Source organism: Delftia sp. K82 (assembly GCF_002193035.1).
In the GTDB taxonomy this organism is placed as follows: domain Bacteria; phylum Pseudomonadota; class Gammaproteobacteria; order Burkholderiales; family Burkholderiaceae_C; genus Comamonas; species Comamonas acidovorans.
The window spans coordinates 57,770-152,752 of sequence record NZ_MYFL01000008.1 but is presented as its reverse complement, the minus strand read 5'-3'; the positions used below and the strand labels follow the sequence as shown (position 1 = coordinate 152,752).

The 94,983-nt window shown below is 56.7% G+C and carries 81 protein-coding genes and 4 pseudogenes; 20 read left to right on the top strand and 65 right to left on the bottom strand.

From position 1 onward, the window contains the following. Positions 1-238: 238 nt before the first annotated feature. The 3 genes from KDK82_RS30435 to KDK82_RS30420 all read right to left on the bottom strand — a co-directional run bounded on the left by KDK82_RS30435 (position 239) and on the right by KDK82_RS30420 (position 2,458). Positions 239-595 carry a GNAT family N-acetyltransferase gene (locus tag KDK82_RS30435; RefSeq protein ID WP_088167111.1) on the bottom strand — a complete coding sequence of 119 codons (357 nt, stop codon included), beginning with the start codon at positions 593-595 and terminating at the stop codon, positions 239-241. A gap of 625 nt (positions 596-1,220) precedes the next feature. Beyond that, entirely contained in the window at positions 1,221-1,694 is a 474-nt protein-coding gene (locus tag KDK82_RS30425; RefSeq protein ID WP_088167098.1) for a GNAT family N-acetyltransferase, read from the bottom strand. 140 nt (positions 1,695-1,834) lie between these two features. Next, on the bottom strand, positions 1,835-2,458 hold the full coding sequence (locus tag KDK82_RS30420; RefSeq protein WP_088167097.1) for a tyrosine-type recombinase/integrase: 624 nt from the start codon (positions 2,456-2,458) through the stop codon (positions 1,835-1,837). 212 nt (positions 2,459-2,670) lie between these two features. On the opposite strand from KDK82_RS30420, the gene KDK82_RS30415 reads away from it, so the two are divergent. The 10 genes and pseudogenes from KDK82_RS30415 to KDK82_RS30370 all read left to right on the top strand — a co-directional run. Then, the gene (locus tag KDK82_RS30415; protein WP_088167096.1) at positions 2,671-2,994 is read left to right on the top strand and encodes a helix-turn-helix transcriptional regulator; all 324 of its coding nucleotides are present in this window, start codon (positions 2,671-2,673) and stop codon (positions 2,992-2,994) included. 11 nt (positions 2,995-3,005) lie between these two features. After that, positions 3,006-3,500, top strand: a complete 495-nt coding sequence (locus KDK82_RS30410) for an ArsI/CadI family heavy metal resistance metalloenzyme (RefSeq protein ID WP_088167095.1) — start codon at positions 3,006-3,008, stop codon at positions 3,498-3,500. Positions 3,501-3,506: 6 nt separating this feature from the next. Further along, positions 3,507-4,013: an arsenate reductase ArsC gene (locus tag KDK82_RS30405; RefSeq protein WP_088167094.1), complete on the top strand. Its 507-nt coding sequence runs from the start codon at positions 3,507-3,509 to the stop codon at positions 4,011-4,013. A gap of 51 nt (positions 4,014-4,064) precedes the next feature. Beyond that, positions 4,065-5,354 (top strand): arsenic transporter, encoded by a 1,290-nt coding sequence (locus tag KDK82_RS30400; RefSeq protein WP_088167093.1) that lies wholly within the window; start codon positions 4,065-4,067, stop codon positions 5,352-5,354. Between the two features lie 26 nt (positions 5,355-5,380). Further along, complete coding sequence (gene arsC, locus KDK82_RS30395) at positions 5,381-5,812, top strand: arsenate reductase (glutaredoxin) (protein ID WP_088167092.1); 432 nt, start codon at positions 5,381-5,383, stop codon at positions 5,810-5,812. Beyond that, on the top strand, positions 5,799-6,515 hold the full coding sequence (arsH, locus tag KDK82_RS30390; protein WP_088167091.1) for an arsenical resistance protein ArsH: 717 nt from the start codon (positions 5,799-5,801) through the stop codon (positions 6,513-6,515). The genes arsC and arsH overlap by 14 nt, the downstream gene beginning before the upstream one ends. A 12-nt stretch (positions 6,516-6,527) precedes the next feature. Next, the gene (locus tag KDK82_RS30385; RefSeq protein ID WP_088167090.1) at positions 6,528-7,724 is read left to right on the top strand and encodes an MFS transporter; all 1,197 of its coding nucleotides are present in this window, start codon (positions 6,528-6,530) and stop codon (positions 7,722-7,724) included. Positions 7,725-7,744: 20 nt separating this feature from the next. Continuing rightward, entirely contained in the window at positions 7,745-8,809 is a 1,065-nt protein-coding gene (locus KDK82_RS30380; RefSeq protein WP_088167110.1) for an ArsO family NAD(P)H-dependent flavin-containing monooxygenase, read from the top strand. Between the two features lie 56 nt (positions 8,810-8,865). After that, on the top strand, positions 8,866-9,216 hold the full coding sequence (locus tag KDK82_RS30375) for a helix-turn-helix transcriptional regulator (RefSeq protein WP_046986829.1): 351 nt from the start codon (positions 8,866-8,868) through the stop codon (positions 9,214-9,216). Positions 9,217-9,239: 23 nt separating this feature from the next. Continuing rightward, positions 9,240-9,833 (top strand): annotated as a pseudogene (locus KDK82_RS30370) (flavin-containing monooxygenase); the annotation flags it as partial. A gap of 251 nt (positions 9,834-10,084) precedes the next feature. Here the strand turns inward: KDK82_RS30370 and KDK82_RS30365 are convergent. Continuing rightward, a protein-coding gene (locus KDK82_RS30365) for an IS3 family transposase (protein ID WP_088165044.1) occupies positions 10,085-11,268 on the bottom strand; the annotation gives its coding sequence in 2 pieces (ribosomal slippage) (positions 10,085-10,977 and positions 10,977-11,268; 1,185 coding nt in all). Between the two features lie 1,100 nt (positions 11,269-12,368). Between KDK82_RS30365 and KDK82_RS30360 the strand changes: the two are divergent. Beyond that, positions 12,369-12,572 (top strand): annotated as a pseudogene (locus KDK82_RS30360) (integrase core domain-containing protein); the annotation flags it as partial. A gap of 27 nt (positions 12,573-12,599) precedes the next feature. Here the strand turns inward: KDK82_RS30360 and KDK82_RS32490 are convergent. Genes KDK82_RS32490 through KDK82_RS32470 form a run of 5 tightly spaced genes read right to left on the bottom strand, consistent with a single transcriptional unit; the run spans position 12,600 to position 18,384 of the window. Next, a complete protein-coding gene (locus KDK82_RS32490) occupies positions 12,600-12,944 on the bottom strand; it encodes a hypothetical protein (RefSeq protein WP_143343579.1) in 345 nt (114 codons plus the stop codon). Positions 12,945-12,955: 11 nt separating this feature from the next. Next, positions 12,956-13,867, bottom strand: coding sequence for a hypothetical protein (locus KDK82_RS32485; RefSeq protein WP_143343578.1), 912 nt, complete (start codon positions 13,865-13,867; stop codon positions 12,956-12,958). Continuing rightward, positions 13,864-14,451 carry a hypothetical protein gene (locus KDK82_RS32480; RefSeq protein WP_143343577.1) on the bottom strand — a complete coding sequence of 196 codons (588 nt, stop codon included), beginning with the start codon at positions 14,449-14,451 and terminating at the stop codon, positions 13,864-13,866. The genes KDK82_RS32485 and KDK82_RS32480 overlap by 4 nt, the downstream gene beginning before the upstream one ends. Next, positions 14,448-16,694 carry a hypothetical protein gene (locus tag KDK82_RS32475; protein WP_143343576.1) on the bottom strand — a complete coding sequence of 749 codons (2,247 nt, stop codon included), beginning with the start codon at positions 16,692-16,694 and terminating at the stop codon, positions 14,448-14,450. The genes KDK82_RS32480 and KDK82_RS32475 overlap by 4 nt, the downstream gene beginning before the upstream one ends. Beyond that, the gene (locus tag KDK82_RS32470; RefSeq protein WP_143343575.1) at positions 16,669-18,384 is read right to left on the bottom strand and encodes a hypothetical protein; all 1,716 of its coding nucleotides are present in this window, start codon (positions 18,382-18,384) and stop codon (positions 16,669-16,671) included. Before KDK82_RS32470 ends, KDK82_RS32475 begins: the two co-directional genes overlap by 26 nt. Positions 18,385-18,609: 225 nt before the next feature. Here KDK82_RS32470 and KDK82_RS30355 point away from each other — a divergent pair. Next, positions 18,610-19,749 (top strand): annotated as a pseudogene (locus KDK82_RS30355) (OB-fold nucleic acid binding domain-containing protein); the annotation flags it as partial. Between the two features lie 60 nt (positions 19,750-19,809). Here the strand turns inward: KDK82_RS30355 and KDK82_RS30350 are convergent. The 36 genes from KDK82_RS30350 to KDK82_RS30185 all read right to left on the bottom strand — a co-directional run bounded on the left by KDK82_RS30350 (position 19,810) and on the right by KDK82_RS30185 (position 58,083). Continuing rightward, entirely contained in the window at positions 19,810-20,868 is a 1,059-nt protein-coding gene (locus KDK82_RS30350; protein ID WP_088167088.1) for a hypothetical protein, read from the bottom strand. 603 nt (positions 20,869-21,471) lie between these two features. After that, positions 21,472-24,378 (bottom strand): hypothetical protein, encoded by a 2,907-nt coding sequence (locus tag KDK82_RS32465; RefSeq protein WP_143343574.1) that lies wholly within the window; start codon positions 24,376-24,378, stop codon positions 21,472-21,474. Between the two features lie 622 nt (positions 24,379-25,000). Beyond that, entirely contained in the window at positions 25,001-26,872 is a 1,872-nt protein-coding gene (locus tag KDK82_RS30340) for a DUF4942 domain-containing protein (RefSeq protein WP_179218021.1), read from the bottom strand. A 111-nt stretch (positions 26,873-26,983) separates the two neighbouring features. Continuing rightward, positions 26,984-27,661 (bottom strand): hypothetical protein, encoded by a 678-nt coding sequence (locus tag KDK82_RS30335; RefSeq protein WP_088167086.1) that lies wholly within the window; start codon positions 27,659-27,661, stop codon positions 26,984-26,986. A 22-nt stretch (positions 27,662-27,683) separates the two neighbouring features. Continuing rightward, on the bottom strand, positions 27,684-27,881 hold the full coding sequence (locus KDK82_RS32460) for a hypothetical protein (protein WP_143343573.1): 198 nt from the start codon (positions 27,879-27,881) through the stop codon (positions 27,684-27,686). 677 nt (positions 27,882-28,558) lie between these two features. Further along, entirely contained in the window at positions 28,559-28,981 is a 423-nt protein-coding gene (locus tag KDK82_RS32920) for a hypothetical protein (protein WP_179218020.1), read from the bottom strand. 112 nt (positions 28,982-29,093) lie between these two features. Continuing rightward, on the bottom strand, positions 29,094-29,492 hold the full coding sequence (locus KDK82_RS32455; RefSeq protein ID WP_143343572.1) for a hypothetical protein: 399 nt from the start codon (positions 29,490-29,492) through the stop codon (positions 29,094-29,096). Positions 29,493-29,713: 221 nt separating this feature from the next. Continuing rightward, entirely contained in the window at positions 29,714-29,866 is a 153-nt protein-coding gene (locus KDK82_RS32915; RefSeq protein ID WP_179218019.1) for a hypothetical protein, read from the bottom strand. 123 nt (positions 29,867-29,989) lie between these two features. Beyond that, the gene (locus KDK82_RS32910; RefSeq protein ID WP_179218018.1) at positions 29,990-30,127 is read right to left on the bottom strand and encodes a hypothetical protein; all 138 of its coding nucleotides are present in this window, start codon (positions 30,125-30,127) and stop codon (positions 29,990-29,992) included. Between the two features lie 43 nt (positions 30,128-30,170). After that, complete coding sequence (locus tag KDK82_RS30320) at positions 30,171-30,455, bottom strand: hypothetical protein (protein ID WP_143343571.1); 285 nt, start codon at positions 30,453-30,455, stop codon at positions 30,171-30,173. A 798-nt stretch (positions 30,456-31,253) separates the two neighbouring features. Beyond that, positions 31,254-31,550, bottom strand: coding sequence for a hypothetical protein (locus KDK82_RS30305; RefSeq protein ID WP_088167108.1), 297 nt, complete (start codon positions 31,548-31,550; stop codon positions 31,254-31,256). Between the two features lie 373 nt (positions 31,551-31,923). Next, the gene (locus KDK82_RS30300; RefSeq protein WP_088167080.1) at positions 31,924-33,411 is read right to left on the bottom strand and encodes a DNA cytosine methyltransferase; all 1,488 of its coding nucleotides are present in this window, start codon (positions 33,409-33,411) and stop codon (positions 31,924-31,926) included. 71 nt (positions 33,412-33,482) lie between these two features. Further along, complete coding sequence (locus KDK82_RS30295) at positions 33,483-33,929, bottom strand: hypothetical protein (RefSeq protein WP_088167079.1); 447 nt, start codon at positions 33,927-33,929, stop codon at positions 33,483-33,485. Between the two features lie 104 nt (positions 33,930-34,033). After that, positions 34,034-34,216 (bottom strand): hypothetical protein, encoded by a 183-nt coding sequence (locus KDK82_RS30290; protein WP_143343570.1) that lies wholly within the window; start codon positions 34,214-34,216, stop codon positions 34,034-34,036. 283 nt (positions 34,217-34,499) lie between these two features. Next, positions 34,500-35,531, bottom strand: a complete 1,032-nt coding sequence (locus tag KDK82_RS30285) for a hypothetical protein (RefSeq protein WP_179218017.1) — start codon at positions 35,529-35,531, stop codon at positions 34,500-34,502. A gap of 93 nt (positions 35,532-35,624) precedes the next feature. Continuing rightward, the gene (locus KDK82_RS30280) at positions 35,625-36,080 is read right to left on the bottom strand and encodes a hypothetical protein (RefSeq protein ID WP_088167077.1); all 456 of its coding nucleotides are present in this window, start codon (positions 36,078-36,080) and stop codon (positions 35,625-35,627) included. A gap of 403 nt (positions 36,081-36,483) precedes the next feature. Next, the gene (locus KDK82_RS32450; RefSeq protein WP_143343569.1) at positions 36,484-36,780 is read right to left on the bottom strand and encodes a hypothetical protein; all 297 of its coding nucleotides are present in this window, start codon (positions 36,778-36,780) and stop codon (positions 36,484-36,486) included. Positions 36,781-37,163: 383 nt separating this feature from the next. Continuing rightward, complete coding sequence (locus tag KDK82_RS30270; RefSeq protein WP_088167075.1) at positions 37,164-42,095, bottom strand: DEAD/DEAH box helicase family protein; 4,932 nt, start codon at positions 42,093-42,095, stop codon at positions 37,164-37,166. A gap of 242 nt (positions 42,096-42,337) precedes the next feature. Further along, the gene (locus KDK82_RS30265; protein WP_143343568.1) at positions 42,338-42,559 is read right to left on the bottom strand and encodes a hypothetical protein; all 222 of its coding nucleotides are present in this window, start codon (positions 42,557-42,559) and stop codon (positions 42,338-42,340) included. 73 nt (positions 42,560-42,632) lie between these two features. Beyond that, positions 42,633-43,004 (bottom strand): hypothetical protein, encoded by a 372-nt coding sequence (locus KDK82_RS30260; protein ID WP_088167073.1) that lies wholly within the window; start codon positions 43,002-43,004, stop codon positions 42,633-42,635. Between the two features lie 116 nt (positions 43,005-43,120). Further along, complete coding sequence (locus tag KDK82_RS30255; protein ID WP_046988536.1) at positions 43,121-43,573, bottom strand: hypothetical protein; 453 nt, start codon at positions 43,571-43,573, stop codon at positions 43,121-43,123. Between the two features lie 335 nt (positions 43,574-43,908). Beyond that, positions 43,909-44,124, bottom strand: coding sequence for a hypothetical protein (locus KDK82_RS32445; protein ID WP_143343567.1), 216 nt, complete (start codon positions 44,122-44,124; stop codon positions 43,909-43,911). A gap of 389 nt (positions 44,125-44,513) precedes the next feature. Next, entirely contained in the window at positions 44,514-45,047 is a 534-nt protein-coding gene (locus tag KDK82_RS30250; protein WP_088167072.1) for a hypothetical protein, read from the bottom strand. Positions 45,048-45,122: 75 nt separating this feature from the next. After that, complete coding sequence (locus KDK82_RS30245; protein ID WP_143343566.1) at positions 45,123-45,443, bottom strand: hypothetical protein; 321 nt, start codon at positions 45,441-45,443, stop codon at positions 45,123-45,125. Positions 45,444-45,931: 488 nt separating this feature from the next. Next, entirely contained in the window at positions 45,932-46,153 is a 222-nt protein-coding gene (locus KDK82_RS33030) for a hypothetical protein (RefSeq protein WP_088167070.1), read from the bottom strand. Positions 46,154-46,802: 649 nt separating this feature from the next. Further along, positions 46,803-47,237 carry a hypothetical protein gene (locus KDK82_RS32905; protein WP_179218016.1) on the bottom strand — a complete coding sequence of 145 codons (435 nt, stop codon included), beginning with the start codon at positions 47,235-47,237 and terminating at the stop codon, positions 46,803-46,805. A 549-nt stretch (positions 47,238-47,786) separates the two neighbouring features. After that, the gene (locus KDK82_RS30230) at positions 47,787-48,179 is read right to left on the bottom strand and encodes a hypothetical protein (RefSeq protein WP_143343564.1); all 393 of its coding nucleotides are present in this window, start codon (positions 48,177-48,179) and stop codon (positions 47,787-47,789) included. A gap of 10 nt (positions 48,180-48,189) precedes the next feature. Further along, positions 48,190-49,122, bottom strand: coding sequence for an ArdC-like ssDNA-binding domain-containing protein (locus KDK82_RS30225; RefSeq protein WP_143343563.1), 933 nt, complete (start codon positions 49,120-49,122; stop codon positions 48,190-48,192). Positions 49,123-49,186: 64 nt separating this feature from the next. Then, the gene (locus KDK82_RS30220; protein WP_088167068.1) at positions 49,187-49,840 is read right to left on the bottom strand and encodes a hypothetical protein; all 654 of its coding nucleotides are present in this window, start codon (positions 49,838-49,840) and stop codon (positions 49,187-49,189) included. 248 nt (positions 49,841-50,088) lie between these two features. Then, the gene (locus tag KDK82_RS30215; protein WP_088167067.1) at positions 50,089-52,089 is read right to left on the bottom strand and encodes an adenosylcobalamin-dependent ribonucleoside-diphosphate reductase; all 2,001 of its coding nucleotides are present in this window, start codon (positions 52,087-52,089) and stop codon (positions 50,089-50,091) included. A gap of 491 nt (positions 52,090-52,580) precedes the next feature. Then, on the bottom strand, positions 52,581-52,877 hold the full coding sequence (locus tag KDK82_RS30210; protein ID WP_143343562.1) for a hypothetical protein: 297 nt from the start codon (positions 52,875-52,877) through the stop codon (positions 52,581-52,583). Between the two features lie 20 nt (positions 52,878-52,897). After that, on the bottom strand, positions 52,898-54,052 hold the full coding sequence (locus tag KDK82_RS30205; protein WP_179218015.1) for a toprim domain-containing protein: 1,155 nt from the start codon (positions 54,050-54,052) through the stop codon (positions 52,898-52,900). A 190-nt stretch (positions 54,053-54,242) separates the two neighbouring features. Further along, the gene (locus KDK82_RS30200; RefSeq protein WP_088167064.1) at positions 54,243-54,734 is read right to left on the bottom strand and encodes a single-stranded DNA-binding protein; all 492 of its coding nucleotides are present in this window, start codon (positions 54,732-54,734) and stop codon (positions 54,243-54,245) included. Between the two features lie 215 nt (positions 54,735-54,949). Next, positions 54,950-55,606: a hypothetical protein gene (locus tag KDK82_RS30195; RefSeq protein WP_143343561.1), complete on the bottom strand. Its 657-nt coding sequence runs from the start codon at positions 55,604-55,606 to the stop codon at positions 54,950-54,952. A 221-nt stretch (positions 55,607-55,827) separates the two neighbouring features. After that, positions 55,828-57,123 (bottom strand): recombinase RecT, encoded by a 1,296-nt coding sequence (locus KDK82_RS30190; protein ID WP_179218014.1) that lies wholly within the window; start codon positions 57,121-57,123, stop codon positions 55,828-55,830. Between the two features lie 111 nt (positions 57,124-57,234). Then, entirely contained in the window at positions 57,235-58,083 is an 849-nt protein-coding gene (locus KDK82_RS30185) for a PD-(D/E)XK nuclease-like domain-containing protein (RefSeq protein ID WP_218827107.1), read from the bottom strand. A 1,444-nt stretch (positions 58,084-59,527) separates the two neighbouring features. Here KDK82_RS30185 and KDK82_RS30180 point away from each other — a divergent pair. Beyond that, positions 59,528-60,493, top strand: coding sequence for a hypothetical protein (locus KDK82_RS30180; RefSeq protein ID WP_143343560.1), 966 nt, complete (start codon positions 59,528-59,530; stop codon positions 60,491-60,493). Then, positions 60,417-60,593: pseudogene (locus KDK82_RS33510) on the top strand (hypothetical protein); the annotation flags it as partial. The gene KDK82_RS30180 and the pseudogene KDK82_RS33510, both read left to right, overlap by 77 nt. 50 nt (positions 60,594-60,643) lie before the next feature. Here the strand turns inward: KDK82_RS33510 and KDK82_RS30175 are convergent. Beyond that, positions 60,644-61,827 (bottom strand): IS3 family transposase gene (locus tag KDK82_RS30175; RefSeq protein WP_088165044.1). Its coding sequence is split into 2 segments (ribosomal slippage): positions 60,644-61,536 and positions 61,536-61,827, totalling 1,185 coding nucleotides; the frame shifts between segments, so codons are not numbered across the junction. A gap of 43 nt (positions 61,828-61,870) precedes the next feature. Here KDK82_RS30175 and KDK82_RS30170 point away from each other — a divergent pair. Further along, complete coding sequence (locus tag KDK82_RS30170; RefSeq protein WP_256974584.1) at positions 61,871-63,568, top strand: ATP-dependent helicase; 1,698 nt, start codon at positions 61,871-61,873, stop codon at positions 63,566-63,568. Between the two features lie 77 nt (positions 63,569-63,645). On the opposite strand, the gene mobH is transcribed toward KDK82_RS30170, so the two are convergent. Genes mobH through KDK82_RS30155 form a run of 3 tightly spaced genes read right to left on the bottom strand, consistent with a single transcriptional unit; the run spans position 63,646 to position 67,175 of the window. Beyond that, complete coding sequence (gene mobH, locus KDK82_RS30165; RefSeq protein ID WP_088167058.1) at positions 63,646-66,417, bottom strand: MobH family relaxase; 2,772 nt, start codon at positions 66,415-66,417, stop codon at positions 63,646-63,648. Between the two features lie 7 nt (positions 66,418-66,424). Then, positions 66,425-66,889, bottom strand: coding sequence for a FlhC family transcriptional regulator (locus KDK82_RS30160; RefSeq protein ID WP_046989155.1), 465 nt, complete (start codon positions 66,887-66,889; stop codon positions 66,425-66,427). Positions 66,890-66,899: 10 nt separating this feature from the next. Then, entirely contained in the window at positions 66,900-67,175 is a 276-nt protein-coding gene (locus tag KDK82_RS30155) for a hypothetical protein (RefSeq protein WP_065345261.1), read from the bottom strand. Between the two features lie 95 nt (positions 67,176-67,270). Here KDK82_RS30155 and KDK82_RS30150 point away from each other — a divergent pair, with 95 nt between their 5' ends. After that, a complete protein-coding gene (locus KDK82_RS30150) occupies positions 67,271-67,849 on the top strand; it encodes a helix-turn-helix domain-containing protein (protein WP_088167057.1) in 579 nt (192 codons plus the stop codon). A gap of 2 nt (positions 67,850-67,851) precedes the next feature. Here the strand turns inward: KDK82_RS30150 and KDK82_RS30145 are convergent, their stop codons facing one another. Genes KDK82_RS30145 through KDK82_RS30135 form a run of 3 tightly spaced genes read right to left on the bottom strand, consistent with a single transcriptional unit; the run spans position 67,852 to position 72,326 of the window. Next, on the bottom strand, positions 67,852-71,073 hold the full coding sequence (locus KDK82_RS30145) for an ATP-binding protein (RefSeq protein WP_088167056.1): 3,222 nt from the start codon (positions 71,071-71,073) through the stop codon (positions 67,852-67,854). A gap of 21 nt (positions 71,074-71,094) precedes the next feature. After that, positions 71,095-71,967 (bottom strand): hypothetical protein, encoded by an 873-nt coding sequence (locus tag KDK82_RS30140; RefSeq protein ID WP_088167055.1) that lies wholly within the window; start codon positions 71,965-71,967, stop codon positions 71,095-71,097. 2 nt (positions 71,968-71,969) lie between these two features. Further along, positions 71,970-72,326, bottom strand: coding sequence for a hypothetical protein (locus tag KDK82_RS30135; RefSeq protein ID WP_046987147.1), 357 nt, complete (start codon positions 72,324-72,326; stop codon positions 71,970-71,972). 325 nt (positions 72,327-72,651) lie between these two features. On the opposite strand from KDK82_RS30135, the gene KDK82_RS30130 reads away from it, so the two are divergent. From KDK82_RS30130 to KDK82_RS30120, 3 genes are all read left to right on the top strand, one after another. Beyond that, the gene (locus tag KDK82_RS30130; protein ID WP_179218010.1) at positions 72,652-73,809 is read left to right on the top strand and encodes a GspE/PulE family protein; all 1,158 of its coding nucleotides are present in this window, start codon (positions 72,652-72,654) and stop codon (positions 73,807-73,809) included. Further along, positions 73,806-74,543, top strand: coding sequence for a hypothetical protein (locus KDK82_RS30125; RefSeq protein WP_143343559.1), 738 nt, complete (start codon positions 73,806-73,808; stop codon positions 74,541-74,543). Before KDK82_RS30130 ends, KDK82_RS30125 begins: the two co-directional genes overlap by 4 nt. Before the next feature lie 211 nt (positions 74,544-74,754). Further along, positions 74,755-75,546, top strand: a complete 792-nt coding sequence (locus KDK82_RS30120; RefSeq protein WP_143343558.1) for a hypothetical protein — start codon at positions 74,755-74,757, stop codon at positions 75,544-75,546. A gap of 72 nt (positions 75,547-75,618) precedes the next feature. Here the strand turns inward: KDK82_RS30120 and KDK82_RS30115 are convergent, their stop codons facing one another. The 4 genes from KDK82_RS30115 to KDK82_RS30100 all read right to left on the bottom strand — a co-directional run bounded on the left by KDK82_RS30115 (position 75,619) and on the right by KDK82_RS30100 (position 79,203). Continuing rightward, entirely contained in the window at positions 75,619-75,945 is a 327-nt protein-coding gene (locus KDK82_RS30115; RefSeq protein WP_065345269.1) for a hypothetical protein, read from the bottom strand. Between the two features lie 198 nt (positions 75,946-76,143). Then, entirely contained in the window at positions 76,144-76,878 is a 735-nt protein-coding gene (locus KDK82_RS30110) for a DsbC family protein (protein WP_088167051.1), read from the bottom strand. 569 nt (positions 76,879-77,447) lie between these two features. Beyond that, positions 77,448-78,332: a hypothetical protein gene (locus KDK82_RS32435; RefSeq protein WP_143343557.1), complete on the bottom strand. Its 885-nt coding sequence runs from the start codon at positions 78,330-78,332 to the stop codon at positions 77,448-77,450. Beyond that, positions 78,286-79,203: a tetratricopeptide repeat protein gene (locus tag KDK82_RS30100; protein ID WP_088167049.1), complete on the bottom strand. Its 918-nt coding sequence runs from the start codon at positions 79,201-79,203 to the stop codon at positions 78,286-78,288. The genes KDK82_RS32435 and KDK82_RS30100 overlap by 47 nt, the downstream gene beginning before the upstream one ends. Positions 79,204-79,217: 14 nt before the next feature. Here KDK82_RS30100 and KDK82_RS32430 point away from each other — a divergent pair, with 14 nt between their 5' ends. Continuing rightward, complete coding sequence (locus KDK82_RS32430; protein ID WP_143343556.1) at positions 79,218-79,661, top strand: hypothetical protein; 444 nt, start codon at positions 79,218-79,220, stop codon at positions 79,659-79,661. 28 nt (positions 79,662-79,689) lie between these two features. On the opposite strand, the gene KDK82_RS30095 is transcribed toward KDK82_RS32430, so the two are convergent. From KDK82_RS30095 to KDK82_RS30055, 9 genes are all read right to left on the bottom strand, one after another. Then, positions 79,690-83,625 carry a conjugal transfer protein TraG N-terminal domain-containing protein gene (locus tag KDK82_RS30095; RefSeq protein ID WP_088167107.1) on the bottom strand — a complete coding sequence of 1,312 codons (3,936 nt, stop codon included), beginning with the start codon at positions 83,623-83,625 and terminating at the stop codon, positions 79,690-79,692. Between the two features lie 8 nt (positions 83,626-83,633). Continuing rightward, on the bottom strand, positions 83,634-85,136 hold the full coding sequence (locus tag KDK82_RS30090; RefSeq protein WP_018207803.1) for a conjugal transfer protein TraH: 1,503 nt from the start codon (positions 85,134-85,136) through the stop codon (positions 83,634-83,636). 1 nt (position 85,137) lies between these two features. Beyond that, positions 85,138-86,091: a conjugal transfer protein TraF gene (gene traF, locus KDK82_RS30085; protein WP_218827106.1), complete on the bottom strand. Its 954-nt coding sequence runs from the start codon at positions 86,089-86,091 to the stop codon at positions 85,138-85,140. Between the two features lie 2 nt (positions 86,092-86,093). Then, complete coding sequence (locus KDK82_RS30080) at positions 86,094-87,053, bottom strand: hypothetical protein (protein WP_046988374.1); 960 nt, start codon at positions 87,051-87,053, stop codon at positions 86,094-86,096. Positions 87,054-87,631: 578 nt separating this feature from the next. After that, positions 87,632-91,528 carry a conjugal transfer protein TraN gene (traN, locus tag KDK82_RS30075; protein ID WP_256974583.1) on the bottom strand — a complete coding sequence of 1,299 codons (3,897 nt, stop codon included), beginning with the start codon at positions 91,526-91,528 and terminating at the stop codon, positions 87,632-87,634. Between the two features lie 111 nt (positions 91,529-91,639). Then, positions 91,640-92,821, bottom strand: coding sequence for a TraU family protein (locus KDK82_RS30070; protein ID WP_047219482.1), 1,182 nt, complete (start codon positions 92,819-92,821; stop codon positions 91,640-91,642). Positions 92,822-92,823: 2 nt separating this feature from the next. Next, on the bottom strand, positions 92,824-94,011 hold the full coding sequence (locus KDK82_RS30065) for a TrbC family F-type conjugative pilus assembly protein (protein ID WP_241150437.1): 1,188 nt from the start codon (positions 94,009-94,011) through the stop codon (positions 92,824-92,826). After that, entirely contained in the window at positions 93,986-94,513 is a 528-nt protein-coding gene (gene lepB / locus KDK82_RS30060; RefSeq protein ID WP_241150438.1) for a signal peptidase I, read from the bottom strand. The genes KDK82_RS30065 and lepB overlap by 26 nt, the downstream gene beginning before the upstream one ends. Then, on the bottom strand, positions 94,510-94,983 hold a 474-nt coding region (locus tag KDK82_RS30055; protein ID WP_179218009.1), incomplete at its 5' end, for a TrbI F-type domain-containing protein. The genes lepB and KDK82_RS30055, both read right to left, overlap by 4 nt.

The window sequence follows — 94,983 nt, the reverse complement described above, 5'->3', positions numbered from 1 at the left end:
ATACACGCAGATAACTCCTTGATTTCACACGTCCTCGCAAGCCATGCGCCACCGATCTTTAGAGAGATGCGCCGTTGTACTTTCGTCTGTACGGAAAACGCGCCACTGTACTTTAGATTTTTTGGCCAGCAAGGCTGAGGAGCGAGCTATCGGCCGAGGCGCAAGCGCTCAAGGCCGATGGGCGGCGGCGTCGCGGGTTGGCAAGGGCTCTCGTGTGGCAGCTACCGACCCAAAGCGGTCATGGTCGCCGTTTCTCCAGTCGGATGTCTCCGCCACCAATATCGGACTCGCTACCCCATCCTATGTGACGATAGAGTCGCGCAGCGCGGCTCCCAGCGCCGGTTTCAAGCCATGCGGCATGGCGCCGCTCAAACAATGCGGCTTCACATGTCTGAGTCAGACGCGTACCTATACCGCGACCCTCATGTTCAGGCAACACAAACAGTGCGAACAGGCACGCGTCGTCCAAGCCGACCATCGCAAAGCCAACAACCTCCTCATCGATGGTTGAAACCCAAGCGCAAGGTCCGCTTTCAATGGCCAGGGCTATGGCTTCCGGCGTGACGCCTATCGCTGAAAGCTCGTCGGCAGTCATCGTGTTTTCTCCAACCGATGCTCTGACTTTGAACATTGCACTCACGTCTGTGACAGACGCAGGCCGAATTCTTGAAGGACAAGTTTTCATGAGGAAATGGTAGCGGCGACCGTCTGTTGCGGCCGAAAGCGAGCGCATTGGAAACCCGTGAGGCGCTTTTTCATCTGAGGTTCGCACCATCTATCAGAACGACAGGTATCTCGGTGAGATCTACGCCCTCTAGACAACGTACATTCACGGCCCATCCTTCGAATGGAAGCTTGCCCTCTGCCAGTTCGTCTTCCGTTGGGTTGCTTGGAACACGAAAAGGCAGGATTCCGCAAATTGGACAGAAGTAGTCCTTGCCCGTCCTTGTACCCCATTCATACACGCTCAGACTATCCAAGGAGCTCAGCACTCGCAGCGCTTTTTTGGGGACCCGGTGAATCAGTGCACCTCGGCGTGTGCACACAGAACAATTGCAGCTTCGCACGTGGTTGAGATCAAGCTCAACCTCGAAGCGACACGCGCCGCAGTGACATGAGCCTTCGTAGGTTTTCATGGACCGAATTCTCTCCTAGAGCCGTGTCTGAAGGACCGCTCCTGGCCAGCGTTCTGCCGGTCACAGGACTGCTCGAGCCGACGCTCATCCGCCACGCAGAAGCTCCTTCCGCATCAAGGAATTCTGGACCGTCACACCCCGAAGCAGAGGTAGTCGTCGCTCGACGACCTTGAACCCGTGGAGAGCAAAGAACGGCTCGGCAGTCGTGCTCACGTCCGACGTCAGCTCGCCCAGACCAAGCGACTGGGCCTCTTCATGGATACGAGCCATCAGAAGTGTGCCAATTCCCTGTCGCGGATGGGCGCCTGAGACGAAGAAGTGGTCGACGTAGCCGTCCGGCTGAACGTCCGCATAGCCGACGATTTCACCGTCAAGCTCGACCACGAAGGGTCGGATTCCTCGAACTTTGTTCGCCCATAGGTCCATGTCGAGGTCCGCAGGCGCCCATGCCTCCACTTGCTCAGGTGAGTAGTTGCGAGAGGCGACCTCATGAATGGCCGTGAAGTACACACGGAACAACGCAGCTTCATCACCATGCCTGAACCGACGAATCTCCATGAGGTCCTCAATAAGCCATAAAACTAACCACGAGTCTGTCACATCTAGCCCGAGAAGCGAACGTCCGCACCCGGTGCCAGCTAGCCGCCGTTCAGCGCGGCCGAACCAAGCTTGCGCCCGTGCGGCCGTCACTGAGCACCTCAGATTTCCGTCTGTTCTGAGATTTCTAGGGCGTCATCAACCTCGATGCCCAGATATCTCACTGTCGACTCGAGCTTGGAGTGTCCTAGAAGCAGTTGAACCGCCCTGAGATTTTTGGTGCGCCGGTAAATCAGCGTTGCCTTTGTTCTGCGCACAGAGTGCGTGCCGTACTCTGCCCGGTCCAGGCCGAGCTCCTCTACCCAGTGCCCGAGGATCCGAGCGTACTGTCGGGTGCTCAAATGAGGCGACTCGTGCAGCCGGCTGGGGAACAGGAAGTCCTCGGACTTCAGGCGGGCCTGCTTGATCCAGACCTGTAATACGTCTCGCGTTACCTGGGTGATCTCGAACTGGACCGGTCGCCGTGTCTTCTGCTGCATGACGATGGCGCGCGTCGCCACCTGATCGCCATGGCACACGTCCCGAACCTTGAGTGCGACGAGGTCACAGCCGCGCAGCTTGCTGTCGATACCGAGGTTGAACAGGGCGAGTTCACGAACCCTGCCGTCCATCTGGAGCCGAACGCGTAGCGCCCAAATGTCCTTGAGTTTGAAGGGCACCTTTTGGCCGACGAGCTTGCCCTTGTTCCAAGGCTCGCGGTGAATGAAGTTGCCTGTGGTTCCCATGATGGTCTCCCATCGAGTAAAGAACACTACAGGATGCACTTCTCAACGGACCGAAGTCGCCGCGTTGCCGGTGCTCCACGCCGGCTACGCGGGAATTTTCGACGTCGGCTGACTTGCGTGCTTGTGAAATGTAAGTCTCGGCAATGAGACCTTCAAGGATGTCACTCTCTCAACATAATTCAACTATTCAACATTTGATGTATTATTGTCAAATGCAAGAAGCCCAAGTCATCCGCTCTCTCTCCGCCCTGGCCCATGAAGCCCGCCTGCGCGTTTTTCGCGCCCTCGTGGTCGCAGGCCCCGAAGGGCTGACACCCAGTGTCTTGGCCGAGCTGTTGGGCATCGCTCCCAATGCACTGTCCTTCCATCTCAAAGAGTTGTCCCATGCTGAGCTGGTCAGTCAGGAACGTCATGGGCGCAACGTGCTGTACCGGGCCGCGTTCCCTGCGATGAACGACCTCTTGGCCTACCTCACCGAAAACTGCTGCCAGGGCGCTGTGTGCACTTCGGCAGATGCCTCTTCCTGCAACTGCTAACGGAGCACACGATGAAACGCTTCCACGTCCACATGCACGTCGATGATCTGGCCAAGAACATCACCTTCTACTCCCAGCTCTTTGGCGCAGAACCTGTCCGGGTGGAAACCGATTACGCCAAGTGGATGCTCGATGAACCTCGGGTGAACTTCGCCATCTCGACCCGGGGCAACAAGCCTGGGCTGGACCATCTTGGCTTCCAGGTGGATGAAGCAGTGGAGCTGGCAGAGCTCAAGGCGCGCGCCGAGTCTGCGGACATGGCACTGCTGGATGAGGGCACTACCACCTGCTGCTACGCCCGCAGCGACAAGCACTGGATCACCGACCCCCAAGGCATCGCCTGGGAGCACTTTCATTCCCTTGAAAACATCCCTGTGTTCAATGAAGCGGCGCAGTCGGCGCCCAAGGCCAGCGCCTGCTGCAGTCCTGCCGCAGCGGCGACAACCACTGCGTCTTCATGCTGTGCACCCCACCCCCAAACTTCCCACTCCAAGTCTTGCTGCTGAGGCTTTATGACCAACACTACAACACCCTTGAATGTTCTGTTTCTGTGCACCCACAACTCGGCGCGCAGCATCCTGGCGGAAGCCTTGCTCAACGATATGGGCCAGGGGCGCTTTAAGGCCTATTCGGCTGGAAGCAGCCCACGAGCCAACCAGCAGCCCAACCCGCTGGGCTTGCAAGTGCTGCAACGCGCAGGCGTGTCCGTAGAGGGCCTGCGCAGCAAGAGCTGGGACGAGTTTGCCGTGGCCGATGCGCCGAAGATGGATCTGATCATCACCGTCTGCGACAACGCCGCAGGCGAAGTCTGCCCCATCTGGCCCGGACACCCCGCTACTGCGCACTGGGGCTACCCCGATCCTTCTGAAAGCGATGCTGATGACGACGCCAAGCTCGAAGCTTTCCGCCAGACCATGCACATGATTCGCCGCCGTCTGGAGCTGCTGGTGAATCTGCCCGCAGACAAGCTGGAGAAGGCACGACTGCAGGGCTCAGCCCGCGAACTGATCGCGCACTGATCCACTGCCTCGCCAACGCACACCCATCACTTACCCACGGTCTCCATCACGATGCTTTCGGCTGTACTGATCTTTTTTTTCACCCTGGTTTTGGTCATCTGGCAACCACGAGGCCTGGGTATTGGATGGAGTGCCTCTTTGGGGGCCGTTATCGCTTTGCTGCTGGGGGTGGTGCATCTGGCCGACATTCCCGTGGTATGGCACATCGTCTGGAACGCCACCGCAACCTTTGTCGCGGTGATCATCATCAGCTTGCTGCTGGATGAGGCCGGGTTCTTCGAGTGGGCAGCGCTGCACTTCGCGCGTTGGGGCGGCAGCAAAGGCTCCAAGCTGTTTGCCTTTATCGTGCTGCTGGGCGCCGCCGTGTCGGCACTGTTCGCCAACGATGGGGCCGCGCTGATCCTCACTCCCATCGTCATGGCCATGCTCGTGGCGCTGGGCTTTTCGCCGGCAACGACCTTGGCTTTTGTGATGGCGGCAGGCTTCATTGCGGACACGGCCAGCCTGCCGCTGATCGTCTCCAACTTGGTCAACATCGTCTCTGCCGACTTCTTCAAGATCGGCTTCAACGAGTACGCCTCTGTCATGGTGCCAGTCAATATGGTCTCGGTGCTCGCCAGCTTGGCCATGCTGATGCTGTTCTTTCGCCGGGATATTCCAGCCTCCTACGACCTTGGCCAGCTCAAGCGCCCAGCCGATGCCATCAAAGACCCAGCTACATTCCGCGCTGGCTGGGTAGTACTTGCGTTGCTGCTGATTGGCTTCTTTGGCCTGGAGCCATTGGGAGTGCCTGTGAGCGCCGTGGCGGCAGCGGGCGCGGTCATCTTGCTGGCCGTGGCAGGCCGTGGGTCGGTCATCAGTACCAAGAAGGTGCTGCATGGTGCCCCCTGGCAGATCGTGATCTTCTCGCTGGGCATGTATCTGGTGGTCTACGGGCTGCGCAATGCAGGCCTGACGGACTATCTGGCTGCGATGCTGGAGCGTTTTGCACATGGCGGTGTATGGGGCGCAGCCATTGGCACGGGACTGCTGTCTGCCTTGCTGTCATCCGTAATGAACAACATGCCGACAGTGCTGGTGGGCGCTTTGTCCATCGACGCCTCCAGTGTCAGCGGCATCGTTAAAGAGGCGATGGTCTATGCCAACGTAATCGGTTGTGACCTGGGTCCCAAGATCACCCCCATCGGTAGCTTGGCCACGCTGCTGTGGCTGCATGTGCTGGCAAAGAAGGGCACCACGATCAGCTGGGGCTACTACTTCAAGGTTGGCTCGGTGCTGACCGTACCCGTACTGCTTGCCACTTTGGCTGCCCTGGCATTGCGCCTGAGCATCTTTGCCTGAACACACCCCTCTGTCCTGGAGCCGGTATGAGCAATATCACCATCTATCACAACCCCGCCTGCGGCACCTCCCGCAACGTACTGGCCTTGATCCGCAACAGCGGCGAAGAGCCCACGGTCATCGAATACCTCAAGACGCCTCCTGATCGGCCCATCTTGGAGCGCTTGCTGGCCGAAATGGGCGTGCCGGTGCGCGAGGTCCTGCGGCAAAAAGGCACGCCGTTCGATGAACTCGGTCTGAGCGATCCCAAGTGGACCGACCAGCAGCTGATCGACTTCATGCTTGAGCATCCAATTCTGATCAATCGACCCATCGTGGTGACGCCGCTGGGTACTCGTCTGTGCCGGCCGTCTGAGGCCGTGCTGGACATTTTGCCCCGCCCTCAGTTGGGCGCATTCACCAAAGAAGACGGAGAGGCCGTCATCGACGCGAAAGGACAACGTGTTGCACAGCACTGATTTACCCAACCTCGACGAACACTCCTTCGAGACTGCGGACCTGACTCGGTTGCTGCCTGCCCAGCGCGCAACGCATGCACCTCGCATCTTGCTGCTTTATGGATCGGCCCGTGAGCGCTCCTACAGCCGACTGCTGACGGAGGAAGCTGCTCGGCTGCTTCGCAAACTAGGGGCAGAGCCTCGGATCTTCGATCCACGTGGGCTGCCGCTGCCAGACGATGCGCCGGAGAGCCATCCCAAGGTCCAGGAACTGCGCGATCTGGTGCAGTGGTCCGAAGGCATGGTGTGGACTTCACCCGAGCGCCATGGCGCAATGACCAGCATCCTCAAAGCCCAGATTGACTGGATTCCGCTCGCCGTGGGCGCTGTGCGGCCGACCCAAGGCAAGACCCTGGCGGTGATGCAGGTCATTGGGGGTTCGCAGTCATTCAACGCACTCAACCAGATGCGCGTGCTGGGACGCTGGATGCGTCTGATCACCATCCCCAACCAGTCGTCGGTGGCCAAGGCATTCTTGGAGTTCGATGAAGTCGGTCGCATGAAGCACTCTGCCTACTATGAGCGGGTGGTCGATGTGATGGAGGAGCTGGTCAAGTTCACGCTGCTGACCCGCGACAGTGCAGATTACCTTGTGGACCGCTACAGCGAGCGACGTGAGTCTGCACAAGCACTCTCGCAACGCGTTAATCAGCGAAGCATCTAAAGCGCCGAGACGATGCAACGCCGCACCCGGATCACTGCCATGCTGGGCGTGGCCCAAACGCTGTCGTGGGCTTCGTCGTACTACCTTCCTGCTGTTTTAGCAGAGCCGATCAGCAGCGCGGTCGGCATGGCGTACTCCACGGTATTCGCGGCCTTCTCGGTGGCGCTTTTGGTTTCCGCTGCCATGGGACCCATTGCAGGACGGTTCATTGACCGCTTCGGTGGCCGTCCAGTATTGGTCGCCAGCAACCTGGTGTTCGCTGCTGGACTGGTGATCCTTAGTCTAGCCACGCAGGCCAGCCATGTGTTCCTGGCCTGGGCCGTCATGGGCATAGCCATGGGCAGCGGCCTGTACGAAGCCGCCTTTGCCACTGTCGTTCGCCTGTATGGCCAGGACGCTAGGCGTGCCATCACTGGCATCACGTTGTTTGCCGGCTTCGCCAGTACCGTAGGCTGGCCGCTTTCCAGCTATCTCGCGCATGAGTTTGGCTGGCGTGAGGCATGTCTGGCGTGGGCACTGCTGCACCTTCTTTTGGGACTTCCGCTCAACCTGCTGCTGCCGCGCGCAGCTGCTGCAGTAGCTGAACCGGAACCAGGTGATAAACAACCTGCGGCCAGCCCCCACGAGCATTCAAGCGCAGCTGGCAAGCCGCACAGATCCACAGCCTATCTGATGGCCTATGTGTTTGCGGTTTCGTGGTTCATCAGCACGGCGATGGCGGCGCACCTGCCGCAGCTTCTGCAGACGACTGGAGCAGCAATTGGCGTTGCCATCGGAGCCGCTGCGCTGGTGGGGCCCTCGCAGGTGGCGGGGCGGTTGGTGGAATACGGGTTCCTGAAAAACGCCCACCCTCTGCTGTCTGCCAAGCTGGCCATCTTGGCGCATCCCGCTGCAGCACTGTGTCTGTATCTGATTGGAGCGCCTGCAGTGAGTCTGTTTGCAGTCTTGCACGGGCTTGGGAACGGAATTTTGACGATTGCCGTGGGCACGTTGCCGCTCAAGGAGTTTGGTGCACAGGGCTATGGACAGCGGCAAGGCTGGTTGATGGTGCCCGCGCGCATCGTGCAAGCGGGGTCCCCGTTTCTCTTCGGAATGGCTGTATCCCATTGGGCGCTGGGAGCATTGTGGCTTTCCTCAATGCTCGGCATCACCGCGTTCTTTGCGCTGTGGGCCATGCGCATTCAGCCCCGCGCTGCAAGTGCGCAATAAATTTGGAGGTCGATGTGAGCGTGACACTGTATGACGTGATCATTGTTGGAGGAGGCCAGGCAGCACTGTCCGTTGTCTACTTCCTGAGGCGCACAAACCGCTCAGTGCTGATCTTGGACGCAGAGGATGCAGGTGGAGGAGCCTGGCAGCATGGCTGGGACTCTCTGCGCCTGTTCTCTCCTGCAAATTGGAGCTCCATTGCTGGCTGGCCCATGCCTAGCTCCGGGGAGCAGTACCCAAGCCGCGACCAGGTTGTTAGCTACCTGCGGCAGTACGAAGCCCGCTACAACCTCTCGGTACAGCGGCCCGTGCTGGTGACGGCGGTGGAGCGTAGAGACCACGGTTTTGCCGTAACGGCAGGTGACCGGTCGTGGGATGCGCGCGTGGTAGTGAGTGCCACAGGGACTTGGCGCAACCCGTTTATTCCGGAACTCGAAGGTCGGTCCGCGTTTGGCGGTCTCCAGGTTCACTCCGCACATTACGTATCGCCCAGCGCATTTCAAGGACTGCGCGTCATGGTGGTTGGCGGTGGCAACTCGGGTGCGCAGATCTTGGCCGAGGTTTCGCAGGTCGCTGTGTCCACTACCTGGGCCACTTTGAGCCCGCCTGCCTTTCTGGCAGACGATGTGGATGGAAGAGTGCTCTTTGAACGCGCAACTGCACGGTGGCTGGCAATCCAAGAAGGCCGTGACCCGACAGACTTGCCAGGGGGATTTGGCGATGTCGTCATGGTGCCCCCTGTCGTGGATGCCCGCGCACGTGGCGTGCTTCATGCCGTAGGAGCTTTTGAGAGTCTGACAGCTGAAGGCGCACAGTGGGCGGACGGCACCAGCCGCACGTTTGAAGCCATCTTGTGGTGCACCGGGTTTAAGCCCGCACTCCAGCATCTGGAGTCTCTTGGCGTGGTGGCCGATAGCAAAGTCACCGTAGACGGAACACGTGCGCGCGATGTGCCAGGCCTCTGGCTGGTCGGCTACGGCGAGTGGACCGTGCCCGCATCGGCCACTCTGATAGGTGTCATGCGCACCGCGCGCTCCACTGCAACCGAGATTGACCAGTACCTTACTGGCCAAGTGCCAGCGTAGGCACCGCTGGGTGTGTCGGTTTACATGTGCATGTAAATGCACGTATTATTCGATACATGACTACCTCGCCTCTCAACCGTACGCATGCTATTGACGCCGCCATCGGGTCCTTGGAAAGCAGCTTTTTCAAGGCGCTTTGCGAGCCTGCCCGGATTGCAGTGCTCAAGCGCGTGATGCAACTAGGGAGCGCTGATGTAACGGAGATCGCTGCCGAGTTGCCCCAGGAGCGCTCTGTGGTTTCTCGCCATCTGCAGATACTGTCTGAGGCTGGCATCGTGCGCGCGCAGAAGTCAGGCCGACAGATGTTCTATGAGGTGGACGGTCCCTCAATCATCCAGCGGCTGGAGGACATGCTTTCACACACCAAAGGCATTGCAGCTCACTGCTGCCCTGGCAATCAGCGGTAGTTTTTTTCATCTTATATGTGTATATGTGCGCACAAATGAACATAAATAACTTCGAAGTGATCGTGATCGGTGGCGGCCAGGCTGGCATGGCGTGCGGGTGGCACCTACAACGCCAAGGGCGTGACTTTGTAATCCTGGATGCGCAAGACAGGCCTGGGGGAAATTGGCGCAACTACTACGACAGCCTCACGCTGTTTTCGCCGGCACGGTACTCGGGGTTGCCTGGCATGGCATTTCCGGGAGATCCAGGTCGCTACCCCCTGCGCGATGAGGTGGTTGGGTACTTGGAGCAATACAGTGAGCTCTTCCAGTTGCCCATCAAACAAAAAGCGCAGGTTGTCCTGGTGGAGCGAGAGGGGACAGGCTTTCGCGTCGCAACAGCAGATGAACAGATCTTTTTTTCCAAGGCCGTCGTGGTGGCCACGGGGGCATTCAGCCACCCCTACATCCCCGAAATAACAGGCCTGCAGGACTTTGAGGGCCGCGTGCTCCACAGCGCAAGTTTTGGAAGAGCCCAAGAGTACTCTGGAGAGCGTGTCATCGTGGTGGGCGCTGCAAACTCTGCGGTACAGATAGCGCATGAGCTGGCCCAACTGGCGAATGTGACGTTAGCGACCCGAGAACCTGTGCGCTTCTTTCCCCAGCGGCCTTTTGGCATCGACTTCCACGCTTGGTTGAAATGGACTGGTTTAGAGAAGACCAGATGGCTCAACGACCAAAGCACCCCTGTGCTCGATCGTGGGACCTATCGACGTGCGCTGCACTCTGGGCTGATTCGGCACAAAGACATGTTCCATCAAGTGACGCGTGATGGTGTGGTCTGGCAAGACGGGACATATGACCCTGCCTCGTTTCCACGTACACCAAGTCATGCAGCCAAACGAGCGTTCTCCCAGGTCACTGGGGGCAGGAAGCCGTTGGCCGAGTGCAGGCGCTGGCGGTTGTACCAGCCCTCGATCCAATCGACTATGTCCAGCCTGGCCTGCGCTCGCGTGTCGTAGCGTACCTGATGGATGCGCTCGACCTTCAGCGTCTTGAAGAAGCTCTCCATCGGCGCGTTGTCCCAGGCATTGGCCTTCCTGCTCATGGACATCGTGATGCCCAGCTCGGCGGCCAGTGCCCGGTAGCGCCCGCCGGCATACTGCGACCCGCGGTCGGTGTGGACCAGCAGCCCCTTGGCAGGTTTGCGCAGCCACCATGCCGACTTCAAAGCGGAGCACACCAGCGTGGCGTCGATGGTCTCGGACATCGACCAGCCGACGATGCGCCGACTGGCCAGGTCCAGCACGGCGGCCAGGTACAGCCAGCCCTCGCAGGTGGGCACGTACGTGATGTCCGCCACCCACGCCTGGTCGCTCTGCCAACCATCAAAGCGCCGATCCAGCAGATTCGGCGCCACCGGCAAACGGTGCGCCGAGTCGGTGGTCGTCACGAACGGCTTTCTGTACACCGGGCGCAGGCCCTGGCGCCGCAGGCTCTTTCGCACTCGCTCGGCGCTGACGACCTCTCCCTGCTGGCGCAGCTTGTGAACGATCCGAGGGCGGCCATAGCTTCGACGGCTGGCATCGTGGATGGCCGCCACCTTGGCGTCCAGAGCCTGGTTGGCCAGCGTGTTGGGACTGGGCGGGCGCACGCGCCATTGGCAGTAGCCGCTGCGAGACACCTGCAGCACGCGGCAAAGCCGACTGACGGTGTATTGGTCGCGATGCTCGTCGATCCAGGCGTACTTCATCGCGACCCCCTGGCGAAGTACGCCGTCGCTTTTCGAAGGACTTCCACATCCAGCTTCGCGTCGGCCAGTTCTCTGCGCAGGCGGCTGTTCTCCGCCTCCAGTTCACTCACGGGGCGGCGCGCAGGCGCCTCGGTGGGCGGCACAGCCGCGCCACTGCCGCCGCTCGCTGCGACACCTCGCCTGGACCAGTTGCCCAACGTTGCCACCGGCACGCCCAGGCGACGTGCTGCCTCGTGTCCGCCGACTGACGCCGCGAGTCTGACGGCCTCAGCCTTGAATTCCTGTGTGTACTGCCGCTTGGGCAGCTTGCCTTCTTTCATTTCGATTCTCCGTACCTCTGAAGTTATCAACTTCTTGCTGTACGTGAAATCGAGGCAGGGTCAATATGAGCCGGTTGAAAGCATCATCTTTGCCACAGGATTTCGCCCGAACCTGGGAGCACTCGGTCAGCTGCCAGTGTTCGATCAACAAGATCGGGTAGCTCATAAAAGCGGTGTCTCGACTACGGTGCCGGGCCTGTACTTCGTAGGGTTGCCCAAGCAGCGCAGCTTTGCATCGGCCACATTGCGAGGTGTGGGGCCAGATGCTCAGTACATAGCTAAAGACTGATAGCTCAATTGCGCTGATTCAGAATGACTGCTTTGGGTGGTGGATTCAACCGCGCTGCGCAAAGTCGATCCTTCAAACCGATGCAGGACGAATCGAGCAATCGGCTGGCAGCTTCCAAGGTTGGAGCGGTCGTCCATGACCGGAACCGCTCAACGACCGGTGTTGATCGTTGCGGTCACTCGTGCACTGCACCGTGAATGGCTCAGATCAGCCTGAAGCAGCCGGCCAGACGGGCGTCGCTGCTGACTACTCCTGGCCGACAGCAGCCTCTACTTGAGGACCAGACTTTTCAGGGCCGTACCGTCATCCTGCCGAGCGCCGTAGATGGCTCGCATAAAAATGCACTGTAGGGGTGGTGTGGCCGCCGCTAAGGCCCAGGGCGCTTCACCCGCGCCCGAATTCTAGGCATTCAAACGATGCACACCCTTCATCGCGCCGGTGCACCAGTGCGGTAGGGCTGGCGGAGCACTCGAACCCACTCCGCATAGGTCAACGTCCGAGCTTTCGATCCTCGTTCGCGCCCGACCCAGCGCATTCGCCCTGTACGGCCAGCTCAGCGTGGATGCCTTCGACGCCGAGGCCTCGGGTGGTCTCGATGCGTGGGACCCACTCACGCCAGGCAGCCCCTGGTGACCCAGCTCAGCCCTACCGCCACGAGTTCTATGTGCCTGCAGGCAACGCTTCGCCGCAGTCCATCGCGGCTGCGCCCCGCAAAAACAGCAGTTCAGTGTGGAAAACTAATGTGCTGTGGGCTTCCGCCCGAGTTAAGAGTTTTATTGTGTAGTTCAGTCTTTTTGTGGAATCCACAACGGCCGAGAGTTTCGTGAACACCTTCAAACGTGACTACGTGGCCCGCATGGACCTGCGTGACGCGCAGACGGTACTGGCGGAACTGCCAACGGCCTTCGAGTACTTCGACTAAGTGCATCCGCATTCTTCGTTGAAAATGCGTTCGCATCAGGAGTTCAGGCGGCAACACGCGGCATGGGCTGACCAGGCGCACTACTGCGAATAGGGCGGGGGCGGGAATACGGGAGCAACATCATTTTTTGCTAGTTTTTGGTGTTGGTAATAGTGCAATTCGACGAAGCTTGTTGAGTTCACTTCTAAGTCGAGATAGTTCACTTTCCTGTTCTTGTCGCTCTAAGCGCGCTTTCTTGGACTGCGCAGCGGACGCATACGATAAAAATTGAAATGGATTCTTATGTCCAAGTCTCATGGCGACGGCGGGTGCAATTGACATCGAACTAGTGTCCATACCAGCGCTTAGGCGTGTCTCTACTTCTTTATCTACTGCATCCGAAGTGAACTTCCCTCGGAAACTATGAATTGAGGTGCCTTTTTCGAAGCCAAGAGATCTCATTGCCTTTGCAATGAGCTGGGTCATGGCCCGATCAGTTAATGGCTTACCACTGCGTTCAGATAAGAAGATTCGACCTTTGTGATCGGTTTTTTTATCCGTTTTTTGATTATTAATTCAGCCCTTTGGTTCTCTATGAAACTTGATATCTGTATTGCAAGATCCTTTGGAATTGGAAATGAGTTGGAGTAATTTTTCTTCTGTTTTGAAGGTGTAATCCAAAATTCATCTGTGGAATTGGCTATGTCTTCCGCAAGAAATTGGTTGGTGTTTAAAGAATTTATTGATCCTCTTCTTAAGCCGACGCGTGACGCAATGTCGATGAATAGCGAATTTCGATAAACTAAATAATTGCTTGAGGGTGATGCGAAAAAGTATGCATGAAGATCGTCGACAGTCCTTTCGGTTGGTAGTTGTCTGGGGGTGACGTGAGAACTGTTCTGAAATGAAGTCCGGAAGCAGAGCGGGGTGCTATAAGAATTCGCTGCTTTCCATGAAGAAGTTTGCAAAGAACGATTGCTTGATTGCCTAACCTCGCTCCTGACTGAGCCTCTAGGACCAATTAGATTTGACCTACACATGCCGCTGCTTTGTAACCAGTGGAGCCAATGATATATTCGGCGCAATTTTGCATTAACTGTTATTTTTGATTTTTCTTCTACACCTCGATGGGATCTCGCAGATATTGTCTTCTTGAGTAAATTATCTCGATAAAGAGCGAGATTCTCGTCATTCAAACTGTCAATCTTCAATTTTCTCGCGCGTAGATAGTTCTCAAGTTCCACTAAATGTCGAAGTTCTTGCTCGATAGTGGACGTGGAGAGCATTCTACTTTTCATGGCCAAACCGTAGTTGACGATATTTCTCAATACCGTCATGTTACCTATGTCATAGCAAATAAATTCAGTACTTTGGGCATATGAAACCTTAGAAAGGATGATTTCATTCATTTGATTCTGGAGATTTTGTTTCGTTTTAGATTTCCATCTCTTAGGGCTTTTAGAGTGGATTTAAGCTCCTCAATTTCTTTGTCTCGAGACTGAAGTAGCCCCCGAAATTCGCATGCGACCGAGGTAAGTTGACTCTCTAACTCTTCAATCTTTGCATTCGCCTTGAAGGTCTCACGTATTGCGTCGATAAGTGCTCGCTCGGAAATTTCACGCAGTGTCCGATGAAGATTTTTCGAATTTCTAAGTGCGGCAATCCGCTCGCTCTTGGTTTTGGAGGCATGTCGGAATGCGTTGCCATCTGCAAGAATGGCAATCAGCGTTGCTTTGATCTTTGGGTACTTATCAAGCGTCGCAAGTGCGTTCTTTTGAAATGATAAATTTGTTATGTCTTTGGGAATTTCTTGAGATGCCCACAAGTTGAATGCGCGAATGCTCTTCGGAATCTTAAGGTCCTCAGGCAAATTCTGCATACTCTGTAGACTGCGTAGTGCCTGAATTTTAGTTGTGATATTTAATTTGGCATTATTTTTGTTTGTTTCTGAAATATGGCTAATCCGTGATTTTGAATTAATCATTGATTTCAATTGGAGGTCCCAAGTCTGTCTCTATGGAGATGAATAATTGCTTCAAGGTTTTGAAGGTTGGTTAGATAAAGTCTGTATTTAATTGAGTCCGCTTGAAGTTCGGCGATTTCTCTTTTCATTAACTTGTGTTCCTGCTCGAGTCCGTCTAAGTGAACTGAAGTGCAACGGTGGTATGGGCAGTTATGGCAGATATTTGGAGAAGCATTTTCTTGTTGAAGCAACTTGGTATTTCGGCTGTAGCAACGGGCTGCTGGTCGTGCTATACCTGCATTACAGTCCCCATGCCCAAATGGTATCGTGCTATGCCCTCGATCAAGAAGCAATTTTGAGAGCCTGGCTGACTGATCTCGCAAGTCAGAGTCTCGGTAATCAAGCATATTGGATAAGCGACTGTGAAATTTCTGAATAAGTCGCATAAAACCTCCTGAGCTTCTCGCGGTACCTGAAAGAATCTCGAGAACGACGGATTCAATCTTCTCCCTACCAACCTCATTAACTGCTTCCTGCAACTCGTTCGCGTGGGAATTCCTTGCACGACTGATTTCTTCCTTGGGTATTTTCCAGAGGAACTCCGCGCGATCATTCAATGACCGCGTTCCAGGGTCAAAAACGTAGTGCAGAGTTTGATTGAGATCGCGATGGCGCAGTTGTTGCGCGAGAGCCTGTAGGAGGGCATTTTCGTAACGATAATGAAACACAATTGCGTATGCTCTCCTAAACATATGAGGATTTATGTCTGGTGCTTCGGAGGTTGAATAGGCGCGCTTGAGAAAATGTCGAGCATCTCCTTTGCCAGTAGTCGATGCGCGATACCATGAGGGTTTTGGGAAGGCACCTATGAAATTTAAACATATGAACAAACTATGTTCTTCTCGTGGCGGGGAGCCGTGGGAATTAAACCAGGCAATTGTCGATAATTTCTCTAAAATCTTGAACGCTTTGTAACTAATTTCATTGACGTAAAATGGTATGTATTGCATATCCGTCTTTTCTATGTAGAAAAGACATTCGTACAGGCTCAGAGTTTTATCAATCACCTCAAGACTCTGGGTCTTCAGTCCTACGACTTTGCCTGCTACTTCATCTCGTCGCCGGCCATTCATTATCGCGATAACGAAAAAGCAAGCGGTCTGCAGCATTTTGGAAAGGGACACGACGGATGTCTCGTCATCAAAACGATCGGATTGAAGTGAGGTTACTTTCACGTTCAGGAGTGACTCAACTACTTCTCTTTCTGCAATACTCTTCAATGCAATAGTGCATTTTTCTCGATGAGAAAGCCCCTCTTGTTTCATGCAATGCGCTGATTCCACGAGAGATACGTTCATTTTCAAAATAGCCGGCCCATAGGTTTCAATCCATTTAAACCCTTCTGTCAGTAATGTTGCAAGCGAGTCGGGAGAGATATTTTTCGTTCTATTAGGCGGTTTGCCATTTTTTTTGGCAAAATTATTTGCGCTGAACGCGGGAATATTTTGAAGGCCATAAGGGGCGGGAAGATCTGCAAGCTTAATCAGCTCAGTGCACAGCATTAGTACGCGCTTATAAGACATCCCTTCTCGTAATGGAGGCAGCTCTTGATCAAGGTGATAGCCTAAAACATGATATCGAGAGATTATCTCCGTACGAATTGGGCGAGTCTCTATCTGACTTACGCTGGTCCCGAGTAGTCGCGCGACTTCTGTCCGGTTTATATTAACAGACTTGTCCTTCCATCGACTTATTTTGTCCAGATCTTGTTTGGACATGCCAGATATCGCTTTATGGGCCCGTTCGGAAATATCTAAGGCGAGGGACCACCCTCCTGCACTGTATTTTTCTAATAGTTTGTCCCACAATGCGAATGGCCAATCGGAGAATTTATGAATGTTGTTAAGCCAGCAGTACTCAGAGAACTTGACGTAATTCAACGCGAGCTCAGCTGCGACCTCCGCGGTGGTTTTACACCAACGTTGACGCAGCAAGTGCGCATCTAAAGTCATTGCAATCGCTATGCAAATATGGGGGTGTTGTCGAAGTTTGGTAGGTTGTTCTGAAATAAGTGAGGCCGGCATCCATAAATTTCCAATGTCAACTGTTTTCCAATTATTTTCACCTTTAATAGAGTGGAGTATCTTAAAATTGAGCACCCATTCCCCAGAAATTTTAAAATTCGAGCAGACAGGGGTAAATGGCCTTTCTCTGTCTTTCTCAAAATATTGAATGTCAACATTTTGACTACTCTTCTGTGACTTTGTCTTCATAGAATTTTGCAATGTGACGGTAGGGGCCCGTTTTGAGTGCTTCACACAATCCGATTGCGAAGAGCATTGATTGCAAGTGGAATTTCTCGAATGCTGCTGGGTTTCGATTAAGGATTCTCTGCCAGTTGCGCTCGTAGAAGTGCTTGCTACGGAAGGCTTCCTCCATCCGCTTATGGTTGATCTCAATTCGGCGATTGCCGCATCCATCGGCGCTGTGGCAGTGGCGAGCCGAGCAGGATAATCCATCGAGCCAATCCCTAAGGGGCGGATCTTCTGGTGCTATACAAGAACTCCCGTCCCCAATTGGAATGAGAGGTACTGTCGTATCTGCTGATGCGGGATCCATTGCATATCGTACGGATGCCTCCCAACGCCGTTGGAACTCTAGATTAGTAGCCGCATTGAGGCGCTGATGAAGAGTGGAATCCAAGTATGCTGCTATCGACCCCATCCCACGGTGGCCTGCTGCCTCCATCGCTGCGAATGCGCCATCCTGCCCGAGCGCTACTAACGTAAGTGCTTGGGCGCGCACATCCTCGAGAAAGAAAGGCTGAAGATTATGTTTCTCTCTAAAATTTCGAAGATGAAAGCCCCAGTTTGCCCTGCGTCGTGAAATACCAGTCTTTCGGTCCAAACGTGCGGTTAGCCAGAATCTCTCTTCTGTGGCCTGGGAGTAGCCTCGCTTGATAGATTGGTCGAGTGATCGCTCGACTAGTGAGATAGCCTGCATGGCGAGTTCGTCTGTAGTCTCAATGACTACAGCTGGTGTTTCGTTGAAGACTTTGGTTTTAATGGATTGAAGTTGTACGAATGATCGGCTGCGAGTGATTGATGATTTCCTCATTTCTATAACTGAGCTGATGTTCCATTTTGTTCGAATTTGAATGACAAGGGCGCAAGCAATTGCCGTGTTCGCCGGTAGAAAGGTGTCATATCTCAATAGGTTGGAGAATCCCCCAACTGGTTGAATTTCTAAGTGCTGACAGATATAACGGGTTATTGCTTGCCCGTAAGGATGTATAAATCCTTGTGGGGTGCTTTTATTTTGTACTGCTTTGAGGTCTGTCTGTAGGTAAAGCGAAAATAGTCCAATTAAATCTCTTTCGCTTAAATCGGTCCTCATCGGGTGACGATAATTATCTCGGATAAATGTTGCATTTTTTGGAATGGGGATCTCACGTAGAAGTGCAAGCTTTTTACATGCCTTTTCGTATGAGTTAATTTCATTTAGACATGCTGTCTCAATGTGCTTAATATCGAGTTTAAGTCTATCCTCGACTTTTTCCTTAAGATCTTTGGCTGTGCTGTGTCGCAGTGCGCTAACTGGCGGCGTCGGCTCTCCGGTGGATGGGTCAATAAAAATGCCATCGCTTATAATTTTCTGCGGATTTTTTTGCCTAAGCAGTTTTGTTTTGTAAACAGTCTTAATTCTTGAAATACGTCCTTCGGGGTTGTATGCGATTAATGCGTCACGAACAAATTTTCTTGTGACTATTGAAGCTTGGCGCGCCATTGAGTGAGTACAGTTTTCGAGGAGGTATGTCTCCATGTTCTCAAAGAGGCGGGCGAGGGTCTCTGGCTCGACGGCATTGAAGACCTCTGCACTTTCAACTGACCAGTAGAGATCCTTTTCCAACGCATGCAGGCCGATATCAAGAGAGTCCCATGCCGAAAAGTGGAGTGGCTCCAAGGCTGTGGCTTCGGATAAGTTGACTAAGGTAGGCCATGCCCAGATTGCGAAGGCTGTATCCCAATCCTGAAGACGGAGGATGCGCGTCCGTATGGACTCTCTCCCGTACCTACGCGCGTAAGTTCGCAGCTCAAGGGTGCCGGACGTCACCTTGTTCGAGCTAAGTTCAGATATCTTTGCAGCCACTAGGTGTGCTCGCATGTTGATCAAAGTTCATGCTACATCGAGCAGGTCATGCAGATTTCCATCCTTGCAGCGGGATTCACGCCCGGCGAGGCCGATGGCCTGCGCCGGGCAATGGCCGCGTGGAAGCGCAAGGGCGGGCTGGAAAAATACTACGACAAGATCGTCCAGGGCATGACGGCGCGTGGCTACGACAAGTCCTTCGCCGACGCCATCTTCGAGCAGATCAAGGGTTTCAGCGCGTATGGCTTCCCGGAGTCGCATGCCGCCAGTTTTGCACTGCTGGTCTACGCCTCGTGCTGGCTCAAGCGTCATGAGCCTGCAGCGTTCCTGGCGGCCATGCTCAATAGCTTCCCGCTCGGCTTCTATTCGCCCAGCCAACTTGTCCAGGACGCGATCCGACATGGCGTCGAAGTGCGCCCGGTGGACGTGATGCATAGCCAGGTTGATTGCACGCTGGAAGACATCGAGCACCGGCCCGCCGTGCGCCTGGGCTTGCGCCTGATCGGGGGCCTGAGGGCGAGTAGCGCGAGACGCATCGAGTCCGAGCGGGCGCGAGCGCCGTTCGACAGCGCTGAGCAACTGGCCAGGCGCGCTGGCCTCGAACAGCATGAAATGAAGCAGCTCGCCGCCGCCGACGCGCTGGCCTCGCTGTCCGGGCACCGACGCCAGCAGGTCTGGGAAGCTGCAGCGCTTTACGCACCGCCGCAGCTACTACGCGACGCGCCAATCGAAGAAGACGAGTTGGAGCTGGAGGCGGCTCGCGAAGGTGAAGAGGTGCTTTGGGACTACACCTCGATAGGACTGACCTTGCGCAGCCACCCGCTGAAGCTGCTCCGACCCAGGCTCGATCGCTACAAGCTCAAGACCTCCGCGCAGTTGCGGCATGTTCCGAATGGCTACACCGTGCGCACGGCCGGCATCGTAACGTTGCGCCAACAGCCTGACACTGCCAACGGCACGATCTTCCTGTCATTGGAGGACGAGGACGGGGCCACCCAGGTCATCGTATGGCAGGACGTGCGGGACGAACAAAGAGAAGTGTTGTTGAACTCTAGGCTGTTGGCGGTCAAAGGACGGTGGCAGCGTAACGGTGATGTATGCAATCTCATCGCTATCCGACTGGCGGATCTCAGCCATCTACTTGGGCGCCTGGCCACTGAAAGTAGGAATTTCAAATAGCAGATGCCCCGCAATGAAAAGGGCCGGGTTCGCCGGCCCTTTCTGTGTCGTTCCACCTAGTCAGTCCTCATCGTCGCGTACGTTCTTCACCGTAATCCGGATTTCAGGGTTGAGGTGTTCCCGGAGGTGGTAGAGACCCTTGACGTTCTTCAGCCCTGCCCAGACTGCAACTTGGCTGGCTGGAACGCCTTCATTGAGCCACATCACCAAGCGTGTGTTGCGAAGGATCTGCGGGCCCAGACGAGCTGGCAGCGGCTGACCTGCCGTCTTAGCCGCAGCGACGAGAAGGTCTCGCACCAGCAGGAGCAGGGTCACGGATGTCATTTGACCAGCTGGTTTTCCACCAGGACGGCTTGCCGCACGGTTCGTGCAAAAAAGACTCTCAACTTCCGGCTTGCTTGCGACGCGGGGCCGACTAGCGAGCCAATCCTCAAGGGCGGCAACGGCCTCCGTGGGCAGTACAACGCGGCGCCGCTGGTTCTTGCCAGGCCCATCGAGCTGGAGCTGGTGAGGTCGCTCCGTCCCCTCGTCCATGGCATACAGGACCGAATTCAGCGTGAGCGTGCGAACTTCCATAGGTGTCAACGCCATCGCGGTCAGGCAGATAAGCAGCGCGCGATTTCGGGCACTGATCGGATCTCCATCGACTGGGGCGAGCAGGATGGAGTTCAGGGCCGCCCACACCTTTGGCGTGACGATCGCTCCAAGCGGATCTTCGCTCGGCGGCGTATCCATTCTTTCGAGAGCTTTTGCCGGGTTGGACGATACCCATCCTTGTTGCAGTGCGAAATCGTAAATGCGCTCTAGCAAACGCCAGTATCTGCGGCGGGTAATATCACTGACTTGGGTGTCTTCTTTGCGGCTTTCAGGTCCAGATGTCAGAAAGCCGACGACATCCTCGCTAGTGACGGCGTGCCACTCTATAGGGGCTGGCAGTTCCGCATTTCTGCCAGTCTTCAGATACTTCGTCCAGGTACTCCAGAAGTACCGATACGATGGCTCACCTTTAAGGCCAATAGGATCTCTGTCAGCCGAAGAACCGTAATCGAGCCACAGGTCAAGCAGAACTTCGGCGCTCGGCGGCTCTTTGAAAATCGATTCTTGAAATAGCTCAGACATAAGTCTACCTTTCGAGCATCCTCAATTTCCACATTATCACCCAGGATCTCTACAACTGCTAGCGATAGCTTTGACAAGCAGGCAAATTTTCTCAATACGGCAGGTCATGTAATATCAATACAACACTTCTATTGATTCTCTCGTGGATTCCGCAAATGCTCTTATTAATGCCGTGCCCTACGAGGGCTTTCTATTCTTCCTCAATAGCGTACTTGGCCTTGGAAGATAAATCGGATAATCGTCCCCAACCACCCTCTTCCAGTGACCCTGTCATAAACTCGATAGCGCAAGCGGGATAACCTTTCCACGCCTGCTTCAACCTATTGGACTACCCTCCTCCGTTGGTGATTGACAGCGTATTTAGCTCCCGTCAGCGAGGTCATGTAATATAAATTGAACCGCCCTTGGCCAGCAGAGCAAGCCAACACCGCACCTTGAACGCCTGTTAGAACCGGGCTTCCCTCGCCCTTGACCAGCTGCAGGCCCAGTCGTCCTAGTAATGTGCCCATGACCGTAAAACGTTGCCGGGCTAGTGAAACAGGCTCCTGCACGCCAAAAAAAAAGGGGCCGAGGAAATAAATCCTCGGCCCCTTCACGGTTTCATCACTTCACTTCTTCGGCAAAGCCGATACCCGAGCCACCTTCCATGCGAAGCCCAAAACGACCGATCGAGGTTGCATCCTGCCCCGCCTTCGCGGGAGAGCCATCGTAGGTGATCGTGAGATCGTTGACAGCAATTGAAGCGCGATTCAGCTGAAACGGCATGTCATAGGTCCGGTTCGCATTCAGCACAACTCCCTCGCTTGCCAAGCCAAGATGGAGGACGTGAGGACCATCCTTCAAATTCAGCGGTACCGGAACGCTAAACGCCTTGTATGACTTCGCACCTTGAAGCTCCAGCCCCAGAGGTGACAAAGCATCAATGGCGCTCGTACCACCGACACTTACCAGGCACGGCCATTGCTCTATGAGGCCATTGATTGCACTCATATCCGCGTTCAAGCTCGCACCGACCAAGCGTGCTGCCCTGCATGCGGGCATGTGGCCAGGGTCAGTGGCCTCACCGCTCTTGGCAACGTTCAAGGAGGCGATCACCCGGTAGTTGTAGATTTGACCGCGCACTGGCGGCACGTCATCAACCACCCTGGCCGACTTACCGGTTTGAATCAGCTCCGCATCACGGTATACGTCATACGTGAAACCGGCTGCGCCATCCGCTGGTGCATCCCAAGTAACACGCACCAGATCCTCCAAGGTGCCGTCCGTGGCCTGAAGATTCTTGACCGGCATTGTCGGTACGCTTGCAACTGTTGTTACCTCAATGGGCTTCAACAACGAAACACCGGCTGGTGGGACGGCACGAGCAGTGCCAACCAAGGTTTTTCCGTAAAGGATGTTGTAGTCCAGAGCGTGTTGGCGGCTACCAGCCTCGCCCATTGCCAAGAAGCTGTCCAGATCTGCCCCACCCTGTACGCCGAGCTTGGAGACCCAACTGCCTTGCGCCGCACCGTTGTAGGGAAGCGATCCTGCTCGACCCATTATGGTGCTTGCGGTCAAAGGGTGACCGAGACCAAACTTCAATGCCAGGGTGTCGCCGGCGGGGGGCAGAATCAAATCAAGAGGGATTTCGAGGTTCTTCCCCTGGTCCGCCGCTGCGGGATCCGCGTACTTTACGCGCAGCAGATAGCCACGGGTACCCCAGACGCCAGGGCGCCACCGAATGACGCTCATGCTTGCCGACTCTGCCCCAGCAGCCAGAGAAGATGTGCCCCCAACTTGATAATCGCCAGTGGCCACGGCAAGCTCCAAGAGCATGGGCAAACCTTCAGTACGACTGACTGAGACCTTGAGGAACGCTTCCGCGTCTGTTTGGCCAACGACAAAACTGTTGCCACCAGGCCCAGTGCCGATAAGCGCCTGAAGCTGCACAACTGGCTTTTCGAGCGGCCTCAACTCAAACGTTACTTCGCAGCTAGACAAGGTAACCGCGTTACTCACGTCAACCTTCACATGATAGGTACCGATACGCCCGCCATGGTTGGAGAGAGGGACGTCAAACTTGTAGACACCGGCAACTGGCGTGGGATTGTAGAGCCTTGAGTCCAGCTCACCCGTCGCTTCACTCCAGACCCTTGCAACAACTGCTGTCGTCTGATTATTTGCCGCGAATTGGACGCTCACCGTCCCATTTATGTCATACAAATAGGGCTTATTGACAGCAAGTCCACTGCAAGTCGCGTCGCCCCAAACCCTAATATTTACTGGAGTTGAGGGCGACCCGTAAGGAGTACCATCCTTGAAAAACTGGCGCGAGAGAACGTAAACGCCAGGTGTCGAAGGAGCAATGAGTGAAACCTGGGAAGTAGCACTAGTATTCTGCGTGACATTTCCTGGGAAGATAGCCTTGCCATCACCAAAATTGCCGGAGCCGGATGCTTGCGCAAGGTAAAACTTGCCGTCGCTTGACCATGTTGTGTAGCCGGTATTCTTCCAAGTCTGTGGCACTATGAAGGATGCACCGGCCCGTACATTCTCTGGTGCTGACTGAGATACAAAAATCGGCATTATCTGCGGAATAATAAAGCCTTTCGCCACACCACTCCATTCACCGGCCCCTGCAGCATTTGTCGCCCTTACTCGGAACTCGAATATAGACTCATCGGTAGTATTAAATATATAGCCACTGCTCGCAACGAGGGATGCCCAGTTCTCGTCGGGCTGACGGCGATATGAAAGCTCATACCCGGAAGCCCCTTCCACTGCGCCCCAAGTGACTTGGATCTTTCCGACTAGGGTCCCTTGAGTTGCTGCAATAGCTGCAGGTTGAACCATGCTTGCGGCACAACTACCGGTCACACTCCATCCATTAGGTACCCTGCATGTAGCTGTCCCATCACCTACTACGCCGGCTGCGATGTTTGAAATTGCCACCACTGCATTTGGCTGTCCTACGCCAAGAGTTGCTTTGCAAGAATTACCAGGCCCCCAAGCAACAGTGGCTGCAGCGCAGTTGTATACTTTGATCTCGTAGATCACGTATAGTGTTTGGAATCCACGGTACCCGGGGTTACTGGAAGGCGTTCCTCCCGTTGAATAATCGTACCCACCAAGCATCGCTCCATCACGGTCCTCACATGGTTGTGATTGAGCATCCGCGAAGGAGGTCGTGCTATATCTGCTACATAGTTGTCCAAAACCAATGGTGTACTTATGTCTTACCATCAATCCGTCACTTGTCTTGGCGTGCGATACGGTCTGACTGGCGCCCGGTACGAGGGTAATCTTGGTTCCATCGCCTGTCCCACCAAAGACAGCACCATCATTTTGAGCGGTGATCTCTAGTGACATAGTCGCGTTGTTTCGGACATAAGCAGTCCCGGCATGCGAGCTTATGGCGGCGAAGGATAATATTGCAAAAATCAAGGACTTGCACAGTCCAATCGATAGCAGTAACAAAAACCAATTTTTTTGAGCAATCGGCAATACGGGCGCGCGAGCTTGAAAACTCATGATTTTCTCCAAGTGAAGAGAGTTGCCATATCTGCGGACAGCACACGAATACCTCCACGTGCTACCCCCTGGCGTGCCTCTGATAGTACAGAGTGCTCCTAGCGAAAATCAGCCGAAAAGCTTCCATGTAGGAAGCTGTTCAAGGGAAAACGCCCGATGGGGTGTGGCCGAGCGATGTTCAACCTGTTGCACATCGTCTATGTGTAGCGGACCGCGTGAGGATTGCTCAGGCGGCCCTTACGCAACCACTGCGGCTACACTGTTAGCTATAGAACGCCCTCATCGACTGTCCCGCTCAGGCTGATAATGGCGACGAACTGCTAAGCCAGCTGATCAACATCAAAACCGGAGGTTTCGAAGCAGACTGCTCAGCAAAAGAATGCTTCTACACGCTAAATATTGCCCACTCAATGCACGTTCATTTGCATGGTCGCGGCAGCCCACAATAGGCAGCAATGGAATTGATAACGCCCAGAAAGCCACGCCGCTATTATTTCGCTTTCCGAAGAGCAACTGGTTGACTCTTGGGAAAGCCCCCACCGAAGTGGAAGCCTGTCAGCACCGGTCACAGTGGAGGCGAAGAAGTCGGAAGACACCTTCGCCTGCACGTGACGGTTCTGCTTTACGCTGCAAGCAAGAGCAATTGATCTTGCTTAGAGTGTTCATTGCTATGAGGTTGGTCCCCCATGCAAATTGATTTCAAAGGATGTGATGTCGCCAACGCAGGACCGCAATGAAGGCCTCGCTGGGTATGCACCATGTCAACCGCTGCACTCAAACGGTCAAGCTGGAGCGTATCTCCTTCATCCTTTCCTTTAAGGTTCCGAAGGAGTGCGATCGCGGGACGATCATAACCGTAGGAATTGCGAGCGCTCATTTCGTAGACCCTCATGTAATCCTTCGTTAGCGCCTCCCCGCCCTCGTATTGCTTCTGAAAATCGCTATTTGCCTCGTCCATGTTCCCAGGAATCCACTGACGCAGTTTTCCGACGAACTTGTTGATTTTCTCCACAACCTCGCTGGACTTAGGATAGAAATGGAGTGTCTGAACCCCCTTGTAGTAACGCACATCGAAATAGCGCGAGGCTATTCGTTCACTTGAACGCAGATCGGATTTCTTCATGGCAGCAACCAGGCCATCATACCCGTGGGGCTCACCCATCAGATATCCCCACACCTTGTCTACGTCCGCCAGGAACCGTTCAGACTCGTAGTCCAAAGATCCGCCGAACGAAAGTTGAAATCGAGGCATGATGAAACGCGATTTTCGAATGCGCATACCAATACGATGCTTCTGATTCGATTTCCAGCTCCTGTAAAACACCACATTGTCGGATGAACGCTCAATAATGGCATCGAACAGATCGACAATCATATCCTCGTAGATAGATGGCAGTGACTGAATGACCCCAGCCAGGAAGCCGTGGATATTTGCCACACTGAACTCCATGGCATAGATGCTTTCCGCTGATGCCTCGACTTTCCTTCGCGCCTGGTTGCTGAGTCGGTCATTCAGGAGCGAAGAGCGAAGGATCTGCCCCCAGGCTCGCTTCTTGAGGTTGTCGTACCGCACCTTGAAGTCATCGTTGGCCGCAGCACGAACGTTGCCTGCCTCGGTGCGGAAATCACTTCCCACACCCTTAGCCTGCATCTCATCGAGCGTGAGTCCCATGCCCTCAGCGAAGTGATCTGCCAGTGCCACGGCTTCGCTTGCAGCGCGAGCTGCAGCTACTGCCTGGCGGAACCGGTAAGACGTGTCCTGGATGAAGTTTGAAGGAAGGGAAAGGGCAGTACAGACCTCAACTTCTATCTCGCCCCTCAAGGCATCGCCCTTGGTGAGCCCCCCAAGCAACCTGTCCAGATCCATGTAGCGCGCAGGCGTCTTCTCCAAGTAAATGAGCGCTACTTCGACTTCCGTCTTTCGTTCAACATCGTCTATGAACTGGTCGCGCAGAAACTCGACTGTCCCGTGTGCCGCAATCAACTCGACTAAGCGCTGGCGCTCTTGAGTCCGTGGATTACGGATAGACTCCGCATTGATAATGGCCACAATTTCTGCATCGTATACAACCTCCCACGCGTGCAAAACGTGAGCCTCACCGCGAGCAAACGGTGGATTCATGAGAACAGACGTAACCGTTGCCAACGACTGCACGTCCATGAAGTCGTAACCCAGTATCTGGATATCCAACTCCTTGAGGCTATCGTGATGCCGAGCATCGATTTCTACGGCCGATACGTGTCCAACGTCACCGAAGCGTTTACGTGCATAGTCGAACACTCTAGCGCCATTTCTCCCTATCGGCCGATCTTCAATATCTGCAAGCCACGGTAGATCTGCGTCTGGAACTCCGATGAACCCTTCTCGGGCATGACGGATTAGGTGCCCCTTCCCAGCGCTCGGATCGCAGAGGTGGTTGACTGGCCTTTTAAACTTCGCATACATGCGGGCTGCCGTGTGGGCGCCGGTCGGGTAATACTGATATGAACTCATGGTGATCTCCAGTGATAATCCGGAATCACCCCCCATCCGGGAGGTGAATCCCGGATGGGGTTAGTAACGTTTAGCTAATCAATCCAGGCTTGCGCCGGGGTATGACTCAGGTTAATCGCCTGCTATTTCCTCGAACGTGAGTGAGGTGAAAGCAGGCAGCAATAATGCCTTGCGGCAAAGCAGCGGATCATGGGCTTCCCAGCACTGAAGCGCGTCGTCCCAGATAGAACGGTCCACCTCGTTTGCGTCGAGCGGACAGTGCTTCGCTGAGGGAAATCGCACGTCGCCGTCTTCGCGCATTGCCAAGCCGTGAAGTACTCCATCCACCAGGATTAGGTATCCATGGAAGGGCGCATCGATCAGGGCCGTGCCCGTAGGCTTGTCGACCAGCAGCGCAGCCGCAGCAGCGCACCAGCCGCTGTAGGTTCGCAAATCCAACCCTTGAAGAGCGGGCTTAAGTTCCTGTAGGCTGGACTCTGCTGCCGCAACCAGATCAGCATCTCTCTGCGCTATCGCGATCTCCAGCTTGAGGCCGTAGATCGCCTGCGCAAGACACGCGGTGTTGAGTGCCCCAGCGCCAGCTAAAAGGCTATGCATTCGGTCGAACGCGTTGTCGATGGCCGAAAGCGCCTCAAAGCGTTCTGCACCAGCGACCTCGAAATCGACACTCGCATAGTTTGTGTTGCAGTTCAAGCAAGCCTTCACCCATTCCAACATTGAAGCCTCATTGCAGAATAGGCCGTCGGCCTTGTTGATCTTCATTTTTAGAAACACGGTTTGCGTGCTCATAGTTAAATCTCCAAGAAAGCCGTTAATAGGCCCGTGCCTTAATCCGAACCCTGTCGTTGGGGTGGTAGTAGGCAGTCCAAGTGTCAGTATTGGCGTGAAAACCTATACGGCCTGCCGAATTGTGCGTGACACGTTCGACACGAATTTCTCGCTTCGGGTTGCCGAAGCAGAGGACATCGTTTTCGCGCACCTCGCTGACCTTGATGTAGAACTTGTTCATGGCGGCGCCTATTTAGGGCTTTCTACGAACAATGGATAGGGGCTCCACCCATTGGTCGTTTCCAGTTTGATGATCCGGCCCCGCAGTGGACACTGCTCCACCGCATAAGCCAGAGAGCGACCCTCTGCCACTGATTGTTTTGCCTTTGCAATAGCCGTGATGAAAGCGCCGATCCGACGAGCGGGTGCGCTGATTGCCTGAGTAAGCATACTGACCTCCAACTAAGAAGCAGGTCAGCTCCCCATGCGGGAAGTTGACCCGCTGGGGCTAATAAGCCCGGTAAAGGGCGAAATTTGCTGGCTGCTTTGATTCCCCCAAGCTGGGAATTTTGATCGTCAGGGTTACCCTGGCGAAACAATGGTGACTTTCCAAAGAGCCTCCGCGAGAAAGCCTTTGGAAAGCCCTGCAGAACCCCGTAGGGTCTGCAGATGCATGAAAGGGACTACGTGCCCCAGAAGTACCCAGAGGGCGCGCTGCAATTGCCTGCTATGAATCGAAGCCCTGGCATCCTCCGACGAAGAAGCTTGCTCAAAAATGAGTGATCGCCACCTCTCCAGAACCGCAGACTGGAGGTAACGCGGTACCGCCCATCCTCGGCCTTTTTTATGCAAACGCGGTTACAACTCACCAGCGACAGATCGCGATCGCTCTCAATGGTGATATCCAGTTCTCTTCCTTTATTCACCATGGTGACCCTCGTAGAACGAGCGCACCTCATCGGGAACAAATATCAACTCGTTCGGCGCGGATGAGTTGAGGAGCTTTTCCAATGAATCAAAGTCCATAAGTTCCGATTCGAAATTACAATCGGAATCCCTGGAGAAGTCAGTGAACCAAAAACACCGAGTGGCCACCACAACCTCCGGCTCGCCGAGCTTAGCTTCCTCCTTGATTCCTATAGGCCCCCAAAGATCAGGTTCGTAATAGAACCTCGCCTCCGACAGCTCAGTTTCCTCAACTATCCGACGCACTTGAACGAGTCGTCTGAGGAATTCCAAAGATATCTTGGTGGCGCAGTAAGTAGGCCCTCGAAAAAGTTCCTGTGTGGCACGAGCACCAATGACTAGAATCTGTTGCTTAGCCAAATTTTCGATATTCATCCATCGCTCCAATGAAAAGCGCGGACACTGGCCCCAAGAGAGCATCAAGTGCCCTCGCGGGTTAAAAAATCTCCCCAGCCACTTGGCAGGGTTTAAATGCGAAATGTCTTGCCTACCGAATGTAGCTCTTCAGTGCAGCTACTAACTCTTCCTTGCCAAAAAGGTATGCAGTTAATACATCTTGATAGCCGTCATGGGTAACGACTAAGAATTCACAACTACTTGGGGCAATCTGTTTCGCGATAAGGAAGCAATTTTCCGCGCGCGAAAAGACAAATATTTCGCCTTGACTCCAGTTCTTGCTCTCGCGTTGACGCGCAGCCATGGACTCGATGTCGGGATAGAAGGAGACCTGCTCAAGGTTGCAGGGCTCACCGCACGCAAACAGAGCGCTTCGCACGATGTCAAGGGAAAGTTTGTGATGTGACTGCTGCGAACTCGGATTCACCATTTTTCGGTGACCGAACGCCTGAAGTCCCTCTCTCTGCGGGGGAGAGTTTTGAAAAGACATACGACTCCTTTTCGGGAATCGTCTTCCCACTGGAAGAGATTCCCAGTGGGTTGAAAAAAGCCGTGCAAGCACGGCTGAAAGTTGCTGCATCGCTAGATGCGCGGCCAGCTACCGCTTTGACTCCATCTCACTAGGCCGATGGAAAAAAACTAGTTCTTCAAACCGCCCCAAGGGCGCTTTGAGCAACAAGCTCGAAGGGGCTTGAAGGCTTGTCGTGGGCTTCAACGGGCTTCCTCGACACAAGGCAGACCTTTGGCCTGCTGTCGCGAGCGCTCCCACCGCAACCCGAGCGCGCCCAGATTGACGAAAACTGCCAGGACGATTGTCCCGAGCAAGATACGATCAGAAAGGATTTGATGAACGATGTCAGGCATGCCCTTCTTATATTCCACGCAGCCTACCGCGTCAAGATGCTCAGGCACTCGGAAGACAAAAAAGGCAGACCACGCGATGCGCAGCCTGCCTTTTCATTCTAGGCGCCATGCTGCGCCTAACACTTAATCGTTATTGCCTTCACACAACGCGGCACCCTTTTTCGAAGACGACTGCCATTTAAGGCCGACGACAGCAAGGTTTATGAGCACGGCAAAGATTACCGTGCCCAGCGCCACAGGATCGTTCAAAAACTCATTCATGATGTTCCTTCTCCGTATGCAGCCGCATAACTCCAACGTGATTTTACTTATGCAGCGCATGCTTCATGATCGACCGGATACCCAGCACGATGGCGGCGAAAGCTGCCAAATACACCAGGGTGAGCGAGGTGTTGCCAGACATCGCCGCATCGTACATCCCATCTAGCGACTTGGAGGCCAAGTGTGGCATGAGAAGGGCTGTGACGATCCAGGTAGACCGTGAGTTAAGAAATGCTCGCAGCGCCATTCCGCCAAGCATCGGCAAAGCGATGAATGCAGGCAACAGAAATACGAACAGCAGGAACGACATTCCAAGCAAATTCGCCATAGGCAGACTCCTTTATTGATTGCGCTGGCTCACCCCCTTGCCGGGGAGGATCCCCAGCAGGGTTGGTAAGCCGCACCTCAGGAGGCGCGTAGACGTGAAGCCCTTGGCAGAAGGGTTCGATTCAACGGGCGTTGCCCGCGTGGTGCTCCGGATTTGACGAACGATTACCGCCCGTTGCCTTCAGAGGTGGGACGATGCTGCGCAAGGCGTCATCGATGTGCCTGTCATTTAGATAGGCGTACAGATTGAGATCGCCTCTCGCCAACATGCCGCCGCCGAGACGAAGGCGACTGGCGCGGAGTAAATCCCAGCGGTAACGCAGATCCCAGTTCTTGCACCTCATTGCCTGCGAGAAATTCCCCAAGCTGTACGCTTCACGGCGTTCCGGGGTGTCCTCGGGGACCACTGCATCGTGCAGTGTCTGGAGGTCTCGCGGTCTTATCCTCAAGTCCATCTTGTGCTCCATCCAAAAAGTCGGACAGAGCCCCCTGCGGGAACTCTGCCCGCAGGTTGAAAAAGCGATTTCGGTTTAAACCAACTACACCCAAAAGTACGCACGGACAAGCCTGCGCCTCTCCGGGTAGCAGCGCCCGCGAGTGACCTCATAGGGAGCCGAACAGACCAGGTTGCGAAGAGCCGCAGCACGCATCAGCGGCGAATACGACTCAACGGACCGGATGATCCGTATCAGTTGAAAGCTGGGCAGCACATAGGTGGTGCGCACTTGCAGCCAAAAGCGTTGACGCTTCTCGCTGGTTAGAACGAACACCTCGTCTAAGGTCGGACTTCCCATGCGCGTCACGCGACGACGAGCCGTTCGCGGCGCATGCGGCGCGCAAGAGCCGCAACACTGCTGCGAAGCTCATTGGCCTCGGCGGAGCGGAACGGCGCCAGCGCGCGAAAGGTGCTAAGCCCCATCGCCTCAGGGATGCCCATTACGCTCGCCATGCCTTCGCCAGGCTTGAGCTGGACTCCGCAGAGCTGGCGCGCGAGGTTCGCCGTGAAGCAATGGGCCATATACACAGGCCGCCGCTTCCATTCCTCGAACCTCTGGGCGCTTGCAGTACAAGCCAACTTAGCTGATGGCATAGTCATAGAACTCTCCTTTGAAATGGGCGAGTCCATCCCCGGCAGGGATGAGCCCCGCCCGGGGTTTAAAGCGCATTGATCGGTAGCATCGCGGGTGCGTGCCGCATGGATCAAATTGCTCAGACAGGGGACCAAGAAATCGAGGCGCCCCACCCCGCTGGGCTAGTGCACCCACAGGGTTAAGAGTTCGCACAGATGTGCGTGACGAATGCTGATGTGCACGAGGCGCGGACAGCTACCGCTTCAGACCAAGGCAGAAAGCCATGGAGATGAATTTGCTTTCCAAAGCCACCTGCTGGAGGCTTTGGAAAGCCCGCGCACGTAAGTGCACGAGCTGGACCGCCGAAGCGGGAATGCCTAGGTCCTCGACCTGCAGGCCTCACTCAAGAAGTGAGAGCTGCGCAGGTTCGACGACGGGCGCGTATTGCAATGCCGTGGTAAGCACGCTCGCTAGAGATGCATTGGGGAGCTCGTTGGCAGCCAATCTGGCTGGCGCGCGCAACACGCCGGCATCGGCCAAAATGAACTCGCCAAGCAGTTCTCCCACGGCCTCAAATGGCTGGTAGCACACGCTCTGCCCAAGCAGCTCATGGCCCAAAGTCAGCCCCAGACCTTTGATGAGAAACGCCGGTACGCCCTTCAACCGTGCATGCTCCAGCAGAGTGAACTGGCGAAGCAAGCTCGGGTCGTGGCTGCTGCGCAGCTTCGGATCCGTGCTGCGCACCTTGGCATAGCCTTTCGTGATCGTTGGGCAGGATGTGCTGTCCGCCGTGACGATCTGCATCTTGAAACTGTTCCCCTTCTCGCGATCGCGGTCTTGCTTGGCCAAGAGGCCCGCCATGGTTGACCAGCGATCATCATCCGGGGCTACTGTTTCAAGAATCTCGGCGATGCGTCGCTCCACCTTGACTGGGCGGCTCAGCAATGCGAAATCAAAGTCGAGCCCCTCAGTAGTAGCGACCATGCACAGGCGTTCACGGTTTTCTAGGACATTCCACTCGGACGCATGAAGCACTGCTTCGTGCACCTGGTACCCGAGGTCTCGCAACTGGTGCCGCAAGATGAACATCGAGGCCGAAGTGCGATAAGGCACCACGTTCTCGACGAGCACGACAGCAGGCTGTGTCTTCGCGACGATTGCAAGAAACGGCGCGATGAGATGTCCCACTTCCGGATGCTCTTCAGCGTGGCCAGCGCCGCGCTTTGCTCTACCGCTGCGGGAAGCTCCACTGCAGGGAATGCCAGCGCACAGGACCTCAACCTTGTCGATGCGGTCCATGGCCCATGCATCAAAGGCGAGCAGCTGCATAGGAGCAGCCAGCGAGACCGTCTCATCATCCCAAGCGTCATTGTGCGCACTGGCGTGCTCCAGCAGCTCGGGACGGATGTCGTTCGCGAAGGCGAGACGGGACTTCACTCCTGCGGCCCTCATTCCGGAATGCAGTGCATGATCCAGGATGCCACCACCGTGCGAGATCGACCCGACTGAAATGGCTGCTGCCGCTGCGATCTTTGCCCGCAAACGCGCAAGCCGCTCTTTCTTTGCCAGCTCGACAGCACAGGGCAGGATGACGATTCGCAGCTTCTGCGAAATCACACGCACTCGCGTGAAGCCGGTTAGGACCGCCAGGTCCTCAGCGCTATTGATGTCGATCACAGGCAACTCGCCAGCGCCAGCAATCTTGCGCGAAACCCCGCGCTCACCGTCGGCATCAATTTCCAGCACCAGCATGCTCCGTGTTTCGTCCTTGCGGACACGGAAGCGCTTGCCAGGGTGAAACCCAGCGCGCGAGGCCTTGCGGCCCTGCAGCCAGAGACGGGGATTGCCCCGGTGATGACCGATTTTTGTGGTCTCGTAAGCTTTCATGTGAACTCCGTATAGAACGCGGAGCCCTGCCCCAAACGGGACAAAAGCCCCGCAGGTTGGGAAGTGAGCGATCAGACGCCCTGTTCGATCAGCAACGCTTTGAGCGTCTGGAGGCGATGGGAGTCCATTTGAAAAGTGGTGCCCAAATAGCCGGTGTACGTCTCAGCGGTGCGGAAGACCCGGCAAGGTATCGAGAAGTCCACACGGCCGCCAGGCTGCGCACGCCCATCGCGGAAGAACCAGAACGTACCAGGCAGAGTTGCGCGGGTCAGCTCCAGCGATTGCCTGGGCGTGTGAGGGTTGAGAGCCCCTGAAAACTCGCCGCTTCCAGAGGCATGCAGAAAGAATGACCCGCTGGGGGAAGTCTGGAGGCAGTCGTCCCAGGCGTGACTGAAGCGTTCAATCTGACCCGTGGAGAACACCACGAAATCGCCGATTCGGGGACCTTCAATGCGCTCTCGGTTGGCCTGAATTTGCGCCAGGCGCTCTTGGTCATGCTTACCCATTTCGAGTGTCATACCCGTTTCCTTTGAGTGGTGGAGACGGGCACCAGCCTTGGGGGCTTGCGGGGCCCGTCAGGGATGGTGATAGCGCAAGGGGTCTCCTCGCGCCTGGAGGTGGTTCAGGCTTCCGCGCGCGCTTCCATTTCGAGTTGCTCGCGAGTCAGTCCTTCTTCCTCCATCCGTTGGTTGCACAGGGATACCGTTTCTGCAGAGCGATCACGCACCTCTTGAGGAAGGCTCGGATCATCGCGACGGGCCTCTGCTTCCAGCAGGATGTTCAGGAACATGGAAAAAGTCATCATGGCAGTGCCTTTCATTCGAAGAACGGCAGGCACTTCCCCATCGCGGGAGCTGTGCCCGCCAAGGGTTACAAGAAGCCAGGGTTGAACTTGCCCCCGGCTGGGTTGTTGACTCGTCGCCTCAAAGGAGTGGACGGGATGAGTTGCTGATTGTGACTCTCAGCTGGAGTTTTCGCAGCAGGCGTAGCCGTGCTGATGGAAAGCTTTCCAAAGGTGCTAGCACAGCACCTTTGGAAAACCCTCGCGCCCGAGGGCGCAAGGATCATGGGATGTGGTCAAACCACTGTCAGGTGTTGGAAACAAGCCCGGAAACCCAGCTAGAGGGCGGGTTTTGTGGCTTGCTTTCATCGGGAGAGTCACTGGTGGAGCACGTTGCCGTGTCCGTTGCAGCCCCCTTCTCGGCCGACTCCTCTCCAGAGGTCGAGCCCTTGTTGCGCTTACCTTTCTGTGCTTCGGCCAGTCGGAAGACCTGCATCAGTTGGTACAGCGCGTGAGCGTCAACTGACACGGTCTTCCCATGCAGAGTCTCGGGGTCACCCTCGAAACCTTCTTCCTTGAGGCTGCCCACCAAGGAGCCGACCGAAGCATAGATCGCAATCGCGCTCTTGCGTGGCGGTGTCCATTCGCGAACAGCTGCAGGCCGGATCTTGGTCTTTCCTTTGGCCTGCTCTTCCTGAAGCTTATTGCGCAGGAACTCAAGAGCACCGTCGCCTCGCTCGCGCAGGACCTCGATGGCAGTGGTAGCCGATACCTGGTCGATATTGACCATCCGCTGGATCTCAACCGGTGCCTCGGCCAGCACAAGCATGGCCTGCACGTGAGACAGTTCCTTGTTGCGCCGCTTCGCGATCTCCTCTTCGGAGGCGCCCATGCGCAGCAGCTTAAGGTAGTTGCGAGCGATGCCCACCGGGGTGAGCTTGAGGCCGTCTTGGCTGTCCATCTGGCAATGTACGCGGTCCATGTCGTTGCCACGGAACGGTATGCACACCAGATGCGGAATGTCCACGCCGCGCGAGATCGCGAGCATGGCGCCCCGCGTTCGTTGGTGGCCTTCGACGATGTAGAACTTTCCAGTGCCGGCGTCAATGCGAACCACCAGGTGCGGCACGAACTGCCCTCGGGCATAGGCCTGAGCGAACTCCTCGATCTTGGCCACTACGCGCGGATCGTCGTAGTCGCGTTCGTTGAACCCTGGCTCCTCCAAGAGGAGATGCGGCGGGATCTTGAACACATCATCCTTCTTGACGCCCGTCTGGTCCGAATGCGAGGCCTGGGCTTTGAAAGACCTGTGGATGGTCTGTGCGGTGCTATCTGTCATGGTCTATCTCCTATGAGAAACGCCGTGAACGCACCGACCCCCATGGGTCAGCACGCCCATGGCAGGGTTAAAAAGAAAATGGTCAGTGTGGCATTACTGCCCGGGTTGGAACACCAACTGCCTTGAGGGGCCGCCGGCAAACATGCAGCACAGGGCTACAGGAGTCTCATTGATGAACGCCATGCGTTTTGCCTGCTCAATGCCAGTGATCAATGCATCCTCCGGAGAGGTCAGCCCGAGCACGGTATAGCGATCATCATCAGCATCCGACCACACCTTGAACCGGTCGAAGCTGCCATCGTATGCGACCTTGATGGTGCCGCCGATGGAAACTCGTTGGAGGTGAGGTTGGGTGCCTTCGCGTGCGGACGAGGCAAGAGCTTCGTCGCAGCGAAGCTCCAGCAGCGCTGTCAACTCAGCCGCATCGCGAAGGGCATCGACGCAATCGCGCCGCTCGTCCTCTTCAATGCGCCTGCGCAAGGCATGCGTCGTTCCCGGGCAGCCGACAAGCTCGCGCTTGCGCTGCTCGTACTTCGATTCGTGGCTCATGCAGTCTCCGAGAAGAAGCGAGCCAACGCTAAACCCGTGCGGGCTATAGCAAGCCCGCCAGGGTGAAAAATAAGCCCCCAAAGGAGCACAGGTCTCTGCGGATTCAACTCCTGCAGCTAGGAGCTTCATGACTTGGCAAAGCCGCGTCGTAGAAAACTGATTTCCGAAATCCACGCTTCGCATGGACTTGGGAAATCCGCTCCCCTCCAAGGGAGGGTAGCAAGTTAACGAAATGATACACGCACGCGCACGGTTGCGACACCCCTGCCGTGGCATCACCGCGCCGAGCAACGGAATCCAACGGGCCTCGTTTCTGAAGACCTTTGGTTCGAGAGCCTTGAGAAACGCCCCTTGGCCAAGGCCAAGGAGCGTAAGGGCGTGCAGCGCCCCTAAATGCACGCGGTCAAACGTTCACACCGATCAGCGGTTGCCCGTCGCTGTGCATGTGGTGCGAAAAGAAGCTGGTATTCAGCGGGTGGTCCCAAGACCATCTACCAGGCGTAGTACCAAGCCTGACAACTATTTCTTTAGCCTCACCATACGTCGCTGCTGGCGCGACCGTCCCGACGACTTGAATGGTGAAGCATCCCGAGGAGCCATGCCCTAGAGAGGTGGCCTGCGAGCTGCCGGGAAACGCATAGCCGATCACATGCTCGGCGCGCGGCGTGGCCGCCAACAGGCTTAATTTCTGATTTTCCATATTTAGTGCTCCGAAGAAACGGAGCCACACCCCTGCGGGGTGTAGGCCCCGCAAAGGTTGAAATCTTCCGCCAGGTACGGCTGGAAGGGAATGCCCAAGCGAAGCCTGGTGCGGCTCTGCGTAGGCTGAATCGGCCGTGCCTATCTCAAACACGGTCGGACATGAACCCCAACAGAGCGTTGACGCCCCGGGGTCGCAACTCAAGAAGCGCGAACGCTCCCTGTTGAGTATCGCTATACCTCGCGGCGAGGGCGATAGCCTCATGGCCGAGTGCATTACGCACACGGAACAATTCGGATTTTTTGAAGCACCCTTTTCGGTCAGGAAGGTGCTTGAAAAAACCACCCTCCATGCCCCAGGGGGCACGAGGGTAGCTCATAGTGTCAGGCAGCAACCGCTGCCTCAGCCTGCGCCGGCTCATCGACAGCAGTCAAGTCGCCTGTGTTCAGGTCCAACTCAGCATCGATCTCGATCTGCTGCTTGCGCAGTTCATCGAGACGGGTCTGCTTGTCGAATGGCTTTCCGATCACTCCGGCCAACTCGCGCATCTGGTTGTTCAGACCTTCTACGCGCGCCTCCGCGATCTTCAAGTGCTTTTCCAGGCTCGATTGAGACGCCTCCAAGCTAGCAGCACGCAGGACCTGCGCCCCACGCGAATGCCGCCCCAGCTCATACTCCCAGCCGCCTTGCAGAGTCAGCTCACACCTGCGTTCGGCCGGGTTTGAAGCAATGAGCTTGAAACCGTTGATGGCCCCAATCTCTTGCATACGCCCAGAAACGCTCTGAATCGCCACCGTCAACGCCTTCGCGGCTTTCGACATGTCGGTGTAGGTTTTACCCCCCACCTTCACACACGGCGCCTTGTCAGCCGCCACTGCGTTCTCCATGTCGATCCTGATCTGCTTGACCGCTTCCTCCATGTACCGGATCGATGCAGGCAGTCCTTCAAGCTCACGCTTGTTGGCATAGCTCTGCCTCGCCCATTCCTGGTACAGAACGTTCAGCTTCGCCAACTCGGCGTCCACCCCTGCCTTGCGAAGCACGAGAGGATTACCTGACGCCAGCGCCTTGATTTCAGCGTACGACAGCGCAGCCAACTCAGCGTCCTCGGCAGTTCGCAACGCGGCATTGCCAGTCATGATCTGCGCGATGAACCTAGCCTTGCTATGGAGCAGCTGGTACATGTAAGCATCAAAAGAACCTTGCGTGATGTATGTGAAGACGAACACCTCAGGGTACATGTTCCCCTGGCGGACGATACGGCCTTCACGCTGTTCCAGATCACTCGGCCGCCAAGGGCTATCCAAATGGTGAGCAGCGATCAACCTGTCCTGGATGTTGGTTCCTACGCCCAGCTTCTCGGTACTCCCCAGCACCACGCGCACCGCCCCTTTTCTCACAGCCCTGAACAACGCATCTTTCGATGCATCGCTGTCGTGGTCATGGATGAAGGCGATCTCATGAGAGGGTATTCCCATGCGCACCAAGTTCAACCGCATCTCGTCGTAGGCGCTAAAACCCCCGTCGTTTCGCGGTGTCGATAGGTCGCAGAAGATGATCTGAGCACCCTTCGACTCGGCGTACTCCTTCCAGATCCTGTACACGTTGTTCGCGCATACCTGGATCTTTCCCCCTTCAAGCTCTTGCGCCAATGGGTCCACCAGCCTCATGTCCAGCGCCGCCTTGCGGCCGTCACTGGTGACCTTCAGCATGTTGTCCTTGTTAGGCCTCACACCGCCGCTACGGATCTTCCCCGCGCGCTCGACGAGTTCAGCAACAAAGGCCTTCAGGTCTGGACTTCCCGCTACCGTCACCGTTTCCTTCCGGACTTTGGGAGTCGGTAGATCGAGCATGTCGGCGGTCCGGATGTCCGCCACCATGCGGAAGATAGACATCAGCTCAGGAAGATTCACGAAGCGTGCAAACCGGGTCTGCATCCTGTAGCCACTGCCATCAGGTGCAAGCTCCAGCGCCGTCACGGATTCCGCGAAGTTCGCGGCCCATGAGTCGAAGCAATCAATCTGGTGCCGCTCCAGGGTGGACTGCTGCAGGAATCGCATAACAGTCCACAGCTCGGCCATCGTGTTGCTAATTGGCGTTCCGGTTGCGAAGGTGACGCCCTTCCGGTCGCCACGCCGCTCCATCACACACCGCGTCTTCACGAACAGATCAAATGCACGGTCTGAGTTCGAGGACGGCAAACCTGCGATCCGCTCCATCTGAGAGAAGCGATACAGGTTTTTCGCGAACTGACTCTCATCGATCATCAGCCAGTCCACTCCCAAGTCCTCGAAATCCAGAACGGCGTCCTTCTTCCGGGTGTTGTTGAGCTTATCGAGCTTGGCCCTCCATGACTTCTTCGCCCTCGCCAATTGCTTGACGATCTTGTTGCCGCGTTCCTTGGAATGCAGACGGATAGCCGATTCGATCTTTTCAAGCTCCTCTTCGACAAAGCTGGTCATGTAGTCATCACTGACCTTCATCGACTCGAACGTGGCCTGTGTCACCACCACTGCGTCCCAGTCGAACGTCGCGATGCGTGACAGCATGAGCCTGCGCCGATCACCCTGCAGGTCCTCTTTCGAGGCGAGCAGAACATGGGCGCTCGGGTATGCCTCCATGAAGTTGGCGCCGAACTGGTAGAGCATGTGATTTGGAACCACGTACAGCACCTTGCTTGCCTGACCCAATCGCCGCAGCTCCGCACCTGCACAGATCATTTCGAGCGTCTTCCCTGCCCCGACCACGTGGGCCAGCAACGTGGGATATTGGCTCGACACGATCCGCCACACCGCGTCCCGTTGGTGCGGACGCAGTGAGTAGATCGAGGACATGCCTGGCAGCACCAGGTGCTCACCGTTGAACCGGCGCGGCACCGTGGAGTTGAAGAGCCTGTTGTAAAGGCCAGCCATCTCGTCGCTTCGGCCCTTGTCGGACCACAGCCACTCAACGAACTTCGCCTTCAGGTCGTGCTGCTTTTCTCGCGCCGCGATGGTCGCATGCGAATTCACAACAGTCCCCCCGGCTTCGCGCTTGTCGTGCACCGTAGGCCTGCGCTGGTTCAGCTCCATCTCGAACAGTTCTACGGCGCTCACACGCCCCGTTCCGTACGTCTGCCTGTTGCGCACGTCCGACTCAGAGAACCACGGCGCCTCCACGTTCCAAGCCCCTACGCTCGCTTCGTAGGTCACCTTGAAGCCCTTCCTATCGAACAGCGTGCTCAGGAACTCTTCGTAGACACCTGTGGGTATCCACGTTGAGCCAACGCGCGCAGTGATGTCGGCGGGGCCTAATGGCACGGGAAGGACAGCCTTGAGAGCTTCGACGTTGCGCTCGAAGCGAGCGCCACAGGACTCTGCTGCCAGGAGCTTTTCGCGCACTAGGCCAGAGAGGTAGGTATCCGCATGCTCCCAATGCCCCGAATCCGGGTCAAGGTACACATGGCCGCCCTTCTCCAGCGCCTTCATGACCTCGTCAGCCGGTTTCCCGACCAATTCAGCTATGCGCAGCGGCAGCACGCGAGCAGATTCACCGAGGCTGACTTGCAAAGCTTCCACTGCGGTTTCGCATGAGGTCACCCGCTTGTATGCTCCGGCCGTACGGCGGTCGAAGATTGGTGCCTTGCCGGCGCGCTGCTCTTCTTCGTTCCAGACTTCCAGAGACAGCAACAACGGGAGATCGGGATCGACTTTGAATGTGCGCCGATTGACCCTGTCGTTTATGTACCCGTTCTTCGCCACGAAGGCGTCGTAGGAGACATTGAGGGCCGTGCGATACACGCCCAGCATGCCGTCGTCGTCGGAGGCTGTTTGCGCTTTGATCAGCTTTCGGGCCGTATCGCGCAGCTGAATCAGACCCAGCACACGCTCCAACGTACGCCCTGCGAGATCGCAGGGAATGGCCTCGTCGCCCATCACCTCGAACACCTTGCCATCGATGAGCGTGAGGCCAGGCCGATGCTCACCTTCAAGCTGCAGTACCGCCTCTCGACGTTCGTGCTGCTTTGCGCGCATCGCCGTGGGCTGATAGATGCCATGCGGCATCGACATGATCCGGTCTGCCAGTTCAGCCCTTAGGTCGCCCTCAAAGTCACACACAAGGAGCGTCCTGGAGCCTATAGAGCGGGTGCGCAACTTTCCGATGACAAGGCTCGCGTTCTCAACGAAATACTCGTTCACCATCAGGTTCGACCTGCTGCAGTAGCCACTGTCGCGGCTGTACAGCGGAGAACCCCAGGCAACCGGTTTCGATGCAGTCCACCCAGCCTTGTCAACGTCCGCGACAGGCGTCGCCAACTTCTGAAGGATCACCAAGTCTGTCACAACCTCCGTCCCAGCTATGGCCGCGAAGGTTGTACTCGGCAATCGGATGGCGGTTACCAGCTTGGCCTGGCCAGCAAGGTACTTGCGCACCTTGTCATCCACGGAATCCATGGTGAAGCTCGACGTGATGAACGCCACAAGCCCACCAGGACGAACCAGCTCCAGCGCTCTCGCAAAGAAATAGTTGTGCACTGTGAAATCGGCGAACGCCACGTTGCGCCTCTCGGCTACTCCGTGATTCCCGAAGGGCACATTGCCAATCGCGAGGTCGTAGAACCCCTGCGGCAGCTGCACGCGCTCGAAAGCGCCGTGATGTGTCACCACACCGTAGGGGCGATAGAGTGCCTTGGCGATCCGCGCTGGTATGGAATCGAGTTCCACCGCTGTCACGACGCTGGCGCTGGCCACGTCCTCAGGCATTGCACCCAGGAAGTAGCCAGCGCCGCTGGCGGGCTCCACGATACGCCCCCCGGCGAATCCCATGGCCTTGACAGCTTCCCAAACTGCGTCCACCACCTCGATGGGCGTGTAATGCGAGTTCGGGGTGCTTTCCAGCGCAGCCGTGTACTCTTCAGGGCTCAGCAGCTCCTTGAGTTGCGCGGCACGCGTCGCCCAGGCAGTGTCGTTCTGCGCCAGATTGAACGCTTGCGGCAGGCCACCCCACCCGGTGAACCGGTTGAGGACAACGCGCTCACGCGACGTGGGCGCGCTGGACTCTTCCTCCAGCTTGCGCAAGAGTTCAATCGCCGCGACGTTCGCCTCGAACTTCGCCACCGGGCCCGACAGACCGTCGAGATCCGCTTTCAGCAACGCCGGCCAAATGGGCCGATTGTTGATTTCCGGACCCTTCAGCGCCAGCGAAGGGAGCACGCCATCGGCCACTGAAGCGGTAGCCACCGAAGCCCCAAGTGGACCCAGGACCTGCAGTGGATCTTCCTCGGGGCCGAAGCCCGGGAGCCACATGCACGCTTCGGCGATAGGTTTGATTTTCATGGTGTTGCCTCATTGGGAGAACCCCTGGAGACAACACCCCCTCTGCGGGAATGCTGGCCCGCAGGGATAGATGAACAACCGCCTTTCGGCGGCACGGTTTGCTGAGTTTTTGGCTCCGTCAGCTCGGAGGCTTGTCACTGCAGCATCACGCCGCAGAGTCAAATCGGTTTTCCTAAGCGTGCGAAGGGCGCGCTTGGGAAAACCCCCTGGCACATGGCCAGGGCGGTTCAGGGGAAATGGCGCTAGCGCCAGGTAGGGGCAACGCCCAACATCGACTGGGGTCGCCGGTTCTTCACCAGCTTGGACGCCTCATGGGCTTCTTCAAGCGTGGCAAATTCCACTGGCTCGATCTTCAGCAGCCGTTGTTCGTGTCGAAGGATGTAGCCGTCAGGCCCAAGCGCTCGATCGTCTGCCGCGCCGCCGAACGCGGGGTCGCCGTCGCCGCAATACTCGATGACGATCATGGACGTTGGCTCAACACCGCGCCACTTCGCGCGTATGCGGCCCACGGCTCCAGGTTGCTCAAGGCTGTGCGCCTCAGGCATGGGGACCTCCGGTCTTCACAGAGAACCGGGTAAGCGAGAGGCGTGTCAGCCATTTCGGGCCAAACTCGTTTCGCACCTGGCGCAGGAGGTATGCATCGGGATGTCGCTCCTCCTTGCCATCTATCCAGATGGCCTTCAGCTTGGACTTCCAGTAGCGTCCGTGACGTTGCGCGAATCCACGCAATGCATCCACTTGAGCCGAGGTTGGCTCATGGATGTTCGCACCACAGACAGACGCAGCCTTCTGTGCACAGGCCCCCTGCGCCAGCGGGAGGCTCATCTTTTCTGGAGCGGCCATGATCTTTTGCTGGGGCTGCTCCACCGTGATCGTCGTTGCCCCCGAGGGAGTTTTCTTCATCTCCATTGTGTTTCCATAGAATGAGGCGGCACCTGCCCCAGCGGGGATCAAGGGTCCGCCAGGGTTGAGGTATCAGCCAGGCCGCAAATCACTAGCGATCTGGCTACGTGGTATGCCGAGAGTCAGGATGCCGTAGCGCCAGCATCCTGATGCAAAAGCGCCCGCACTACTTCGGGATGGTCCTGCAGCGCAGACACGATCGCCTCCGCAGAAGTTTCGAAGTCGTCTTCGCAACCGTGGTAGCTGTACAGCCCTTCCTCCGTTGGAAAGATCTCGCAGCCAGCCTCTCGCAAAGCACTGAGGAGCACCTCCTTGTCGTGGCCACCAAAGCCGCCGTTGCGGATGGGCAGGATCCGGCGCGCCAAGGTTCGGAAGGCATCAAGCCGCAGGATCAGAAGATCGACGTCGCCGACCAGATCCGCCTCGGCATTCACGGCCAGTTTGGCCAGCCAATCCTGGCAGATCCTGAGTCCCGCTTCCTTGATGCCGTAGCCGCACATCTCGACACCCGCGTGAAGGCTGTCTTGCAGTTGGCCAATGCCCGCTTGGGCACTTGAAATTTCGTTGGTTTCCATTTCAGTCTCTACCTTGAAAATCGACAGGTGTTCCCGACGGGGAGCACCCGTCAGGGCTATCGAAATCCTTCGCCCGCCTTCGCCGGCCTGGGTTCAGGGCAGTGTCCGCGCTGCCGCTTGTTGGGCCCCGATGGACATCGGGTACACCTTCAGGCGGGACGCGGCATTGGGAGTGAAAGACGAAGTCCGTAGAACAAGCACGTCTGAACCCGTCTGGCATTGACGCCTGATGAACTGCGCGATGCGCTGCTCACGCTCGCTCAGATCGGCGCTACTGCATCCACCAAGCAAGGCCGCTACCGCATTGCGCTTCGCGCTCCTGTACTGCCTGGGTGTCATGTAGAGGCCTTGGTCTCAGGCACCGCAGAAATGATCCCGGTACGCTTGTGCAGATACAAAGGATGCGCCGCAGGGCAGCCCGTGGTGTATGTGCCGATGCTGCCATCGCCATTGTCTACAAGGGTGCTCACGGAGCCGTCGGCGTTCCGACGACGGTCACCGATCTTGGAATAGCGCGCGCGAGGGGCGAGCGCATGGGTCTTGCTGGTCATGTTGGTTTCCGAATAAACACGAGCCAAGCCCCCACGCGGGGATGGTGGCCCGCGTGGGTTGAGTTTTGGAGCGGCAAGCCGTCCGGTGGGTACTGGTTTTGGTCTCTCCAGCGCGAGTTCTCAACTCAGGATTACCCTGGGCAGTGAATGAGGTTTTTCCAAACCACTCGAAGAGGCGAGGCTTGGAAAAACCCCCTGCATAACGGCAGGGAGTATTGAAGGTGCGCGACAGAATCATGTCGGCGCGATTGAAAGAGGAGATCGATTGCACACCATGCCATGCCGGCCCCAGTTCAAGCTGAAGGCAGCGGCCGATGTGAGGGCCATCAGCACCGCATCGAAGCCCGCTCTTGCCACTGATGGAGAGAGCGGATCAACGACGCATCGGATTACTTCGGGTCTTCCTCAAGGCCCTTGCGTATCAGATCGAGGATGGCTTGCTGGGTGGGCTTGACGTAAGGGCTCAGCATATTCAACGCCAAGTCCACCGCCTTCTTGCGGTCCTCCAGCCTGGCCGCGCCAAGGTGCCCCAAGTCCTTCAACCGTGGAATCACACTCACGGCAGCGAGCAGGTCATTCTCGGCGCGCAGGCGTTCGTGATTGGCGACCAACAGTGGGCAATGGTCCGCCTCAGCGACGTGCAGGCCCGCAGCAACTCGGGCCTTCTCAACCTCTGCGAGGTACAACTCCCAGTCACCTTCTGCGAGCAGATAGGCGTGGTCGGGGTGAAGGACCACCAGGTCCTCCCTGCCGTCCTGGAACTCGGGAGATACCTTGAGCTGCAGGCGAAGCAGGACTGCCTTCTTGTAACCGTTGACGATGGGGTCCAACGTTCTCTCGATAGCGATCGCCTCGAAGAGGCGTTCGGCGGCCTCGATCATCTTGTCGGTGAAGATTGCGGGGCGGTTGAGTTTGTTGCTCATGGGGTTTCCTTTCGCGGATGAAAAAGGGAGCCCCACCCCATGGGGTTCAGGCCCCCTGGGGTTGAGATAGAAGCGTCAGCGAGCGAACGACTTGAAGGCGCTACTGAAGTAGGAGCCGATCAACTCGCCACTGGCATCGAAGACGTGGAAGACGGCCTCGGTCCTTTGGGTGAGATTGCTGAGGGTCCGCGCCGCGTAAGCAACGCCGACCACAGCGCAATCCTCCAGGCTCGATGGAACGGTCAAGTGCGCCGCCTTCAACAGATCCACGTCCAGGACACCCGTCCTGAGGCACATTGCTCTCTCATGAGTATCGATGGCGCTGTGGACGTGAGCACGCTTGCGCAACTCGGCAGTGGAAAGTGCAACTGACGGGGGATTGACGACTGTCGACATAGTTACGCTCCAAAAATTTGAAGGCGCAGCCCCCTCGGGGGCTGAACCCCCGAGGGTTGAAAGACAGATCACACGAGGCGAGCTTCCTTGGCGGCCCTGAAGAAAGACGCCATGGACGCTCCACGCAGCGGCTCGGGCGCTGGTTGCGCTCGGCCGGTATGGAAATACTGCTTTGTCAACGGCAACCAAACTGCCCTTGTCAGGCAGAACTTGGTGTCGCGATCCAGGCAGTGGACATCACCGCTTTTGACGGTGAATTCCCCGAGCCCACAGCTACGGGTGTTTTGGCTGGTGCCATAGGCAACAAGCGCCTCTCGGCGCCCATCGCTTCTGGTAGCCACTTGCAGAACGAGCACGGGCCTGAATTTAGGCCCAGGCACCATTACCGCTTCCGATTCAGGGAACCAGACGCGCACGATCGCCCCTATTGGGGCGGATATTTCACACATTGAAACTCCAGCCCCAACAGGGGAAAAGGTTGAGTAGAACTACTTTTGCTGTTGCTTCAGCAGGCCGTGTGCCTGGAACAACTCGCTCAAGTTGGTGGGTTCTGGTGAGGTCGAAACAGCTGGTAGACCGTAGGCACCGAGGTGCTCCGCGATCGCTCTTTGTATCAACGCTTCAACAGAAATGTCCAACTCACGCGCCCTCGCCTCCAAGCGCTCGGGCGTGGTGTCGCTCTCGTCGAAGTGAACTGGGATGATTGGCATATCGCTCTGATTAAAAAAACGCCGCAACCTTGACCTCGAAAGGCTTGGCTTCAGGCGCTCCATAGTAGAGCGAACCATCGCCGAGTGGTTAGACCATCTCGACATTTCTCGCACCCGGGGGGCGCGTAACTTCTGCATGTGACCTCCAAAACGGAGGAGGCCACAACCACAAGGGGTTGTAGTCCCCAAGGGTTGAAAAAACGGTTTCCCGTTGACTGATGCTGTAGTTTTGACTCCACAGCTTGGAGCTTTCAGATTCAGGCAAAGCCTGCATCGATGAATTCTTGGCTCGCGACTCGCGCCGTGAGCAGCCAGCGAAGAATACACCCGCGTCGTCGTTCCATCAAGGGCGAAGCCTCTACACGCGGACACTTTCGCAGACGCACGAAGAACACGCCATTCCTGCATCTCGCAAAGCGGCAAGACAATGGTCGGCGCCGAGCAAGGGGGAAAAGCAGAAGGCCGGCAGCGCGAACTGCCGGCCCTCGCCCGAGAACTGCGCGGCGGCCACCACGCGGAACTCTTGATCAAAAACCCATAGGACGGAATTTAGACCATGAAGAATGATTTTTAGACCATGAAGAATGATGCCACGCCTCGCGCAGCACGTCAAATGCAAGGCAGGACTGGAAAGACTCCCGCGTGGAACTCAGCGCAATGCCGACACAAGCTGAACACCTACGGTGCAGAAGCCGTAGCTCCACGCAGCCGCCCCCGTATCGCGCAACAGCGCCTCATAGTGAGCCTTGTACTGACTCGGCATGGCGACAAAGCCGCTCGCGACCTGGAGAGCTTCTTTGAGGCCCTGCTGGCGCGCGTGCTGGCCGTTGTCACCGTGAATCTCGTACCAGCCGGAGTCCTCCTCCTTGATGATGAACGAGATGCCTTCAATTTCCAAACCGCCTTCGCGAAGCAGCGTGCGCTTGCCCACATAGTTATGACGGTCGCTTTCCCAATTGGGCAAGTCGGTGCGTTCGGTCGTCCATACCGTGCGGTAGTCCTGGTGAATAGCAAGGTACTCTGCCAGCGAAATGATTCGAGGCACGGAACGCTTCGGCGATGCGCTTGACTGTTGTGGTTTCATGTTGACTCCAAGAATATAGGGAGTCACGTCCCCTGCAGGGGATCAATGACCCCCGGGGTTGATGGATGCGTGCGGATAGACCGCCAGCATGAGGTTGCTGCTTTTACTCCGCAGCTGGGAGGGTTTAACGCGAACGAGTTCGCGTTGAAGAAAGCGATTTTGGGAGACACCCGTGCGGGGTGTCGCGCGAAAGCGCCTTTGCAGTCATTGGGTTGCCTCAGCGACGGATGTTGGCGCATCCACTGCTGACTTGTACCCAGTGCTTTGACCGAGGTCTTGGCGTCAAGCGACCGAGCACTATGCTGGCTCAGCCGCCGATTTGCCCATGTGACTGAGCAAAGACTATCGGCCTGAAAGTTTGGCCTTGACCCATTGCAGCCAGCCCACCCTGCGAGTGCCGAGCACAGCGAGTGGCTTTCGCGGTACGGCGACGACGTGGGGCAGACCTTCAATGCGAGCGATGGTGATGCGCATGTTCCGTTTCCTTGTGAATTTGACGGACAACGACCCCCTGGGGCAATCGGTGCCCGAGGGGGTTAATTCAGACCTCTAGTCACAGGTCCATGGAGAGAGCTCAATCGGCTGGAACGGATGCTCCAGCTTCCAACCGAGGCGCTTGGCCACCGGCGCTGCGAGATAGAGCCAGTTGCCGCTGGGCGGCAACGGAACCTCGACGGACAGCGTGGGATCCGGATCAAACACAATCCCCAGTGCGTCTGCGGCGCGTTCGATTTCCGTGACCACGTCGTCCACGCAACATTGGTCGTTGTACTCCAGCACCAGCCGCTTGCGCTGGTGTCCCTCTCGCAAGCTGGAGCCTGTCTGCCTGAAGTCAGAGTAGAAGACCTCAACAGTATTTCCGGTCGGGAATCCGAAGCGCAGCACTATGCCCGTAGAGCGGTACTGGTTCGCCTCAGGACCAAAAGCAATCATGATCTCCATCTTGAACTCCTCAAACAAACAGAAGGCACTGGCCTGAAGGGTCGGCCGCATGTTGCATGGGTGCGGGACTGGACGCGGGTGACATCACTCCTGGCTCGTGCTCGAAAGCGCCAGCCTTGAGGATTCGGTTCGCGGCCGTGAACACCCGGCTGGCGCTCTTCTTGAACGCCTCCCGGGTGCTGCCGCTACCAAGCCATGCTTGCACATAGCCCCGCGCTTCCTCCAAACCAGGTAGGCCCAGAGCCGAGCAGCAGAGAAATGCGGTGGCCTCAGCCTCCGCTTCTCGAATGCTCTTGTCCAGCTCGAACAGACATGCGAACTCGGCGTCCTTGGCGTGGAGAATGCAGTGCGCCAATTCGTGGAACAAGGTCTTGTGAGGCAACTTCGCCAACGGCGAAATCGACACTTCCTTGCTCGACGGCCTGGCAAAACCCTGCGTGTTCCCGCTCACCATTTCAAAGGGCACTTCCGTGACCTCTAAAGCGGCCAGCGCCTGAGCTTTGTCCCATCCGCAGACAGGTGTCTCGGGCGGCGAGTATGACGGGCAGTCTCCACGTTCATCGGGTTCGGTTTGCGAATAGGCAAACCAGTTGTTGCGTATGACGAAGATTCGCTTGCTCCCCGTTTCCGAAGTAGCATCCGCATCGCCGTCTTTGGCATCACCCCGAGCCTTGTCGCCCTTCACGGTGACGGGCATCCATAGGCCTAGGGCCTTCTGCCCTTTCGCCACCTTGCGCCCCTTTTCCTTCCACGCGTGAAAGCTGGAGATCGGCGATATGGGCAGACCGCGATCAACCAACTGCATCATGGCTAGAACCTGGTTGCCCAGGCTGTACTCGTGGAAGGCGCTGTAGTAGGTCCCCAGCACGCCTGGATCCGTGAGGATGGAGTCGAACAGCTTCGACCAATCAGGGCGCCAGGGCTCAGGCGTTTTCGTTTCCATAGTCTTCTCCAAGAAGAGCGGAGAAGCCCCCTTGCGGGGTGCTATCCCCGCAAGGGTTGATGGTTTACTTCACGATGTCGAACTCGCCTTGCCGCTCGCCTTGAAGCGGCGGCTGGTTCTCCAGGCCGTCCAAAGAAGGCACTTCACGTGCGCTGCGATTTCCCGCTGACGCGGCTGCCGGGGAGGCTGGCGTGACGATCCCCGATCCATCGGCGCCCTTGCGGGCGGACCGACGCTTCGGAGCACCGCCAGCTTCTGTGAGTTGACGCAGCGTGGCCTGAATAGAGTCCATCTGCTGGGCCTGCGCCATCACAGTGCTGGCCAGGAACGAGATCTTCCCCTCCAGCGACATCTCAGCATCGGCCGTTGCAGAGGCGGGCGATGCAGGAGCTGGTACTTCCTGAACTCCAGCAGCTACAGCGCCTGACGGGGCCGAAGGTGCGGGTACAGGCAGAACGTCAGAAAAGCCCGCGAGGCCTTTCTTCATGCTGTTGACGATTTCGACCAGTTGAAGGACGGCGTTTTGGGCCTCCTTCGCCTGTTCGAGCCTCGCCTTTTCTTTAGCCACTGCCTCGGCTTTAAGAAGCGCCTCCTTCTCGGCTTCGAGCTTCGCCTTCTTTTTCGCGTACAGAGCCGCGAAGACCCCGGCGATGCGATCGAAGAGGTAGAGCGCAGACCCAAGCAGAGCGATAGTGAACAATATTTCTTGAGTAGACATGGAATACCTCTTTGAGTTGAAGAACCCAACAGGCACACCACTCCCCATCGGGAAGTGTGTCCCCGATGGGTAGGTTTAAGCACCAGGAGCCTGGCACATAGATAAGCTGTATGCCTGACGGCGGGACAGCGGGCCCCTTCTCACCAAGCCATTACGGACATGGATCAGAAATCGGTTTTTCGAAGCATCCTCGCCAAAAGATGCTCGGAAAAACCCCCTTCGCAGGGGGTTAAGAAGTCTCTGACTTTTCAGCCACAGCTTCCGAGGTAGCCACAGCATTGCAGACTGCTCATCACCGTCCCCGGCAATGCATGCAGCTGCACTTGGCGGTCAGGATCGCTCTGGTCCAGGTCATTCACTGGGTGGCCATTCGGCTTACCGATGCCGTTGCTTTCACCGTTGTCCACAGCGAGCACCGAACCCAGTTCAGCGTTGGGCCTGTAGGTCGTCAAACCTTTGAGCCCGCCTGACCAAGCATCCATGTAGACCGACTTGAAGTCCTCGTAGGGGTAGTCAGCCGGGATGTTCACCGTCTTGCTGATTGCGGCATCCACCATGGGTGTCAGCACATTCAGCATCTCGACGTGCGCAGCGACTGGAAGCTCCTGCGAGCTCTCGAAGTAGTCTGGCAGTTTCTCGATGTCGCCGCCCAGCTCTTGGTAGCGCAGAAAGGCGGCGTTCAACACGGCCTCCTCCCTGATGCTCCCGTCTGCTTTTCCGATGCGGCGAATATCCTTGAAGCTGAACACAGGCTCACAACCGCTGGAGCAGTTGTTGCCGAAAGTCAGCGACCCGGTGCCAGCTGGGGCCAGCGCCAGCAGGTGACTGTTGCGGATCCCATGTGCGCGAATCTGCTGCTTGATACCTTCGGGCAACTGGCTGGCGAAAGTGCCCTCCATGTCGTCCCTTACACCTTCAAGGTACAGGTCAGCGTCGAACAGCGGGAATGACCCACGCTCCATAGCTAGTTCCGAGGAGCCGGCGTACGCAGCATCACGGATCGTCTCCTGCACCTTTGCAGCAAATGCCCTGCCCTCGGCGGAGGAGTACTTCAGGCCCATCATGATGAGTGCATCGGCCAGGCCAGTGAAGCCTATGCCGATTCGTCGTTTGGCCTTCGACTCGGCCTCTTGCTCCGGCAGTGGCCAGGGCGTCAGGTCGAGAACATTGTCCAGCATGCGCGCCAGGACAGGCGTGAGCTGGGCCAGTCTATCGAAGTCGAATTCTGGCTCGCCTTCCCACACCGTACGTGTCACGAAGCGATGCAGAGCCAGGTGGCCCAAGTCGCAACAGCCGTACGGAGGCAACGGTTCTTCACCGCAAGGGTTGGTCGCTGCGATCGCTTCGCAGTAGCGCAGATTGTTGTCCTCCTGGATGCGATCCAGAAAGAGTACGCCTGGCTCAGCCCGCGCGTATGTGCCCTGCATGATGGCGTCATACAGGTCACGAGCGCGAACCGTGCGGTAGACCCACTTGCCATCGTTACGCTGGACTACTCCAGCGGCGATCTGCGTAGGGGACGGCATCGCGTCATGAACGAGGTCGAACCTGCCATCGGCCACTACAGCTTGCATGAGCTTGTCGGTCACGCCCACGGACAGGTTGAAGTTGCGCAGCGGCCTAGCATCCAACGGGATAGAAAGATCCGACACCTTCTTGCACGAGATGAACTCGAAGATGTCGGGGTGGTCGCAGCGCATCACCCCCATCTGAGCACCACGACGGGAGCCCGCAGAGATGACGGTTTTGCACATCGAATCGAATATGTGCATGTAGCTGATGGGCCCACTGGCGTAACTCTTCGTAGAGCTAATCCAAGAGCCCTTCGGACGGATCACGCTGAAGTCGTAGCCCACACCGCCGCCAAGCCGCATAGTTTGTGCGGCTTGGCGAGCGGCCTCCATGATGCTGGGGACGCCATCGACAGATTCGCAAAGCGAGTCCGATAGGGGCTGCACGAAGCAGTTGACCCACGTCGCTTTAACACCTGGTAGCCCGGCAGACGCGTTGATGCGCCCGCCGAGGATCGTGAAGTCGAGTGCTTCGCGAAACCTGGGTGCCCATTCTTCGGGCGTGTGCTCGACGGCAGCAAGGCCGTTGGCCACACGATCCTTCACTTGCTCCGGCGAGGTCTCTCCGCCGTGCGCGTACTTTTCGAGCAGCACTGCAAGCGAGATCGGTTGGAGCTGAGCGGCCTGGCAGATGCCAGTGCTGCTGTCTGCAGCGTCGGCGATAGTTGCGATTTCCATGGTGTACCTCCTTGATCAAGAACCCAGCAGGCACACCGACCCCAGCAGGGATAGTGTCCCCACTGGAGTGGAAAGAACCGGAAACCCGGCTACGAATTGAAAATGCCGTTTGTCTTGCGACGGGGTGGCAGCCCTTTTAAATGCCATGGTCATGAGACCTCGGCTGCAAATGCGATTTGCCATTTGGCGAACTCCTCTCGTGGTTGCAGACACCCCATGCAGGGCCTACCGCAACCTCCAGCAGAGCTAGAGACTGGGGTAGGCCCTGCATGAAGCAAGACGTCCACATCGACTTGAGGAGATCGTGATTTCCAGGCGCCGCACGCAGCGCCTAAGCCATCAGAGTTTCCCCCTGGCTTCTCTGGAATTTCAGTTCTCCAGCGCGAACTTTAAAACTCAGGGCATAGCCACAGAGCTTTGAAAGCGGCTTTCCAGATGCCACCGTTGGCGATGGAATCTGGAAAACCAGCCCCCGAGGGGGCACGGTTCATTCATAGCGCGTCGGGCAATGCCTGCCTCCTCGCTTTATCTGCTTCACTGGAAGCATGCATCTTGGTCCACACCCTCTGCATCAGCCCCGCCGCGATTTCTGCGTAGGGGCCGAGATAGACAGGGGGTGTAGCGCCAGCGCGGTACATGCGGGCAACCGTTGCCACGTGTTGACGAACGCCGTTGTCGGTAGTCATCTTGCGGATAAGGAACGCCCTGTAGTCGCCATCAAACCCAGCAGGCGGCGCAAACGCCGAGCTGCCACCGGGTGTGGTGTCGATCCTGTTGAAGTTGATCACTCCGTACACAATGAACTCCCTCACGCGGCTTTGCCGAAGACTTGCTCCAGCATCGCGCGGCGAACCGCTTCGAAGCTGGGGAACCCTTTGGCACCGTCACGGTTGAGAACATCCAGCCAGTCCAGCGACTTCTGCCCCTCAGGAATTTCCCCCTTGGGTGTGATCGCCATGGCTTTCTTGTTCATCGCCCACATCCGTCCCACAAGCGCTCGGGAGGCCTCTTGGCCATGGCCTCTTGGGTGTCGCGGCGAGGGACGATCCTTGTCACTGAACACAATGATCAACTCCACTTCATCAGGAGGCACGAAGTGCTCCATCATCGTGGCGTTAACCGTGGCCCAGACAGGGATACCCATACCCTCGCTCGCGGCATAGGCAGTCTCGATCCCCTCTGCTACGCCCAGGACCTTCCCCGGCTTCATGAGCCGAATGGCCCCGCCCAAGATCTTCAGATCATCGGAATAGGCCATTAGCTTCTTCGCTTCCGCAACATCCGCCTTGCAGCCGTCCTCATCGAGGTAAGTCCGGTGGAGAGTCACCGGGGCACCTGTGGCGGATTGCACGACGGCGACCATGGCAGGGTGGAACCCTGTGATCCGATCCCCGTCGCTGTATGCCAGCCTGGGATGAAACATCACCGAAGGAGACTTAAGCGGTGCAAGCCCACGCCTTGCCAGATAGAGCCTCAAGGGCTCGGCACTGGGGTGGGACATGGGCACAACCCGCTGCATCGTCTTGTTCAGAGACTCGCGTTTCTCATCATTGCTCCGGGTCGGCTTGGCCTCTTTCTTTGGCGGCAGCTGGCGCTGCACCGGTTCAGCGAAGCGGTGACTGGAGTCACCCGTCAGGAAAGCCATCACAGCTTCCACCGTTTGCCTCGCCGTCCAACCGTTTGCCCACTCCAGGACACTGAATCCATCGTGGAAGTGGCCGCAGGTATTGCAGATAGCTCTACCGCTTTCGTGGTAGTTCTTGAAGACTCGAAAGCCGTCAGTACCTCCATGCACGGGGCGGGGGACGTGACGCTTGCCCTCTTGGTTCAAGGCATCCGTCAGACTTGGGGCCAGGGTTCTCAAGATGGAGTCCCAGCGCCCACCAGCTAACTCTCTCGCCTTGTTCCAATACTGTGTCCAATACTCTTTCCATTCAGCATCGGTTCGTTCACGAAATTGCATGGCTTCTCCTAGTTTGACCCCGAATCGAGGCATACCAAAACGCCCAGTGGGACATTTAGGTATGCCCCGACTCGGAAGGAAAGCCAGCCGATACACCACCCCAACCGGGATGGTTTCCCGGCTGGGACGAAATTGCGGCGCTGCCGCTAGATGGATTGACGACTACGCAGCACGCTCACAGCTACGTCCCTTAGAAGACGGTTCGCGTAGGGTCGCCGTAAGCCTCGTCATGGCCGCTATGGGCAGGCCCTTCAGGGCGCTCATCGCCATCCTGTTGAGGTTGACTCTGAGGCCCAGTCGGAGCCGCATTGCGACGCGCCAAAGAAGGTGCATCGGCGCTACGCGACGTAGCCCTTGCGTGCAGTCGCAGCTCCTGCGCGTTGATTTCCGTGGTGATGCGCTCCTGCTCATCACTGTCCTTCCACGCTCGATGGCGGGTGACACCCTCGACGTACACGGAGTCTCCCTTGCGGAGGTTCTTTTCCGCATAGTCAACGTCGCCATTGCGCAGGATCACGCGATGCCAGGTGACAAGATTCCTCCACTCGTCGGTCGCCTTGTCCTTCCATGACTCGGTCGTTGCTACATTGAGAACACCGATCCTGAAATCGCCTCTTTGGATGATTTCAGGATCACGTCCGAGGTTGCCAACGATCATTTGCTTGTTGAGCGAAAAACTCATTTTGAATCTCCAATGAGAGGCCGAGAGGACTCCCTACGGGGTTAAGGTCATCATTTCAGGCTGGCCGTAATAGCCATCTGAGCAGCACGCCATGATTTAGCTGGTCGAGAAACGAGATGCCGGTCTTGCCACGTGAACGTGCCATCCGTGTGTTGGTGGATGAAGCAGCCCTTGTAGCCCTGAGTGACGGCGCAAAAAACGAGTTTCATGCGGGCTCACATGCGTTCGAGACGGCGGACCCGTGTCGGAACCATGACCGTTTCTTCGACAACCATGTACTTTTCGATTGCACTGATGAACTCATTGCGGACGCGATCGCAGGCGCGGTCAAAGGAGAGCACGAGGTCCGCGCGATCCTTCAGCCCGGTCAAGGACATGTCCATGAAGTCATCCATCGTCATGCCTTGGTCGATCGAGCTGCTTTTGGTACGAGTCCAACGAAGCGGCGCTTTCAGGTTCCTCCGCTCGGCCCTGCAAACGCCACAGGAATGGCTGGCTGGGCTGACCAGTTGATAGTTCAGCTGGCCACACTTCGGACACGTGCTCTTGTAGCCAGGATCGTAGATCTCAGACTCGAACAGTACCAAATAGCCAGCCGAGCGGCCAATGGTGCCAATGGTGTAAGCGCCCATCATTTCGCGCTCGAAATCACGGATAGGCCTGGAAATTTCGTCCCAGTAATCTTCCACCGAGATGAACTCGTAGGCTTTTTCCAAAGCAGATCCTGTCAAGCCAAGTCGGTTGACCTTCACGCAATTGGCATAGCTTGTAGAACGATTCACAGAAGACATCGTGTAGTAGCGGAAATGATCAAGTAGGAACTTCGCCACCGACTCTCTGCTACGTGTATCGATTTTCTTTTCAAAAAACATGGTTCCTCCACTGAGAAAGGAGACATGCTTCCCCATAGGGGAAACATGCCCCCAAGGGTTAAGAAAGTGATTGATTTGCTGCTTGGGGAAGGCGAGCTACCTTTTTTATCCAAGGCCATTACGGCGGAGGATGAAAAACTGTTTTTCGGCACACACTGCGTTCAATGTCTGCTGAAAAACAGCCCCCACTGGCCGAAGCCATGGGGGGTGTTTACGGGCCATCAGGCCGTGGTGAAAAGATCGCGGCGCGTCGGGTTGAGCTGCGTTCGCATTTCATCGTACGTGCGGTTGATCAGTTCCAATGGCGCGCCAGAGTAGCGCGCCTCCAGCCTGATGACGATCTCATCAAGATCGACCATCTCGCGGCAACTGCGCATGCTCGCCAGCTCGTTGTCCAACTCTTGCTCCGCTCTCGACTTGAGTCGATCCTGGTGCTGGGGTTGGGCTTCGCTCTGGGGGGGGCGAGGAGTCCCAGACCTAGTGGATGCAGGCGCTGGTTGGGGCGCTGGCGTTCGAGGGGCCGCTGCAGGCCTCACGGGCGAAGCGGTCCGTTGCGGTCGCTCTGCGGGAGGTTGCGGCGCTCTCTCCGTAGCCTCGCGCTCAGGACGTGGGCCTTGAGAACCACGGGAAGCGGGCCTGCTTTGGGCAGGCTGTCGAGCCCCATCGTTACCGTCGCCAACCTCCACAGGTGGAAGGTTGTCGAATGCTGGCGGCTCATAGGACCCGTCAGCTGCTTGCTCCAGCTGGATCCCTTGCTTCACGCCCATCAGGTCAGCCTTGTCGAGCTGCAGCGCGATCTGCAGTTCAGCCGACATCGGTAGTTGAGAGTTGCACAGGAGGCGGATAAGGGTCTTCTTGCCCATGGCCACAGGATGAGTGTCCCAAGGCGTGGTGTTACCTCTCCGCTTCGCAGCCGCATAGCCGCGAGTCGCGTCGCGGATCGCGTCAACGTCGAGCTGGTGCTTCATCACAAAGGTGGGCGTTCCATCGTGCAGCAAAGCCACGGCATAGTAGCCAACCACCTTCCCTCGACTGCTGTCTGGCGCTGGGAAGTTGCCTTCCCCTGCCATCGGCTTGTGTACCAACCTGCGAGCGGCACCCAAGTCATAGTCGAAGAAGTCGTTGATCCGGACCTCATGCGCAAAGATGTCGCGCACAAGGCCGGAATTGCGAACCAGCTTCATCAGGCCCTTGTAGCCGGGGATCAGCTGGCACTCATCTTCGTACGGGACCAGGAATGCCTCGCCGTTTTGATGCAACTCCAGTCCAAGCTGCGACGCCTGGACCACGGCTGCCACGACGCTGATCGGCTGGCACTTTGCGAGCGAGTCATTTTTGCGGTAGGCCGTGAGTGCGACACGCATGATCCGGTCCACGGAAAGGTGGTTCGGCAATGCGCGCTCGATCGCACCCTTGTGCTTTTCCAGTAACCGGGGGAAGTCAAGGTTGTAGATCTCGGCGCTGGCGCCGCCCGCAGCCGATGTGGTGCGGCGGATGTTTCCCATCAACTGAGACATGGTGTTTCTCCAAAAAATAGGGGAACACCACCCCATGCAGGGTGACGCTCCCCGCGTGGGCTTCAAAAAGGCCTCTAGGCCCGCTGATTTTTTCGCAGGCCTGGCCCGCGCTTAGATTGCCTCTTCCAGGACGCTACGTGCGTACCAAGAGGGAACCTCGATCACTTCCGAATCACCGAGCTGATAGCTTGGCCAGCGGGCGTTTTCACGACACCACTGCAGCAGCTGCAAAGCTGTCCGGTACTTCTTTCGCCCAACCTCCATCGTGACGGGGCCAACTTCATAGGAGGCGACGCCATGGGGGTACGAGCTTTCCACCGCGATGAGAAAGAATGGGATACGGCGGCCGAGCGCCTCGCTGATAGCGTCCGAGTAGAACGCTGCCTGCAAGTCGTAGCCTCGGTCACCAATTTCCCTGGCGAACTTGGCTTTAGATGCGTTCTGTGCGGACTTCAAGTCGGCAGCGCCGATGATCTCGCCGGTTATCTCATCGAAAATCAGCAAATCTGGTCGGATGCGGCACTCAATGCCGGTATCTTCATCAGTCCAGAAAAAGCTTTTCTCACGGTAGCTGTTGCGGATCTTCAGAGTGATATCGTCTCTCTCACACAGCGCAGCGAACATTCCTTCGATCGACTCCTTGTCGGCTTCAGAAATAATCGTTTTCCCCGGGTTTTCTGCATCCCAGGCTGCGCTGTTCTCCTTACCCACGGTCGTCCGAAGATCGAACTTGGGCTTGACTACGAACTCTACTGCAAAGCGCTCTGGCTCAAGAACCTGCGTATGAAACGCGGTTCCGAATTCCATTGCAGGCGTAACCTTGCGGCCACGTTGCAGATCAGCGTAATAGTGCTTGGGAGAGTGAAGGAGCGAAACAAGTGCCGAATGCCCTACCACGGCGGGGTCGCTGTGGTATTCGTCAGCGGGCATGTCGATGAACATGCTCAAATCGTCAGACATAGAGTACCTCCAAGAGGACGAGGCACTCCCCCTGCGGGAATGCCCCGACAGGGTTAAAAAGATCACTTTCGTGACAGTGTTTGCTGAATGCCATGTGGCGGGGCAGCGACCCATTGAAGCTACTCGATTACCGTAGCAGCATGCAATTCTCTCGTATGAACCCGGCATAGGGCTCATACGAGAGAACTACCGCCTCGCGCCACGGCGGGCGCGAAGGCGGCGTCTTCAAGCATCTTTGAGAACCTTCCCTGCTTTTCGCACTGCATTACGCACTGCGGCGCGCAACGCTGGAGAACTCTCTTCGCCGGACTTGAGCCTGGCATGGAGTTCAACTGCGGAGCGAATCGGGAGCGCTCTCATAACAGCGCTAACAACTGGGTGCTTTTCTGGTTCGTGTGTTTTCACGGCGCCTCCATCAGCGACGCATTGCGCGGATGAGAGGGCTGCTGATCACAAGACCAGCCACGATGCAAAGAGAAAGCGGAAATACCAGATCCATGATTGACCCCTGTGATGGTTGAGAAACCCCACAGAGTGCTTCACGGGACTTTGAAGTCCGCAGCACCCCGCAGGCCAGAGAATTCGCTTTTAGAACTCTCTGGCCTGCGGGGTACCCACAGACTGAAATGAATCGTGGGCCTAAGCCCACGATTCACTGAAGGTGATTACAGACCGAACGCCCGTACCAAAGGACGGCTAATCATGTAGCCAGAGATGCAGCAAGCAACGAGAACGAGAGTCATGGTGTTTCCTTTGAGAGAAAATGCCCAAGGAAATGCCACTCCCCCTTGGGAATAGCATCCCAAGGACGTTGAAACCCATCCGAAGATGGGACTGCATCGCTTGTCCTGTGAGACAAGCAATGTTTGGCACGCACGAAAACACAAAAACGCCATTACGACGTTAGAGATTTTGGTGAGTGAAAAACCGGCCCGCATCACGCGGGGCGGGAAGAGAAGCCCTTCTGGGGTCAAGCTCTTCACGTTGGTGTGCCATCGAAGGCAGGATTGCAGCGGACGCCCATCAACATCCCAACGGGATGAAGTCCAGGTCTTACTCGCGCTCCCAATCCAACTGCAATAACCCGCAGCATGAGGGTTGGGAGCTTCGCTCCAATCGTTGCTAGGCAACGTAAGAACACGCATTACGGTGTTCGATAAAAGTTCAACAGAACAGCTTTTGCCGCACTGGTTGTTCACCTGGAACAACTACTGGATTAGTTTGATGAGGCCAGCTCCGCATACAAGAGGACGGCGTTACGCACATCGCTCAAAGGTGGCCCGATGGTACCGTCGAGTTCTCTGGGATGTCAACAAGCCGGGGGAGCTTCACCACCTCGCCACTCTTTTCTTTGAACAACTGCGGAATCGAAAGCTTTTCGCCCCATTTTTAACAGGGCTGCTTCGTACCATCGTCTGACCGTTGTCCAACCCTAGGAGTACACATGGCTGAAGTGACCGAAGCCACTGCCGAAGCTCAAACCGAGGCGCCTAAAGCCTCTGCGGAGGCCTCACCAAAGCCCCAGCGCGCGCCCCGCTCGCCCCGCAAGCCGCAAGCAGCTGCCACCGATACCAGCGAGGCCTCAACGCCATCCGCGACGAATGCTCAACCATCCACCCAAGAAGGATCCCAGCCCCAGGCCGTGGCAAGGGCTGGCGATGGAGCGCGCCGCAACCGCGATCAACCTCCCTTCGAGCCCTGGTTTGTGAAGCAACAGAAGCAGCGCCTGCAGCGGATGAGCAAGGAGTCGATGCCATTCCTCAAGCAGAAGCTCAAGCTGCAGACGCGACACGCTCAGGAGATGTATGAGCGAGCTCACGAGCTCTGGTCTGAAACCGTCATCACGCTCAGCGTCACCATGCGCAACTTCAAGCGTGAAGAAGAATGTCTCACGGTGGATGCCGAGGTAGATCGCCTTATGGGCATCTGCTCGGATTCCATGAAGCAAGAGATGACTCGCCTGAAAACCGTCGCTGACAACAACGGCGTGGACCTGGATGGCGCAACTGATGTGGAGTACACCCACCCGATGGAGTACGAAATGCAGATGTCCTCCCCACGCGAGCGGCGGTTTCACGAGTTGCTGCTGCTGCTGGACAAGCTGTGCATCTATCTGGATATGCTCTGGATGGCCACGCTCATTAGCGACCGCGCACGCAGCAAAAGCGCCTACGACGCGAAAAGCCTTCTCCTGCGCACTTGCGGCAAGGCTCGCATTCTGGTGTTTCGTGCCCAAGCATCTTCGCAGCGAAACGGCATCCCCAACGCAGCTGACCCCCGCAAGGGCACCCAACTCGAACCCGGGGCCGAGCCGCCAGTAGCAGCTGCCACCGATGTCGAAGCGGATCCCGCTCCAACTTCTGTTGCTGCTCCATCGGCGGAAGCAGGGCCTGCCCTGGCAGTCGCCTGACGCACTCGTGGAGCTGAACAGCTTCCAAGAGCGAGCCGTCCTCACGCCGGGGCATTGCACCATCCTCGCCTGCCCCGGCTCAGGCAAGACCCGCGTACTCACAGCTCGCGCTGGTCACATTGACCCTGCCTCGTTTCCACGTACACCAAGTCATGCAGCCAAACGAGCGTTCTCCCAGGTCACTGGGGGCAGGAAGCCGTTGGCCGAGTGCAGGCGCTGGCGGTTGTACCAGCCCTCGATCCAATCGACTATGTCCAGCCTGGCCTGCGCTCGCGTGTCGTAGCGTACCTGATGGATGCGCTCGACCTTCAGCGTCTTGAAGAAGCTCTCCATCGGCGCGTTGTCCCAGGCATTGGCCTTCCTGCTCATGGACATCGTGATGCCCAGCTCGGCGGCCAGTGCCCGGTAGCGCCCGCCGGCATACTGCGACCCGCGGTCGGTGTGGACCAGCAGCCCCTTGGCAGGTTTGCGCAGCCACCATGCCGACTTCAAAGCGGAGCACACCAGCGTGGCGTCGATGGTCTCGGACATCGACCAGCCGACGATGCGCCGACTGGCCAGGTCCAGCACGGCGGCCAGGTACAGCCAGCCCTCGCAGGTGGGCACGTACGTGATGTCCGCCACCCACGCCTGGTCGCTCTGCCAACCATCAAAGCGCCGATCCAGCAGATTCGGCGCCACCGGCAAACGGTGCGCCGAGTCGGTGGTCGTCACGAACGGCTTTCTGTACACCGGGCGCAGGCCCTGGCGCCGCAGGCTCTTTCGCACTCGCTCGGCGCTGACGACCTCTCCCTGCTGGCGCAGCTTGTGAACGATCCGAGGGCGGCCATAGCTTCGACGGCTGGCATCGTGGATGGCCGCCACCTTGGCGTCCAGAGCCTGGTTGGCCAGCGTGTTGGGACTGGGCGGGCGCACGCGCCATTGGCAGTAGCCGCTGCGAGACACCTGCAGCACGCGGCAAAGCCGACTGACGGTGTATTGGTCGCGATGCTCGTCGATCCAGGCGTACTTCATCGCGACCCCCTGGCGAAGTACGCCGTCGCTTTTCGAAGGACTTCCACATCCAGCTTCGCGTCGGCCAGTTCTCTGCGCAGGCGGCTGTTCTCCGCCTCCAGTTCACTCACGGGGCGGCGCGCAGGCGCCTCGGTGGGCGGCACAGCCGCGCCACTGCCGCCGCTCGCTGCGACACCTCGCCTGGACCAGTTGCCCAACGTTGCCACCGGCACGCCCAGGCGACGTGCTGCCTCGTGTCCGCCGACTGACGCCGCGAGTCTGACGGCCTCAGCCTTGAATTCCTGTGTGTACTGCCGCTTGGGCAGCTTGCCTTCTTTCATTTCGATTCTCCGTACCTCTGAAGTTATCAACTTCTTGCTGTACGTGAAATCGAGGCAGGGTCACATCATTACAAACAACGAGCTGGGCCGTCTGGCTGCAGTCACCTTCACTCGCGATGCGGCCACTGAGCTTCTTTCGCGCATCATGGCATCCTGCCACTCCGATCACGCGAGGCGCATCGCTGTCGGAACGTTTCACTCCCTCGCTCTCAACCAGCTTCGTCGCAACAGCCGAGGAAAGATGCCGCGCCTTATCAATGACGGTGAGCGCATGGCCGTCCTCAGACGTTGCTGGAAAGACTTCGCTCCGAGCCTCAAGTTTGAGGATGTCATCAAGGAGGTTGACCAGGCCAAAGGATCGGTGACCCCATACGTCTTCGAAGACATCCTCATGGAGAGGATCTTTAAGGCCTATGAAGATGCACTTGCTGCGGACCTCGCGATGGACTTCAGCGATATCCTTTTGCGCGCTACCAGGGGGATGCTCGATGGATCGATCCAGCCTCTCCCTATCCGATGGCTCCTGGTGGACGAGGCCCAGGACATGGACGCAGTGCAGATGGAATGGATCCTGGCTCACGGGAGGAACGGCGTTCAGATAACGCTAGTTGGGGACGACGACCAAAGCCTTTACTCGTTCCGCCACGCGCTTGGCTACGAGGGGCTGCAAGACGTCTCGATGGCCCTCAACTCTGTCGATCTGTCACTCCCCGTCAACTACCGGTGCGCTCCGAACATCCTGATGCACGCCGCAAAGCTCATTGCGTGTAATGCCAACCGTGCAGCGAAGAACATCAAGGCCGAGAAAACTGAATTGGGCACCATCAAGGTCTTCCGGCGCGCAGACCGAATGGATGAAGCCACAGCCCTTACCAAGGCGATCCTTGGTATCGAACCCGGGTCAGCACTTGATACCGATCCGAACGCCCTGGCCAAGAGAGATTTTGACCCCAAGTCCATGGGTGAATGGGCAGTTCTAGCGCGCACCAACCTCCTGCTCGATGAAATCGAGATTTTCCTAAAGTCGGCAGGGATAGAAGTGAAGCGAGCTGGGAGCAAATCGATATGGGAGCACGGCGTGGGCGCCGTTTACTCTGGCCTGATCCGCAGCGTCGCTACTGACTCATGGATGGGTATGGCCAACGCCATCTCGTTCTGCGGAGGCAGCAACTCCTGGGTCAACGAGCACTCGCGCGCCAATTGTGGCAATCTGCTGGCGCGGTTTGATGCTGCTATCGACTCTGCCCCAGATGATAAATCTCGTAAGCTGGCGGTAGCCCTGCGCGAGGGCTACATATCTTGGTCCGAGCAAGCTCGCAAGAGTCGTGTCAACCTAGTCGTGTTCGGCATCACGGCGTTTCTTGCTCCCCACTGCAAGCCGCCGCAGCGCAGGCTGCTCACTATGATGCAGAAGATCTTCACCGAGCGGCTTCAAGGAAGCCTGCTTCAACGCCTCAACATCCTTTCTAGAAGCGAGAAGGAAAAGGACGTTGAACAAGGTGTGGTGCACCTGCTGACGCTGCACTCTTCCAAGGGCCTGGAATGGGACAACGTGTGGATCGCCGGGTGCGAGGAAGGCACCCTACCCCACACCGACTCCACCGAAGAGGAAGAGCGTCGCTTGATGTATGTGGGGATGACGCGGCCCCGCTCAACGCTCATGCTGAGCAGCGCCATCTCAGAAGGGATGGAGTCGCGCTTCCTGGAGGAGGCGGGCTTGGGTGTGATAACAGCTCGATAGCTCTGGACCAACCACTCCCCATGTTTCGGCAGCGGTGGTGTCTCTCCAGAACATGCAGCACCTGGAGCCCGAAACTCTCACTTTGCAGTTTTCAGTCGAACACTAGCTCCGGAGATATTGAGATAGTCGCTCGCATACTCCGTAAATGATTGCAGGTCACGACGGTTTAAATCTAACCCTTGAGCCTTGCAGGCATCAATGCACGCCTTGCGGTCCAGCGAAATCCAGCCGTCACCAGTCAGCGTTCCATCCATAGCTTTCACGATGGCCATGAACTTGTCAAACTTGGTCTCTTGGAAGGGGCTCTTGTGCTGCAATGGCTCGGCGATCAACGTTGACCGCTTGTGAGCTAGCGAAGGCTTGGAGTTTTGCCCACCGCTGCCTTGCGACGATTTGGATCCCTCTCCCGCCTTCGGCTTTGGCACAGCGGCCGGTTTGGAGTCCACCGGGGCATCACCTTTCTGTCGCTCGGTTGTGGACGCGACCGGTTGCTTCGCTCCCGTATCTGGCCTGAGGGATCGTTTAGCTCTTGCGGGTGCTTGCCTCGGCGCATCCAGCTCTCCAAGGTCAGTGAATGCCACGGGGGCAGGCATGTCATCCATAGCCATTGGGGGGATCTCGTCCAGGTAGGCTGGAGGTCCACCGTCTAGGTCCAATGTCCCCTGCTCGGCCGCCGCTACCTGGCCAGAGGCAAGATTCTGGGAAGGCGCGGCCTCGCTCTGTTCGTGCACGTGTGGATCGGAAGACTTGGTTGCTTGCTGCGCACTGGACGGCTTGTGTAGCGGGCCTTGGCTTTCACCCTTGTAGCTTGCCTTGTGCAGGAGCGTATAGGTCGCTTCTGGATTGAGCCTGACAGCCTTGCACGGTTCGCCCAGGAACAGCGAATCTATGACCCGCACCATTGGCCGGTAGGGATCAATCCACAGCCACTGCTTGGACGAGCATTCGTCCAAGATGGCCTTGGCCGAAAGGCCATAGCCGCTGAAGGCAACTGGCCACTTGAGGTGCACCATCTCCTCCTCATCGACCCGGGCATCAGTTTCCCAGGACTTGGTGCCATTTTTCAGATCCTCGGCCAAGGCTTCGAGCAGTTCCCCCACCGCGCCATCAAACTGCAGAGTTGGTGGAGCACTGAGGTCAATTCCTTGGCGCTTCGCCTTCTTTACCGGTGCTGTTGGCTCTGGCAGCGCCCTCGGATCGCCTTGTCCCGCTTGGGCGACCTGGTCGTCTTGCTGAAACTCGGCTTCCTTAGGTTTGAGCTTCAAAGCCACTGGTGAAGAAAGTCCACTTGTGCCGTCGCCGGCCAAGGCCCCCTTGCGCACCGAGAGCTGGCGCTGCGAACCGTCTGCCTTGGTCACTGTTATGTTGAAGATCTCGCCCGTGTTCGGGTCGATTTCCATCTGGGCCGGGGTGCGCACCCCAGAGCCTTCCGACGGCGCATGGGGGTCCTCGCCGCCATTCTCCGTGCCACTCGGCTTCGGCTTCGAGACGCGCGGCTTCTTGGGCTTGGCCGCCTCCTCCATCGCCTCTGCTGCTTGCTCCTCTTCCCTCGCCTCTGCAGCAGCGCAGCTGGGCTGTGCTTGAGGCTCCGGAATCTCCTCGTGCACAGCTTCGACAGGCTGGGTATTCGGGCCGTTCGTTACCACCCCTGGCACTGACGCAAGGGGCACCGAGGAAATCATCGCGTCGTCTTTCAGACGCACACATGTGAGAACAACCCTCTTGTTGAATTTGGCCTCCAGAACCTCTGGAGCGACCTTCCAGAAACGATCGCCATCATCATGATCTCGCAAGAAGGCCAAATGGCGTTCCACGAGCATGTCGAGGACTCCATCGCCGGTGCGCGGCATACCTTGCGCCCCATCTTCTCTGACCTTGCTGGCGATCTCATCGCCTGCCGCTGGCCATACCAGGAAAATCGAACCGTCAATGTTCCAAACGCGCGCGCCTGGCTCGTTCACCTGCCAGACACCCTCGCGGATCAAGCGTCGCATGATGTCGGTCAAGTGGCGTTCTACCGGCACCCCGAGCTCGTATCCAGCCATTGCAACGCCAAGTGACTTCATGTCACGCTCGACGCTTGCCTGATCCGACTTCACCACCAGATCGTAGAGGGGGTTCCGGGCCCCAGGATTCGCGTTAAGTGACTCCATGAGCCACACCACCAGTTCAGTTCCGCCCTCGTCGATCCACGCCAGCGTCTCTGAGCCGATGATGCGATCGGCGATAAGGTTTGACAGCACCACGTGCTGCTTGGCACGCCCTACCCGCCAATCAAGGAAATAGGCAGAAATCTTGTTTGCAGAAGTCCAGTCCGACAGGTTCTCAGTCAGTGGCTTCCAAACTTTGGTGCGATCATGACTTGTCACCACGAGGTCGATAGCCGGTTTGCCCACGTCATGGCAAAGCCCAGCAACAAACGCCGTGAGCTGCCATCGAGGCTCAATTTGTCTGCGCTGGGCTGGTGTCTTCCCAAGATCCAGAAGCAGTTTGTCGCTAGCCTGCGCTGCCCACAAGCCGACCTCGATCGAGTGGCGAAGCAAGCCCCCCGCGCCCCTGTGGTGATGGGCCTGTGATGCGGGCAAAAGGTGGCAGTAGGAGACAAAGCGCCGAAGCACTCCGAGGTAGTGCTGCTCGTAGAGCGGCTTGCTCACGGTCACCACCCGAGCCAGCTGTAACAATAGCTCGTCCTGAGACTGGATCAGGCGCTCCGGTGCAACTGCCGGCAGGCCTTTGACGAAAGGTGGATAGCGCGGGACTTCGAGGTCGATTTGGGTCGTGTCGACCTTCTGAACCGTAGCATCGCCCGTCGAGCCCCACCAGGAACGCAACGTTTTGAACAGGCTCATTGTGGATTTAGCCGATGGGGTTGGTCCCGCAGTGGGGACAGCGACTTGTCAGGTAGGAGCCAGCGTCATGTATGTATTGCCCCTCACATCCGCCACAGCGGATAAAGTTGACAATTTGGGTGCGCACGTCACGGAGCGCGAAGTAGGCAGCATTGATGTCCAGCTCGCCCAGGATCTCCCGGTGCGCACGCCAGGATTGGAGCAAGTGCTCCGGCTTGCTGGAGGGCTCGCCGAACAACTGCAAGTGGACACCGACGAAGGCTGATAGGGTCGCCGCCTCGGTGCGGTTCGACATGAACGAGAGTGACGACTCGGGCAGCTTGCCCTTCCGAGGGATGTCGTGGTGGATGTCGCGCCACAGATTTCTCAACTGCGGAATCGACAAACCAGTCAGCGAGTGAACTATGGTGAGCCGAAGCTTTGCTTCAATGAGATCTTTGGCCACCACCCAAGAGGCGATCTGCTCAAGCATCTTTTACCTGTCACCTTGCCAGGGCGCTGACGAGGTAGCTTGCTGCAGCGGCTGGCTTGGTCTTGCTGGTTTCAAGAATTCGATCAAGCGCGGCGGGGTCCACGCGAAGCGTGAACATAGTTATCGGAAGAAGCTGAGAGAACTGCTCGATCTCGGCGTTGGTCATGTCTCCGATGCGTTTCAACATCGTGGGTGAAAGCCCCGTGGTAAGCCCACCTTCGGGCTTTTTCGCGGCTTCACGGGCTTGCAACAAGAAGTTACGATTAAGAATGGCTGCGTCCTGCATGGCTGCTAAAAGATACAAACTGCAAAAATCTGTAAACGCAGTGTATCAAAAAGCTCGCCAAAACGTCACTTTTTGACTGAAGCTCCTTAAAAAAGATGCAAAAAAGTAACTTTCCTGGGTCACATGAAGCGGACCCTAGTGAAGCTCCAAATTTCGGCTCCATAGCGATCGGAGAGCGCCTTCGCGCTTGGCGAAGGAGCATGAGGCTCACACAGAATGATCTCGCTACACAGCTGGATGTGAACAAAGCAACCCTTCGCAGGTATGAATTAGGACTTAACGCGCTCACAACTTCGCACCTAACGCTCCTCTATTCGCATGGCATCAATATGAACTGGCTGCTTACCGGCGAAGGGGGCATGCTGAGAGCGAACAGTCCGCCCCCCCTTGAGGTCAGCCCTGCGGAGAAGAAGATCAATGAGCTCGCCGAAGCCCTGCGCAAACTTCGCGAGGAAGCTCCAGAGAAGTTTGACCTCCTCACAAAGGGCTTTGTGCTGCGTTGTAGGGAGGCCCTTCACTTGGCAATCCTAGAGGCCCGTTATGGCAAAAAGACTGGCTGGGATGACATCGTGAAACCAGGTGTCGGAATGGACAGTCCTGGCGATGCGAGCATCGCCGACATCCTTTCAGTGCCCGTGCCGTCTTCAAAGGACGCGGACCCGTCGGAAGAGTAGCGCTAGCGGCACACGTTGATGTCCGCCGTGTTGAGGACAGGCAGGCTATCGGCCAGTACTGAAAAATAGTTTTGCCTCTGCCAGAGACTGCGGTCACCGATCACGTATAGGCGCTTCTTCGCCCGTGAGTTGGCGACGTTCAATAGATTGGGCTTACTTGCAGCCCAAGCCTTCGCCCCCGGCAGGCGCGGGTCCCCACCCAGCACAAGTATGACCACATCCGCTTCTCGCCCTTGTGCCGTATGTACCGTGCCCACCTTGCCGCCGTCAACGCCCATCTCGCGCGCGACGTGGCGAAGGTTCTGTGCGCAATCTCGGAAAGGAGAAATCATCGCAATTTCATTTGCATGGGCTCCATTGCCGAGGATGCCCGCAACCAGTTTACGCAAGCAGGCCTCTTCTTCGACGATCCAATGGCCCGCCGCAACCACGCCCTGCACATCAAGCCATCCACTGGGTGGCAAGTTGTTTGGGGTGCCGGCAGGCTTGCCATGGACCATCATGCCGCCGTAGGCAATTGTGTTGCTGACCGTGAACATTGGCTCATCGCAGCGACGGTGAAGTCGCAAGGGGCATCCGACCCAGATCTTCTCGCCAGCCTCATCAGGAATGAAAGTGCCAAGACGTGCAGAGCGATCAGCCAAACTCTGAGCTGATACGCGGCTGGGGAGCCACCCGTCTTCGACCTTCAGCGTTTTTGCGAGCATGTCTTCCACCTCCACTGGTATGGTGGAGACGGGCTCAAGCTGGCGGGGATCACCCACGATGACAGTGCGGCGCGCACGCCAGATCGCACAAGCGGCATGCGATGGAGCGGCCTGCCCCGCCTCATCGATCAGCAGCCATCCGATCGCCTGGCCACCAACGCTGGCGAACATGCGCGGCATCGACGCGAAAGTGGTGGAAATCACAGGTACAACAAGACATAGCGAGTCCAGCGCCAGCTTAGCCAGGTCGTGCGGCATAGGCTTGCCATTCAACCAATCGCTTGCGAGGCCAAGGTTGGCGATCATCTGAGTAGGGTGCGACTCGATGAAGGCTCGGTGAACGTCCAGGGCAGCCAGGAACACCTCTTCGCGGGCTTTCAGCCATGCCGGGTGGGCCCAGGGCGAGGAATGCTCACGCTGCGATGGATCGACGTTGATCATCGGCCAGTTGGAGCCCAACTCGCTGATCGCAGCGCGCAACTTGGATTCGTGTGTTTCCAAGTTGGCCTCGGCTGCATCAATCGCTTCTGCCAGCAGATTCTGTCGCTTGGTAAGTGCCTCGATGTGTGCGTTGAGTTGCTCCATTTCAGAAGTGATCGCATCGAGTGCGGCTTGCTTGGCGATGGCAGCTTGGCGTGCTGCATGGCTTTCCTTATGAAGCGCCTGGCTTCTCTCACCCCATTCCCGGGCTGCCAGCCCCAATGTCGCCATCCAAGCGAGTGCACCGGGCTTAGTAAGGGAATGGAGTTTCTGAGCCGTTTCTGCCCGGTTGACCGCCTCTACCGCAGCCCACAGGTCTTTGTTAGCGAGGCTGGATTGAACTCGTAGAGCCTGGGACACTGACTCCCGCTCATAAAGCTGCTCCTCAATGTGAGTGAGTGCCGCTTGGTCACTGTTCAGTCGAAGTGTGATGTGGGCAACATGCTCAGGCAACTTTGACAGCGCCAGCATCTTGGCGCGAATTTGCTCTTCGCATTCCACAGCTTCCTTGAACTTTGCTGCAGCGTCATCCCAGGAAATGCGCGGCGACAACACACCTTGTTGAATGGAGCGCAGCAGCTCGCGCAAGCCGGGTGCCTTTTCGGAGTCAGGATCTGCGGAACGACTCTCGCCCCACCAGAAGCGGCTCAGGAACTCGCTGCGGTTCGAGCGCTTACCGAGGGGCGCGGCCAGCAGACCCCATGCGGGCTTACCGATGATTCTCGACGCAATCTCGGGGAAATACGACGGGTTGACTCGTTGAGACACGGCCTGGGCGCCCGGGAGCTCAAGAGACACGTTCTCGACGGCCCCGTTGTTGCTAGACGCTACGACGATCGAGGAGCCCTGAAGGCACTCGTGCATCTTGTAGAAGGGTAGCGACACCCCGGATAGTTTGAAGACCTGCTTGTCCATGAACTTCCGCGTACGCGACTTGACCATTTGCATGGCTCGCTGGGTTACGACTGACGCTACCACGTCTCGCAACAGCGTCGTCTTACCGGTACCAGGCGGCCCGTTAACCGCGAACAGCCCAGCGTCATCGCCCAGCGTTGAGACGGCTTCGTTCACTGCCAGCTGCTGGCTGAAGACCAAGGCGTGGTCCGAGGGCCACCTACCAACGGGGATCCTGTCCGGGCGGATGCGGTCGAGCACTACCTCGGCACAGTCCTCATCACGCACATCAACTCGATCAACTTCGAAATTACCCGTGCCAGCCGCAATGAACTGACTCAGCCCCTTTCCTGCTTTGCCCGTAGAGAAGGCAGCCTCCGCACGACCGAGGTCCTCCACAAAGAAACTTGTAAGAATGTCCGGGGCACTGGGCTTGGCGGAGGAGTCGATGTCTTGCGTTGCTACCCTGACGCGCACAGAACGAACACGCAGCGGAGCCCGCTTGTCGAAAGCGATCAAAGGGATGCCCAGACGCTCAGCCACCTCATGAGCGAGTTGCGCAAGCCAAGCCACTCCAGCAGGGCGCGCTTCCTCTCGCATGCATTCGACCTGGTCCGCTACCAGTTGCATCAGCGCCATCGAGAGCATGTCAAAGCCCGCATAGCCACTTCGAACCTCTGGAAGCGTGTTGCCTGGCACCGGAAGTCCCTCAAGCCGCGACACCCCGCCACTTAAGAGACTCTCAACATCTCCCCGCTCGCGGATCAGCAGGCCGCTCGCCCAGGCGGCTAGCGAAAGTGCGAATGTATGTGCGATGGGGTATCCATTGCTGTCCATCGCCAGATCGAAAAGGCGTGACCGAGCTCCCAATCGCTCCTGCCATGGGAGTTCAGGCATGGACGCAGCCGACACGAGAAGGCGCGAGACTTCATCGACGGAGTAGATGCCGCACTGAGCGATGTACTGCCAGCGCCATCCGGCCTCGATCCGCTTGCGCTGGTGAGCGTCATCCTCCCAAGGCATCACACTATCAATCGCCAGCCCGTACACGGGGGAAATCGGATCAGCTGCGTCGATGCGGGCCGCTTCAGCGGGCGTGAGGGCCTCGACCGTCTGCCACAGTTGAAAAATCGAATTTTTCATGATGCACCTTAGGCTCGATGCCTATTTACGAGACAGGTGGAGATGCCCTTTGACGAGGCCCTGCCCAACCATGTAATCAGGAAGCACGATCAGCGGCTCATAGGGTGACAGGCGAATGACCGTCGCGACGATCAGCCCCACGGAGTCTCTCCGAACTACAAGCAGCACACCCGCATCTTGGAAATGGAGGTAGTGGCAATCCTTGCCGTACTTGGCTTCAAACTTCGCCTTCACCTTCGGAAGCAATTCAGCGCGGACAAGGCTGGGATTGGGAAAGATGCGGGCGAACCAGCGCCAAGCAGCGGTCCATCGTGCGTCCGCCACGCTGCTCAAATCCGATTCATCAAGCTTGTCGCGCTTCTGGTCGATCCGTGCGACGTATCGATGCATGGCGTGCCGCGACAGCGAGACAGACTCGCCCAACAAAGGGCAGTCGATGGCGATACGGTCGAACTGCCTACCAAGGTCTTCCACTTCTTCACAAGGAACAACGGACTTCGGCGTCACTACTGGCCAGCGCGCAACCTCTACAGTCGCCTCAAAGTATTTGGTCGCGAGGAAGGTGGCCGCATTGGCAACAGCTGCCTTGTCAGTCTTTCCGGACATGGTTTTCTTCAAGGCGTTCTTCGCGAGCGCCTTTCGGATAGCGCCGCTTGAAACGCAAAGCTTGACGCCATTTCCGAGACGCCTTTCGCCGTGCACTTGCTTGTGCTCAAGCAAGTAGTACAGCCCCTTAAGTTCTGCCAGGGCCCCGCGATCATCCTTATGGTAGGCATCGACCTCAAAGCTCAGGGAGCCGACCGTAGGTTGGGCCGCACCGTGCGGCAACCATTGCCACTCCACCAGGAATGCACCAGTGGCGCGTTCGCTGACGCGCGTGAAAAGCTTGTCCATGCTCACCGCCCGCGCTTGATAAGAGAGGTGATTCGATCCCGAAAGCGCGGCCTCAACTTAGGTGCTTCGGCAAAGCCAAAGGGCCGTCCGGCATTGATCGCTCCTGCATCGTCCAAAGCGTGGAAGTGCTCCATCTGCGCTTCAGCCTTCTCGCGGATGAGCAGCTTCAAAAGCTCGGCAAGCTGGCCCCCCAGCTCGGAGTCCTGCATGTAGAGATGGCGAGCATTTAGGTTCGAGGCAACTTCCACACATTGCGAGATACGGTCCATGCGCTCGAAGCGGCGGATCTGCGCGGGCGGGAGGATCTTCCCAAGGATCTCAAGGGATTCCGGCTTCGTGCCGGGCAGGTGAGGCGACATGGATGCTCCAGACCCCGGAGGGCAAACGCTTGTGGCTCGCTGCCCGGATGAACAGCTCCCGCAAGACAGTTCCAATTTTGAACGAATTGCAGAGAATTGCAATGCTTAATTGCACATCGACACCAATTAAATAGACCACCTAGAAGCGCACGCAGAGGTGTAACAATTATTGACACAAAGCAATTTTTTATCGGACAATTACGCGTCAATTTTAGAATCTATGAACGCTAATTCTTCATCCGAACAAGTCGCGATGCAGGTGACCAGTGGGCCTGCTGCGGAATTCATTTCAACTAGTTCCAAGGACGCGCCCATAGCCGCCTACATGAACGATCTGTTCAGGCAAGCTGCTCGTCGCGGAGCCAGCGATGTGCACTTCGACGACCAAGAATCAGATTGTCTCGTCCGCTTCAGGTTGAGGGGAGAACTTCAAGAAGAAGGCCGCCTCACTCTCGCCATCGGGCGTGAGGTAGACCGGAAGATTCGTTCCAGGTGTGGCTTCTCTTTGATCGAAACGCAAGCCCCCCAGGACGGAAAATTCGAGATGAGCGTTGACGGCCGCAACGTTGAATTTCGCGTGAGCATCCTTCCCCTGGCGCGGGGGCAGTCCATCGTATGCCGCCTGCTCGACAAGAGCGAAAACCTGATCCCCCTAAGCAAAATGGAGATGCCAGCGGACATTCACGCGGCACTTCAGCGCGTCATAAGCCAGCCTCAAGGTATGTTGATGGTCACCGGACCAACAGGATCGGGAAAGACGACCACTCTTTATGGCGTGTTGCTCCAGCTGATCAAACCGGCCGTCAAGATCATCACTATCGAGGACCCGGTCGAGTACCGCATCGAGGGACTCACGCAGGCTCAGGTGAACCCGAAGCTGACATTTGCCAAGGCATTGAAGGCGATGTTGCGGCAAGACCCGGACGTAATCTTGGTGGGCGAAATACGCGATGACGAAACTGCAGGTATTGCTGCTCAGTCAGCCCTTACCGGTCACCTCGTTCTGACGACTCTCCATACCAACTCGGCGCTCATGACCCTCAGCCGCATGTTGGATCTGAAAGTGGACCCCAACGTCCTGGCTGCATCGATGGGTGGAATCTTGGCTCAGCGCCTAGTCCGAAGGCTCTGCCAGCACTGCCGCCTCGGGGCCCCGCTGACTCATGAAGTGGCTAAGCTCATCGAAAAATCGGGCGTGCCCGCCGAGACGATTTCCGCCCACTCCTCCTTGTACACACATAACCCCCACGGTTGCGAGCATTGCAAGAGCGGATGGAGTGGTCGCAAGGGCATCTATGAACTGTTGCTGCCCACGCAGGCTGTGCGGCTGGCGATCGAAGAGTCCAGCCTGAAGGATCTCGCCCGCGCCGCCGAGACGCAGCCGCAGTATCGGACATTGCTCCATGACGCGATGCTCAACGTGCTCAGTGGTGACACCTCCTTGGCAGAGGCCCTGGATGTCACCGGACGCGAAGTTCTTTGAACCCCTTGCTCAATATGACACTCCTCACAGAACGGCGACAAGCTCTCGCCACCCTTGCAGGCATCACCGCAAGCCTTGCACTCCCGTCAAAAGCAGCCGATTTGCCGGCGAAGGCCGGAACGCCTGTAGCCGAAACTGGCGAGATGAAGCCGTACGAGGTTCTGAACCCTCCTATCAAGGGTGACTTGACCCGGGTTCGTCTGCTTTTTTCGTACGACTGTCCCTTCTGCCGCAACTATCACAATGGCCTGGTGCAATGGGGGGCAACCCTTCCAAAGCCTCTCAGCTTCGAGGCCACCCCGTTGATCACTAGCGAAGGCGAAAACGCATTTAACGCGGTGCTGGGCCGACTGATCACGCAAGACGTTGCGCCGCAAGCCATACAAACCTACGACTACCTCATGTACATGAAGCTGCAGGGTGATCCCGAGTTGGGAACGCCCCCATCAGGCAGGCTCACAGTTACTGACGTGCTGCGCACAATCGTCCAAGCAGGCGGAGAGGGCAAGGCAGTGCAGGCATACCTGAAGGGACGCGGCCAGGGCGTCGAGAACCGCGTTTCGAGCCACGCTCGACTCGTGCGGACGTACAAGCTCACCTCCACTCCTTCTGTTGCACTGGCGGGCCGTTTCGTCGTGACGCCCGACAACGCGCAGGGCAATCCCCAGCAGTTTCTCCTCCTGCTCAACGGAATGGTGAGCCGCATCATTCAAGGGGCTGGACATGCGCTTTAAACGGCTCATCCTATCCGCATCGATCATCGGCCTGTGCGCCCATCTAAGCGCTCACGCAGTTGACTTTGGAGGTCTTCTGAAGAATGGCAAGCCCAAGGGACAAGACGCAGCAGCCGCTCCTGCGCCCCTCGATGCTCCTAGCGTCCTGCGCTCAGAACCAATCGATTCCAAGAGCAAGGACCTCCCTGACTGGCTAAAGGACAGTAAAAGGTTGCAAGACATGCTGGGCGCGGATGCGAACTACAGGGTCGAAAACCCGAAAGTGATCCGCCGTGTCGAGGCACCATTCCCTGGTCTGGAGGGCTATGTGGTTGAGGCCACGAGCTTTTCTGATGCGACACCTGAAGGGAAAAAAGAGCTCTACGTCTTCTACACGGACAAGTCCAAGCGGTACCTGATGGTCGGAATGATGATCGACATGCAGAAGAACCGCGATGTGAACGTGGACGTGGAGCGCTTCGTTCGTGGAGAGCTTGCCGACAATCCAGCCAAGGCTCTGCGGCCACAGGACATGCACGCCATTGTTGTGCCAGGCGGAGCCGGCTCGGCTGTCAGCTTCGTGGTGGATTTGGGCAAACAGGCTGGGCGAGACAGCATGCTCAACTTGGTGAGATTTCACCAAACTCTGCGCCGCGACGGCGCGGCGGTGCGCCCTCTGCGCCTGGTGCTTGTGTCCGCAGGACACGACGAGTTCGCCACTGCCGCAATGGCCATTGCCTACGGCGCGGAGACGATCAACGGCACCGGGCTCGTGAAGGCCATGGAGTTTGCGGAGAAAGCACGAGACGTGGCATGGCTCCAGCCGAAGTCTATGGGCAAAGACTCCGAAGTGAAGCGCATCCTAGGTACCGGGGTCTTCAAGATGGAGGACAACAGTACCCAGGCACTGCTCGCACGATTGGACACCCTGCCACTTGTTTACGACGGCGAGAAAGAGCGGATGATCAACGTCCCGCTTCCAGCAAACCAAGCTGACTGGAAGAGACTGCTCACCAAGAAGTAGTACCGGCCGGCAAACCAAAAAAAACGCCCCTGAGGTCGTCTCTCCGGGGCGTTCTTACTGGAGCTGAGCGAACTAGGCCGTACCGGCTCTGTGCTGGAACTGCTCGCTGCCCCAGTGCATGGTGTCACCGTAAGACAGGGCGCGTTCTTGCTCAGGATCGTGGGCACCCCCGTTGTACAGGTGCACGCCGTACCAGTGGGAAATCAAGTTTCCAACGTATTCGGGGGACGAGAGCTTGAAAAAGTCCGGGTTGATGTTGGAGGTCGCGCACAGACGCTCGATCGCCTCCCAGTTGAACCGCACCAGCCCATCATCGTCAAGACGGAGTTCCAAGTCCGAGAACTGCAGATCCTCGGGAATCGTGAAAACCAATTCTTTCGTGGCAACTTTTTTGCTCATCCACGAAATTCTCCCTTCAAATTTTGCAGAAGTAAAGTTTCGAGCAAAGCCGAACACATGATGTCAACCCCATTTTCATCTCGTGAAACGCTTTTACTCACCAGCCGGAACCAAAAAAAAACGCCCCAAAAAGGGGCGGCGAAGGCGCTGTCACAAGGGAGGGAGGGAGGATAAAAGGACAGCGCAGACAGATGATACTCAGCTTCCCTGCTGGATGGCCCGTAGAAGCTCAGGCGCAGGCATGTAGCCAGACGACGCGTAGCCAGTGTTCGTCACGATGTGTGGAGTCCCCTTCAAACCAACCTGGTTGGCCGCGCGAGCAATGCGCTCAAGTCCTTGTGCCTGGTCGCAATCAGCGCCCGAGGAATTCAAGGAAGGGTTCGCGAAGAACCGCATAAGCGCGGTCTTCTTGTCTGCGGCGCAGAGAACCTCGGAAAGTTGGCGCGAGGTCAAGGTTCCTTCACCGGAACGGGCATAGAGCGCGTAGCGCACCGTAACACCCAACTCGTTCAGCTTGGGTATTTCGTCATGCAGACGGTGGCAGTACGGACAGGAGGGATCTGTGAACACCGTGATCACCTGCTTCTCCGCGCCCGAGGCCTTGTAGACGATCAGGCTTGCGGGATCCAAGTCCTGCAGCGCCTTTGCGCGTTGCGTGGAGAGCGTCCTTTCGGACAGATTCTTTCGTGCTGGGACGTTGAACATCGTCCCTTGGATCATGTGTACGCCGTCCAGAGTCACGTACGCCACGTCCCCTCCCGACACTACTTCGTAGAGGCCGGGGATGGCACTCGGACTTAGCGAGTCGATAGTCAGGCCGGGCATCGACTTCATCAACTTCTGGGCCAGGGCATCCGTCTCTGGGGAAGCGTGGCTCAGCGTGGCTGTAGCCATGAGCGTCAGCGCTGCAGCGATAATTTTGCTAATCATCATTTCAATTATTGCTCCACTTTATTTGCAATCAAAATAGCTCCCGATGAAACCCCATCGAAGCGAGCTTTTTGCTTACTACACATCAATTTATTGCAATTACATCATTGCTAATTAATTGCATTTTTTTCAACATCGGCTTTGATTGAAGGTCCTTGGAGTCCAGCGGCCAAGTGCCAACGCTGCAACCGCTGAACACCCCATGGCTTGTGGCGACCTGTCCTCCAAGAGCGACGGCCCTGCACCTTGCAGCTTGATGCTCTCGATCTCCAACACGTACGCGGCAGTGCTCAGATTGGGAAAAGCTGGGCGGCGGCCGCCAGCTGCCTGCCGAGCACCTTCACCCGGTCCGCATCGCTCTAACCCTTTGACGAGCTCACACCGCAACATGGTCCTGCCGCCCCTTTCTTCATTCGCCTTCGCACGAACATTGATCAGCTTCACCTTGGCCAGAACCAGCCCTCACTCGGCATCAGCACCGCAGAGTTTTCGATTCTTGGTTCTTGCCTGTGCCCCCGGTTACAAATGAACGAGATCTTGCAGTAAGCAGAGTTGTCCTATCTCGCTCCATGTCACCTATCGAGAATGTCGCCGAAGATGTGAATCGTGCTATCTACTGTTCGCAAGCGTTTCAGAATAGTCTTGGTGGTGAATGTTGCAGTTGCGTAAGTTCCGTGCTGCGGCAAACGCACTTCGATAGCGAACCGCCCTATATCAAATAGCAGTGTTTTGTCAGTTGCCTCGCTGTCAGGATCCCCCAGGAAATCCGGCTCAGCCAGGTTTCTGTAGCGGCCAGTCATCCTCTCAACCAAGGGTGTGAGATTCCTGTCCTTCCATCCGCGATTGATTCTGAAGACGACCATTTGAAGAATCTTCCGCTCATCGAAATCCAGCGTCAGCATTTGAAGGCCAGGCTCGTTCAACATCCCCTGTGGCAAGGCCATGGAGAGGTTTATAAACATACCTCCAGTCTCCGCCGATGTACCTTCTTGGATAAGCAAAGCTCCCTGATATTGGTTCTTTAGCTGCTGAATCGGCGTCCGCACCTCATGAACAGTTGTCTCAGCCAACTTTAGCCATGGAAGCACTGGAATAGATTGGACAAAGTTATTTCGTGCAATCTGAGCATCAGTCGGTCTCGCTTGCGTAGCGCCACTTGCGAGCAAAATGGCAAATACCATTGCAAGGCTGATGTTTCGCCGTGACAAAGCATCACGCGAACTGTTCATTGCGGTCTGCAACTTCAGCAGGATCTGCAATGCTGCGCCCTTCAATTCCGCTAGGAACTGCCCCCCCCTAGATCGGTGCGGAATCACATGCATTCCAGTGCTGTGCGATTTCAGGCCGCTTGTTATACTTGCAATACAGAGCCAAATTGCAAAGACTGCACAAACTTGGGCCATAGAACAATTAATCATTTTTGAGCGCCGGGGAAGCAGAAAGTTGGATTCGTTCATCGCGCTTCATTTTGATTTCCTTGAGGAACTTCGCTGCTTGCTTATCCCCATTTTTTGCGGCCAGGCTGAGGTAGTAGCTTGCTTCCCCAATGTCCACTGAAGCGCCCTTACCGGTCATCAACATCCAGCCATAGGCAGTCATCGAATCAACATGTCCGCCTTTCGCCGCTTCGTGATACCAATGCAGTGCTGCAAGATCATCCTGCTGCCCATGCAAACCGCGAACGAAGTAGTAAGCCATTGCGGACTTTGCCTCCGCGATGCCGTCCTTCGCTGCAAGCGAGTACCAATAGAATGCACGCTCATAGTCCTTCGGCAGACCAAGAGAACCTTTGTCATACACTTCGGCCAGAAAATACTTCGCCCGAGGGAGACTGGCTTCGATAGCCAGCGTAAGGAATGTCAACGCCTCACTGGCTCTACCTTCCATAGCGCGCCGTTCCGCCAGAAGTAACGCCGCTTCTGGATGCCCGCATCGGACGGCTCTTTCGGCTAGATCATCACCGTCATTGCGATGTCCGCGCGCATAAAAATCCTTGGCGGCGTGAAACATCGCATCGGCGTCGTGGTATTGCGAACCCATCCAATTCAACTGCCGAGCAGCTAAGGCGCTGCGCTCAACGCCTCGCCCCTTCTCTAGCATTGTCGCCAGGTACCGATAGGCCCCTCCACTACCTTTCGACGCCTCTATGTTCATCGCACCGTATGCCTTCCATGCTTTGCCCTCCTTGATGAACTCGTCCGCCCTCGCTGAAGCGCCCGGGGGCAGCTTTGACTCGCACGCATGGAGGAGCGACATGCCGCTGAGGAGGAAAACAGCGCTGACCTCCAGCAAGCGGCGGATTACCTTACGACTGATCTCGCGGGACATAGGCTGGCTCAAGAGTGACTATAGACTCGGATATGCTATCAACAGGGCACGATTTTTTTGCCACGAAAAGCACGAAAAGAAGGCACTTTTCGAGGAAAACCACCTCTTGCATACGTCGCCGTCTGGGCGGAGCCTACGAAGGCGCGAACTTTCAACAATTAAGCAAAGTATTTGCAAATATTGCCTATCTGCCATATAATCAATTCAGAAAGGGGATTCGTATGCTTCCAATAGACGAAATATTGATGCTTGCGGCTGCAGGCGTAATCTATTACCTATTACGGCAGTTGAAATTCGGGGCAAACAAATTAGACAACAAAGATAATGAATCCGATGTCCAGAACAGCCAGTCAAGTCTATTTAATGAATCGATGAAGGACATTACCAGCCCTGAGAGACACTGGAATGCAACCAACATCCACAACAGCAACTATCATAGAGACCATGATATTGAATAAAAAGAGGCCCTAATTAAAGGGCCTCTTTTCATTTGGGGGGAGCAATCGATTTCTTGTTGTTTTCTCCGGGGACTTGACGAGATGTCGCGCCTCCGGGAACCGGCCGTCCTGGCTTTCCTCCAACCTCTTGCTCCGGCGCTGCCCCCACCCCGCCCGAGGCGCCACCTTGTGGGATAGTAGTTGGAGTTCCTAATGTCGGTAATGACGCCCCACTGACATCTTTTGAAATATTTTGAACGACCGTACTCCCAGCGCTTGCAGCACTGGTTACTGATCCGGCCACCGATCCAGCCACTCCCTGCATATTCACCGTGCCACCATTTATTGCGGCAGCAGCGGGCGAAAGCCCACCCCCTCCACCATTGGAAATTTGAGCCGCAGAGCCTGCTTGCCCATTGGAAGGAGCGGTCACTGGCGAGTGAGCTGACGGACCACCTACCTCCTTCGAAATGCTTGTGACAACGTTACTCCCGGCTGGAGCGCCATTCACTAGTGCTCCAGCCACGGATCCCGCCGCGCTAAGCATATTCACAGAGCCACCACTGATGGCCGAAGCAACGGGAGAATGGCTGCTCAACTCTGGCTTGGCCGCTTGGCTATGCGGCGCAGACTGGCCCCCAGCAGGCTGAAGGTGAGACCCGCCAGGACCCTTTGAAAGGGCTTGTGCAGTTTTGCTACCTGAATTAGCTCCATCCGATAGCGACCCGGCAACGAATCCCGCCGAGTCCAGTGCCTTTCCTGTAGCTCCACTTATCGCAGAAACAGCGGAAGAAAGGCCACCTGCGTCTGCCTGCGGAACACTTCCGGCATACAGAGATCTGAGCGTAGCACCTGGGTCACTGGGCGCCGCATTCTTCAGGTTTGACGCAGCCTGAGTATCCTGAAGCCTTTCTAATGGTGATGGAGGTTTACCGCCAACGGCATATCCGGCGCCATCATTTGTAGGAACGAACTGTTGACGCGAAGTGGCATTTGCCATTCCCGTGACCAATGGCGTGCTATCGCCTGTATGCTTTTCGAACTGAACGTTACCCTGCTGAGCTTGGCCAACTGACTCTTTAGCTCTCGCTTCAACTGCACCATTCTGAGCTATGGTTTCGCTATAGATTCCGCCTGCAGCCGCGCGTCCTCCTGCAATCCGCTCATTTGCACCAGCTGCAAGTTCTTTCTGCCGATCCGGATCAAGGCCACTCTTCACCGCCGCTTCAGTTTGCGCCATAGCTGGCTTCATCCCGGCTTGCATGCTCGCTAGGCCCCTTTCAACTGCCGCAACACGTTCGACGGCGGCAGCGGCTGCCCCCACACCTGCAGAAACGTCGGCAATGTTTGCCGCCGTGGCAAGTTTCGCCATCGCATTTAGCGATGCTAGCTTTTCCGACGGGCTCGCTGCCGAGGCGTTCATTGAGGTCAAGGCTTTCCAAGCAGCCGCGCCTGCCATCTGGTCTTTGCTCATGCCAGATCCGAAGGCCTGCTCCATTTGCCTGTAGTTACTCCCGAATGAGCTGAGAAAGCCTTGAAGTGCCTCACCGGTCAATGCGCCTCCCATCGCACCCTGTATTTTCCCAAGAGCTTCAGCTTGATGGCGCGAATCGCTGCCGCTCTTGCCTGCCTGCGTTTGTCCCCACTTATTTACAAAGTCTGATCCTTCGACCTTAGCGCCTGTCTTTGCGGAGGCATCCATAGCCGCCGATTTTGAGAGCTTATCTGCCTCGTCCAATGCCTTTGCGCTTGAGGCAAGTTTCGTGAGTGTATTTCCTAGCTGCGTCGCCTTCTGCCCAATTTCAGACCACTGGGAGCCAGATTTTCCAGACGAGCCAGTGTTGGCACTTTCACCGTTGGACGCTGAGTCACGAACACCCGACGATGCACTCCTCTCGTTCTTTAAGCTCTTCAGTTCGTCCAGGCCCGCAGTCTGGGCTACTCCATGACTAATTCCAGTGGAGGCTTGAATACCTGCACTCCCAGATATCCCAGTAAAGGTCCCAAGTACTTTCCCTGGGAGAGAGTCCTTTGAGTTAATTCCTGCTTGGATATTCCCTGAGAGGGCTGCATTTCTCGCAGCTGTGTTCATTTGCCCAGTGCGCAGATTCACTGATTGCCCATCAGAACTAAGCGTTCCAGTGGAAGCATCCCACGTCACAGTGCTGCCTCGGCTGGACAGGTAATTTGCGACTTTTGCCCCATCAAGATATTTACCACCGGATGCGATTAAGGAAGAAGTTTCGTTCAACGCCTGCGATTGGGACTGCTCAACTTTCTGACGCGCGGCTGCTGACGTCTCAGACGAATAATTGGTTGAGCTTGCCACACCGCCACCGAAATCCATGCTCCCCAGACCAGATAAATTCGCAGACGCATCGCCAAGCACTCCAACGGAATCGCCTGTCATACCTCCACGCATTGCGTTCTCGGATCCGGCAATTGCAGCGCGCTGCGCAAGAATAGGACTGCCAGCGGATCCTGCGCCGCCAACAAGAGGCGAGCCTTTCCCACCGCCAGAACTTCCACCTGCGCCGCTTGCTTCTCCTGTAGAGCCACCACCACTCCCACTAGGAACCGCTTTGCTGATCATGCTCGACATCGCAAACATCGAGCCAGTGAGTATCGCGAACATCAGGTATGGAGCATTCTGGATCATGTTCCCAGCTGCTATCGTCGATGTCATCGTCTGGCGCATCATCATCGCCATGTACGCAGGGGATAAAGGTTCGCCTAATGGAGGAATAGGCGCAGGAATACTCAGAATATCTCGCTGATACCAACTGGTAATGATCGCCATCATCGGAATCCAGCTCTGAGTCCACAGGCCAAATACGATGTACGATACAGCCACCTTTACCCCACTTTGAGGGTTGGCAGCAAGCATGAACATGACTATCGGCGTACTTGCGATGAATATAAAGAACAACACATCCATGAATTTTGGAGCTGTTGTACTTACCATCATGCTTTGGGATGCCTCTGATTTTGCCCAATTGAACAAGCCCGAGTCTCTCATTATGGAAATCGGCTGATCAATTGGCGTATGGCCAACATATTTCAGCGAATCGGCCATTGAATATGTCATGATGTTGAAGACACTCCTGGTATCAATCCTTGAGGAGCTATCGGTCAACTTATTGATCATTCCCATGGCGGTATCATAGTCAATCGTCCCATCATCGCGAATGACTGCTTTGTTTTGTTTTATTTCTGCTTTGTTTGCGAGATTTTTTATTGTTTCAGTTACCTCATTACTGCTTCCATTACCAACGCTATCCTCATAGTTTCTAAGGTATGAGGCCGCTTCAGAGCAGGACGCAGCGCGTCCGCCGCCACCTCCCGTTACATACGGATTTCCATCATCATAGATTACAGTACTTCCAGTCTCCGTCAGAGTTTCCGACAGTGCTTTCAAAACATAACGCTGGTTAGCAAATTCGGCTTTAGATAAGCTAGGGCCTGAACAGTAGCGTACCGCAAGGCGCATTGTCTCAACTAGGTTCTGAGAAAGGCACCCTAGCGGTTCAAGAGGGCAAGCTGCGAAGCTCATCAACACCCGTGCAGGTGAGAATGGGTGCACATCACCAGATACCGATAGATAGTCTCCATTGACGTTGACCATTACCTGCTCTATTCGATTGGTCAGCATTAAGGAAAAGCTGCCGGCCAACGTTGCAGGAAGCGCGATTGCGTAAGGCACATTGTCCACGACCCGTGGTGGCGCCGAATTATCAAACTGTTCTATATTGACAGTCGTCTTGGGAAGAAAAACGACCCAAACCACAATAAGCTGAATCAATATTACATCGAGTCGCAATCCTTTTTGAACGACAGTTTGCCCAAGAATGAAGAGTAGCGATATCAATAGCCCGGTCTTGACGATCGAACCAACCAATGACTCTTGACCAAAGAACATAGCCATCGACGTCATCGCACTTCCGATCACAACAGGATCGGAAATTGTATATATAGTGAACGCCATATTCTCCCCTAGCGCTTGTCGCCAGACCCGGACGCGCCTCGCATCTGGGATGCGGTTAACCTTTGATTGATGACCAGTGAGTCATATACCGCCTTTACCATAGAGTTCATCTTGTCAGCATCAGGCCGCATCTTCATGAGCGCCTCCTCTTTGATCTTTAGCTCAGCCGCATACCCATCAGGCATCATGGCTTTCGTTTGCTCAGTGAACGCCGACTTTCCTATGGTGAGCAATTCGATGCCGAGCATATAGCCGAAGTAGTCCGGCAAATACTGGGCCACGATCAAGCCAATCTGTTCAGGTGCCCCTGGAATCTTCTGTGCTTCAAGCAAGAAGTGCAGCAAGGGGAACGGTGTCATGTCCAAGATCGCTTGAGACCTTGCATCCAACGATCCCGCAACGAGCGGCCTCCTATTGGCAAAAGACCCAACAATAGAGCTGTCCGTCCAGTTACTTCTAATTTCAGGCCTAGTAGTTCCAAACAGCGCTTGATTGACAATGTCCTCGACACCACCCCATTCGCTAATAGGAAGCTTCCTGCTGGAATCGATTTTTGTACATTCCTGACCTTCATTGATGCACGAGTAAATCCCGACGCCATCGGGACTAAATCTGCTGGCTTTGAGGACCTGGTCCCAGTTGGCAATCTTCGAAGGGTACGTCTGCACTGGTTGGTCACAAACCTCCGGGTTCACACCTGGTCCGCAGCTCTCACCGGCCTCTGTTGCACGGTTTACTGTGGTGCCAAACAGACCCATGATTATTTCAATTGCTTGCCTCTTAGTCATGAAGACCTGGAGAGTGTTAGCGCCTTTACCCATTGTCTCATTTGCAGCGCGCCACACGAAATTTCCCACATTCGGATTGTTATCTCGGGCTTGTGCATTTCCACCAGCCGTTGCTGCGTCCGAGGGGGTTTGGCTTTGCCGCTTACTTTCCCCGGAGACCCAGTCCGCAGTTAAGCTAAGCGCGCCAGATAGCGCCGTACCCACTCTTGCAGCTTGCTCCTTTAGTTTCGGCTCAATCGATCCAGAAACCATGGAGTTTGCAATGGCACACGTGTTTTTCGCCATTGAATTAAGTGTTTCCATTGCTTGTTGTAGGCGAGATAAAATCTCGTCACATGGATTGCACATCAATTTGATGGCGGCCTTCACAGCGAACCCTGTAGCATTGGCAGCGATAGAGCGCAGGAGCTGTTCAAACTGCGCACCATTGATGAATGAGAAGCTGCCAAAGAAGATATCAATTCCACCACACCCCGCGTCAATTCTGGGGGGAGCAAACTGGACAATATTGATGCCTCTGCCGGGCGATCGTATAGAGAGCGATCCGCCGTAAACGCCCATAAGCCGCTGCGACTTGTATGTTTGTGCATTTGTTGAAGTGGTCACAAACATGTCATTCATTGCTTCCTTTAGGCCCGCACTAGCCTCGGCAGGCATTAAGGCTGCCATTGCTGCAATTGTGATTGCGGTTACGGTAGCTTTGAACCTTCGAGCTTTCGCCATGTCAATACCTCTTTTGTATTTTGTCTTGCGCGCTGGGGACAATTGCTTTCGGATCCTTTTCAAGTGCGCGGCCAATTTCCTTGATGTCTTCGGTCGTCAGGATTCCTCGCTCCTCGGGGAACGCATCCTTACGTGCTTGCCCGGTAACCAATCCAGCAGCATCCCCGGCGATCAAAATCCGTTCTTCCAGCAAATCCTGTGACAGCATCCCTTGAGTAATCACAGTGATGTTGTCTGGAGGCGCCACCAGCGCGACGGCGGGCCTTACCTGTATCTTTAGATGGCGGCCTTGGCCGTCATCCTTCCGAACGTCGCTTTTCCCCATAAGCCAACTTGGCCGCTCACCATCGGGAGTGATGTAGATCACTTCAAATCCACGCTCTTTCGCTGTCCGTTCCACGATTGGGTATTGGAGCGAACAGAAATGGCACTTATCGTCTAGAAAGACCCACAAGCCGGCTTTTTTTGAGATCGCCTCCGTGGCCTTCCTCTTTTGCTCCAAGGACCAACGCTGGTAGCTACCTCGCATTGCACTGGAAAATGGTGAGCGTACTGACTCATCCAGAAGAGGATCAAGAAGCGATTGACGCTGAAAAGTCCGCGTGAAATTGCTTGCCTTATCCAGCATTACCCGCGTGGCATAGCGGTACGCCTGGACATTCTCATCTGTAGGGTTGTCCACCGCATTGTTGAGCAGACGCGGGTACTCAGTCTGGAACCAATCCACCGATAGCGCTTCTGGCTTCTTAGGCTTGCCGAGTTGAATAACTGCGGGGGCTTGCTTCTTCGGCTGCGGTGGGACCTCCTCAACCTTGAGCGGCTCTTTGGGCTCTGGGTCAACCTGATACCAGAACCAGCCCTCTTCTGTCTTCTTGAAGGGATCTCCGGCTTGCTGCGCCTGAACTGCAGAAGCTGCAATAGTCGCTATTGCTACCGATAAAAAGATCTTTTTCATATTCACTCAGCGCACAGGTCAACGAATTCCAGTTCGTTTTTAACGGCCATTGTGTTTTTAAACCCTGCTTCAATAGCCTCTTCGAGACGCTTTTCCATTTCAGGCGAAAGCCTGCGCACCCGGGTTTTTAGCGCCCCTTCAAAATCCGCGATCTCACGAGCAGCACCCATCCTTGCAGCCATCCGCCAGTGGTACTGGGCCATGAAGCCGTCCTCGTCCGGAAGCCATCGGGCCGCGTAGATGTCTCCGGCCAGGAACATGATCTCGGGTGATTGCCACTTCCAGCGGTTCACCATCATCCGGATCTCCTGCATCACTACACCCTTTTCGGTAGTCGGCAGCTTTGGTATGGACTGGACCAGCAGGCGCATGTAGTGGTAAGCGCCAGGCACGTAGGCATTGCGGGCCGAGGTCCGGTAATGGATAAACGCCTTCTTCAGATCTGGCTTGCCTGCCGTGCCTGCCTCGTTGATCAGGCCGGCAACATAGTGCGAATATGAGCCGACCAACCCACGCGAATTCTGGGTGGCAGCGCCAGATTTCTGAAGTAAGTCCAAGATCAGGCGGGCATCACTTGCGCTTACGCCATTGGGGCTTCTTCTGTAGAGCATCAGCGCACCATTCCAGCCCGCTTCTACCGAACGCGTGGCCTTGGAGTAGAGGCGATATGCCAGCTCCTCGTTGCGCTCATAGCCATAGAGCCCCTTTCGCGCTACATCCCCTCGGGCGCGCAACATGGCCACGTCCTGATTCTTCAATCGTTGCGTTACCAATTCGACGGCCTTCTTCTTGGTTCGCGCGTCCACCTTCGATGTGCTGGCCGATTGACTGAGGAGGAGGCACGCAGTTAGCTTCGTAGTGTCCTGAGTAGATTCGCGGATAGCCGTGACCACTTGGTCAACATCGCCGGCTAAGCAATAGCCGGATAACAGCCACACAAGAAGGCCAGCATTCATGTGCATACGCAGACTCATGTCAGCCGCGCCTACGTAGGTCGTTGTTGGGCGCGATCGCCTGGATGCGCGCCTCGTCAGGGGGGGGAATCATTAGCGAGGATTGGGGGAGTGCCGTGCCTTCATCCTCCTCCTCTCCTGCACCCGCTCGGCGGGGCGAGACGCCAACGCGGTCCGGAGAGGTGGTGGGCGACTTGGGGGCCTTTCGTTCCCGTGCTGCGCCCGCGCGTTGGCCGTCAGGCTTTGCTGCCCCAACTAGCACAAGCGCGACCATTGCCAGCCCACCCACCGCCACCATCAATGCTGCGCCAGAATCCATCTCGCAATCCCCCTTCGTAAGACGACGGGAGCTCCTCAAAAGAGAGCCCCCTTTCGCGTCCTATCGTACGGAGTGAGACTAAGAAAAGTAGGCCGAAAAGCTACTGAAACAGAAGCTTTTCAAAGAAAAATAGGAGCGATCGAAAATCGGGAGCACGGCGTACCGTAGGTATATCATCGCTGCCCGGGAGTTGGAAACAACGGCCAAACCGATGTTTGGCCGCTGTTTCTAGGAGCTTTCTGCACAATCCATGCAAAGCATATATTAATTATGGCTTTGTATTGCACCCAGGATATACGAACGGCATTTTCTTCTTATTTGCGTCGTAGCAGTGCTCCTCAACCTCGTCCTTAAGGGCATGGGTGAAGCTTGTAGCCCTGTCAATAGTAGTTCCAAGGATCTCGGCAGACTTGACCGCTGGAACTCGATGGTCATACGCATTATCTACGTCTGGATTTCCGGCTATCGCCATAGATGGCTTGATCTTGTTCTGCGAGATACCAAAGTTTGTCGTCGGGTCAGCTGGATTCAGAAGCCCCGCTTCAATCAATGTATCTGTCCATTCTGTCAAGTCAATCCTCGACCAATCTATCGAAGCCAACTCAAACGCGGTGAATCCTCCGCAGTTTATGCTGCAGCCACCTAGTTGGCGCCCATCTTTGGTAGAGCGAAAGCCATATGGGCGCTGACCCGTAAGGTTCTTGGAGACTATCTGTTCGCTAATCACTCGCGAGACAATCGATTTGTAGCAGCAATAGAGCTGCCGCTTCTCGACGCAACCAATCAGAAAGACTTTTTTAGAACAACAGGAACCGACATCGGTGCACAAACGCCACTTGTCACTCATTCCCCATTCGAACTCCTCTTGCTTACAAGCGAAGATTATGTGACCGATAAGTCGTGCGATTGAGTAAACCATCATCACGGTGCCTAATCCGTCAACCAAGTTCTGCATTCCTGGTGTAAGTTTGAGCGCACCGCCCGGTGCGGCCTGAAACACCATGCCGGAAAGTTCTTGACCGCCTATTTTCATCAAGACGTCATTAAGGCCTTTATAGAGGAACTGTTGAAACTGTGTCATTAGCCCTTCAATCCCCAAGCCTTTACTCACTTCCCCCACCCCCATGCTCGCCACCTCCGAAGTGGCTTCCGAGCCTATTAGGGTATCGAAAGAAGCGCGGAACGGTGCGACCAGGTTGTCAGTCACCCATGACGCCGCCGACGAGTACAGGTTAGTCACTTCAGACGAGACATCACCGAATGTTCGAGCTATCGAGTTGTAGATGTCGCTGCTTGCCATCACGTCCTGGACCGCTTTCGTCCGCCCCAGCTTGTTTAGTGCGGACATCGCCTGCAGGTACTCCATCCAGCCTGGCGCCGACTTGGCACCCTTTCTCGCTTCCTTGCAGCAATTGGGCGTGAGGCCGATCTGATGACCAATCGGAATCTTGCAGTACATTGCCTTGCCACCGAAGATATAAGGTGTGCACGCCTGATCCACGCTCTTTGGTGGCTCGCCCGTCTCTTCGCACACCATCTCATTCACCATTTGATTGATGGCCTCCATGCCCGAAGCAGCGCGTGCGAAATCCCCTTGATGCGATCCAGTCAAGTTCGGCCTATGACACTCTGTCCCCAAGCAACGCATTGCACCCGAGCATGCATCGCCCTGCTCTTCGATCGAGACCGGGATTTTCAACTCTCGGGTAACGCCGCAGTCGTAAGCGATAGAGGGGTTGTAGCACTGCCCTGTGAAAATTCCCTTGAAGCGGTTGTCGCACTCATCACGTGTTGGGGCCCGCTTGCATGAGGGGGAGCTTTCCAGCGGCACATCGTTGTCGTCCGTCGTCAGATTGCAGTCAGTTGCCCATTCCGCTCCGTCACGCATGAAAGTCTTAAGCCTGCTACTTACCTCCATCGTGGCACAGCTCGTGAACGATTCGGCGTTAGCCTGCCAGCACATTGGATCGTCAAGCAGCTTGAGTGGTGGTCCGTTCGGCGTTGGCTCCGCGCCTGATCCGTTGTCGTAGTCTGGCTGAACGACCGCTGATGCATCAGTGCCCCATTTTTTGAGCAACTCGACGATCCCTCGGTTTGGGAGGTTTGGCCCGAAAGTGACGTCGCCAACCGTGCGCGTTGGAGCCGTGTCCGTGCAGGTCAGTTTTGCACCCTTGCAGAACCCGTCTGCGGCGTACTGCATGTAGCGCTCGCAGCCCGCGAAGCTGTTAATCGCAATGCTGTAGATCTTGGCCATTAGCCTCACTTCGTGCAGTGTGCCGTCCGCGAACACCGTGCCTGTCGGCATCCAGCTTGAGCCAGACACGCCATAGTCCGTGAAGTCTCCCGTTCCTCCAGCCTGGGCATACACGCCATTGACCACGAAGAGCTTCGGGTCACCTCCCATGGGCGTATGGCGGTACTCCACGTACTGGCCCTCGCTCGATCCGCGCGGATCGTCGGGCAGCTTTTCGGTTGTGCAGTTCTCCCCTGCTGGGCAGGTAGCTGCTCCCATGATCGTGAAGTCGGTTCGCAGTGAGCCTGTCACGTTCATCGGATCTTTGCGATAGGTAAATTGAGGGAAGCCCTCCTCATCCTTGACCTGCAACTTCGTCAATGGGTCGATGATCGGCACCTTGACCTTGTTGAATGCCGTTACCGACATGAAGTTGTGCTCACCGACGTATGTCAGGCCGAAACTGCGTTTGACACCCTGACAACCTTGTGGGAACGGGTTCACAAGTGTCTCAGAGCACATCTGAATATCGGGATCTCCGTACGTACCTCCCTGGATCACATCAATACGCGAAACTGAATCACGCCGGCACGAGCCGATCAGCTGCTTGGCCAGATCACTATTTCCAGCATTGACGCCGCGTATAACGCCTGAGCGTAGATCCGCGTTCGCGGAGAAATCGTTGCGGCTGGCATTGGCCGCAAATTTGTCATTGAACTCCTTGCCGAAGCGATCCGGGCTTGGATTCGCGGCATCGTTGTACATGAGGACGATGTTTGCACCGTAGGCCCCTGGGCACCAACGCACGGGGTCACCGCCAACAGATGGGACTTCGCATTGCTCGGGCGGGTCCGAAGGGCATGGCACGCCGTCCACGGGCTTTGAATACGTCACCTCAGATTGGTACAGATCAGCGGCGAGATACGCGGCTGTAACGCCGTAAGGAACCGCATAACCAGCGACAGGCTTCCAGCCATCAGACGGAGTTCCATAGCTCACAAGCCCAGGGTCGAGCACCCGTTCAATGGCTCCGCCACGTGAAACACCGAACCAGTGGTTGTATGTGAAGTAGTTGCGCCCCGTGGGCTCTGCAAAGGGTGTGTACGTGTAGCGGATCGCGAACGTCTCATCGACCTGGTCCCAGATAACGTTGGCCACGCCGCCAAGGGTTGCCCTCAGCATGTCCACCTTGCCGCGCTTGTAGGTTGTTGGCTTTGTGATGAACTGATGATCGACTGGGCTAGTGTTCGGAATGGCCACCTTCTCGATGTCAAAGAACTCGACCTTGAGAATGCGATGTTCAGGCGATGTGGGAGCCAGATCGATGTTCTGTCGCGACTTCAGCGCGAACTGAGTTCGACGGCAACCGTCTCTGCGGAGGTTTCGCCTGTTTTGCTCGGCGATGGACTCCATCTTTTCTGGGTTGTTGTACATCTGGGCGCCGATCTCATGCATCTCGGCCACCTTCTGGTCGCTGAACCCCGGCATCATCTCGTTCAAATTTGCGCGATGGTTCGTTGTCTGGTTGACGCCCGGTTCGGTCCTCTTTGTTTCCAGCGTGTTTTGATGGAAATCCATGCGCTGGTAGTTCTCTTGCGCCACCGAGTTCGCCGACTGGGCGCTGCGCACCATGTCTTCACGCGACCGCTGTGTCACACGAGCTGCTTGCTTTGCTGCGCGCTCTGCGTCGCCTGGGTCTGCGACCATCTTCGGTGTGCGCACCGGGGCCGACGTGTCCTGGGTCAAGTTTGGAGACCTTAGCGCCGCTCCAGTTTGGTACTGGCTACGCATGAGCTTCGACGCACGCTGGTTGATCAGCTGGTTCGCTGTCCCCTCATCCTGGGTGCGCGCCGTCGCGGCCCACTCATTCTGCGCAGCTGTAGAAGGCGCGGGCAACGCCTGAGCGTAGGTCAGTACGGAAGTGGTAGGCATCACTACCAAGGCCCACGACAACATGAACCGCCCACTCCAAACGATAGCGGGGTTCCGGGACAGCGGCCTATAGACCTCTGGAAGATCAGATCTGTGCGTCATGCGAGGCTCTTACGGAGTGATGCCGAAGCAGCAATCGGTCCACTGGAAAATCAGATAGGAATGGTCTTCACCAGTCGCTGGAACATCCCGCCACATCCCCCAAGCCGCAGAAGACGCGCCAGTGGCATGGTTGCAAGTGCTGAATCGAGAAGGCGGATTTACCTCTCGCACCTGGGAGGTAGTGGAGGTCGGCGGAGGAGCGCCAGGCAGGCGGCCGTTCGACTCCGGGGAAGGAGCGAGAAACTGCCAGCGGTAGGCGTCTTTGCGTATTACGAATCGCGGGTTGCGCTCGCAGACGTTGGCTTTGCCGATGGTCTCGTTGAGGAGCCCTAGTCGATGAAGCAGCGAAATTCCTCGCACTGCGGTCAGGCTTGTGAGAGACACTGGATCTGCTTTTGTGTCTCCGGACCCTGACGCGAACCCCGTGATTGGGTACATGGGCCCCCAGGCGCCGGCTGTCCAGAAGAAGGCGTTGATGGGTGTACCGAAGGACGATGAGGCGGCATCTATAGGGAGGGCAAAGAGAGAGGTCACTCCCGTGAATAGCAGCATCTCGGGGTTGATGAACGTGGTGTAGCGACCGAGCACATCATTCCAGTTGGGGAACGCAGGGCTAACCTGCAGCAGATCGAACTCGGTCATTCCATCGGGTGGACAGGCGCCGTCATCGATGAGTCGGAGCATGTAGATGATGGGGAACGTGTACAGCGCCCAGTTCGCAAAAAACGAGTTCAGTCCCCCTCGTCCCATGTTCGCCCCGCCGTTAAGGAATTCAGCGCCAGCCAGCGGCAACTTCATCCCCCCGAGGGACGGCAGGCAGTACGGCTTTCTGGTCACGTCAATGATCTTGGCCGGAGCCCAGAACCCAAGCGTGAAGCCAATGCGGGGCAGTTTGGCGTCCGAGAGACTCCCACCGCATTTGCACAGGATGTCCTTGTTCGCATCCGTCGGCACCCCCGACTTGCCATCCATGAACGTTGCCCCCATGAGCCGGAAAGGAAACATCCCGCTCCAACACACGTCCTTGAACATCGTCTCAAGTGGGCTGTAGTTGCTGCAGTCGATAGCGCGTGCGGAGGAGGTATCCCCGGAGCCCGCTCCCCCCTCTTGTGCATAGGCCTCGTTCAATCCGAGAAGGCTAGCCACGAGAATTCCAAGAATTGCCAAAGCGCGAAGAATGGTTGGTGTCATGATCACTTTGCGTGTCCAGATGCTGCGTCGAAGTAGCGAATTCGCAGATTGCGTCCCTCTTGCTCCACGATCGCAGGCACTGCATCCACGCCGAAGCGCTCTGCCAGGCGTCGCGGCATCGGAAACACAGGACGCTTGAGCAAGTGCTGCAGGTCCGCCGACACAGGTGTAGTCGTGTCGCGCGCAACAGCATTCGAGCCCACCACGAACACGTCGGCGCCCTTGTACTCGGGTCGCTGGATCCATTGCCGCACCATGCTCAGCTGGCGGGGGTCCGTTGCGTCGAAGACCAACACAGGAACTTGCAGACGGGTGTAGTCGAGAAGAGCGAAGGTCTGGCCAGCGCGAGCGATCAAGACTTCCCCTCTGCCGTTTTGCCCTGGTGAAGTTATGTCATGCGGCGCCGTGAAAGTTGGAGTGAAGTACGCCGTCGCATTGCGCGATGAAGTGGGAAGATCGAAGGTTGGGCGCAGGTTCTGGGCTGCTCGTGCCTGGGCACGTCTCATCGCGGGCTCCCAGTCGTATTTGCGTGCCCGCTCCTCGATCACGGCCAAGATGTCGGGCTCCGCTATCGGGTAGAGGTCTCCAGCTGTGTAGCTTCCACCCCTGCGCGCAAAATCCTGTGCGAGGTCCAAACTAGCGGTTCCGCGAATCTCGAACCACTTGTCTTTTGCCTTGTCCTTGACCAAATACACCGGCACAGCGTCCACCGCGTAGGCTCGGAACGCATTCGGATCGACTTCCACGATGACGTCATCGTTGTACGGGTCAGGAAGTAGATGGCGCAGCTTGCTCAGCAGCGCGCCGACTTTCTGTGGCTCGAAACCACGCACAACGAAACGGATGCGTTTGGGGTCTTTGGCCAGCGCCTGTCTGAACAACTGGCGCAGGACACCTTCGGGCATGCCCGTGGAAATGAACACCTGGATATCGAAGTCCTGCTCGGGTGCACTACGACTTGCTTCCGACCGAGGAGCCTTGCTCTGCAAGCGCTCTTTGGCTTCGTCGATCCACTCAGCCTTCTGCGCAGGCTGCATTAGGAAGTCTCGCAACGACCCCATGGCGGGCTGCTGCGGCGCGATGGCGGCAGCTTCTGTCGGGCGCGGCAGATTGTTGAGCCAAGGTGCCCTGCTCTCCACCTGGTCCGCGCACCAGGCGAACGAGCTAGAACAGAGGGATAGCAGAACCAAGAATCGCTTCACGTTTGACAGGCCCCCAATATCTTGAATCGAAACTTTCCTTCGTTGTCCCCATCAGAAACAACTCGCCATCCCCAAGAGTCACCTCTCGATCGAAGTCCCCCGGGCCCTTGCCGGGGATGCTCTTAGCCAACCACAATCTGTCGTTGTCTTGATGCTTGCCGTTGATGTACAGCTCAGTGCCCTCGACCTTGACGGTGTCGCCGGCCACAGCACGCACGCGCTTGACGATGCGGTCTCCGGGTCGCGCGCCAACGCCCAACCCGGTAGCAGGCATCCTTGCGAGGACGTAGTGGCCCACTTTCGCAGGCTCGGACAGCCCGGGGTTCCAGATGTAGACCAGCGAGGGCATGCAAGCGGGCTCGCCGATGAGGCGCTGGACATCAATCCCGATGCGCAGGCCGGACAGCCAGAGGCCCAGTGTGATGAGTGCGATGCTTACCGCATTGGTAACCAGCCACACCCGAAAGAGCTTCCTTACCCAGGCTTTCATTGCGCGTCCTTGCGGGCTTCGGTGGGCACATCACCCTTTTCCAGCTTGCGCTCCATGAACCCTTCCCGCTGCAACTCAGTGCGGAAGCGGTCGGTCAGGTCAGGGATGTCATCAGGAGCGCCCAGTACCTGTTCGCTGCGCAAGACGATCTTTCCCTCTTCTGTCTGGGACTTGATTTTTGCCAGGAGGGCGGACATGAACAGTTCGCTTAGCCTGGGCATGTCCTTGGGCTCGATTGAGCCAACGCGCACCTGGTCGCTTAATGCCGTGATCTGGTCTTTCACAATCGCCTCAAAATTGACGGTGACGATGGAGTCCTGTAGAGAAGCCTTTCCCACCCCCGTGCCTAGCCATTTAGGGAGGTACACCGTCACCGCGACTGAGACCATTGCAGCGATGATGGTCATGAACACGAGGTCGGTTAGAAATGTGCTGACGCCGCTGGCCTGCGCCGGGGTCGCCGGGGTCGC

Excerpts from the sequence above, each read along its gene's own strand:
- KDK82_RS30305 (WP_088167108.1), bottom strand. The coding sequence starts at position 31,550 with ATGACTATGCCATCAGCTAAGTTGGCTTGTACTGCAAGCGCCCAGAGG.
- KDK82_RS30185 (WP_218827107.1), bottom strand. The coding sequence starts at position 58,083 with ATGTCTGACGATTTGAGCATGTTCATCGACATGCCCGCTGACGAATAC.
- KDK82_RS30250 (WP_088167072.1), bottom strand. The coding sequence starts at position 45,047 with ATGAGCAACAAACTCAACCGCCCCGCAATCTTCACCGACAAGATGATC.
- KDK82_RS30200 (WP_088167064.1), bottom strand. The coding sequence starts at position 54,734 with ATGAGTTTTTCGCTCAACAAGCAAATGATCGTTGGCAACCTCGGACGT.
- KDK82_RS30195 (WP_143343561.1), bottom strand. The coding sequence starts at position 55,606 with ATGTTTTTTGAAAAGAAAATCGATACACGTAGCAGAGAGTCGGTGGCG.
- KDK82_RS30290 (WP_143343570.1), bottom strand. The coding sequence starts at position 34,216 with ATGATGACTTTTTCCATGTTCCTGAACATCCTGCTGGAAGCAGAGGCC.
- KDK82_RS32475 (WP_143343576.1), bottom strand. The coding sequence starts at position 16,694 with ATGAAGACAAAGTCACAGAAGAGTAGTCAAAATGTTGACATTCAATAT.
- mobH (WP_088167058.1), bottom strand. The coding sequence starts at position 66,417 with ATGAGCCTGTTCAAAACGTTGCGTTCCTGGTGGGGCTCGACGGGCGAT.
- KDK82_RS30405 (WP_088167094.1), top strand. The coding sequence starts at position 3,507 with ATGACCAACACTACAACACCCTTGAATGTTCTGTTTCTGTGCACCCAC.
- KDK82_RS32460 (WP_143343573.1), bottom strand. The coding sequence starts at position 27,881 with ATGAACAAGTTCTACATCAAGGTCAGCGAGGTGCGCGAAAACGATGTC.
- KDK82_RS30220 (WP_088167068.1), bottom strand. The coding sequence starts at position 49,840 with ATGTCTACTCAAGAAATATTGTTCACTATCGCTCTGCTTGGGTCTGCG.
- KDK82_RS30400 (WP_088167093.1), top strand. The coding sequence starts at position 4,065 with ATGCTTTCGGCTGTACTGATCTTTTTTTTCACCCTGGTTTTGGTCATC.
- traN (WP_256974583.1), bottom strand. The coding sequence starts at position 91,528 with ATGCCTACCACTTCCGTACTGACCTACGCTCAGGCGTTGCCCGCGCCT.
- KDK82_RS30080 (WP_046988374.1), bottom strand. The coding sequence starts at position 87,053 with ATGCACATGAATGCTGGCCTTCTTGTGTGGCTGTTATCCGGCTATTGC.
- KDK82_RS30180 (WP_143343560.1), top strand. The coding sequence starts at position 59,528 with ATGGCTGAAGTGACCGAAGCCACTGCCGAAGCTCAAACCGAGGCGCCT.
- KDK82_RS30385 (WP_088167090.1), top strand. The coding sequence starts at position 6,528 with ATGCAACGCCGCACCCGGATCACTGCCATGCTGGGCGTGGCCCAAACG.
- KDK82_RS30435 (WP_088167111.1), bottom strand. The coding sequence starts at position 595 with ATGACTGCCGACGAGCTTTCAGCGATAGGCGTCACGCCGGAAGCCATA.
- KDK82_RS32450 (WP_143343569.1), bottom strand. The coding sequence starts at position 36,780 with ATGGAAAATCAGAAATTAAGCCTGTTGGCGGCCACGCCGCGCGCCGAG.
- KDK82_RS30230 (WP_143343564.1), bottom strand. The coding sequence starts at position 48,179 with ATGGAGATCATGATTGCTTTTGGTCCTGAGGCGAACCAGTACCGCTCT.
- KDK82_RS32445 (WP_143343567.1), bottom strand. The coding sequence starts at position 44,124 with ATGACCAGCAAGACCCATGCGCTCGCCCCTCGCGCGCGCTATTCCAAG.
- KDK82_RS30255 (WP_046988536.1), bottom strand. The coding sequence starts at position 43,573 with ATGGAAACCAACGAAATTTCAAGTGCCCAAGCGGGCATTGGCCAACTG.
- KDK82_RS30415 (WP_088167096.1), top strand. The coding sequence starts at position 2,671 with ATGCAAGAAGCCCAAGTCATCCGCTCTCTCTCCGCCCTGGCCCATGAA.
- KDK82_RS30425 (WP_088167098.1), bottom strand. The coding sequence starts at position 1,694 with ATGGAGATTCGTCGGTTCAGGCATGGTGATGAAGCTGCGTTGTTCCGT.
- KDK82_RS30155 (WP_065345261.1), bottom strand. The coding sequence starts at position 67,175 with ATGCAGGACGCAGCCATTCTTAATCGTAACTTCTTGTTGCAAGCCCGT.
- KDK82_RS30265 (WP_143343568.1), bottom strand. The coding sequence starts at position 42,559 with ATGATCGTCATCGAGTATTGCGGCGACGGCGACCCCGCGTTCGGCGGC.
- KDK82_RS32465 (WP_143343574.1), bottom strand. The coding sequence starts at position 24,378 with ATGAGTTTTCAAGCTCGCGCGCCCGTATTGCCGATTGCTCAAAAAAAT.
- KDK82_RS30270 (WP_088167075.1), bottom strand. The coding sequence starts at position 42,095 with ATGAAAATCAAACCTATCGCCGAAGCGTGCATGTGGCTCCCGGGCTTC.
- KDK82_RS30260 (WP_088167073.1), bottom strand. The coding sequence starts at position 43,004 with ATGGAGATGAAGAAAACTCCCTCGGGGGCAACGACGATCACGGTGGAG.
- traF (WP_218827106.1), bottom strand. The coding sequence starts at position 86,091 with ATGAAAAAGATCTTTTTATCGGTAGCAATAGCGACTATTGCAGCTTCT.
- KDK82_RS30225 (WP_143343563.1), bottom strand. The coding sequence starts at position 49,122 with ATGGAAACGAAAACGCCTGAGCCCTGGCGCCCTGATTGGTCGAAGCTG.
- KDK82_RS30350 (WP_088167088.1), bottom strand. The coding sequence starts at position 20,868 with ATGTCTGAGCTATTTCAAGAATCGATTTTCAAAGAGCCGCCGAGCGCC.
- KDK82_RS32455 (WP_143343572.1), bottom strand. The coding sequence starts at position 29,492 with ATGTCTTTTCAAAACTCTCCCCCGCAGAGAGAGGGACTTCAGGCGTTC.
- KDK82_RS30135 (WP_046987147.1), bottom strand. The coding sequence starts at position 72,326 with ATGTCGCCTCACCTGCCCGGCACGAAGCCGGAATCCCTTGAGATCCTT.
- KDK82_RS30145 (WP_088167056.1), bottom strand. The coding sequence starts at position 71,073 with ATGAAAAATTCGATTTTTCAACTGTGGCAGACGGTCGAGGCCCTCACG.
- lepB (WP_241150438.1), bottom strand. The coding sequence starts at position 94,513 with ATGAAAGCCTGGGTAAGGAAGCTCTTTCGGGTGTGGCTGGTTACCAAT.
- KDK82_RS30090 (WP_018207803.1), bottom strand. The coding sequence starts at position 85,136 with ATGGCGAAAGCTCGAAGGTTCAAAGCTACCGTAACCGCAATCACAATT.
- KDK82_RS30300 (WP_088167080.1), bottom strand. The coding sequence starts at position 33,411 with ATGAAAGCTTACGAGACCACAAAAATCGGTCATCACCGGGGCAATCCC.
- KDK82_RS30320 (WP_143343571.1), bottom strand. The coding sequence starts at position 30,455 with ATGGCGAATTTGCTTGGAATGTCGTTCCTGCTGTTCGTATTTCTGTTG.
- KDK82_RS30070 (WP_047219482.1), bottom strand. The coding sequence starts at position 92,821 with ATGACACCAACCATTCTTCGCGCTTTGGCAATTCTTGGAATTCTCGTG.
- KDK82_RS30115 (WP_065345269.1), bottom strand. The coding sequence starts at position 75,945 with ATGAGCAAAAAAGTTGCCACGAAAGAATTGGTTTTCACGATTCCCGAG.
- KDK82_RS30110 (WP_088167051.1), bottom strand. The coding sequence starts at position 76,878 with ATGATGATTAGCAAAATTATCGCTGCAGCGCTGACGCTCATGGCTACA.
- KDK82_RS32490 (WP_143343579.1), bottom strand. The coding sequence starts at position 12,944 with ATGACCCAGCTCATTGCAAAGGCAATGAGATCTCTTGGCTTCGAAAAA.
- KDK82_RS30410 (WP_088167095.1), top strand. The coding sequence starts at position 3,006 with ATGAAACGCTTCCACGTCCACATGCACGTCGATGATCTGGCCAAGAAC.
- KDK82_RS32910 (WP_179218018.1), bottom strand. The coding sequence starts at position 30,127 with ATGAATGAGTTTTTGAACGATCCTGTGGCGCTGGGCACGGTAATCTTT.
- KDK82_RS32905 (WP_179218016.1), bottom strand. The coding sequence starts at position 47,237 with ATGAAACCACAACAGTCAAGCGCATCGCCGAAGCGTTCCGTGCCTCGA.
- KDK82_RS30280 (WP_088167077.1), bottom strand. The coding sequence starts at position 36,080 with ATGAGCCACGAATCGAAGTACGAGCAGCGCAAGCGCGAGCTTGTCGGC.
- KDK82_RS30215 (WP_088167067.1), bottom strand. The coding sequence starts at position 52,089 with ATGGAAATCGCAACTATCGCCGACGCTGCAGACAGCAGCACTGGCATC.
- KDK82_RS30160 (WP_046989155.1), bottom strand. The coding sequence starts at position 66,889 with ATGCTTGAGCAGATCGCCTCTTGGGTGGTGGCCAAAGATCTCATTGAA.
- KDK82_RS32915 (WP_179218019.1), bottom strand. The coding sequence starts at position 29,866 with ATGCCTGACATCGTTCATCAAATCCTTTCTGATCGTATCTTGCTCGGG.
- KDK82_RS30100 (WP_088167049.1), bottom strand. The coding sequence starts at position 79,203 with ATGTCCCGCGAGATCAGTCGTAAGGTAATCCGCCGCTTGCTGGAGGTC.
- arsC (WP_088167092.1), top strand. The coding sequence starts at position 5,381 with ATGAGCAATATCACCATCTATCACAACCCCGCCTGCGGCACCTCCCGC.
- KDK82_RS30335 (WP_088167086.1), bottom strand. The coding sequence starts at position 27,661 with ATGAGCACGCAAACCGTGTTTCTAAAAATGAAGATCAACAAGGCCGAC.
- KDK82_RS30420 (WP_088167097.1), bottom strand. The coding sequence starts at position 2,458 with ATGGGAACCACAGGCAACTTCATTCACCGCGAGCCTTGGAACAAGGGC.
- KDK82_RS32485 (WP_143343578.1), bottom strand. The coding sequence starts at position 13,867 with ATGAATGAAATCATCCTTTCTAAGGTTTCATATGCCCAAAGTACTGAA.
- KDK82_RS30205 (WP_179218015.1), bottom strand. The coding sequence starts at position 54,052 with ATGCAATTTCGTGAACGAACCGATGCTGAATGGAAAGAGTATTGGACA.
- KDK82_RS30095 (WP_088167107.1), bottom strand. The coding sequence starts at position 83,625 with ATGGCGTTCACTATATATACAATTTCCGATCCTGTTGTGATCGGAAGT.
- KDK82_RS30295 (WP_088167079.1), bottom strand. The coding sequence starts at position 33,929 with ATGACACTCGAAATGGGTAAGCATGACCAAGAGCGCCTGGCGCAAATT.
- KDK82_RS33030 (WP_088167070.1), bottom strand. The coding sequence starts at position 46,153 with ATGCCAATCATCCCAGTTCACTTCGACGAGAGCGACACCACGCCCGAG.
- KDK82_RS30340 (WP_179218021.1), bottom strand. The coding sequence starts at position 26,872 with ATGAGTTCATATCAGTATTACCCGACCGGCGCCCACACGGCAGCCCGC.
- KDK82_RS30190 (WP_179218014.1), bottom strand. The coding sequence starts at position 57,123 with ATGTCTCAGTTGATGGGAAACATCCGCCGCACCACATCGGCTGCGGGC.
- KDK82_RS30130 (WP_179218010.1), top strand. The coding sequence starts at position 72,652 with ATGAACGATCTGTTCAGGCAAGCTGCTCGTCGCGGAGCCAGCGATGTG.
- KDK82_RS32920 (WP_179218020.1), bottom strand. The coding sequence starts at position 28,981 with ATGAATATCGAAAATTTGGCTAAGCAACAGATTCTAGTCATTGGTGCT.
- KDK82_RS30285 (WP_179218017.1), bottom strand. The coding sequence starts at position 35,531 with ATGACAGATAGCACCGCACAGACCATCCACAGGTCTTTCAAAGCCCAG.
- KDK82_RS30140 (WP_088167055.1), bottom strand. The coding sequence starts at position 71,967 with ATGGACAAGCTTTTCACGCGCGTCAGCGAACGCGCCACTGGTGCATTC.
- KDK82_RS30375 (WP_046986829.1), top strand. The coding sequence starts at position 8,866 with ATGACTACCTCGCCTCTCAACCGTACGCATGCTATTGACGCCGCCATC.
- KDK82_RS30150 (WP_088167057.1), top strand. The coding sequence starts at position 67,271 with ATGCAAAAAAGTAACTTTCCTGGGTCACATGAAGCGGACCCTAGTGAA.
- KDK82_RS32435 (WP_143343557.1), bottom strand. The coding sequence starts at position 78,332 with ATGAACGAATCCAACTTTCTGCTTCCCCGGCGCTCAAAAATGATTAAT.
- KDK82_RS30245 (WP_143343566.1), bottom strand. The coding sequence starts at position 45,443 with ATGTCGACAGTCGTCAATCCCCCGTCAGTTGCACTTTCCACTGCCGAG.